The sequence below is a fragment of the Tardiphaga sp. OK246 genome (assembly GCF_900188215.1).
Taxonomy (GTDB): Bacteria; Pseudomonadota; Alphaproteobacteria; order Rhizobiales; family Xanthobacteraceae; genus Tardiphaga; species Tardiphaga robiniae.
In genome coordinates this window covers 1-115343 of sequence record NZ_FZOX01000006.1, presented here as the reverse complement: position 1 = coordinate 115343, position 115343 = coordinate 1, and the positions used below count along the sequence as shown (strand labels likewise).

The 115343-nt window shown below is 61.8% G+C and carries 89 protein-coding genes and 2 pseudogenes (1 of these 91 running past the window's edge); 42 read left to right on the top strand and 49 right to left on the bottom strand.

All coding sequences use genetic code 11. The features are described 5' to 3' along the window. Positions 1 to 189 carry the 5' end (the start) of a Ros/MucR family transcriptional regulator gene (locus CHC01_RS24590; RefSeq protein ID WP_089267012.1) on the bottom strand. 225 nt of this gene lie to the left of the window's left edge, so only the first 189 of its 414 coding nucleotides appear in the window; its start codon is at positions 187 to 189; its stop codon lies off the left edge, out of view. 163 nt (positions 190 to 352) lie between these two features. Further along, entirely contained in the window at positions 353 to 1216 is an 864-nt protein-coding gene (locus tag CHC01_RS24585; RefSeq protein ID WP_089267011.1) for a hypothetical protein, read from the bottom strand. 352 nt (positions 1217 to 1568) lie between these two features. On the opposite strand from CHC01_RS24585, the gene CHC01_RS24580 reads away from it, so the two are divergent. After that, the gene (locus CHC01_RS24580; protein WP_089267010.1) at positions 1569 to 3218 is read left to right on the top strand and encodes a glycosyltransferase family 39 protein; all 1650 of its coding nucleotides are present in this window, start codon (positions 1569 to 1571) and stop codon (positions 3216 to 3218) included. A 152-nt stretch (positions 3219 to 3370) separates the two neighbouring features. Here the strand turns inward: CHC01_RS24580 and CHC01_RS24575 are convergent, their stop codons facing one another. Then, on the bottom strand, positions 3371 to 4084 hold the full coding sequence (locus CHC01_RS24575; RefSeq protein ID WP_089267009.1) for a DNA helicase: 714 nt from the start codon (positions 4082 to 4084) through the stop codon (positions 3371 to 3373). 227 nt (positions 4085 to 4311) lie between these two features. Here CHC01_RS24575 and bla point away from each other — a divergent pair, with 227 nt between their 5' ends. After that, positions 4312 to 5181, top strand: a complete 870-nt coding sequence (gene bla / locus CHC01_RS24570) for a class A beta-lactamase (protein ID WP_089267008.1) — start codon at positions 4312 to 4314, stop codon at positions 5179 to 5181. On the opposite strand, the gene CHC01_RS24565 is transcribed toward bla, so the two are convergent. Beyond that, positions 5141 to 6097 (bottom strand): DMT family transporter, encoded by a 957-nt coding sequence (locus tag CHC01_RS24565; protein ID WP_089267007.1) that lies wholly within the window; start codon positions 6095 to 6097, stop codon positions 5141 to 5143. The genes bla and CHC01_RS24565 overlap by 41 nt on opposite strands. Before the next feature lie 109 nt (positions 6098 to 6206). Here CHC01_RS24565 and pdxR point away from each other — a divergent pair, with 109 nt between their 5' ends. Continuing rightward, on the top strand, positions 6207 to 7703 hold the full coding sequence (pdxR, locus tag CHC01_RS24560) for a MocR-like pyridoxine biosynthesis transcription factor PdxR (protein WP_089267006.1): 1497 nt from the start codon (positions 6207 to 6209) through the stop codon (positions 7701 to 7703). Between the two features lie 7 nt (positions 7704 to 7710). On the opposite strand, the gene CHC01_RS24555 is transcribed toward pdxR, so the two are convergent. Together CHC01_RS24555 and CHC01_RS24550 are read right to left on the bottom strand one after the other, a co-directional pair. Further along, complete coding sequence (locus tag CHC01_RS24555; protein WP_244558508.1) at positions 7711 to 8085, bottom strand: nuclear transport factor 2 family protein; 375 nt, start codon at positions 8083 to 8085, stop codon at positions 7711 to 7713. 36 nt (positions 8086 to 8121) lie between these two features. After that, entirely contained in the window at positions 8122 to 8838 is a 717-nt protein-coding gene (locus CHC01_RS24550; RefSeq protein WP_089267005.1) for a DJ-1/PfpI family protein, read from the bottom strand. Positions 8839 to 8899: 61 nt separating this feature from the next. Between CHC01_RS24550 and CHC01_RS24545 the strand changes: the two genes are divergently transcribed. Further along, positions 8900 to 9904 carry a GlxA family transcriptional regulator gene (locus CHC01_RS24545; protein WP_089267291.1) on the top strand — a complete coding sequence of 335 codons (1005 nt, stop codon included), beginning with the start codon at positions 8900 to 8902 and terminating at the stop codon, positions 9902 to 9904. A 139-nt stretch (positions 9905 to 10043) separates the two neighbouring features. Continuing rightward, complete coding sequence (locus tag CHC01_RS24540; RefSeq protein ID WP_089267004.1) at positions 10044 to 10823, top strand: class II aldolase/adducin family protein; 780 nt, start codon at positions 10044 to 10046, stop codon at positions 10821 to 10823. 216 nt (positions 10824 to 11039) lie between these two features. Here the strand turns inward: CHC01_RS24540 and CHC01_RS24535 are convergent, their stop codons facing one another. From CHC01_RS24535 to CHC01_RS24520, 4 genes are all read right to left on the bottom strand, one after another. Further along, positions 11040 to 11255, bottom strand: coding sequence for a hypothetical protein (locus CHC01_RS24535; protein WP_068734286.1), 216 nt, complete (start codon positions 11253 to 11255; stop codon positions 11040 to 11042). 208 nt (positions 11256 to 11463) lie between these two features. Next, positions 11464 to 12867 (bottom strand): M20/M25/M40 family metallo-hydrolase, encoded by a 1404-nt coding sequence (locus CHC01_RS24530; RefSeq protein ID WP_089267003.1) that lies wholly within the window; start codon positions 12865 to 12867, stop codon positions 11464 to 11466. Between the two features lie 12 nt (positions 12868 to 12879). Then, entirely contained in the window at positions 12880 to 14172 is a 1293-nt protein-coding gene (locus CHC01_RS24525; RefSeq protein ID WP_089267290.1) for a glycosyltransferase family 87 protein, read from the bottom strand. Between the two features lie 140 nt (positions 14173 to 14312). Continuing rightward, positions 14313 to 15938: a helicase HerA-like domain-containing protein gene (locus CHC01_RS24520; protein WP_089267002.1), complete on the bottom strand. Its 1626-nt coding sequence runs from the start codon at positions 15936 to 15938 to the stop codon at positions 14313 to 14315. Between the two features lie 368 nt (positions 15939 to 16306). Between CHC01_RS24520 and CHC01_RS24515 the strand changes: the two genes are divergently transcribed. The 12 genes from CHC01_RS24515 (at position 16307) to meaB (ending at position 26187) form a co-directional block, all read left to right on the top strand. Further along, positions 16307 to 16672 (top strand): hypothetical protein, encoded by a 366-nt coding sequence (locus tag CHC01_RS24515; protein ID WP_068734292.1) that lies wholly within the window; start codon positions 16307 to 16309, stop codon positions 16670 to 16672. Positions 16673 to 16746: 74 nt separating this feature from the next. After that, positions 16747 to 17154 (top strand): DUF4332 domain-containing protein, encoded by a 408-nt coding sequence (locus CHC01_RS24510; RefSeq protein ID WP_089267001.1) that lies wholly within the window; start codon positions 16747 to 16749, stop codon positions 17152 to 17154. Between the two features lie 187 nt (positions 17155 to 17341). Beyond that, the gene (folP, locus tag CHC01_RS24505; RefSeq protein WP_089267000.1) at positions 17342 to 18187 is read left to right on the top strand and encodes a dihydropteroate synthase; all 846 of its coding nucleotides are present in this window, start codon (positions 17342 to 17344) and stop codon (positions 18185 to 18187) included. Further along, positions 18184 to 18549, top strand: a complete 366-nt coding sequence (gene folB / locus CHC01_RS24500) for a dihydroneopterin aldolase (RefSeq protein ID WP_089266999.1) — start codon at positions 18184 to 18186, stop codon at positions 18547 to 18549. The genes folP and folB overlap by 4 nt, the downstream gene beginning before the upstream one ends. A gap of 3 nt (positions 18550 to 18552) precedes the next feature. Continuing rightward, complete coding sequence (folK, locus tag CHC01_RS24495) at positions 18553 to 19044, top strand: 2-amino-4-hydroxy-6-hydroxymethyldihydropteridine diphosphokinase (RefSeq protein ID WP_089266998.1); 492 nt, start codon at positions 18553 to 18555, stop codon at positions 19042 to 19044. 260 nt (positions 19045 to 19304) lie between these two features. Continuing rightward, on the top strand, positions 19305 to 21176 hold the full coding sequence (locus CHC01_RS24490; RefSeq protein ID WP_089266997.1) for a methylmalonyl-CoA mutase subunit beta: 1872 nt from the start codon (positions 19305 to 19307) through the stop codon (positions 21174 to 21176). Positions 21177 to 21187: 11 nt separating this feature from the next. Further along, a complete protein-coding gene (locus CHC01_RS24485) occupies positions 21188 to 21655 on the top strand; it encodes a GFA family protein (protein WP_089266996.1) in 468 nt (155 codons plus the stop codon). A 29-nt stretch (positions 21656 to 21684) separates the two neighbouring features. Further along, positions 21685 to 21858, top strand: coding sequence for a hypothetical protein (locus tag CHC01_RS32735; protein ID WP_170849709.1), 174 nt, complete (start codon positions 21685 to 21687; stop codon positions 21856 to 21858). Then, on the top strand, positions 21855 to 24008 hold the full coding sequence (scpA, locus tag CHC01_RS24480) for a methylmalonyl-CoA mutase (protein WP_089266995.1): 2154 nt from the start codon (positions 21855 to 21857) through the stop codon (positions 24006 to 24008). The genes CHC01_RS32735 and scpA overlap by 4 nt, the downstream gene beginning before the upstream one ends. A gap of 39 nt (positions 24009 to 24047) precedes the next feature. Continuing rightward, on the top strand, positions 24048 to 24404 hold the full coding sequence (locus tag CHC01_RS24475) for a HepT-like ribonuclease domain-containing protein (protein ID WP_158596821.1): 357 nt from the start codon (positions 24048 to 24050) through the stop codon (positions 24402 to 24404). Next, positions 24401 to 25207 (top strand): DUF3298 and DUF4163 domain-containing protein, encoded by an 807-nt coding sequence (locus CHC01_RS24470; RefSeq protein WP_089267289.1) that lies wholly within the window; start codon positions 24401 to 24403, stop codon positions 25205 to 25207. The genes CHC01_RS24475 and CHC01_RS24470 overlap by 4 nt, the downstream gene beginning before the upstream one ends. Beyond that, positions 25204 to 26187: a methylmalonyl Co-A mutase-associated GTPase MeaB gene (gene meaB / locus CHC01_RS24465; RefSeq protein ID WP_089266993.1), complete on the top strand. Its 984-nt coding sequence runs from the start codon at positions 25204 to 25206 to the stop codon at positions 26185 to 26187. The genes CHC01_RS24470 and meaB overlap by 4 nt, the downstream gene beginning before the upstream one ends. A 51-nt stretch (positions 26188 to 26238) precedes the next feature. Here the strand turns inward: meaB and CHC01_RS24460 are convergent, their stop codons facing one another. After that, positions 26239 to 26676 (bottom strand): hypothetical protein, encoded by a 438-nt coding sequence (locus CHC01_RS24460; RefSeq protein ID WP_089266992.1) that lies wholly within the window; start codon positions 26674 to 26676, stop codon positions 26239 to 26241. Between the two features lie 150 nt (positions 26677 to 26826). On the opposite strand from CHC01_RS24460, the gene CHC01_RS24455 reads away from it, so the two are divergent. From CHC01_RS24455 to CHC01_RS24440, 4 genes are all read left to right on the top strand, one after another. Next, positions 26827 to 27516, top strand: coding sequence for a pyroglutamyl-peptidase I (locus tag CHC01_RS24455; protein ID WP_089266991.1), 690 nt, complete (start codon positions 26827 to 26829; stop codon positions 27514 to 27516). 118 nt (positions 27517 to 27634) lie between these two features. After that, positions 27635 to 28888: a multidrug effflux MFS transporter gene (locus tag CHC01_RS24450; protein ID WP_244558507.1), complete on the top strand. Its 1254-nt coding sequence runs from the start codon at positions 27635 to 27637 to the stop codon at positions 28886 to 28888. A 112-nt stretch (positions 28889 to 29000) separates the two neighbouring features. Next, the gene (locus CHC01_RS24445; RefSeq protein ID WP_089267288.1) at positions 29001 to 29258 is read left to right on the top strand and encodes a hypothetical protein; all 258 of its coding nucleotides are present in this window, start codon (positions 29001 to 29003) and stop codon (positions 29256 to 29258) included. Between the two features lie 1181 nt (positions 29259 to 30439). After that, positions 30440 to 31810 (top strand): TIGR03808 family TAT-translocated repetitive protein, encoded by a 1371-nt coding sequence (locus CHC01_RS24440; protein WP_089266989.1) that lies wholly within the window; start codon positions 30440 to 30442, stop codon positions 31808 to 31810. Here CHC01_RS24440 and CHC01_RS24435 read toward each other — a convergent pair. From CHC01_RS24435 to CHC01_RS24420, 4 genes are all read right to left on the bottom strand, one after another. Next, complete coding sequence (locus CHC01_RS24435; protein ID WP_089266988.1) at positions 31807 to 32322, bottom strand: TIGR03809 family protein; 516 nt, start codon at positions 32320 to 32322, stop codon at positions 31807 to 31809. The two genes, CHC01_RS24440 and CHC01_RS24435, sit on opposite strands and share 4 nt — an antisense overlap. A 407-nt stretch (positions 32323 to 32729) precedes the next feature. Next, positions 32730 to 34478 carry a S8 family serine peptidase gene (locus CHC01_RS24430; protein ID WP_244558506.1) on the bottom strand — a complete coding sequence of 583 codons (1749 nt, stop codon included), beginning with the start codon at positions 34476 to 34478 and terminating at the stop codon, positions 32730 to 32732. An 80-nt stretch (positions 34479 to 34558) separates the two neighbouring features. Next, on the bottom strand, positions 34559 to 35293 hold the full coding sequence (locus CHC01_RS24425; protein WP_089266986.1) for a hypothetical protein: 735 nt from the start codon (positions 35291 to 35293) through the stop codon (positions 34559 to 34561). Continuing rightward, positions 35290 to 35859: a sigma-70 family RNA polymerase sigma factor gene (locus tag CHC01_RS24420; RefSeq protein ID WP_089266985.1), complete on the bottom strand. Its 570-nt coding sequence runs from the start codon at positions 35857 to 35859 to the stop codon at positions 35290 to 35292. The genes CHC01_RS24425 and CHC01_RS24420 overlap by 4 nt, the downstream gene beginning before the upstream one ends. A gap of 552 nt (positions 35860 to 36411) precedes the next feature. Between CHC01_RS24420 and CHC01_RS24415 the strand changes: the two genes are divergently transcribed. From CHC01_RS24415 to CHC01_RS33525, 5 genes and pseudogenes are all read left to right on the top strand, one after another. After that, complete coding sequence (locus tag CHC01_RS24415) at positions 36412 to 37560, top strand: GGDEF domain-containing protein (RefSeq protein WP_089266984.1); 1149 nt, start codon at positions 36412 to 36414, stop codon at positions 37558 to 37560. A 69-nt stretch (positions 37561 to 37629) separates the two neighbouring features. Then, positions 37630 to 38742: a DUF2336 domain-containing protein gene (locus CHC01_RS24410; protein WP_089266983.1), complete on the top strand. Its 1113-nt coding sequence runs from the start codon at positions 37630 to 37632 to the stop codon at positions 38740 to 38742. Between the two features lie 190 nt (positions 38743 to 38932). Further along, a complete protein-coding gene (locus CHC01_RS24405) occupies positions 38933 to 39907 on the top strand; it encodes an NAD-dependent epimerase/dehydratase family protein (RefSeq protein WP_089266982.1) in 975 nt (324 codons plus the stop codon). Next, positions 39904 to 40110 (top strand): annotated as a pseudogene (locus CHC01_RS33530) (NAD(P)-binding protein); the annotation flags it as partial. The gene CHC01_RS24405 and the pseudogene CHC01_RS33530, both read left to right, overlap by 4 nt. Beyond that, positions 40046 to 40948 carry a flavin-binding monooxygenase-like family protein gene (locus CHC01_RS33525; protein ID WP_502695681.1) on the top strand — a complete coding sequence of 301 codons (903 nt, stop codon included), beginning with the start codon at positions 40046 to 40048 and terminating at the stop codon, positions 40946 to 40948. The pseudogene CHC01_RS33530 and the gene CHC01_RS33525, both read left to right, overlap by 65 nt. A gap of 39 nt (positions 40949 to 40987) precedes the next feature. Here CHC01_RS33525 and CHC01_RS24395 read toward each other — a convergent pair whose 3' ends face one another. Together CHC01_RS24395 and CHC01_RS24390 are read right to left on the bottom strand one after the other, a co-directional pair. Beyond that, positions 40988 to 41626 carry an NrsF family protein gene (locus CHC01_RS24395; protein WP_089266981.1) on the bottom strand — a complete coding sequence of 213 codons (639 nt, stop codon included), beginning with the start codon at positions 41624 to 41626 and terminating at the stop codon, positions 40988 to 40990. 2 nt (positions 41627 to 41628) lie between these two features. Beyond that, positions 41629 to 42174 (bottom strand): sigma-70 family RNA polymerase sigma factor, encoded by a 546-nt coding sequence (locus tag CHC01_RS24390; RefSeq protein WP_089266980.1) that lies wholly within the window; start codon positions 42172 to 42174, stop codon positions 41629 to 41631. A gap of 331 nt (positions 42175 to 42505) precedes the next feature. On the opposite strand from CHC01_RS24390, the gene CHC01_RS24385 reads away from it, so the two are divergent. Together CHC01_RS24385 and CHC01_RS24380 are read left to right on the top strand one after the other, a co-directional pair. Continuing rightward, positions 42506 to 43186 (top strand): hypothetical protein, encoded by a 681-nt coding sequence (locus CHC01_RS24385; RefSeq protein ID WP_089266979.1) that lies wholly within the window; start codon positions 42506 to 42508, stop codon positions 43184 to 43186. Positions 43187 to 43262: 76 nt separating this feature from the next. Continuing rightward, positions 43263 to 44042, top strand: a complete 780-nt coding sequence (locus tag CHC01_RS24380) for an enoyl-CoA hydratase (RefSeq protein WP_089266978.1) — start codon at positions 43263 to 43265, stop codon at positions 44040 to 44042. On the opposite strand, the gene CHC01_RS24375 is transcribed toward CHC01_RS24380, so the two are convergent. Further along, a complete protein-coding gene (locus CHC01_RS24375; RefSeq protein ID WP_089267287.1) occupies positions 44039 to 45889 on the bottom strand; it encodes an acetyl-CoA hydrolase/transferase C-terminal domain-containing protein in 1851 nt (616 codons plus the stop codon). The genes CHC01_RS24380 and CHC01_RS24375 overlap by 4 nt on opposite strands. Positions 45890 to 46219: 330 nt before the next feature. On the opposite strand from CHC01_RS24375, the gene CHC01_RS24370 reads away from it, so the two are divergent. Beyond that, a complete protein-coding gene (locus tag CHC01_RS24370) occupies positions 46220 to 47635 on the top strand; it encodes a TolC family outer membrane protein (RefSeq protein WP_089266977.1) in 1416 nt (471 codons plus the stop codon). A gap of 1 nt (position 47636) precedes the next feature. Here CHC01_RS24370 and CHC01_RS24365 read toward each other — a convergent pair whose 3' ends face one another. The 4 genes from CHC01_RS24365 to CHC01_RS24350 form a co-directional block, all read right to left on the bottom strand. Next, on the bottom strand, positions 47637 to 50201 hold the full coding sequence (locus CHC01_RS24365) for an HWE histidine kinase domain-containing protein (RefSeq protein WP_089266976.1): 2565 nt from the start codon (positions 50199 to 50201) through the stop codon (positions 47637 to 47639). 249 nt (positions 50202 to 50450) lie between these two features. Continuing rightward, positions 50451 to 53573: an efflux RND transporter permease subunit gene (locus CHC01_RS24360; protein WP_089266975.1), complete on the bottom strand. Its 3123-nt coding sequence runs from the start codon at positions 53571 to 53573 to the stop codon at positions 50451 to 50453. Positions 53574 to 53609: 36 nt separating this feature from the next. Next, positions 53610 to 54779: an efflux RND transporter periplasmic adaptor subunit gene (locus CHC01_RS24355; RefSeq protein WP_089266974.1), complete on the bottom strand. Its 1170-nt coding sequence runs from the start codon at positions 54777 to 54779 to the stop codon at positions 53610 to 53612. A 220-nt stretch (positions 54780 to 54999) separates the two neighbouring features. Beyond that, positions 55000 to 56397 carry a CoA transferase gene (locus CHC01_RS24350; RefSeq protein WP_089266973.1) on the bottom strand — a complete coding sequence of 466 codons (1398 nt, stop codon included), beginning with the start codon at positions 56395 to 56397 and terminating at the stop codon, positions 55000 to 55002. A gap of 98 nt (positions 56398 to 56495) precedes the next feature. Here CHC01_RS24350 and CHC01_RS24345 point away from each other — a divergent pair, with 98 nt between their 5' ends. Further along, positions 56496 to 56783 (top strand): hypothetical protein, encoded by a 288-nt coding sequence (locus tag CHC01_RS24345; protein WP_089266972.1) that lies wholly within the window; start codon positions 56496 to 56498, stop codon positions 56781 to 56783. A gap of 32 nt (positions 56784 to 56815) precedes the next feature. Here CHC01_RS24345 and CHC01_RS24340 read toward each other — a convergent pair whose 3' ends face one another. Genes CHC01_RS24340 through CHC01_RS24330 form a run of 3 tightly spaced genes read right to left on the bottom strand, consistent with a single transcriptional unit; the run spans position 56816 to position 62437 of the window. Further along, positions 56816 to 60169, bottom strand: a complete 3354-nt coding sequence (locus CHC01_RS24340) for an error-prone DNA polymerase (RefSeq protein WP_244558504.1) — start codon at positions 60167 to 60169, stop codon at positions 56816 to 56818. Continuing rightward, positions 60166 to 61752, bottom strand: a complete 1587-nt coding sequence (locus CHC01_RS24335; RefSeq protein ID WP_089266970.1) for a Y-family DNA polymerase — start codon at positions 61750 to 61752, stop codon at positions 60166 to 60168. The genes CHC01_RS24340 and CHC01_RS24335 overlap by 4 nt, the downstream gene beginning before the upstream one ends. Next, positions 61646 to 62437, bottom strand: coding sequence for an ImuA family protein (locus tag CHC01_RS24330; RefSeq protein ID WP_089266969.1), 792 nt, complete (start codon positions 62435 to 62437; stop codon positions 61646 to 61648). Before CHC01_RS24330 ends, CHC01_RS24335 begins: the two co-directional genes overlap by 107 nt. 162 nt (positions 62438 to 62599) lie before the next feature. Between CHC01_RS24330 and CHC01_RS24325 the strand changes: the two genes are divergently transcribed. Then, positions 62600 to 63841: a putative DNA modification/repair radical SAM protein gene (locus tag CHC01_RS24325; protein ID WP_089266968.1), complete on the top strand. Its 1242-nt coding sequence runs from the start codon at positions 62600 to 62602 to the stop codon at positions 63839 to 63841. Positions 63842 to 63862: 21 nt separating this feature from the next. Further along, positions 63863 to 65326 carry a UdgX family uracil-DNA binding protein gene (locus CHC01_RS24320; protein ID WP_089266967.1) on the top strand — a complete coding sequence of 488 codons (1464 nt, stop codon included), beginning with the start codon at positions 63863 to 63865 and terminating at the stop codon, positions 65324 to 65326. A gap of 3 nt (positions 65327 to 65329) precedes the next feature. Here the strand turns inward: CHC01_RS24320 and cnbZ are convergent, their stop codons facing one another. The 12 genes from cnbZ to CHC01_RS24260 form a co-directional block, all read right to left on the bottom strand. Then, entirely contained in the window at positions 65330 to 66073 is a 744-nt protein-coding gene (gene cnbZ / locus CHC01_RS24315; protein WP_089266966.1) for a 2-amino-5-chloromuconate deaminase CnbZ, read from the bottom strand. Positions 66074 to 66200: 127 nt separating this feature from the next. Next, a complete protein-coding gene (locus CHC01_RS24310; protein ID WP_089266965.1) occupies positions 66201 to 69290 on the bottom strand; it encodes a MexW/MexI family multidrug efflux RND transporter permease subunit in 3090 nt (1029 codons plus the stop codon). A 116-nt stretch (positions 69291 to 69406) separates the two neighbouring features. After that, positions 69407 to 70603, bottom strand: coding sequence for an efflux RND transporter periplasmic adaptor subunit (locus tag CHC01_RS24305; RefSeq protein ID WP_089266964.1), 1197 nt, complete (start codon positions 70601 to 70603; stop codon positions 69407 to 69409). A gap of 1 nt (position 70604) precedes the next feature. Beyond that, positions 70605 to 71312 (bottom strand): TetR/AcrR family transcriptional regulator, encoded by a 708-nt coding sequence (locus tag CHC01_RS24300; protein WP_089266963.1) that lies wholly within the window; start codon positions 71310 to 71312, stop codon positions 70605 to 70607. A gap of 662 nt (positions 71313 to 71974) precedes the next feature. Beyond that, positions 71975 to 72838 (bottom strand): sugar phosphate isomerase/epimerase family protein, encoded by an 864-nt coding sequence (locus CHC01_RS24295; protein WP_089266962.1) that lies wholly within the window; start codon positions 72836 to 72838, stop codon positions 71975 to 71977. A 1-nt stretch (position 72839) separates the two neighbouring features. Next, entirely contained in the window at positions 72840 to 74039 is a 1200-nt protein-coding gene (locus tag CHC01_RS24290) for a dihydrodipicolinate synthase family protein (protein ID WP_089266961.1), read from the bottom strand. Between the two features lie 8 nt (positions 74040 to 74047). Further along, positions 74048 to 75199 carry a Gfo/Idh/MocA family protein gene (locus tag CHC01_RS24285; RefSeq protein WP_089266960.1) on the bottom strand — a complete coding sequence of 384 codons (1152 nt, stop codon included), beginning with the start codon at positions 75197 to 75199 and terminating at the stop codon, positions 74048 to 74050. A gap of 2 nt (positions 75200 to 75201) precedes the next feature. Next, positions 75202 to 76614 carry an enolase-like domain-containing protein gene (locus CHC01_RS24280; protein WP_089267286.1) on the bottom strand — a complete coding sequence of 471 codons (1413 nt, stop codon included), beginning with the start codon at positions 76612 to 76614 and terminating at the stop codon, positions 75202 to 75204. Between the two features lie 11 nt (positions 76615 to 76625). After that, a complete protein-coding gene (locus tag CHC01_RS24275) occupies positions 76626 to 77477 on the bottom strand; it encodes an ABC transporter ATP-binding protein (protein WP_089266959.1) in 852 nt (283 codons plus the stop codon). Between the two features lie 50 nt (positions 77478 to 77527). Beyond that, the gene (locus CHC01_RS24270; RefSeq protein ID WP_089266958.1) at positions 77528 to 78520 is read right to left on the bottom strand and encodes an ABC transporter substrate-binding protein; all 993 of its coding nucleotides are present in this window, start codon (positions 78518 to 78520) and stop codon (positions 77528 to 77530) included. 72 nt (positions 78521 to 78592) lie between these two features. Then, the gene (locus CHC01_RS24265) at positions 78593 to 79324 is read right to left on the bottom strand and encodes an ABC transporter permease (protein ID WP_246297556.1); all 732 of its coding nucleotides are present in this window, start codon (positions 79322 to 79324) and stop codon (positions 78593 to 78595) included. A gap of 194 nt (positions 79325 to 79518) precedes the next feature. Then, entirely contained in the window at positions 79519 to 80178 is a 660-nt protein-coding gene (locus tag CHC01_RS24260; RefSeq protein ID WP_309949136.1) for a TetR/AcrR family transcriptional regulator, read from the bottom strand. A gap of 231 nt (positions 80179 to 80409) precedes the next feature. Between CHC01_RS24260 and CHC01_RS24255 the strand changes: the two genes are divergently transcribed. The 3 genes and pseudogenes from CHC01_RS24255 (at position 80410) to CHC01_RS24245 (ending at position 81730) form a co-directional block, all read left to right on the top strand. Further along, positions 80410 to 81171 (top strand): sulfite exporter TauE/SafE family protein, encoded by a 762-nt coding sequence (locus CHC01_RS24255; protein ID WP_089267285.1) that lies wholly within the window; start codon positions 80410 to 80412, stop codon positions 81169 to 81171. Between the two features lies 1 nt (position 81172). Continuing rightward, positions 81173 to 81384 (top strand): annotated as a pseudogene (locus CHC01_RS24250) (type II toxin-antitoxin system RelE/ParE family toxin). Between the two features lie 34 nt (positions 81385 to 81418). Next, the gene (locus CHC01_RS24245; RefSeq protein ID WP_089266955.1) at positions 81419 to 81730 is read left to right on the top strand and encodes a HigA family addiction module antitoxin; all 312 of its coding nucleotides are present in this window, start codon (positions 81419 to 81421) and stop codon (positions 81728 to 81730) included. Between the two features lie 6 nt (positions 81731 to 81736). On the opposite strand, the gene CHC01_RS24240 is transcribed toward CHC01_RS24245, so the two are convergent. Further along, positions 81737 to 82582: a VOC family protein gene (locus tag CHC01_RS24240; protein WP_089266954.1), complete on the bottom strand. Its 846-nt coding sequence runs from the start codon at positions 82580 to 82582 to the stop codon at positions 81737 to 81739. Positions 82583 to 82784: 202 nt separating this feature from the next. Between CHC01_RS24240 and CHC01_RS24235 the strand changes: the two genes are divergently transcribed. After that, a complete protein-coding gene (locus tag CHC01_RS24235; protein ID WP_089266953.1) occupies positions 82785 to 83678 on the top strand; it encodes a sugar kinase in 894 nt (297 codons plus the stop codon). A gap of 5 nt (positions 83679 to 83683) precedes the next feature. Then, positions 83684 to 84595 carry a ribokinase gene (locus CHC01_RS24230; RefSeq protein ID WP_089266952.1) on the top strand — a complete coding sequence of 304 codons (912 nt, stop codon included), beginning with the start codon at positions 83684 to 83686 and terminating at the stop codon, positions 84593 to 84595. Between the two features lie 2 nt (positions 84596 to 84597). On the opposite strand, the gene CHC01_RS24225 is transcribed toward CHC01_RS24230, so the two are convergent. Continuing rightward, positions 84598 to 86304: an IlvD/Edd family dehydratase gene (locus tag CHC01_RS24225; RefSeq protein WP_089266951.1), complete on the bottom strand. Its 1707-nt coding sequence runs from the start codon at positions 86302 to 86304 to the stop codon at positions 84598 to 84600. Positions 86305 to 86392: 88 nt separating this feature from the next. Next, positions 86393 to 87208: an NAD-dependent epimerase/dehydratase family protein gene (locus CHC01_RS24220; protein ID WP_089266950.1), complete on the bottom strand. Its 816-nt coding sequence runs from the start codon at positions 87206 to 87208 to the stop codon at positions 86393 to 86395. Between the two features lie 146 nt (positions 87209 to 87354). On the opposite strand from CHC01_RS24220, the gene CHC01_RS24215 reads away from it, so the two are divergent. Next, positions 87355 to 88314 carry an SMP-30/gluconolactonase/LRE family protein gene (locus tag CHC01_RS24215; protein ID WP_089266949.1) on the top strand — a complete coding sequence of 320 codons (960 nt, stop codon included), beginning with the start codon at positions 87355 to 87357 and terminating at the stop codon, positions 88312 to 88314. A 199-nt stretch (positions 88315 to 88513) separates the two neighbouring features. Here the strand turns inward: CHC01_RS24215 and CHC01_RS24210 are convergent, their stop codons facing one another. From CHC01_RS24210 to CHC01_RS24200, 3 genes are all read right to left on the bottom strand, one after another. Continuing rightward, positions 88514 to 89944, bottom strand: a complete 1431-nt coding sequence (locus CHC01_RS24210; RefSeq protein ID WP_068738114.1) for an aldehyde dehydrogenase family protein — start codon at positions 89942 to 89944, stop codon at positions 88514 to 88516. Positions 89945 to 90219: 275 nt separating this feature from the next. Continuing rightward, positions 90220 to 91194 (bottom strand): DMT family transporter, encoded by a 975-nt coding sequence (locus tag CHC01_RS24205; protein ID WP_089266948.1) that lies wholly within the window; start codon positions 91192 to 91194, stop codon positions 90220 to 90222. A 156-nt stretch (positions 91195 to 91350) separates the two neighbouring features. After that, positions 91351 to 92271, bottom strand: coding sequence for a c-type cytochrome (locus tag CHC01_RS24200; RefSeq protein ID WP_089267284.1), 921 nt, complete (start codon positions 92269 to 92271; stop codon positions 91351 to 91353). 164 nt (positions 92272 to 92435) lie between these two features. Between CHC01_RS24200 and CHC01_RS24195 the strand changes: the two genes are divergently transcribed. The 3 genes from CHC01_RS24195 (at position 92436) to CHC01_RS24185 (ending at position 93558) form a co-directional block, all read left to right on the top strand. Continuing rightward, on the top strand, positions 92436 to 92858 hold the full coding sequence (locus tag CHC01_RS24195) for a CHRD domain-containing protein (protein WP_089266947.1): 423 nt from the start codon (positions 92436 to 92438) through the stop codon (positions 92856 to 92858). Between the two features lie 144 nt (positions 92859 to 93002). Further along, the gene (locus CHC01_RS24190) at positions 93003 to 93218 is read left to right on the top strand and encodes a type II toxin-antitoxin system PrlF family antitoxin (protein WP_089266946.1); all 216 of its coding nucleotides are present in this window, start codon (positions 93003 to 93005) and stop codon (positions 93216 to 93218) included. Beyond that, positions 93205 to 93558: a type II toxin-antitoxin system PemK/MazF family toxin gene (locus tag CHC01_RS24185; protein WP_089266945.1), complete on the top strand. Its 354-nt coding sequence runs from the start codon at positions 93205 to 93207 to the stop codon at positions 93556 to 93558. The genes CHC01_RS24190 and CHC01_RS24185 overlap by 14 nt, the downstream gene beginning before the upstream one ends. An 8-nt stretch (positions 93559 to 93566) precedes the next feature. On the opposite strand, the gene CHC01_RS24180 is transcribed toward CHC01_RS24185, so the two are convergent. The 5 genes from CHC01_RS24180 to CHC01_RS24160 form a co-directional block, all read right to left on the bottom strand. Then, complete coding sequence (locus CHC01_RS24180; protein ID WP_089266944.1) at positions 93567 to 94013, bottom strand: c-type cytochrome; 447 nt, start codon at positions 94011 to 94013, stop codon at positions 93567 to 93569. A gap of 92 nt (positions 94014 to 94105) precedes the next feature. Next, on the bottom strand, positions 94106 to 96403 hold the full coding sequence (locus CHC01_RS24175; protein WP_089266943.1) for a xanthine dehydrogenase family protein molybdopterin-binding subunit: 2298 nt from the start codon (positions 96401 to 96403) through the stop codon (positions 94106 to 94108). 103 nt (positions 96404 to 96506) lie between these two features. Continuing rightward, a complete protein-coding gene (gene murJ, locus CHC01_RS24170) occupies positions 96507 to 98039 on the bottom strand; it encodes a murein biosynthesis integral membrane protein MurJ (RefSeq protein ID WP_089266942.1) in 1533 nt (510 codons plus the stop codon). 43 nt (positions 98040 to 98082) lie between these two features. Continuing rightward, positions 98083 to 99234 carry a DegT/DnrJ/EryC1/StrS family aminotransferase gene (locus CHC01_RS24165; protein ID WP_089266941.1) on the bottom strand — a complete coding sequence of 384 codons (1152 nt, stop codon included), beginning with the start codon at positions 99232 to 99234 and terminating at the stop codon, positions 98083 to 98085. 78 nt (positions 99235 to 99312) lie between these two features. Further along, the gene (locus tag CHC01_RS24160; protein ID WP_089266940.1) at positions 99313 to 100323 is read right to left on the bottom strand and encodes a Gfo/Idh/MocA family protein; all 1011 of its coding nucleotides are present in this window, start codon (positions 100321 to 100323) and stop codon (positions 99313 to 99315) included. A 273-nt stretch (positions 100324 to 100596) separates the two neighbouring features. On the opposite strand from CHC01_RS24160, the gene CHC01_RS24155 reads away from it, so the two are divergent. Beyond that, entirely contained in the window at positions 100597 to 101088 is a 492-nt protein-coding gene (locus CHC01_RS24155; RefSeq protein ID WP_089266939.1) for a hypothetical protein, read from the top strand. 104 nt (positions 101089 to 101192) lie between these two features. Here the strand turns inward: CHC01_RS24155 and CHC01_RS33350 are convergent, their stop codons facing one another. Further along, positions 101193 to 115283 (bottom strand): T1SS-143 repeat domain-containing protein, encoded by a 14091-nt coding sequence (locus tag CHC01_RS33350; protein ID WP_283805466.1) that lies wholly within the window; start codon positions 115281 to 115283, stop codon positions 101193 to 101195. Positions 115284 to 115343: the final 60 nt, after the last annotated feature.

The following is a 115343-nucleotide window of genomic DNA, read 5'->3' as shown; positions in this document are numbered from 1 at the left end:
GACGGACACCGCCGGTTTGGCCGGCTCCGCCGCGACCTCCGGCCGGCCGTTCGACACCCGCACCAGGGCGGCGTGAACCTGACCGATCAGCGCCGGCAATTCGGACGCCGGTGTTGGATTGTGACCGACATAGGCCGACACGATCGTCGCCGTGAGATCGATGAAGCTCTTGCCGGCGATGTCGTTCATGGTCCGTCGTCTTTCAAGGATTGGAGCCGCACTTTACTTGACAATCATGCGGGCATTACAGCCACAAGGGCAATAACAACGTATAGCGCGCCGGTTTCATTCTGCGTGCAAGATTAGTCGAGATCAGCTGAAAGTGACCGCCAACGGAAATGGCTGAGCGGCGTCAGCCCCTGTTGTCGAGATGCTCGCGCAACTCGTCGATCGAGGCGAAGCGCATCATGCCTTCGGGCATCTGCGCCTCGATGGAGCCGTCGGAATACAGCGAATAGGCCATGCCATCGACGACCCCCGATTTCAGCACGGTGACGTCCGGTGCTTGCGACGGCTCTTCAGTCGGCGTCGGCGGAACGTAGCGATCCGGGATCAGCGCGGCATCCGGCAGCTTGTCGCTTGGCGGCGACGAGGTACGGGCGGCACGGCGGATCGCGTCGGAGCGTGATCGATCCGGCTGCGGCCAGGCATCTTCGAAACTCTTCGGCTGCTCGGCGGGCGCCTCCGGCGTTGGCATGGCCGCCTCGAATGCGGCAGCTGCCTCGGCCCTCTCCCGCTCCCGGCGCGATGATTGGAACAGCAGATTGCGACGCTTCGGCTCCTCAGGCACCGGTGCCTCGGCGGCAGCGGACGCAAGCCGCTCACGGTCGCGCAGCACTTCGTCCTGCCACGGGGGAACACCTGGCTCCGGAACGGCAGGCCGCGCGGCCGGCTGGTCACGGCTGAACAGCGGGGCCGGCGCGGGCGCGTCATCCGCCTCCTCTGCGTCCTCCCCCGGAACCGGCGGCAGCTTCAGTTCCCGGCGCGGCAGCCGGGGCGACGGAACCGGTTCATCGATCTCGCCCTGTGGCCCAAACTTCTTCAGCTCGCCGACGGCGAGCGCCATGCTCACCATGATCAGGCCGGTGCAGGCGCCGACCGTTCCAGTCAGGATCAGGGTATTGCCGAAGCCGAATTCCTTGACCGGAATGCCGAAGCCGATCGCGGCAAGGCCCGCCAGAATGACCCCGATCCCGGCAATCAGCAGCAATTTCATAGTCTTCGAACTCCTCGACGGACCACTCGCGAGTCTCGTCATGGGTGCCACGATAGCGTCATATTGCGTGCACCGCCAAACGGCATTTTGCGTTCATCCCTTGTACATCGGCCTGGTGGTAAGTTTTGGGAGAGTTTTCTTCCACCGGAGACAACAGGTTTGGGACAGCCGACGCCGATCTATCCCTAAACGGTAAAGCTTTTACCTTGTCCTGTTTGTTGCAACGCATTAAGAAACTTCAGCCACAATTCTCAATTACTTCAAAAGAGAAGTGCGCTATATCGATGCCGGGGAAACGAGGCTCAAAGAGCGCTAAAGCCGAGCCATTGGGGACACCGGGTTATCCATCGCCATGTCATCGATTACGACTGCGGCCATCGACACGCCAGTAAGGCGCTCGGTGGAACGGACGTGTGACGACCTCGCCATCCTGGCGCTTGTCGTTGTCAGTATCGTCGCAAGCTTCACGTTCCGGGACTATGGTCTCGGATGGGACGACTATACCCACGCTGAATATGCAGATCTTCTATTGAAGATGTACGGGTCGGGCTTCACCGACACCGGCGCTTTGTCGTTTGCAAACCTCTACATGTATGGCGGCGGCTTCGATATGGCGGCCGCGCTGCTGCACAAGATCATCCCGCTGGAGCTGTTCGAGACGCGACGCCTGCTCGGCGCGATCGTCGGCGTCATCGGCCTCGGCGTCACCTGGCGCCTCGGCCGCCGTGTCGCCGGCCCCGTGGGCGGCCTCGCCACGCTGTTGCTGCTGGCGCTGTGCCCGACCTTCTACGGCCATATGTTCATGAACCCGAAGGATGCGCCTTTCGCTGTGGCGATGGTCATCCTGATGCTCGGGCTGGTGCGCCTTGCGCAGGAATATCCGAACCCGTCGCCGCGCACGGTCCTGATCCTCGGCCTCGGCGCCGGCTGCGCGATCGGCTGCCGCATTCTCGCCGGCCTCACGCTGATCTACGCAGTGATCGGTTTCATGCCTCTGTGGATCGAGGATGTCCGCACCAATGGCGTGCGCGAAAGCGTGCACCGCTTGCTGCATGTGCTCTACGTGCTGCTGCCGGGCCTCGCTTTCGGCTATCTGATCATGGGCCTGATCTGGCCGTGGTCGATTCTCGAGCCCGCCAATCCGCTGCGCGCACTGGGCTACTTCTCTCACTTCTTCGAGAAGCCGTGGAAGGAGATGTTCGACGGCGCGATGATCTCGGTGCCGGACATGCCATGGTCCTATCTGCCAACGCTGTTCGCGCTACAGCTTCCGGAAGTGCTGCTCAGCCTCACCTTCGGCGGCATCGCGCTGACCATCATGTCGCTGTCGCGCGACACCGTGCCGGCGCGTCGCAAGACCATCCTGTTGATGCTGACCTTTGCCGCCACATTGCCGCTGGTGATCGCCATGGTGAAGCGCCCGGCGCTGTATAACGGCATCCGGCATTTCATCTTCGTGCTCCCGCCGATGGCGGTGCTCGGCGGCGCGGCTTTCGCGGCGTTGATGGACTGGCTGCGCGTCAATCATCGCGGCGCGCAAGCGGCTGCCGTCGCCGTGTTCTCCTTCGGCCTGATGCTGCCGACGGCCGAGATGATCCGGCTGCATCCGTATCAGTACACCCACTTCAACTACATCGCCGGCACCGTTCGCCAGGCAGATGCGCTGTACATGCTGGACTATTGGGGCCTTGCGCTGAAGCAGGCCTCCGATGCCCTGCGCGAGCAGATCGTCGAGCGCCAGGAAAGCCCGCCGGTCGGCCGCAAGTGGAAGGTCGCCGTCTGCGGCCCGCAGCGTCCGGCACAGGTCGCGCTCGGTCCCGACTTCACCATCGGCTGGGACAGCCAGTCGGCCGACTTTGCGATGACGCTCGGCGAGTTCTACTGCAAGGGCCTCACCGCCCCCGTGATTGCCGAGATCAAGCGCGACGATGTCGTCTTCGCCAAAGTCTACGACATCCGCGGCAGCAGCATTTCGAGTCTGCTCGCGATCCCCGCGCCGTAAAATTCTGCGTTAGTACTAAGTTCCAAGTTTTCGTCATGCCCGGCCTTGTGCCGGGCATTCACGTCTTGGCGACCATGAAAGGCGTGGATGGCCGACAAGCCCGGCCATGACGACTCTTGTTGTTCATGGCCTGTGTCGGCCCGCGTCGTTGACTAACGCGCCGCCTGAAACCTGATGTCGCCGTTGTTCAGAAAACACGTCTTGCTGAACAGGCCGAGATCGACAGGATTCGGCAACCGGACGTCGTCCAGATCAGGACATGGCTTCACAGCCGGATCGTAGGACCGGTGGATCTGCGAGATGAAGACGAAGATCAGCCCGCGTTCCCTGGCGAATGACTGCAGCGCGCGCACTTGCACCATCAAGGCCGGGTTCTCGCGTTTCTGATCGAGCAGTTGCAGATAGTCGATCACCACAAGCGTGCCGCGCGGCGCGTCCGCCAGTTTCCGGGTGATGTAATCGGCGCTGATGTCGTCGGAATTGTCGAATGCGAACAGAGTATCGAAACGCCCCCGGTCCACGCCGATGGCACTGAAACGGTCCAGCACGTCCTTTTCAGCGTATTCCAGCGAGAAGAACACGCTGCGATGGCCGGATCGCATCGCCTCTACGGCGAGCTTCAGGCTCATCAGCGTCTTGCCATGGCCCGGGCGCGCGCCGACCAGCACGAGATCGCCAGGAGACAGTTGTTCGAACAGTTTCGCGGCAGGTGCCACCGAAGACATTCGGGCCACAAGCAGGCTCCAGGCAGCAAAGCCTTCTCGCACGGCGATCCGGTCGAGTGCCTCATGCAGCGGAATGTTATCGGCGCGGGAGAGAAGCCTGGCCTTGCGCTTCAATTGATAAACAGGCGCAGAAAGACGCATTGTGAGAACCTCCTGGTGCGAGCGTTGTCACAACCCCTCCTTATGCTTGATGCTCGAACAGTTGGTTCGGTGATCAGAGAGCCCGGTATGATCGATACTTTCCCGCTGGAGGGGGGAGGCGTGGGCCGCGCCAGAATCAGAGTGTAGCGCAATCCCCTTCCCCGCGAAATTGCCGATCCGCAATCGCCCGCCATCAATTCTCCCTCTTCGCCCGCGAATGACACGCCATGATGATCAATCGACGAACATTGCTGGCGGCTGCGCCAGCGCTCATGGCCTGGCCGGCCTTTGCCAAGGAAGCGGCAAAGGACGCACCGGCGGCGTTGCTAGCTTATGAACGCGACACCGGCGGGCGGATCGGCGTCTATGCCGAGAACCTGAAGACGGGCGCAAAGATCGCGTGGCGCGCCAATGAGCGCTTCGTGATGTGCAGCACGTTCAAGGCCTCGCTCGCCGCCTGCGTGCTCGCCCGCATCGACCGCGGCGAGGACAAGCCCGATCAGATGATTTCCTACGCCGCGGCGGACCTGCTCGACTACGCACCGGTCGCGCGCGACAATCTCGCCAAGGGCGCGCTGTCGGTGGCCGACATGTGCAAGGCCATCGTCGAACTCAGCGACAACACCTGCGCCAACATGCTGCTGGCGCGCGTCGGCGGTCCGGCCGCCCTCACCGCCTTCTGGACCAAGACCGGCGACAGCGTCTCGCGCCTCGATCACAACGAGCCGCTATTGAACCGTTCGCGTCCCGGCAATCCGCAGGACACGACCACGCCTACCGCGATGGCCGGCAACGTCAAACGCTTCGTCACCGGCAATGTGCTGACGGCCGCGTCGCGCGATCAGCTCACCGACTGGATGGTGAACTGCAAGACCGGCGACAAGCGCCTGCGCGCCGGGCTGCCGAAGTCATGGAAGATCGGCGACAAGACCGGCAATAACGGCAAGGACGCCGCCGGCGACATCGCCGTGACCTGGCCGAAGCCAGACCAGCCCGTCGTCATCGCCGCCTATACGCAGGGCGGCACGCCGACGGCTCCACAATTGGAGACGGTGTTCACGGCGATTGGCGAGATGGTCGGGCAGAGGCTGGGATAGGCTGCACGGCCATTGCAGCATCCGGCTTTGAACGCGACATCGTTCCGATGACAATCCCGCCAAGGATCATGGCCATCGCTGCGATCAGCGACAGCTCGATCGCCTCGCCGAGCACCAGCGCAGAAATCGCAACGCCCATCACCGGCGTCGCCAGCAGACCGAGGGACGTGATGGTCGCCGGCAGGCTGCGGTTGATGATCACCATCGCCCAATGCGCCAGCGCCGTGCCGAAGATCCCGCCGAACAGCAAAGCGCCGACGAGTTCGCGCGTCCAGGCGATAGCGGGGACGCCTTCGCGCATCAGCGCCAGTACTGTCAGCAGCACGCTCGCGAGCAGCGCCTGCCAGAACACGAGTTGAAACGGCTCGGAGATCCAGCGATGGCCGCGGACATAGACGATATTCGCTGCCCAGCACAAAGCCGCGAGCAACAGCAGCCCGCTGCCGATCAGCGCATTGCCGTTGCTCCAGTCGAATGCCGACGGGTTGAACATGACAGCGATGCCGGCAAGCCCCAGCACGATGCCCGCGAGACGTTCTCGCGGAACGGGTTCGCGCAGCAGCAGCCAAGCGGCCGGCGCGACCCAGAGCGGCGTGGTGTAGCCGAGCACGATGGAGCGCCCGACCGGCACGAATTGCAGGCCGAAGGCGACCAGCACCGAGAATAGGCCCATATGCAGCACCGCGACACTGACGATCACAGGCATGTCGCCGCGCCGCGGCACGATGAATTGCCGGCGCGCGAGTGTAATGGCTGCCAGAGCGAGCGTGGCAATCACGGCGCGAATCGCCACCGACCACAGCGGCGAAATGTGCTGCACCAGAAATTTCGTCAGCGTCCAGTTCAGCCCCCACATGGTCACGACGACGGCAAACAAAAGCAGCGCCGTGCGGCGCGACAGGGGATGTTCGGACATGGCTTCATCTCACGGCTTCGGTGCATGGCGCACTCGACAGACCGAGGACACTAGGTTTTACTGGCCCCAATCAAAGATCCATTCCACTAAAAATGACTGAGCCAGTTTGATGGGCGACATTCTCGCAGGGCTGATCGATATCGCGCGCGGATCCGCGAGCGGTGAAACGTTGACGCGGCAGCTCTACGATCAGCTTCGCGCGGCGATCCTGAGCGGCGCGCTGCCGCCGGGCCATCGCCTGCCGTCGAGCCGCGACTGCGCGCAGCAGCTCGGCCTCGCGCGCAACACCGTCTCCGTGGTCATCGATCAGCTGGCCATGGAAGGCTATCTCGATGTCGCGCAGGGACGACGCCCCATGGTCGCCGCCGCCGAGCGCAAGGCGTTGCTGACCGGGCGCAACATTGCCGGCAAGACGCCGAAGCCGCTCGGCCTGTCGCGCTGGGCCGAGCGCGTGCAGAAGTCGGATTGGCCGTTCATCAACAAAGGGCGGCCACTGCTGTTGGCCCCGGCGCTGGCAGATGCGCGGCTGTTTCCCCACGACATCTGGGCGCGCTGCCTGCGCCGCGCGGCGCGACGCGGATCGACCGGCGATCCCGCCATCAATCGCGCCTCGTTGCGCAACGCCCTGCTCCGCCATCTCATCGCCTATCGCGGCGTGCGGGCCGAAGCACGACAGATTATCCTGATGCCATCGGCGCAGTCTGCGCTTGAACTCATCGCGCGCGTGTTACTCGATGCCGGCGATCTCGCCTGGGTCGAAAGCCCCGGCTATGGCGGCGCATATGCGGCGCTCAATGCGGCCGGCGCGACCATGCGCGGCATTTCGCTGGATGGCAGCGGCCTCTCCATCAAAGGCCGGCGCGATCGCCCGCGGCTGATCTTCGTGACCCCGTCGCATCAGCATCCCACCGGACGGCTGATGCCTGTGAGCCGGCGGCAGCAATTACTTGCATTTGCCAATGACATCGGGGCTGCCATCGTCGAGGACGACTATGACAGCGAATTCCACTATGACGGCCGCCCCGTCGCCGCCCTGCAGGGCCTCGATGACAGCGGCCGCGTGTTCTATGTGGGCACGTTCTCGAAACCGATGTTCGCGGATGTGCGCAGCGGCTACGCCATCGTGCCGCCGGATCTTGCCGACCTGTTCGAAAAGGCGCAGCGCCACGGCAGCCATATCGTGCCGGCGCCGGTGCAGGATGCGCTGGCCGAATTCATCGACGACGGTCACTTCGCGGCGCATATCCGCAAGATGACGCGTGTCTATCGCAGCAGGCGCGATCACCTGCTGCAGGCACTGCAAGTTCATGCCGGCGATCACCTGACGATCGAACCGCCGGCCGGCGGCATGCAGTTGCTCGCCCATCTCGATCTCGATCGCGACGACCGCGCCATTTCGGCACGACTTGCCGAGCTCGGCGTGACCGGCCGCCCGCTATCGATGTATTTCACCGGACCTGTGGCCGGCCAGGGATTGTTCATGGGCTTTTCCGCCTGGAACGAACAGGAGATCGACAAGGCCGCCGCCATCGTCGGACAGGTGCTGCGCGCCACAGCTCCGCCACGCGGCCGCTCCGGCAAGGCACCGAAGCGGCCGAAGGGCTGACGCGTTCCTATGCAGCCGCGAGCTTCTTCTCGACGGCCAGCGCCGCCGGCAGCGGTCGCCACAGCACCGTCATTTCCTGTATGAGGCCGGCATCGTTCAGACGCCAGTAGTCGACGCCATCCAGCTGTTCTGTGCCAACGGTGATACCGAAGAAGGCGGACACGTGTTCCGGGCCCTGCAGCACTTCGTGGAAGTCGAAGCTGTCGACGACACCCAGCAGCGCCGTGACCACCGGCCGGATCGCTGCCTTGCCCGTGAACGGCTCGGCCGCGAGCGGTGTCTTCAGCACGATGTCGTCGGCCATATGCGAGAGCATGGCATCGAGGTCTTTGCGCTGCATCGCTTGGGTAAATGCATGGATGTGCGTGAGGTTCATGATCATGATCCTTTCGATCATATTAGAAGCAGCTTGCGCAACTCACTCCGCCGCTGTCGGCACGATGATGCCAAGCTTCGTCGCGATTCGTTGTGCGGTGGCCTCGCGTTGCGCGGTGATCTTCGCCACCGACTGACGGGTCTGCGCCAGCACCGTCGCCGGTGCGGTTTCGGGCGTGCCGCTGTTGAACGGCGGCTGTGGCGCATATTCCATGAACAGCTGAATTCCCTGCGCCACCTCGTCGCCGCGCAATTCCGCAGCCAGACGCAGCGCGCCATCGATGCCCGACGTCACGCCGGCGGCGAAGATCCAGTCGCCGTCGATCACCACGCGCTCGTTGACCGGCGTTGCGCCAAAATAGCGCAAGAGATGAAACGACGCCCAATGCGTGGTCGCGCGGCGGCCCATCAGCAATCCCGCAGCGCCGCAGATCAGCGCGCCGGTGCAGACCGAAAAGATTCGAGCATGTCCGGCCTGCTGACGGAGCCAATCGAGCACAACCGTATCGTCCATCAGCGCTTCCTGGCCGAAGCCGCCGGGCACATGCAGCACGTCGAGCTGGGGCGCGTCGCCAATGGCCGCATCCGGCGTAATACGGAGCCCCCTGTAGTCGCGCACGGGATCGGTGGTCTTGCCATAGATTCGATAGGTCGAATTCGGGATCCGCGACAGCACTTCGAACGGGCCGGTGAGATCGATCTGGTCAAGCCCCTCAAACAACAGCGAGCCGATCTGGAGATGTTGGTCTGGCGGGATCATGGAATGCTCCAAGCATTTGTGAATGGACAAGCCGAACCTAGCCCGGCACAGTCTGGCGAATATGCCAAAGACCCCTCGTTCTCCGCCAAACTCTGTTGCGACGGTTCCGCGCGTTATCGACGTGCTGGCGTTCCCGTCGGTGCAACTGCTCGACGTGTCCGGCCCGCTGCAGGTCTTCGCCACGGTCAATGAGATCATGCAACGCAAGGGACAACCTGCGCCCTATAGGCTGCGCGTGATCGCGCGCGGCGGCCATAGTGTGACCGCCTCTGCCGGACTTGGCCTCGCCGTGAGCGATCTGCCGCGCCAGGCCGAACCGATCGACACGCTGTTGATTGCCGGCGGTCCTGGCGTCCATGCCGCCGCTTCCGATCCCGCAATGGTCGCCTGGGTGCGCAAGCGCGCGGCCAAGGCGCGGCGCACCGCCTCGGTCTGCACCGGCGCCTTCCTGCTCGCCTCAACCGGCCTACTGGACGGCCGCCGTGCCGCGACCCACTGGTCCTGGTGTTCCGAATTGGCGCAGCGCTTCCCCGACGTGCATGTGGAGTCCGATCCGATCTTCGTGCGCGACGGCGCGTTCTGGACGTCAGCTGGCGTGACCGCTGGGATCGATCTCGCGCTGGCGCTGGTGGAGGAAGACCTCGGACGCAGCGTCGCACTGACGGTGGCGCGTCATCTCGTGGTGTTTCTCAAGCGCCCCGGCGGCCAGTCGCAATTCAGCGCGGCATTGTCGCTGCAGACCGCGGACGACAAATTCGGCGCGCTGCATGAGTGGATCGGCAAGCATCTCGCCGACGACATTTCGCTACCCATGCTGGCAGAACAGGCCGGCATGAGCGAGCGCAGCTTCAGCCGGCACTATGCGGACGCCACCGGCATCACGCCCGCCCGCGCCGTCGAGCAGTTGCGCGTCGAAGCTGCGCGGCGGCTGCTCTCGGAAACGAAGCTGCCGGTGAAACGCATTTCGCAACGCTGCGGCTTCGGTTCCGAAGAAACCATGCGACGCAGCTTCCTGCGATTGCTTTCTGCCACGCCGCAGGACTATCGCGCGCGTTTCAGTTCCTGAATGTCGCGATCGGGCCTTCTGCCACCCTGGTAAGCATGTCTGCCGCGCAAACCGTCTGGCTTGCTGCCGCAACAGGGCGGGATTAGGCTGGCATCAGCCAAACGCCAAAACACTGCCAGTCAATCCGGGAGCACTCACCATGTCACCAGCCGAAGCCCGCCTCAAGGAAGTGCCGTCGCATATGAGCGAGGGTGAATGGGCCCAGCGCGTTAATCTCGCCGCTGCCTATCGCCTCGTTGCGCTCTACGGCTGGGACGATCTCATCGACACCCACATCTCCGCCCGCGTGCCCGGCCCCGACCATCACTTCCTGATCAATCCCTATGGCCTGATCTTCGAAGAGATCACGGCATCGTCGCTGGTCAAGGTCGATCTCGACGGCAACCAGCTCTCCGAAAGCGAATACAGCATCAACCCGGCCGGCTTCACCATCCATTCGGCGATCCATGAAGTCCGCGAAGACGCCGGCTGCGTGATGCATCTGCACACGCCGGACGGCACCGCCGTGGCCTCCTGCATGGAAGGCCTGCAGCCGCTGAACCAGACCGCCCAGCTCGTGATTCCGGAACTCGCCTATCACGACTATGAAGGCGTCGCACTCGATCACGACGAGCGCCCGCGCCTGCAGAAGGATCTTGGCACCAAGAACGCCATGCTGCTGCGCAATCACGGCACGCTGACCGTCGGCCGCTCGGTCGCCTCGGCATTCGAGCGCATGTATTACCTGGAACGTGCCTGCACCATGCAGGTCCGCACCCGGATGCTCGGCCCGACCGCCTATCCGGTCGACCAGATCGTCATCGACAAGAACGCCGCGCTGGTGGGCAACCCCGACAAGGCCGAATTGCGCTCCACCAAGCTGGTCTGGCCGCCGATGCTGCGCAAGCTCGACCGCCGCGATCCGTCTTACAAGACCTGAGATTTGGTGCTATAGAGAGGTCATAGACCTCTACACAGTGATTCAAAACGCCGTCCAATTCCGGACGGCGTTTTTTCTTTGTTTTGGTTTTCTCGTCATTCCGGGGCGCTCGCACTTGCGAGCGAACCCGGAATCCCGACCTGTTCATCACCGCGAGATTCCGGGCTCAGCCCCATCGCCTTCGGCGTTGGTTCTGCCCCGGAATGACGGGATTAATCACGGCCGCATGAACGCAAAATCCGTGTCGGGATCGCAATTATCGGCAACGAAATGCAGCTCCGACTGCACGTCAGTCGCGCTCCTGGTTTCGAGATATTTCGAGACCACGAGATTCACCAGGGAGCGACAGACGCTGTCCTGATCGACCCCGGCGGCTTGTGCTGCCGCCATCGCAGCAGAGAAATGAGTATTGGCGATTTCGGATGCAGACACGGCGTTCTCTCCCTTTTGTCTTTCGATCAGGAAAGCCTGACGCAAGCCTTGATGTGGGTCAAAGCGCAGCCATACTCGTCATTCCGGGGCGGAACGGGCGCCGAAGGCGACAGGACCGAACCCGGAATCCCGCAGTGATGAACACGTCGAGATTCCGGGTTCGCGATCGCCAAGTGGCGCTCGCGCCCCGGAATGACGAATGTGGAGCTTACTTCTTCACATCCGCCAGCGCCGCAATGATCCGCGCCCACGACCGGATGCCCTTGTGGAAGCTCTTGAGGTCGTACTTCTCGTTCGGCGAATGGATATTGTCGTCATCGAGGCCGAAGCCGATCAGGAGCGAGTCCAGACCGAGCGTGCGCTTGAAATCCGCGACGATGGGAATCGACGCACCTGAGCCGATCAGCAGCGCCTGCTTGCCCCATTCGTCGGTCAGCGCATCGCGCGCAGCGGCGAGCGGCTTCATGTTCCAGTCGAGCGCGATGGCCGGCGCATTGGAATGATCGAGAAACTCCGCCGTGCAATCGCCGGGCAATTGCGACGTGACGAAAGCACGGAACGCATCGCGGATCTTGCCGGGGTCCTGGCCCTCGACGATGCGGAACGAAACCTTGGCGGAGGCATGCGAGGCGATCACCGTCTTGGAGCCCTCGCCCGTATAACCGCCGACGATGCCGTTGATGTCACATGTGGGGCGCGACGTGATCTGTTCGATCAGTTCGCGGCCTGTCTCGCCTGCCGGAATGGAGAGACCGATCGGCTTGAGGAAGCTCTCCGCGGTGAGACCGAGGCCCTTCCACTGCGCCAGAATATCGGCAGGCAAATCCTTCACGCCATCATAGAAGCCGGGAATGGTGATGCGGCCATTGTCGTCATGCAGCTTGCCGAGAATATTGGTCAGCACGCGGATCGGATTGCGCGCACCGCCGCCATAGATCCCGGAATGCAGATCGCGGTTGGCCGCGGTGATCTTCACCTCTTCATAGACGAGCCCGCGCAGCGACGTGGTGATCGCCGGGGTCGACGGGTCCCACATGCCGGTGTCGCAGACCACCGCGAAATCGGCGGCGAGATCCTTCTTGTTGGCTTCGAGGAACGGCACGAAATTCTTTGAGCCGACCTCCTCCTCGCCTTCGATGCAGATGGTGAGATCGATGGGCAGCGAGCCCGTGACATTCACCCAGGCCCGGCAGGCTTCCACGAAGGTCGAGAGCTGGCCCTTGTCGTCCTGCGCACCGCGCGCAACGATGATGTCGCGGCCATCGGCATGTTTGGTGACGACCGGCTCAAACGGCGGACGATGCCATAGGTTCAGCGGATCGACCGGCTGAACGTCGTAATGACCATAGAACAGAACATGCGGCCGCTTGCCGGTGTTGCCCTTGGCGGTGGCGACGATAGCGGGATGGCCCGCCGTCGGCCGTACCTCGGCGTTGAAGCCCAGGCCCTCGATCTCGCCGGCCAGATGCTTTGCCGCCGCCTTGCAGTCCTCGGCGTAAGCCGGATCGGCGGAAATCGACTGGATCCGCAACAGCGCGAACAACCGCTCCAGGGCCTTGTCGAAATCGGCATCGACGCGATCGAGAACGGATGCAAGCTGCGTATTGGACATGAGCGAATTTCCTTAAGCGTGGTGGTCCGGAATTTCGGTGGAATCTAGCAGCACCGGCGGGTGGTGCATATGCCAGATCAAGCCTCCTGCCAGCAGCGCGGTCGCCAGCAGATTATTGCCCCAGGCCTGCAGCATGGCCGGGAATACCGGGATCGACAGCGCCATCAGCACGCCGACGACGCCGAGCAGCCACCATGTCCCGGTTCGCACATTCGGGCGGGGATCATCGGCGGCGCGATGCATCAGCACCGTGAGCGGCAGGAATAGCCACATGAAGTAATATTGCCGCGCCAGCGGCGATGCCACCGTCATCAGGCAGAACAGCACGCCGAGTTCTTCGGCACGTGAGCGCGGCGTGAGTTTCGATCGCGGCAGCAACGACCAGATGAAGCCGAGGCCGATCAGACCTGACACCGCGAGCACGATCAGGTTCGCGGTTTTGTAGCTGACATCGATCACGTTCATCGTGGCCGATCCACGCTTGCGATCATCCTGGAAATAATCGATCGGCCGCACCAGACGATGCGTCATCGCGATGATCGACTGATTGACCCAGGACCAGTTCTGTTCGTCGCGCTGGCCGAACCCCTTCTCGGAGCTGGAGCCGACCATTTCGGTGTACCAGGTCTTCACCTCGGCCGCATTGCGCTCGAAGCCGCGAAACGGCGCCGGCACGACATAGAGCAACAGCAGCGTGCAGATGATCATGCTGGCCGAGGCCGCCCAGTGCCGCCGCCAGATCAGATAGGGTAGCACCGCCACCGGAAACACCTTGATGGCCGTCGCCAGCGCGAACATGCTGCCGCCGAGCCACGGCCGATCCTTCTGCATCCACCAGAAGCCGAGCAGCATCATCGCCAGCAGCACGAGATTGGGCTGGCCGAGATCGTACATGTCGAACACGAAGGTGATGGTCGCAAAGCCCGGCAGCGCCGCAAGCCAGGCTGCCGGAATCTTCTTCGAGCCGGTCATGGCATTGGACAGCTGGCTGGTGATCGCCCAAGCCGCCGAATTCAAGATCGAGAGCAAGAGATAAAGCGGGATCTTGCCGAACCAGCTCGGCAGCGCCAGCAAAACCGCGGACAGCGGCGGATAGATGAAGTCCAGCGCACCATTGGTCTTGGCCTCATAGAGCGGCGCACCATGCAGCACCTGCCGCCCGGCCCAGAACCACAGCGCGTAGTCCTTGGTCTTGCCGTTGCCAAAGATTTCCGGAACGAGCACATCCGCCGTCAGCAGGACGCAGGTGATCAGGAACAGCACGTCCAGCGGCTGCCGCAAGGACGGCCACCGCAAAACCGGCATTTCGCCGTCACTTTTCGTCACTTCGCAGTCCCGCTTAAAAGACCCGCCGGCACGGCGCGGTTCAGACCGCGGTGGGTAGCAGATGGCGCCGGGACCTGCAAAGCCGCGGGCGGGTGCATAATGGACAGTCTGGACGGTCCTTACCGCTTCAAAATCCCGCCCAGCGTCCCGCGTACGATCTCGCGGCCGATCGAACTGCCCAGCGAGCCGCCCACCTGCTTGCCGATATTGGCGACGATGCCGCCGACGACCTTGTTGGTCACGCTGCGGGTGACGCTGCGCGCAATCACCTGGCCGGTGGAGAGCCTGTTGCGGCCGGTATTGGTGCCGAAGATGGTGCCGACGATCGCACCGAGCTGGCCCAAAAATCCACCACCGCCGCCACCGCCCGCCGCGTCGCCAGCCTCGGCCGGCGTCGCCGCCGTCCCGGCGATGCGCTTCTGCAGCGTCTCGTAGGCGGATTCGGAATCGATCGCGGTGTCGTATTTGCCCTTCACCGGGCTCGCCGCGAGGATCGCCTTGCGCTCCTCAGGCGTGATCGGCCCGATACGTGCGGTCGGCGGACGCACCATGATGCGTTCGACCATCGCAGGCGTGCCGTTGCCTTCGAGGAACGAGACCAGTGCCTCGCCCTTGCCGAGTTCGGTGATGACCGTGGCCGTGTCGAGTTTCGGATTGGCACGGAAGGTCTGTGCTGCCGCCTGCACCGCCTTCTGATCCCGCGGGGTGAAAGCGCGCAGAGCGTGCTGAACGCGGTTGCCGAGCTGGGCGAGTACGCGATCAGGCACATCGATCGGGTTCTGGGTGACGAAATAGACGCCGACGCCCTTGGAGCGGATCAGGCGCACGACCTGTTCGATCTTGTCGAGCAGCGCCTTCGGCGCATCGTTGAACAAGAGATGCGCTTCGTCGAAGAAGAACACCAGTTTGGGCTTCGGCAGATCGCCGACTTCGGGCAATTCCTCGAACAATTCCGAGAGCAGCCACAGCAGGAAGGTTGCGTAAAGCCGCGGGCTCGACATCAGCTTGTCGGCGACGAGGATATTGACCATGCCACGGCCGTCGCGGTCGGTCTTGAGAAAATCTTTCAGCTCCAGCGCCGGCTCGCCGAAGAATTTATCGGCGCCCTGGTTCTCCAGCACGAGCAATTGGCGCTGGATGGTGCCGATCGTCGCCTTGGTGACGTTTCCGAAGCTCAAGGCTGACTTGCGGACATCGGCGAGTGGATCGACCTCGTCCTTCTTGGCGGTCATCGGCACGATGGCATCGAGCAGCGCGCGCAGATCCTTCATGTCGAGCAGCGTCAGACCGTTCTCGTCGGCGACGCGGAAGGCGACGTTGAGCACGCCTTCCTGCACATCGTTGAGATCGAGCAGCCGCGCCAGCAATAGTGGCCCCATCTCCGAGATGGTCGCGCGCACCGGATGGCCCTGCTCGCCGAACACGTCCCAGAACACGGTCGAGAACTGATCGGGCTGGAACGTCAGCGCCATCTCCTTGGCGCGCTGCAAAATAAAGTCCTTGCCCTCGCCGACTTCGGCTATCCCCGAGAGGTCGCCCTTGATGTCCGCAGCGAAGACCGGCACACCGGCACGTGCAAAGCCCTCCGCCATCACCTGCAGCGATACGGTTTTACCTGTTCCCGTCGCGCCCGTGACGAGACCGTGGCGATTGCCGAGGGCCAGCGTCAGCCATGCCGGTTGGTCGCCCTTGCCGATGAAGATCTTGCCGTCGGTATCGCCTGACTTCAGTTCGGTGGTCGCCATCGGATCGCCTCTGTCGCGCGCATCAAGAAAAAGATTTCAAAAAAATTTGCGGCTCACCATGATCTTACCGCATCTTGGCGAGCGATTGAAACGCAAAGCGTTCCCGCCACACCTGAAACCCGTCCGTCGTTCCCACGGACGAAACACAAGCCGTATCTTTTTGCTCTTTCCAAAGTACGGCGCTGTCGCATCTGCGAACAATTGACCAAAATTTCACGTTTGCTCTTGCATTGGTGCAACACTCGATACGCGATCACACTGAATCGCACGTCGGGCGAGTTGGCGCGCTTGTAATTCGAATCACAGCGGCTCAAGATCACTTTTCAACATAAGGGCATCGGCACTCAACCGATGTGAGGCGGGGCATCATGGACGAATTAATCAAAGCGCTGACCGCAAAGGTCGGCATCGACGAAGCTGTGGCTGAAAAGGCTGTCGGCATTATCTTGGGGTTCCTGCGCAAGGAAGCACCGGCCGCGCCGGTCAATGCGCTCATCGAAAAAATTCCGGGTGCGGATGCAGCCATCGCATCGTCAGAGGGCGGTGGTGGATTGAGCAGCCTGATGGGCGGCGGCATCATGGCCCTGGGCAGCAAGCTGATGGGTCTCGGCCTCGGCATGGGCGAGATCCAGAGCGTCGCGCGCGAACTGTTCAAGTTCGGCCGCGAGAAGATCGGCGCGGATGCCATGGACGAGATCGTTGCCGGCACACCTGGCCTGAGCCAGTTCTCCTGACCGTCTGTTACGTCAGCAGCCGCGCGTAAGCGTCCAGCATCTTCATACGTCCGATCTTCATACGTCTGAGTACCATGACATATCCCATCTCCAAGATTGACGGTTTGACGGCCTTCGCCGCGACCAAACTGAAAAAGGCAGGCATCCGCACCATGGAAGGGCTGCTGGACGCCGCTCACTCCGCGAAGTGCCGCAAGGAACTCGCTGCCAAGACCGGGTTCAGCGAACAGCAACTGCTCGAATGGGCGAACCTCGCCGACTACCTGCGCATCCCCGGCATGGGCAAGGCCAAGGCCGAACTGCTCCGCGCCTCCGGCGTCAACACGGTACGCGAATTGACCCACCGCAACCCGTCCCGCCTGGCTCAGGCGATGCGCGAGGCCAACGACAAGCGCAAGCTGGTGCGGGTGATGCCCTCCGAGAAGTCGGTCGGCGACCTGATCGAAAAGGCCCGCCAGCTGCCGCTGAAGATTTCGTATTGAGCCTCTCGTCATTCCGGGGCACGCGCAGCGCTAGCGGAGCGTGAACCCGGAATCCCGAGATGGCTGAAACGCCGGATCGCTTCACGCTGCAAGATTCCGGGTTCGCCTGCGGCTCACGCCGCATGCGCCCCGGAATGACGTTTTGATCCATCTTGACTCCCTCCCCCCGACCGCGCAAAGCGACCTCATGATCGCGCGTCCGACAACGTCTGCTCCGACGGTCCACCCGGTGCTGGCCGCGCTGCTGGCATCGCCGGTGCCTGCCGTGATGGGTATCCTGAACGTCACCCCGGATTCCTTCTCCGATGGCGGCCAGTTCGATGCCCCCGAGCGTGCGCTGGCGCAGGCCAGGCGAATGATCGCCGAGGGCGCGGGGATCATCGACATCGGCGCCGAGTCCACGCGCCCCTATGGGTCCCGGCCTGTCACCGCCGATGAAGAATGGGCGCGGCTCGTGCCGGTGCTGGCCGACGTGGTCGCGCTCGGCACGCCGGTGTCGATCGACAGCATGAAGGCGTCCGTCGTCGCGAAAGCGCTCGCCGCCGGCGTCGCCATCGCCAATGACATCTGGGGACTGCAGCGCGATCCCGACATGGCGCGCGTCATCGCCGAGCACAGCGCGCCTGTGGTCGTCATGCATAACCGCGACGAGGTCGATGGCAGCATCGATATCGTCGCCGACATGAAAAGCTTCTTCGCGCGCTCGCTGGAGATCGCCGCCAGGGCCGGCATCCCTGCGGGCCACATCGTACTCGACCCCGGCATCGGCTTCGGCAAGACGCCTGAGCAGAGCATGATTGCGCTGGCGCGGTTCGACGCGCTGACCAGCTTCGGCCTGCCGGTGCTGATCGCCGCCTCGCGCAAGAAATTCATATCGACCGTCGTACCGTCGGAGCCGCAGCAGCGCATCGGCGGATCCCTCGCCGCGCATCTGCTGGCGGTGCGGCACGGCGCCAAAATCGTCCGCGCCCATGACGTCGCGGAAACCGTTCAGGCCCTGCGCGTCACCGCAGCCATCGAGGACTTAAGATGACCGACATGATCTTCATCAAGGGCGTATCCGTGCATGCCCATCACGGCGTGCTCGACTACGAAGGCGTCGTCGGGCAGCGCTTCGTCATCGATCTCGAACTCGATGCCGATATCGACCTTGCCTCGCGCACCGACCGCCTTGCCGATACCGTGTCCTATGCCAATGTCGTCGCCACCGCGATCGCCGCTTTCAAGGACACCAATTACAAGCTGCTGGAACGCGCTGCCGGTGCGGTGGCCGATGCGGTGCTCGCGGATTTTCCGCGCATCAGCTCGGTCAAGGTCACCGTGCACAAGCCGCACGCGCCGATCGCCGCGATCTTCGACGATGTCGGCGTGGTGCTGCGCAGATCGCGGGCGTAACCGATGGCCAGCGTCCTCATCGCGCTCGGCGGCAATGTCGGCGATGTCCGCATGACCTTCCGCAAGGCGATCGGCAATATCTGCGGCATGACGCAGGCCGCGTTGATCGAACGCTCGGCAGACTACAGCACGCCGCCAGTCGGCGATGTGCCGCAGGACCACTTCGTCAATGCGGCAATCGAGATCGAGACCGAACTCGATCCGCACGCGCTGTTGTTCACGCTGCACAGGATCGAACACAAGTTCGGCCGCAACCGCGTTGCCGAGGGGCACTGGGGTCCGCGGCCGCTCGATCTCGACATGATCGCCTATGACGACGTGGTCATCGCCAAGCCGGAACTGCACCTGCCCCACCCGCGCGCCACCACCCGCGCCTTCGTTCTGGTGCCGCTAGCCGAGATCGCCCCGGAGCGGGTGATCGCGGGCAAGACCGTTGCCGAGCATCTGAAGGCGCTCTCAACCGCCGGCATCGAGAAGCTGCCCGACCTCGATTGAGCGCCAACACGCCGGAACTATCCTCACAAGATCACTCGCAGATCCCACGGCGCGACCAGCTCGGACCAGATTGGTTTAGCTCTGTGCCCCGCCCCTCACCCGTCGTCGCTGCGCGACGCCACCCTCTCCCCGCATTGCGGGGAGAGGGAAGAAAGCGCCAATTCCGCGCATCCCCATGCTCGAACAGCCATTGGCAACCCCTTCTCGGCATGGCATTTTCCGGCTCAACCACGAAGCAATACCGGGAGTGAAGTTCCTCAATGTCGACTGCGACTGACGACCTGCGGCTGGCCGCCGATTTTGCGCCTGCGAGTTACGATGACTGGCGCAAGCTCGTCGATGGCGTGCTGAAAGGCGCGCCGTTCGAGAAGCTGATCAGCAAGACCTATGACGGCGTCAAGATCCAGCCGATCTATCCGCGCGCCCAGGATGCGGCGCCGATTGCCAGCCGGCCGGCCGCGGCGCCATGGCAGATCATGCAGCGGATCGACCACCCGGATGCCGGCAAGTCGAACAAGCAGGCGCTGCACGATCTCGAAAACGGCGCCACTGGTCTCACGCTGGTGTTCGAAGGTGCCAATGGCGCGCGGGGGTTCGGCCTCGTCGCCTCGCCCGACACCATCGAGACGCTGTTCGACGGCATCTATCTCGACGCCGGCATCGGCATCGAACTCCATGCCGGCCCGCAGTCGCGCATGGCCGTGACGCATCTCGCCGATTACATCAAGACGAAGGGCATCGATCCCGCCACATGCGATATCCGCTTTGGCCTCGATCCCATCGGCGCCACCGCCGTATGGGGCACCAGCGCCTATAACTGGTGGGAGATGGCGCCCGCCGTCACCGACACCATCAAGAAGCTCGCCGCACAAGGCTTCAAGGGCCCGTTCGCCGTTGCCGACGGCCGCATCATTCACGATGCCGGCGGCTCCGAAGTGCAGGAACTGTCCTACGTCCTCGCGGTGATGGTGTCCTATCTGCGCGCGATGGAAGACCATAACATTCCGCTCGAGACGGCCCGCGGCATGGTCTATGCGCGTCTCGCGGCTGATGCCGATCAGTTTCTCACCATGGCGAAATTCCGCGCGCTGCGCCTCTTGTGGGCGCGCATCGAGGAAAGCTGCGGCCTCGTGCCGAAGCCGCTGTTCATCGCTGCCGACACCGCATGGCGCATGCTTACGCAGCGCGATCCCTATGTGAACATGCTGCGCGCCACCATGGCGACATTCGCTGCGGGCCTCGGCGGTGCCAACTCCATCTGCGTGCTGCCGCATACGCTGGCGCTCGGCCTGCCCGATGGCTTTGCGCGCCGCGCTGCGCGCAACACCCAACTGGTGCTGCTGGAAGAGTCCAATCTCGCCAAGGTCACCGATCCCGCCGCCGGTGCCGGCGGCATCGAGGCGCTCACGCGCGAACTGTGCGACGCCGCATGGGCGCAGTTCCAGGACATCGAAAAAGCTGGCGGCGCCTTCCCGGCGCTTGGCAACAATGTGATCCAGCCGAAGGTCGCCGCGACCCGTGCCGCGCGTCAGGCCAGCGTCGCCAAGCGCCGCGAAGTGCTCACCGGCGCCAGCGAATTCCCGAACCTGCATGAGGCCCGCGCCAGTGTGCTGAAGGTCAAGCCGATCCCCGGCAAGCCCTATGGCAAGGACAAGATCAAGTTCAACCCGCTGGAACCGATCCGGCTGGCCTCGCCCTTCGAGGCGCTGCGCGACAAGTCGGATCACCTGCTGGCGCGCAAGGGTGCCCGTCCGAAAGTGTTTCTGGCCAATCTCGGCACGCCGGCCGATTTCACGGCCCGCGCGACCTTCGCCAAGAGCTTTTTCGAGACCGGCGGCATCGAAGCCCTCGACAGCGACGGTTTCTCCGATCCAGCCGTACTCGCCAAGGCCTGGAAGGCCTCCGGTGCCGCGCTGGTATGTATCTGCTCGTCCGACAAGCTCTATGCCGGCCAGGCCGCGCCCGCAGCAAAAGCGCTTCAGGCCGCCGGCGCGAAGCATATCTATCTGGCAGGCCGCCCCGGCGACCTCGAGGCGCCCTTGCGCGACGCAGGCGTTAGGGATTTTATCATTGCCGGCGGCGATGCGCTGGCGATGCTGGTGCAGGCCCATGATCTACTAAATTCGGCCTGATGGAGTAAGCCATGACGGCAACGGCGAGCAAACCCGCGCTGACCGGCGGCTGCCAATGCGGCGCGATCCGCTTTGCGCTGTCGGCTGCGCCGACCCGGGTCAGCATCTGCCATTGCCGCATGTGCCAGAAGGCCACCGGCGCGCCATTCGCCTCGCTCGCCGATATCCCGAACGAGAACTTTGCGTGGACCCGCGGCAAGCCGGCGGCGTTCAAGTCATCGTCGATTGCGGAGCGCGACTTCTGCGCCAAATGCGGCACGCCGCTGAGCTATCGCGCGATCGGCGGCCCCAAGATCGAGATCATGACCGGCGCCTTCGACCGCCCGGACCGCGTGGTGCCGACGCTGCAATTCGGCACGGAGTCACGCCTGGGCTGGGTCGGCAACGTGTCGAACCTGCCGAGCAAGACGACGATGCAGAATTTCGGACCGGAGAAATGCGCGGAAGTGTTCAGCTATCAGCATCCGGATCATGATTGAGATAGCGTGTTTCAACAAGGATCGCGCGCATGGGCAGTTTGCTATTCGACTTGCTGATGTGGCCGATCGCCAAGGTGCTTGAAAAAGTGTTTGACGTGGTACTCTGGCGGAAAACTGAAACGCCCCCGTCAGACGACCCGACCTACAAGAAGAACGTTCAGAGACTCATCGAACGCAATCGAGAATTCGAGAAACGACCATGACCAAGATTCCTGACTTCACCAACATCGCTTTCTCGCCCATCGCCGCCGGTGCGCCATCGCAGGGCGAGCCGTGGCTGACGCCCGAAGGCATCCTGGTGAAACCCGGTTATGGCGAATCCGACGTCGCCGGCATCGACTTCCTCGACACCTATCCGGGCATCGCGCCGTTCCTGCGCGGGCCCTACCCGACCATGTATGTCAACCAGCCCTGGACGATCCGGCAATATGCCGGATTTTCCACCGCGGAGGATTCCAACGCCTTCTATCGGCGCAATCTCGCAGCCGGCCAGAAGGGCCTCTCGGTCGCCTTCGATCTCGCCACCCATCGCGGCTATGACTCGGATCATCCGCGCGTGTCGGGCGACGTCGGCATGGCCGGCGTGGCGATCGACTCGATCTACGACATGCGCACGCTGTTCGCCGGTATTCCGCTCGATCAGATGAGCGTGTCGATGACCATGAACGGCGCGGTGCTGCCGATCCTCGCGCTCTATGTCGCTGCCGCCGAGGAACAGGGCGTGCCGCCGGAGAAGCTCACCGGCACGATTCAGAATGACATTCTGAAAGAGTTCATGGTGCGCAACACCTATATCTATCCGCCGACACCCTCGATGCGGATCATCTCCGACATCTTCGCCTACACCTCGCAGAAGATGCCCAAGTACAATTCGATTTCGATCTCCGGCTATCACATGCAGGAAGCCGGTGCGACGCAGGATCTCGAACTGGCTTACACGCTCGCCGACGGCGTCGAATATCTGCGCGCCGGTTTGGCCGCGGGCATCGATGTCGACCGCTTCGCGCCGCGGCTGTCGTTCTTCTGGGCGATCGGCATGAACTTCTTCATGGAAGTCGCCAAGATGCGCGCTGCGCGGCTGCTCTGGGCCAAGCTGCTGACGCAGTTCAACCCGAAGGATCCGAAGTCGCTGTCGCTGCGCACCCATTGCCAGACCTCGGGCTGGTCGCTGACCGCGCAGGACGTCTACAACAACGTGATGCGCACCACCATCGAGGCGATGGCGGCGACGCAGGGCCACACGCAGTCACTGCACACCAATGCGCTCGACGAAGCGCTGGCGCTGCCCACCGACTTCTCGGCGCGCATTGCCCGCAACACGCAGCTGTTCCTGCAGCAGGAAACCGGCACCAACCGCATCATCGATCCATGGGGCGGCTCCTATTACGTCGAGCGCCTGACACATGATCTCGCCACCAAGGCCTGGGCGCATATCCGGGAAGTGGAAGAGCTCGGCGGCATGGCCAAGGCCATCGAGGCCGGCGTGCCCAAGCTGCGCATCGAGGAAGCCTCGGCGAAGACCCAGGCACGCATCGATGCCGGCCGTCAGGCGGTGATCGGCGTCAACAAGTACAAGCCGGAAAATGAAGAAGCGCTCGACGTGCTCAAGGTGGAAAATTCCACCGTGCGCCGGCTGCAGATCGACAAATTGAAGAGGCTTCGTGGCGAGCGCAGCCAGGCCGACGTCGACGCCGCGCTGGCGGCGCTGACGCGCAGCGCCAAGGACGGCAACGGCAACCTGCTGGCGCTGGCGATCGATGCCGCGCGGGCCAAGGCCACCGTCGGCGAAATTTCCGATGCGATGGAGAAAGTATTCGGCCGCCACCGCGCCGAGATCAAGTCCATCACCGGTGTCTACAAGCGCGAGGCGTCCACCATGAACGACAAGGTCCAGAAGGTTCAGGCGCTGATCGACGCTTTCGAGGACGCCGAGGGTCGCCGCCCGCGTATTCTCGTCGCCAAGATCGGCCAGGACGGCCACGACCGCGGCCAGAAGGTGATCGCGTCGGCCTTTGCCGATGTCGGCTTCGACGTCGATATCGGACCGCTATTCGCCACCGCCGATGAAGCCGCGCGGCAGGCCGTCGAAAACGACGTGCACATCCTCGGCCTATCGTCGCTGGCCGCAGCCCATCTGACCGCGGTGCCCGAACTCAAGGCCGCGCTCAAGAAGCAGGGCCGCGAGGACATCATGATCATCATCGGCGGCGTCGTCCCCCCGCAGGATTACGACGAACTCTACAAGGCCGGCGCCGAGGCGATCTTCCCGCCGGGCACGGTGATCTCGGAGGCGGCCGAAGAGCTGATCCACAAGCTCAATGCGCGGCTGGGACACAGCGAGGCGGCGGAGTAATCAAGACCACAATCAACCGGGTGCCTGATGAGCTGGTCCATGGAAACTGGCACAATTCCGCCACCGTCCGTTGCAGAGCGTTTCTCGCATATCTACGAGAAAATTGCGCTGGTCAAAGAAGCTATCGCTGGTCGCACGTCGGCAGACCTCGCCAAGGACATGAGGACTTGCGTGGCCATGGAGCGATTTTTCGAGATTATCGGAATTGCTTCGGATCACATCCCGAATGAGATAAAGAAGCGCGAAGCTGAAGTAGACTGGACAGCGGTTGCCGAGATGAGTGATCGTCTCGGCAACGTCGCAATCAGAGTTGAGCCAGACACTCTTCTACATTGGGCTCACGATTTGATGCCTCCTCTCGAACGGTGCGCCGCGCGGCTCAGGTCTCCAGAATGAAACTTGCTTATATCCGTAATACTTCTCGTCTCGCAGGCTTGGCCTGTGCCTTCCTAATCACTTCCATAGCGATCTCCCTCGCCGCCGAGCCGACACCCGACATCCAGCTCAAGGGCAAATACACCGAGGTCGCCGTCTTCTTTGATGCCGCGATCAAGTCCGATGCGCCGCTGCTGAAATATCTCACATCCGCCAGCAATGGCTGGGCTGCGAAGACGCTCAAGGAGCTGGCCGAGCAGCGCAAGGAGATGAACGATCTCCCTGCCGACATCCGCAACCGGCCATGGGAATCGGAGCGTAGCTATACGCAGAGTTCACTCGTCTCCGGCCGCTATGCCAGCATCATCCGCGCGGACTACAACTACACCGGCGGCGCGCATCCCAATCGTGCCAACGACACGCTGCTGTGGGACAGGCAGGCCGGCAAGATGATCAGCGTCCGCCCTTTTTTCACCGAGCTCGCCGATAGCGGGCCGGCGATGACGGCGATCCGCGATGCAGTCGTCGCCGATCTCAAAGTCGAGAAGAAAAAACGCGACAACGACAATCCCGACATGAGCCTCGTCGATGCGCTGGAGCCAAAGCTGCTCAAGATCGGACCGGTATCGCTGGCGCCGTCGACATCGGCCGGCAAGAGCTCCGGCCTCAGCTTCCATTACGGCCCCTATGCGGTCGGCTCCTATGCCGAAGGCGATTACGACGCCTTCGTGCCGTGGGAGAAACTCAAGCCCTATCTGTCCGCCGAGGGCAGCGCGATCTTCGCCGGCGAGCGGCCGAAGGACGACGACAAGGGGCCGCAGTGACCAAAGCCCCCATCGACATCGACGCGCTCGCCAAAGACCTCCGCGCCGGCAGCCGCGCCGCGCTGGCGCGGGCGATCACGCTGGTGGAAAGCCGCCGCGCCGATCATCAGGCCGCCGCGCGCGAACTCGTGCAGGCACTGCTGCCCGCCACAGGCAAAGCGTTTCGCGTTGGGATCACCGGCTCGCCCGGCGTCGGCAAGTCGACCACCATCGATGTGCTCGGCATGTATCTGATCGAGCGCGGCCACAAGGTCGCGGTGCTGGCCGTCGATCCCTCCTCGGCGCGCACCGGCGGCTCGATCCTCGGCGACAAGACGCGGATGAACGATCTGTCTGCCCATCCTAACGCCTTCATTCGTCCCTCGCCGTCCTCCGGCACGCTCGGCGGCGTCGCAGCGAAAACGCGCGAGGCGATGTTACTTTGTGAGGCGGCAGGTTTCGACGTGGTGCTGGTGGAGACCGTCGGCATCGGCCAGTCGGAAACCGCGGTCTGCGACATGACCGATTTCTTTCTTGCGCTGATGTTGCCCGGCGGCGGCGACGAGTTGCAGGGCATCAAGAAAGGCCTGATCGAACTCGCCGACATGATCGCCATCAACAAGGCTGACGGCGACAACCTCAAACGCGCCAATATCACCGCTGGGGATTATCGCGGCGCGCTGCATATCCTGGCGCCGCGCTCGGAGCACTGGCATCCGCCAGTCGTGACCTATTCGGCGCTGACCAAGACGGGTATCGCCGAACTCTGGGACAAGGTCATCGCGCATCGCACCGCCATGAATACCTCCGGCGATTTCGCCGCCCGCCGCCGCGAGCAGCAGGTGAAGTGGATGTGGACCATGCTGGAGGATCGGTTGAAGGCACGGCTGCGCAGCGATCCCGGCATTCGCAGCAAGGTCAAACAGGTCGAACGCGACGTCGCCGACGGCACGATGACGCCTGCCGTCGCGGCGGAGCAGATAGTGGAGTTGCTGAAGTAAGAGTCGATTTATGCTGGCACTACACCCCGCTCTGCGCAGGATTCATTCTTGCTAACGTGGCAGCAGAACGAAACCCTCATCGCGCGGATCAGGTCCGGAGTTGCAAGGTACGAATGTCGCTGGCTGCGAGGTATCAATCCAATGCATGCACTGCTTTCTGAAGTCGGCTAGCACGCTGACCGGCTGGCCCCTTTTGATCGTATTGGTTTCGAGCGATGAGACGCGCGCATCGAGCGTTTTCTCTTCAACGAGCCGTAGCCGCTTCTCCACCTCTGCCAACCGCGACTCCGCAGCATTTGCTCGCCCTTCAAGGGCTTTAATCGCAGCGATCATGCACTTGGTTCGTTCTTCGAATTCTCCTTTGCACTCACCTACAGACTTGGTCCAATCGATACTCGCTTGACTGAACGCAGCTGAGTTCGAAAACAAAAGGACGGCAAAAAGGCCGAAAATCAACCTGGACATAAAATCCCCCAAAAAAACAATCAATGGTAGAAATCCTCTGCAGCTCTCACTTTCAGGTCAAGGGCATAATCGTTCATTGCTTCGTGAGCGGTATATCCGTGCCGCTGCAACCGCATTCGCACGCTTCCGAACGAAGAGGAGAGAACAAGGTCATGTGGGTAGAGGCATGAATCGATGAGCAGCGCCCCGCGCATCCTTATCACCGGCTTCGGCCCCTTCCCCGGCGCGCCGGTGAACCCGACGCAGGCGCTGGTGCGAAAACTCGCAACGCTGCGCCGTCCCGCTTTCGCCGACGCCATCCGCATCGCGCATATTTTCGACGTCACCTACGCCACCGTCGACCGCGAATTGCCCGAGCTGATCGCGCGCCATCGCCCGGATGCGCTGCTGATGTTCGGCCTCGCCGCGCGCACGCCCTATATCCGGATCGAGACGCGCGCACGCAACGCGGTGTCGATGCTGTGGCCGGATGCCGGCCACACGACGGTACGCCGCGCCAGCATCGTACCTGGCGCCGGCGCGCAGATGTTCGGCCCGCACACGGCGCGTCTGTTCCGGGCCGCCCTCGCTGGCGGCGCCGACGTGCGCCCCTCACGCGATGCCGGCCGCTATCTCTGCAATTACCTGTCCTGGCGCGGCATCGAGGCGACGCGCGCGCACAGCGGCCCTCGCCTCGCCGCCTTCGTCCATGTGCCGCTGCTGGCGCAAGACACGGCCTCGCGTCGCATGACTTCCGACGAGCTCACCGATACCGGTGAAGCTATCCTGCTGGAGATGATCCGCCTGACCCGGGTCAAGCTGTGTGATCCGGCCCGGAATTCCGGGGTTGGGACCGTCGAAACGACACTCCCGGCTATTTTCTGAACACTAATTCATAAATTGGAGAAATTCCGCCGGTTTCCGCGACGCAGCCATGCCGAAAGTCAACTTGTGCATCGCAGCATGAAGACCCTAATGGCGAGAAGCTCTCAAGGACAGTTTTGTGACCGACATCAACGCCGACGCGCCTCTGGCGGTGTCATCGACCCATAGCCCAATGAAATTTGGCGAATTCGTCGTCGTGATCGCTTCGATCATGGCGCTGAATCCGCTTGCCATGGACATCATGCTGCCGGCGCTGCCGCATATCGGTGCGGCCTTCAACGTCCCTGATGCCAACCACCTTCAGACCGTCCTCTCGGTCTTCCTGCTCGGCTTCGGCGTGGCCCAATTCGCCATCGGCCCGCTGTCGGATCGCTACGGCCGGCGCCCCATCCTGCTTGGTGGAATGGCCGTCTATTGCGGTGCGAGCGTGCTCGCGCTGTTCGCACCGTCGTTCGAAGTCCTGCTGCTCGCCCGCCTGCTGCAGGGCGTCGGCACCGCGGCGACGCGCGTGATCGCGGTGTCGATCGTCCGGGACTGCTATGCCGGCCGCCGCATGGCCAGCGTCATGTCACTGGCCATCATGGTTTTCATTTCCGTGCCGGTCATCGCCCCGTCTTTCGGCCAGGCCCTGATGGTTCTCACGGAATGGCGCGGCATCTTTGTCGTGCTGATGCTATACGGTCTGCTGACGCTGGCCTGGAGTGCCTGGCGAATGCCGGAGACGCTGCCGGTCGCCAAACGCCGCTCGCTCGCCATTCGTGATGTGCTCTATGCCTATCGGCAAACCGTCAGCCATCGGCAGACGCTCGGTTACGGCCTCGCTGCCGGCATCCTGCAGGGCGCACTGTTCGCTTTCGTGTTTACGTCGCAGCAGGTGTTCACCGAGATTTTCCATCTCGGGCCATATTTCCCGCTTGCCTTTGCTTCCATCGCTTTCGGCGTCGCTGCGGCCAGCTTCTTCAACTCGCGCGTCGTCCATCGCCTTGGCATGCGCGCACTCTCCCACGGCGCCCTGCTCGGTTTCGTCACTGCTGGCGCGGCGATGTTATTGGCCGTGGCGATGGGCTTCATGCCGCTATGGTTGTTCATCGCGCTGTCGATGCTGATGATGTTTGCCTTCGGCCTGATGTTCTCGAATTTCACCGCGCTGGCGATGGAGCCGCAGGGCCACATCGCCGGCACGGCCTCCTCGCTCTACGGGACGCTGACCACGCTGCTGGGTATCGCCATCGGCACGGTTATCGGCCAGCACTATGACGGCACTCTGCTGCCGTTCGCGACCGGCCTTTTTCTTTGCACCCTCACTGCATTCGCGGTGATCCTCGTGGTGGAAAAGGGCCGCCTGTTCAAGTCTCACAAGATGGTGAGCTGAACCCTCTCGCGACGCAGCCGAATGGCCGTCGCGCAATTTTGAAATGTCTGGGAATACGTCGGGCGAACCCGGCGCCGCCATGAACGTTATCAATTTTTACCGGAGCAATCCGATGCCCTATGCACTGTTCTGTGACGACGCGAAACTGAGTAAAGCCTATCCGACCGAAGCCGACGTGTGGAAACTTGCCGCCGAGAGCGGCCTTGTCACCGATGTCGAAGCCAAGAATTCGAAGCCGACACCGCGCCGCGTGCTCGACAACGACTACGAGATCCGTCCCTGCCAGGCGGAGCCCGGCGAATGCCCGGAAAAGAACGAACGCGACGCCCAGGCCGAGAAGGATTTCCAGCTCGCGCTGACGGGACGATAGCGCGCGGGGCCCTCGGGCGCCCCAGCGAAGCGACGTTCGACATTAAGCGCCTGCGCGCTCCGCCGTTGGCATTCTCCCCACCACACGTCGTCATTCCGGGGCGCGCGTCGCCGGCGAAGCCGGCAGAGCGAGAACCCGGAATCTCGAAGTGTTGCTGAACAGGTCGGGATTCCCCGCCACTCCAATTGGAGTGGCTGAGGTTCGCCTGCGCGAAGGCGCGCAGCCGCCCCGGAATGACAGCTTGGGGCGATACGACGCGGGAACATTTTTTCCTATTCTCTCTTGACAATATCCCTGTAAGGTTTATATTCCCTTCCGTCCTGCCCCACTGAGAGGGGCGATCGCGATCGTCACGTTCGCGGGGTGGGATGCGGTGGACGCCGGAGATGCGGCGTCACGCGGTTCATGGGGAACGTCTGTCTTCGGGCAGGACGGATCTGCGCCAGCACTGCCACTGGCAAGGACACGGCCGACCTTGGGATGGACAGACCCTGGACAGTGTGACGGACGACCAAATCGAAACGCGTTCGGCCAAGTGCTTTGCGGCTACCCTGTCCCTCCGCCCTGGGACATTAATTTTGGTGATGGGACCGTTCGCCATGGCAGATGTGCAAGCAACCGAAAAAACACCGCATGCGGAACGTCGGGCACTTGCTCGGCGCCTCCGAAAGTCCTGATGCACTCTCAATTGCGGAAGACCGCATTCGCATCAGGCCCACGGGTGCAACGGGCACCTGGCGTTCCGCACGCCCTCTCACAAGGGGGCGGGAATGCAAGGGACGACGGCGCCCCCGCGCCGCAAACAATGGGGGTGATGACGCATGTCTGATGGGCAGTGGCTGTTTGACAGTTGAATCTGCGATGGAGGCGCCGCACCCACAGGTGTCATCCCCGGGCTTGACCCGGGGATCCAGCTTGGCCCGCACACTGTCGCACAAGACAAGGTGGATGGCCGGGTCAAGCCCGGCCATGACGTGGGGAGAAGTCTGGGATTATTGCGAAGCTCGCTTCGCGCCATCCGGCCATGACGACCGGGAGTGATGCACCCGCTCTTACCGTTCCATATGTCAGAGCATCATTAACCCTACCCTGCACATTCATCGCGGCCACTCTCGCCTGGCAACGTCACACGCATCATCTTGCGTTACGTCATCAGCGGACATCCACCGGGATCTTGAACCATGGACCTGCATCGCCGCCATCTGCTGACTGCGTCCGGCGCGGGTCTCGCCGCCGGCGCATTCGCCGCATCGAGTGACGCGGCACGCGCCGCCACGCTCACCTCGACGCTCGGACGCGACGCCACGCAATATGGTGTGCGTGCCAATAGCCAGGACGACCAGACCCGCGCATTGCAACGCGCCATCGACGAGGCGGCACGCGCGCAGGCACCGCTCGCATTGCCGCCCGGCAACTATCGCACCGGCATGCTCAGGCTCGCGCGCGGCTCGCAGATCATCGGTGTGCGCGGCGCAACGACCCTCACCTTCAGCGGCGGCGCGTCACTGCTGTCAGGAGAAGGCGCGGACTATGTCAGCCTCAGCGGCCTCACGCTGGACGGCAACTTCGCCAAACTGCCGCCGCGGCGCGGGCTGCTGCACATGGTGCAGGCGCGCGAACTCCGCATCGGCGATTGCACCGTCACCAATAGCGGCGGCGCCGGCATCTGGCTGGACAACGCGGCGGGCGCGATCACCGGCAATACACTCAGCAACATCGCCACCACGGCGATCGTCTCGTTCGATGCGCAGGGCTTGATCGTCGCGCAAAACATCATTTCCGGCACCGGCAGCAACGGCATCGAGATCCTGCGCACCGCCATCGGCGATGACGGCACGCAAGTGATCGACAATCGCATCGAGGACATCAAGGCCGGCCCCGGCGGCTCCGGTCAGTATGGCAACGCCATCAACGCCTATCGCGCCGGCAATGTCATCGTCTCCGGCAATCGCATCCGCAATTGCGATTACTCGGCGGTGCGCGGCAACTCCGCATCGAACATCCACATCACCGGCAACAGCGTGTCGAGCGTGCGCGAAGTCGCGCTCTATTCGGAATTCGCCTTCGAGGCCGCGGTGATCGCCAACAACACCGTCGATGGTGCGGCGCTCGGTGTCTCGGTCTGCAATTTCAACGAGGGCGGCCGTATCGCCGTCGTACAAGGCAACATCATCCGCAACCTGCTCCCGAAGCGGCCGATCGGTACGGCGCCCGACGACGATGCCGGCATCGGCATCTATATCGAGGCGGACGCCAGCGTCAGCGGCAATGTCGTCGAGAACGCGCCGTCCTTTGGCATGATCGCGGGCTGGGGCAAGTATCTGCGCGATGTCGCCATCACCGGCAACGTCGTGCGCAACAGCTTTATCGGCATTGGTGTATCGGTCGCACCGGGCGCCGGCACCGCGCTTGTCAGCAACAACATGATTTCAGGCGCGCCGCGCGGCGCTGTCGTCGGCCTCGATCATGCAAAGCCGGTGACCCCTGACCTCACCGCCGATGGCGCACAGCGCTATCAGCAGGTTGCGCTGTCCGGGAACACGGTGCGCTAAAGCGCTGTCCGCAGCATCGGATAGCGCGCGCTCATCACCAGAGGATCAAGCGCCTTCTGCCAATCCAGATCTGCCGGCGTCACCGCCGCTTGGCGTGGCGGAGCCTGCCGCAACAAGGTTTCGATCGGGATCAGGACGGGCGAAGCCGCTTCAGCCACCGGCTCGATGTCGGGCTGCAAGGGCGCAACCGCTGCAATGGCAGGAGCCGCGACGGCAGCAGGCCGTGGTGGTTCAGGGGCGCGCGGCGCCCGGTAGATCACCCCTTCCGAAGACAGCACGCGCCTCACGGCGGCGGTCTCGCCCTCGACCATCAGCCGCCAGCGTTCAACCGCTTCCTTGGCTTCCTGAATGTTGTCGAGAAACTCGGCTTCACTGTGAAAACGGCGCCACCGCCCGCTCTCGAACAGTTCTGTCAGGTAATCCAGCCGGCTCTCGGCAAGAGCGCACCAGCGCTGGGCCAGTGGCCGACCGATGCCGGCATGCGGGTAAGGAAAATTCAGGTGAGATGACATGGAAATGTCCGCAAGAGAAAAAACGGACGCAAAGCAACAAACGAATCACTCACCAATACTTGGAGAGTTTCTGTGGAAAAGTTTTCGGGGTCCAGCGCAATGTGGTCAAACTTGGACAATTGCGTTGGAAACACGTGAGAAAGCCCCGTCAAACTTGAGGTATTGCAGTCAAGCCTTGCTTGAGCCTTGCTCGATGCCGGGCCATGCACCGGCAATCTATGACCTGAAGGTTAAAATTTTTGGTTAACAAAAACGAAAGACCCGTCCGGGGGGACAACCGGACGGGTCAAGCTATACCGGCGCGAATGTTTGGGCGCATGCGCCGGATATGGCCTCGTTGGGGAGGGAATGCCGCTCCCACATCCATATGTCCGGCAGACCCGGCCAAACGTTCAACGATCAGGAGATTATTTTTGGACGTCTGACGCCATCGACGGCGACGATGCCTCGACCGCACGCGTCGTCGGCGCCGGCGCGGTGACGACAACAGGCGTGACAGGCGCAGGCGCTGTCGCCACGGGTTGCTGAGCGCCCTGCACTGCCGATACCGCACTATAGGCATCCGCCGCGCCGGCACCGAACAGGTCGTCACGGCCGGGCGCACCAAGATCACGCGCGGTTGTCATCAGGATGCTGCGGATTTCGTTCGGCCGCAGTTGCGGATTGCGCTCGATCATCAATGCGGCGAGCCCGCTGATATAGGCGGCCGAGAACGAGGTGCCGGACGTCATCTGATATTTGTTGTCCGGCGCGGGCAGGAAAATATCGACGCCCGGTGCAGCCACGGCGATATGGCTGCCACGGTTCGACGCAGTGAACAGCCTGTCATAGGCATCTGTGGCACTGACTGCGATAACGCTGGGGCTTGCGGCGGGATAAAGCGGCGGCGATTTCGGGCCGGCATTGCCTGATGCCGCGACCATCACGATGCCCTTGCTGGCTGACGCCGCAATACCGCGCTCGATCAGTGGATCCTGCGGGCCGGCAAAGCTCATATTGATGACCTGGGCGCCATTCATGGCCGCGTGGTTGATACCCTTGAGGATCACGAAAGACGAACTCTCGGCACCGCCCTGCGACACACCAAAAGCGCGAATGGCCAAGATGCGCGCGCGCGGCGCGCTGCCCATCAGCCGCGCATGCGATACGATCGCGCCCGCAATGCCAGTCCCGTGCACATGCGCACTTTCCTTACTGCCAAGCGCATCGAACGAACCCACGATGGCATCAGCGAGTTCGGGATGCGCGACGTCGATGCCGGAGTCGATCACAGCAACTGTGACATTGGCACCGGCGGACAGCTTGTGCGCCTCGGGCAGACGAAGCTTCGCCAGCGCATATTGCGCAGGATCGCCCTCGCCCAGTGCCGGCGTTGTCACCTGGTCCTGCAGCACATAGCGGAAATTGGGTTGCACAGCGCGCACGTCAGCCTCGGCGCGCATCTGGGACTCGACAGTTTCGACCGAACGATTGTCGGTGATCCGGAACAGGTTGATCGTCGCGCCGATCAGCGGAAAATCCTGCGACGACAGACGCTCCAGGCGCAGACGGCGCGCCAGCGCATCTGTCTGGTCGGGCGTCAGCGCGCTGTCGAGTTCGGCGACGATCTGCCGTGGGACATAACGCGTGTTCAAAGCCGTCTGTGGGCCATTGCTGCGCGGTCCACCACCGGCATTCTGGCTGCGCGGCGTCGGGCCGCCGCCCAGATCTGCAACGAATGGCTTCTCGTTGCACTCGCCGGATGCCGCGCGATTGGCATAGGCGCAGCTCGGATAGGTGTTGGGCGAATAACGCACATAGGGAATGGTTGGCAGCACGCCCACGATCTTCGGCGGCGGTGTACGCCCTGGCCGCGAGGATATGGGCGGTGTCCGGCTGGCTGTCGTCCCGATCGCCGCACCGCGCGGACCGACGCTGGTGATACCGACGCGACCAGCAATGGGTCCACGGCTCGCGATATTCGGGCCACGACCGGCGATGCGGCCCGCGCCGGCAGCGATGTTCGGATTGATGCGCGGCGTTGTGCTGGGAGCGATCGTGGGAATGCGCGATCCGATATTGAGGCTCGGCGAGCGCATCATGCTCTGCGCGCCAGCGACCGAAAGGCTGAACGGCCATGCGACGGCGAGCGAAAGCACAGCGGCCGTGCATTTCATTATCGGTCCGGAGGCACCACGATCATGTCTCATGGAACAGGCCTCGCACGCACAATGCGGATCGGATCAACCGACGGCGCCTATTGCGCCTGAACCGCCATGCTGACGATCTTCTCGTTCTCCAACCGGCGGATCAGCCCAGCGATCTGGTCCTTGGTCATCACCCGATTGCCGAACTGCAGCCGGAACAGCCCGTCCTTGCCGCTATCGACAATCGTACCCTGATAGCCGTCGAGCAGCGCTGTGATGTCAGACACCCGCGCAGTCGGCGCAAAACGGACGAACAGGCGCGTCGGAGCTTCTACCGAGGCCGGTGCCGGCGCGAGCGACCGGGTGACAGTGGTCGGTGCACTTGCTGGCGAGGGTGCGGCTTCATAGGACGCGGTCTGGAATGAGTGTGTATCGCGCTGCATCAGCACGGTGCCGATGACACCTGCCTGCAGCATGATCGCAAGCGCGCCAACAGCGGCCGAAGCCGCCAGCGTCCGCGGCGAAAGCGATGCGAAAAATCCGGAAATCCGCGCCGACAGACCGACCGATGTCGATCCGCTGCGCACCGGCTCGGCGTCAATCGCAGCAAACAGCTTCTGCATCGCCCGTGAGGACGGCGCACCGAGGCTCTCATTGAGGCCAATAGTCTCCGCATATTCTTCCTGGATCACGGCATATTGCTTCGCCAGTTCCGGATCCTTGGCCAGTGCATCATCGACGCGGCGCGCATCACGCGCGTTGAGCGTGCCCGCGGCGTGCCAAGGCAGCAATGCCTCGATCTCGCCTGGCTCCTGGGTCGGCACTTTGTTGCTCATCGCCATCATGGCCAGCCTCGTTCAATGCCGGCTGCCTTGAGCAGATCGGCTAATTTCTTGCGCGCATAAAACAGGCGCGTCTTGACGGTGTTCTCGGGAATTCCGACGATCTCGGCCACCTCTTCCACGGACTTCTCGTGGTAGTAGACGAGATCGACGATTTCCCGATGCTCGGGCGAAAGGGATGTCAGGCACTTCCGCAACGCGTCACTGGTATCCTTTTTTTGAACCGACACTTCGGGATTATCGGACGTATCCTCGATCGCGTTGGCCGTCTCGTCGTCCAGTTCGGCGTCCTTGCGCTTGCGCAGCGCGGACAGCGCCTTGAACCTCGTAATCGCCAGGAGCCAGGTCGAGACCGCGGAACGACCTTCGAATTTGCCTGCCTGCCGCCACACATCCAGGAACACTTCGCTGATAAGATCCTCAGCAATCTGTTCGTTCCGCACCAGCCGAAGGCCGAAGCGAAACACCCGGACGTGGTGCCTGCCATAAAGCACCTGCATGGCAAGACGGTCGCCTTGCGCAATCCGGGCGATCAGAATCTCATCCGATGCCGCCTGTGTTGCACTCACTGCCCGTCTCGCAAGGTTGGTCTGAATGAGGATGTAAGAGGTTCGATTGACAAGATAAAATCTTCTCGAATGGGCAGGAATATACCGGTCGCGGCTGCTTTTAACCGCGCCGAACGGGCTTTTACCGCCCTTTTCTTGGGCGGAACGGGTAACAGGTAGCATAATGCTGGGGCATTTCCGACCCGAACGCCAGCGATTCACACGGCAACCTTACCAAGTCGTGGCTTCCGGAACAGCCTTGAGACGGAGGAACCTGCATTTTGCAGCCATATCCCGAAACCCTCGTCAATGAATACCGTAACTTGCCCTGGCGGCTTGTCCGCCACATCAAGTGAACTCGCCCGGGCCCGTCATCGGCCCGGGCATTTTTACTTAAACAACAAAGCTATTCTTGAAACCTTCTGGCAGTCCCGCTGCACGCGATCTGTCGACAGATGTCGCCGAGAGCAGCTAATGAGTAGCCGGCTACCAGATTTGACTCACGGCAATAGATACCAAACCTAAAGGCTTTGAGCACTAGAGTTCCATCAGCAAAACCCATCGATGGGCTCAATGACCGCAGCCGCTTCATCAGTCTTGAATCCAGTCAACGGCGACTTCGAAGCCGTCGATGGAGAGTTGCGGTCTGATATGCTGGCACGTCGCCTGAAGCGGCGGCGCCAAATGCTCGCATTGGCGGCTGCCAGTCATGCCGTCAACGTCGTGCTGCTTTTCGTCTTCCTTGCAGCAGGCACTATCGATGGCACGATCGTCGCGGCCTATGCCGGCTGCGCTTTTACCTCTGTCCTGATCTTCCTCGCGATCTCCGAGAGCGGCCTGACGGATGACTGGCGCGATCACTTCTTCGCAGCGCCCTACACGGCTGTCACTTACGCACTTCTGCTCGCCTTCGTTTACACAGCGCCCAATGTCGCCGTCGTGTTTCTCTGCGCATTGTTTCTTGTGGCCAATGTCATCGCCTTGCGTACCTCGCCACGTGAAGGTGTCGGCGCCTGGACCGTCATGACCGGCGGCCTCGCGCTGCTGTATTTCTTCGTCGATCTGCCCTTGACGCTCCCCTCCAGCAACTCGATCGAACGCTTCGGCACCTTGCTGACATTCTCGATGACCATCGCCCGCAGTATGTTCATTGGCATTTTCTCCAGCTCGCTACGCGACGCACTGTTTCGGCGCCGCGTTGAACTCGAGGCCGCCTACAAGCGCATCGAAGAGCTCGCAGAACTCGATGAACTGACGGGATCGTTCAATCGCCGCTGCATCATGCGGCTGCTTGACGATGAAATCATCCGCGCACAGCGCAGCAACACACCCTGCACCGCCGCGCTGATCGATCTCGACTGGTTCAAGCGGATTAACGACAATTTCGGACACCCAACCGGCGACGAAGTGCTGCGGACCTTCGCCATCACCATTTTCGCCAATATCCGCAGCATCGACAAATTCGGCCGCTATGGCGGCGAGGAATTCCTGCTGGTGCTGCCGGACACGCCGCATGACAAGGCCGTGCAAATGCTCGACCGTTTGCGGGGGATTGTCGAAGCCCTGGATTGGAGCGCATTTTCCGACGGCTTGACCGTGACGATTTCGGGCGGCGTTGCGACATTGGGTCCGAACGACACGCCAGACACCTTACTCGCACGCGCCGACAGCGCACTCTACGCCGCCAAGGAGCGCGGACGGAATCGAATTGCAAGCGCCTGAACGAATTTCACGAACCCTGGCCGCACCATATTAGCGGCAGGACACGATTAGAATTACGGGATTTGATTTATGTCTTCGAAGTCACCGTTATCGGCAAATTTACTCGACGAACTTGACGCCGCACTGGCCCACGGAACGGTCGCACGGCGCGTGGAAACGCTGCGCCGTGTCACGGATCTGTTCGTCAACAATGCCGTGGACTACTCCGACGCGCAGATCGCAGTGTTCGACGACATTTTCGATTGCCTGCTGACGCATATGGAAGCGTCCGCAAGGGCCCTTCTGGCCGAGCGATTGGCACCCGTCTCTGTCGCACCGCCCCGGGTCGTCCGGACTCTCGCATTCGATGATTTGATCGAGGTCGCCGCCCCCGTGCTCTCTCAATCGGAGCAGCTCGACGACCATGCCCTGATCGAGAATGCACGCACCAAAAGCCAGGACCATCTGCTCGCGATTTCGACGCGCAGGGTCCTGAGCGGCGCCCTGACGGATGTTCTTGTCGAACGCGGCAACGAAGCCGTCGTCACCAGCACCGTCAACAACCGCGGCGCCGAGATTTCAGAACGCGGTTACAATACCCTGCTCTCCCGTGCCGAGGGCAACGATACGATTGCGACATGTGTTGGCCTGCGTCCCTCCATTCCGCGCCACCACTATCTGAAGCTCGTCGCCAAGGCGTCGGCCTCGGTCCGGGCGAAGCTGGAAGCTGTCCACGTCCACCACACCGCCGACATATCTCTGGTGGTTCAGCAGGTCGCCCGGCGGGCTCGCTCCGCACCAGGCAGCATCAGTCAGCAGACCGTCATCGCCCATGGTCTCGTGCGCTCCCTGTTTGAAGACGGTCGGCTGGATGAAAACGAAGTGGCGAAATTCGCCGAAGCCGGCAAGTTCGACGAGGCTAACGCCGCACTCGCGTGCCTGGCCAACGTGCCAATCTCCGTCGCGGAAACCATGATGGTCGAATCCCGCAGCGAGGGCATTTTCATTCTGTGCAAGGTCGCGAATTTTTCATGGAAGACCGTCAAGACCATCATCAACATGCGCGAGCAACTCGCTGGAACGCAAATGTCTGACAGCGCGACCGATCGCGAGACCTATGAACGTCTGCGCATCTCCGCGGCACAACAGGTCCTACGCTTCCACCGTATGCAGCAGGCGACGTCCGACCTACCTGCCGCCTGACGTTTGTCAGTCGACATGTTTCCACGCGAATGGCCGCAGTCTGGCCATTGAGACCGAGCGCCGCAACGCCAATTGCGCTGAGCAGCCATTCCGTCAGCAGGCATCGACTTGCCGGTGAAGGCGCTGATAGTGATGCCTCGATCACGGCGAATAACGCCGGAACGGGTTGGCATCAAGCAGGGCGGGATTCATGCGCGTCTTGATTACAGGCGCCGGTGGCTTCATCGGCAGAACACTCACTTCTGCGCTGCTTCAAGCAGGCGCGCTCACCAATACTGCAGGCACAAGCGAAACAATCGAGGAGCTCCTCCTTCTCGACACACATCTGCCGCCAGCATCCGACCGACGTGTGAGGCACTTGCAAGCCGACATCGACGCACCCGATACGCTGAAGAAAATCGCTGCATGGAAACCTCATAGCGTGTTTCATCTCGCCGCTGTGCTGACCAGCGCCGCAGAACAGGACCCGGCGCGCGCGCTGGCGGTGAATGTTTCGGCGCTGGCGGAATTGATCGACGCGATCGCCGCGAAGGATGCTCCGCCCCGCCTGATCTTTCCAAGTTCGATCGCGGTCTTCGGCGGCCTATTGCCTGATCATGTCGATGACGATCATTTGCAACGTCCACAAACCTCCTATGGCACGCACAAGGCCATCGCCGAATTGATGCTGGCGGACGCCACGCGTCACGGAATGGTCGATGCACGCGCCCTGCGCCTGCCAATCGTATTGGTGCACCCCGGCCCGCCAACACAGTCGGTATCCGACCGGATCGCGGGCATCGTTCGCGATGGCGTCGCCGGAAAGCCGTCGATTTGCCCATTGCGCGCGGACACCAAAGTGCCGATCGTTTCGGTGGAGACCGTTGCGCAGAATTTGATCACGCTTCACAATGCCGATCCAGCCAAGATGCGCGGCAAACGCGCGCTCAATCAGCCTGCTTTGACGATCAGTATGGACGACATCATTGAATCGATTGCACGTGTCACCAACACCACGCCGAACGTGACCTATGCCCTCGATCTCGATCTCAAGAAGATCGTCGATAGCTGGCCGAAAGGTTTCATCTCCACCCGCGCGCCATCCCTCGGCGTCGTCGCTGACAAGAGTTTCGAGGACATCGTGAGCCAGTATCGCCAGCGTCTTGCCGAAAAATCTGCTGCATGACCGAACCTGCAGTCGACATCTGCATCATTGGCGCCGGCTCATCCGGCATTGCCGTCGCCAAGGCCTTGCACGACAAGGGGCTCAGTTTCGACATCTACGAGAAGGGCTCAAATATTGGCGGGATGTGGCGCTACGGCAATGACAATGGCCTGTCTTGCGCCTATCGCAGCCTGCACATCGACACCAGCCGCAACAATCTCGGCTATTTCGATTTTCCGATTCCAGCCGACAAGCCCGACTTCCTGTCTCACCAGCAATTCGGCCGTCGATATCGCCGTCGATCTCTGCAAACGTGCCAGCAGCGTCGTGCTGTCCACGCGAACCGGCGCCTATATCATGCCGAAATACATGATGGGCATCCCGATCGATCGCTGGTCGGCCTTCTTCGCGCGCAAACTGAAATTCCCGACACTGCTGACGCGCATGATCATGGCACGGCTGATCTATCTCGCCGTCGGCGATCAGACCCGCTTCGGCGTGCCAAAGCCGAAACATCCCATGTGGCGCGAACATGCGACGTTGAGCCAGGAGTTGCTGCCTTACATCGGCCATGGCTGGATCAGCATCAAGCCGAACGTCACCTCGCTGGAGGGGGACGCCATCGCCTTCGCCGATGGCACGCTGGAGAGCTTCGACGCAGTGATCTACGCGACCGGTTACAAGAGCAGCTTCCCGTTCCTCGCGCCCGAGATCTTCTCGGTGCCGGAAGACGGTGGCATGGTTGATCTCTATCGGCGCATCACGCCGCCAAACCGACCAGGCCTGTTCTTTGCCGGATTAGTGCAGCCCATCGGACCGACCATTCCGCTGGTCGAAATCCAGGCCCGGTGGATCGCAGCCGTGCTGACAGGCAAAGTTGCCCTGCCCAGCCCTGGCGACATGGCGCTGGAGGTCCGCGACTTCCACCAGAGGAAGATCAGCACCTGGCTCAATTCAGCGCGCTACACGCTGGAAGTCGATTTCAAGGATTATGCGCGCGATCTGAACGGCGACATCGCGAAGGCGGCGAGCGGACGACCGGCGGCCATGGCATCGGCCTGACCGGATTCATTTTCGCGGAACACGTGGCTCACGCGCAGCTCAATAGCGCAGTACTTTCGAACCGATGGCTGCACCCAGCGCCGCCACGACGAGGGCTGCGAGCGTATACCAAGTCGCGACAAACAGCGGCGAGTCATCCGCGCAATGCGCGGCATAAAACGTCGCCCCTAGCCCGGCTGACATCAATCCCGCGAGCGCACCGGCAATGGCGGGGCGTGACGGCGCACCGTGGCGCAGCGCGATCATCGCGCCGCCGAGAATCGGCAGCGACAGCAACGTGATCGCCGCCGAACACAGCGACGAGTTTCTGCCGATAATGCGCGCCATCATTGGCGCGCGTTGCGGCATCGTCATTTCGACGATCAATGCGATGATGAGAATGAACGGCGACAACAGCAGCAGCCAGATCCAGCGCCCCAACGACGCCTCGGGCCGGGACAGATGGACACTGATCACAATGGCTGGAATGGCGAGCGCCAAGGTCACCAGAAACTTCGTATCGAAGAACGGATTGCGCATCGCCGACATGAAGTCCGGGCGAATGCCAAGCGTCACCAGCAACATCGCCGCCACCACCGGCAGCGTGACCAACAAGGCCATCGCGAGCTGCGTGCTCACGGGACGCGGCCTCTGATCATTGTCGGCGGCGAGCGTTTGAATCAGGCGATCGGTATCCATGGTCAATCCTTTCGCAGCTTGGCTGCGAGGCTCGCGAGCCCACGATGCAACGCCACGCGCACGGCGCCTTCGGTCATCGACAATTTCGACGCCGTGGTCTTGATGGATGCGCTTTCCACCGCGATCGATCGCAACACGTCGCGCTGCCGCGGCGGAAGATCGGCGAGATGATTGGATATCTCGACGGTGGGCAATGTTTCGGCGGGCGCTTCGCTCGGAATCGTCTCGGCAAAATCGTCGATGTTGACGAAGATCCGACGCCCGCGCCGGCGCAGCGCATCGATCAATTTGTTGCGAGCGATCGCAAACAGCCACGGCGCGAATGGCGCGTTCGCGTCCCAGGTCTGCCGCTTCAAATGCACCGCCAGCAAAATGTCCTGCACAATATCCTCGGCCTGATCGGGCGGCTGGCCAGCCCGTGACAGGCCCTGCCGCGCTCCGGCACGCAGCACGGGCGTAACCGACTTCAGCAGGCGATGATAAGCAACGCTATCCCCTGCATTGGCCGACCGCATCAGATCGGTCCATTCGTCGTCACGTCCGCGCACGCGCGCTCCTAAAGCCAATTCGGCGGATAGTTCAATTTGTTACGTCAGCCGAGAGAAAAATCACGGAACCGTGAAGCCCCCACCTGCGCCCCAACCCCGAACCGAAGATTTCAAAGACATCCGGCTCATAACATCGAACCGTCAGAGTGACATCCGTCGCCTTGATTTCAAAGGCAGATTTTTGCCGACATCTGTGGAGACGATGGCTGCGGCGGTGTTCATGCCCCGTTTTTGCCGGACTCGTCCGAAGATTCCCTTTTTTTGCCCCGGTGTGAACACCTGCGCAGTTTCCCTTGCGGCCATTGGGGGCCGGTATTTTGGGGAGATTTCCATGAACATCAGAGCCAGCGGGCGTGCGGCATTGGTCATCGCAGCCGGATTGTGGATCTGCACATCGGCACCGCTTTACGCGACCGAAAACGACGCCCCGGCATCCGAGCCGGCCGCAGCGGTCGGTAGCGCCGCAGACACATCCGCCGAACCGGCGAAGGCCACCAAGCACCGCAGTGCCAGGAAGAGCGAAACGAAATCGCGCAAGTCCGACCGACAGGCAACCAAGGCGTCGAAAAAGCCCGCTGAGGAGGACGCCGCCAAGACGGAAGACGCGAAACCGGGAAGCAGCGATACTGCCATCCCGTCATTGGTCGCCAATGCCAATGCGCAATGGCCCTCTGAGACCGCAGCAACCAACACCTACAACATGTCATCGCAAGCCGGCGGCGCGCTCGGCCAAATCGGCGGCCAGCAGGAACAGCCCGCAACGACGTCGCCGGATTCCGGCGCCAGCAACGCGCAGCTCGTTGCCGCTGACCAGCTCAACGACCTCGATCGTGCCATCAGCAACGACAAGCCGCCGCTGACGCTCGCAAAGGCCACCATCGATACGCCGGCACCGGAAGTCGCCACCGAGAGCAGCACGACCTGGGACAAGACCTCCCTTGTTGGTAAGATCTTCATCGCATTTGGTGGTTTGCTGACCATGGCCTCCGCGGCCCGTATGTTTATGGCTTGAACCCCTTTCCCTGAGCGGGCAAATTGCGCGGGGCCGCCGATCCTGGCGGCTTCGGCAAAAATCCGCGGGATGGAACATGAGCAGCTACGAACACCTCATCGTTGAGCGCAAAGGCGCGGTCGGCATCATCACGCTGAATCGCCCGAAGATGCTCAATGCACTTTCTTTCGGTGTGTTCGGCGAAATCAAGATCGCCATCGATGAGCTGGAAGCCGACACCGCCGTGGGCTGCATCATCGTGACCGGCAGCGAGAAAGCATTTGCCGCCGGGGCAGATATCAAGGAGATGCAGCCAAAGAGCTTCATCGACATGTTCTCCAGCGACTTCACCGCGATCGGCGGCGACCGTGTCGCCACCTGTACCAAACCGACCATTGCTGCAGTCAGCGGCTACGCGCTCGGTGGCGGCTGCGAACTCGCCATGATGTGCGACATCATGATCGCCGCAGACACCGCGAAGTTCGGCCAGCCGGAAATCACTCTTGGCACCATTCCCGGCATCGGTGGCACCCAACGCCTCACCCGCGCCATCGGCAAATCAAAGGCGATGGACCTCTGCCTGACGGGCCGCATGATGGATGCGGCGGAAGCCGAGCGCTCTGGCCTCGTCAGCCGCATTGTCCCAGCCGACAAGCTGATGGAAGAAGCCATCGCTATGGCGGAAAAGATCGCCGCCATGTCGCGCCCGGTGGCAACGATGGCAAAGAACGCCGTCAATCGCGCCTTCGAGACGCCGCTCACCGAAGGCCTCAAGGTTGAACGCGATCTGTTTCACGCGACATTCGCGCTGGAAGACCGTTCAGAAGGCATGGCCGCCTTCATCGAGAAGCGGAAGCCGGTCAACAAGAATCGCTAGGCTGAGCCGCTGCGCGCGAGCGCGGCGGACACCAGCACACGATAGGCGAGTTCGGCCAATGTGGCCGGACGATCGAGCCCGAGCCGCGCCAGCGCCGCTTCATCTGACGCACTCGGTGCGCGTGTTATGCCCTGCCAGAATAGGCCTGCGAGCTGTTGCGGCGACACCGATGCTGCGCTCAGGACCTGCAGCGCAGCGATCAGGCGCTCCTCCACGTCAGTGAAATCGCTGCCAAATGGGAACATGGGCAGAAGACCGGCGTCCCGCGCCGGCTTGAGAGCAGCGGAGATTCGCTCGGGCACGTTGTCGCGATACCCGGCGGGAATGCCATAGCTCCTGGGAAGCTTTCCAGCATCCTTGGCCTGCTTCATCAGCTCCGACTGAAAGCGCGAGTCGGACACCTGAAGCATGGCCGCGATCACGTCGGCGTCCGATTTCCCGCGCAGATCGGCGACACCATACTCCGTCACGATGATATCGCGCAGGTGTCGCGGGATCGTGGTATGACCGTAGCTCCAGCGAATATTGGAGGCTGGCTTCTTGCCGGCACGCGTCGCTTCGAGAGTCAGGATCGAGCGTGCACCCTCCAGAGCAAAAGCCTGTGAGACGAAATTATACTGCCCGCCGACCCCGCTCACGACCTGGCCGTTCTCGAGACCGTCGGAGATCGCAGCGCCCATCAGCGTCGCCATCATCGTGTTGTTGACGAAGCGCGCATCGACGCGCGCACGGCGTTTGGCATCTTCGTCACCGTAGAGTTCGTTGGTGAATGACACCGGCATCATCTGGATTTTCGCCAGACGCTCCGGCGTCATGTCGCGCAGCGCCTGATAGAATGCCTTCGGCCCAAGAAAGAACGCGCCATGCACGATGGTGTCATCCACCTCGCGCTTGAGAATGCCCGCATCAATCAAACCGAGAAATGCTTCGAACAGCATTTCACTGACGCCGTAGAGGCCGCGTTCGAACGTCGCGACTTCTTTCGGAGGCGCGTCGGGGGCAAGACGCTGCATCAGATTGCGAAACGCCGCATTGTCGCGGTGGCGAACGATCAGGCCCTGCGCCAGCGCATCGCCCACTTGCCCAATGCCGATCTGCAGCGTGCCGCCGTCGCGCACCAGGCCGGCAGCGTGCAATCCGATCGCGTATTTGGTGTCGTTGACCGGTTCGGACGGGGGCGCAAACAGCGGAAATTCAGTCTCCGGGCTTTCGAGCACCGCGTGAAACTCATCGCCGGTGAGATCACCCTGCCCCGGCATGAAGGGCAATTCCGAATTGACCTGACCGATTAGCCTGAACGAGACGCGACCTTCATTGCGCGCCCGCATCAGATCAAGCGTGGTGTCCGTATTGCAGCTCAGACTGTAGCGCGCGGCGCCATCGACCACACGCTTCGACACCAATTGCGTGATGACGTTAAGCCCGCGCGTCAGAAGATAGGACGACGCATGGGTGTAGTTCGCCGAAATATAGTGCTGCTGCGCGTCGGCAACCCGCAGCCATTTTCCCGCAAGGAAGAAGAATTCGTTGACCTGAATGTTTGGCGGCAGCTCACCTTTATGCAGCGCGTTTGCATAAGCGAGATCGGGATAGCCCCCGAACAGCCGTTCGATCACCGGATTGATGAAGCGCTTCTCCAGCTCGCTGGATGGTCTCGGCTTCTCCAGTGTCAGGGCAGAGAAGAACGTCAGTCTGACATTGCGATCGGCCAGCGCGCGCTGATAGAGCGCATTGATAATATGGTTGGCCTTGCCAAGCCCGAGCGGCAGCCCGACCACGAGCGTCGTCCCAACGTCGCGAATGATGTCTTCGGCGATGGCGTCGGGATCAGTGAAGATCTTGGGCATAAGCATTCCGGATGGGCAGGATCGGCAGCTCCTCAGCGCAATCGCGCAGCAAAGCCGGACAGAGTTACCACTGCGTGCGGTTATTCAGAAATGTGCCCGACATGCAACACACGCGGCCATGTGAAGCGGGTTTATTCGTCGCATTCACGGAGCGCCCCATCCTCCCTAGAGTCCTGATCAATCAAGCAAATCGGGGCAGCCAAATGCCCTGTGGGGAAAGCGCAAAAGCCCGGAGGTTCTTCGCCGGATGGTTTGCCTGCAAAGGCAACGCCCTCTAAACATACCTAGACGTCAGCGGGGGCGGACGTCCGAAGATTGCTTTGGGATAATATGGTTCGTCACGGCATATTTGGCCTCGCCGCAAGGCGCGCGCTTCGGACAGGCATGGCCCTGAGCCTGATTGGCTATGGCATTTTTGCTGCCGTCGATGCCCGTGCCGAAACGGTGTCGGAAGCCCTTGCCAAAGCCTATCAGTCCAATCCGCAGCTGAACGGCGAACGGGCCCGCCAGCGTGCCACCGATGAGAACGTTCCGCAGGCGATGGCCGGCTACCGGCCCCAGGTGGCAGCCACACTGAGCTATGGCCTTCAGGCCGTGCGCAACCTGCTCGTAGACAACACCATCCAGGGCGCAACGCTGAAGCCATGGACCATCGGCGTCACGGTCACCCAGACGCTTTATAACGGAAACAAGACAGCCAACAGTGTCCGCGTCGCGGAATTGCAGGTCCAGTCCGGCCGGGAAGCGCTGCGCAATGTCGGCCAGGGCGTGCTGCTCGATGCTGTCGTTGCCTATACCAATGTTCTCGCCAACCAATCGCTGGTCGAAGCCCAGCGCACCAACGTCACCTCCCTACGCGAAACCCTCGGCATCGCCCAGAAGCGGCTCAACGCCGGGGACGTCACGCCCACCGACACGTCACAGGCCGAAGCGCGACTGGCGCGTGGCCAGGCCGATCTCAACGCCGCCGAGGTCAATCTCGCCATCAGCCAGGCGACTTATACGCAGGTGATTGGTGCTGCACCCTCGCGGCTCAGTCCGGCGGAACCGATGGATCGGCTGCTGCCGCGCAACCGCGACGATGCCGTCAATCAGGCTTTCAAGGCGCACCCCGCCGTGCTGGCAGCCGGCTACGATGTCGACGTGGCGACCACGACCATCAAAGTGGCCGAGAGCAGCCTGTTGCCTACTCTGACGCTACAAGGCAGCGCCAGCAAATCCAGCCAGTCGGATCCGACGCTTGGCACTTTTGGCACCGACCAGGCTTCGATCGTCGGCCAATTGACTGCGCCGATCTATGACGGCGGCCTCGGTGCTGCGCAGACGCGCCAGGCCAAGGAACTGTCGTCGGTCAGCCGCCTGGTGCTCGAACAGGTCCGCAATCAGGCCCGCACCGCAGTCGTCGGTGCATGGGTGTCAAATGAAGGCGCGAAGACGGCGGTGAGTGCCGCTGAAGCCGAAGTACGCGCCGCTGGCGTTGCACTGCAGGGCGTACAGCGCGAGGCCCAAGGCGGTCAGCGCACCACTGTCGACGTCCTGAACTCACAGCAGGATCTCGTACAGGCAAAGGCACGCCTGATTGGCGCGCAACGTGACCGGGTCATCGCATCCTATTCGCTGCTCAGCGCAATTGGCAGGCTGGATGTGAAGACGCTTGGGCTGAACACGCCAGACTATCTACCAGAAGTTCATTACCATCAGGTGCGCGATGCCTGGCACGGGCTGCGCACGCCCTCGGGGCAATAGACTATCCGGCCGAACTCTTCTTCACCATCGCCGTGGTCATCGCAGCGACCAGCGATGCGAGGTCGTAGGGCTTGCGTACGATCGGCACTTCATCCATCGACGCCGGGATCAGGCTGGTTTCGCCATAGCCTGTGGCGAAGACGAAGGGGATGCCCCGCTCGCGCAATGCCTGGGCTACCGGCACCGAACTGCCATTGCCGAGATTGACGTCGAGGATGGCCACATCAGGCCTCATGATCGCCAGCGCGATCAATGCCTCCTTGACCGAAGATGCTGTCTCGACCGATGCCGCGCCCTCGTGGGTCAGCATGGTCTCGACGTCCATGGCAATCAGAAGCTGGTCCTCGACCATCAACACCTTCAAGCCGCGCATCGACACCATCGGCCTGTCATCCTCGCGTCGGGCGCGCACGTTGCGCGCCGCCGCCGGCGCGGGCCAGACAACGAAGCGCGCCGGGATGAGCAACCGCACGCGCGCGCCCGCCGGCTCATAATCGACATCACTTTCACCCCCGAGATCATAGGGAATGCTGCGACTGATCAGCATCGATCCAAAGCCCGGCCGCAATGGCGGTGTGACAAGGGGGCCATCGCGCTCAAGCCAGTAGATTTCGCAATCGCCGATATCGGTGCGTTTCCACTCGAGCGACAAGCGCCCCGTGCTTACGGAAAGCGCACCATATTTGGCGGCATTGGTGGCCAGTTCGTGCAGCACCAATGCGAGTACCGAATAGGCCCGAGCGTCGAGCGAAACATCGGGCCCAGTCACATCGATCGCTTTCACCGACTCGCGATACGGCGAAAATTCCGCATCGAGCAATCCCTCTAACGCACCGCCACCGGCGCCGCGGATGACCTGATCATGCGCAAGCGACAAGGCCTGAATACGTCCCTTCAGGGAGGCGACATAATCCTCGATGCTGCGGCCATCCTCGACCGGGTGGGAGACCAGCGATTTGATCAGTGCCAGGATATTCTTGACGCGATGATTGAGCTCTTCATTCAACATTTTCTGGCGCAGGTCAGCCTTGTGCCGCTCATCCGCCAGTAATTCGTTGTGGCGAAGCACCACTTCCACCAAAGCCGAGCGCACGGCTTCGGCGGTGTCGCGCTCGTTGTGCAGCCATGGCTGCGACTGGCGTTGCACGATCTCCTTCCAGATCGCGAAGCTCTTGCGTGGCGTCAGCCGATCGCCCAACGGGCCAATTTCGTATGTCTTGTTGGGATCGCCTGCCCAATTCAGGGTTTGCGTCACTTCGCTGCGAAAGAACAGAAGATAGTCGCGCGGCAGTTGCGACAAGGGCACGGCCAGCACGCCGGAAACAGCAAGGGCATAGTCTTCAGCCGCCGGCAATCGATCTGACAATGCGCTCGTCGCCCACACCCTGCCCTCGGCGACCGAATTGATGAAGCCCATCAGCGCCGGCACTGCCGCAGCCGGCGGCGCGCTGCCATAAGACGTCCAGGTCTTGTTGAGGTATAGGCCAATACCGTCACACGGCATCAGCACGCTAAAATCGCGAATGCTTTCCTTGAGCAGGTCTTCGACATCGCTGTGATGCGAAACATTGTGCAACAGCTGGTCGAGATAGCGCCGCGCGCTTTCGCTAGCAGCCAGTTTGCGCTTTTGAAGAAGCCCGGCCAGTTGCATGGAAAAGAACTCGCCAAACATCTCTGCAGCAACGCGTTTCTCCATGGAAAGCGCGCGCGGTGCATAATGATGGCAGGCGATCAACCCCCACAGCACGCCGTCGTGGATAATGGAAATCGACATCGACGCACCGACACCCATATTGCGCAGATACTCGCAGTGGATAGGCGAAACGCTGCGCAGATGTGCAAAGGACAGGTCGAGCGGTTCACCGGATGTGTCGAACTCCGGCTCGATGGCCACGCGCTCACCGCTTGCATCCGAGACGATACGCACCGTGTTCTGGACGTAAAGCACCCTCGCCTGCTGCGGGATGTCGCCGGCCGGGAAGTGCTGCCCCAGAAAGCTCTCGAGATCGCCGCGGCGCGCCTCGCTGATCACCCGGCCGGAACCATCATGAGCGAATTGATAGACCATCACCCGGTCGTAGCCGAGTCCGCCACGCAGCAGCCGCGCCGCATTGTCAAACAGCACGTCGAGATCGTTGCATTGACCGATGCGGCCGATCAGCAAGCGCGACAACTCCAGAGGCGGTGTCGCCTCGCTGGCGTCCACAGGCTCGAATTCGATGATGTTGACGCCCTTGTGCCGATGCACAGCGACGTTGAACGCGGTCTGCGAATGCGCGACCTTGAAATCAATCAGCAGTCCCGGGCGCTGCTGGTTGCCCCATTTGGCGATGGCATTGCGAATGTCGTGCGCTGGCCCCTCGCCGATCAGATCGTCCAGCCTGCGGCCATTTATGTCGCTTGATCCCACGCCCAGCATCGCACCCGCATTGACCGAATGGCGCCGGACCATCCCGACGGATCCGTCGCAGGCGAGCAGACAGCCATAGGGCTGGATGCTGCCGGGAATGTGGATCGGCTCGCGATCGCAATTGGTCAGGTCGACAGGGGCGGTCTTGATGAGCATCAAAGGGTCTCTGAAAAGATACGGCGCTCGAAACGACGGCCACCAGCATGGCACGGCTGCATGTTTTGAAAAAGATCAGCAAATACAGCGTTCAAGAGCACCAACCGCAACGCGCACGGGCGGAATAGCCCGGTGGGGAACCGGTCAACGGGCAAGCGCCGGTTTCGATCCATTTCGCGGCCGGTTTTTTAGGTATGCGCGATTGGGCTGCCTCAGGGACAGCCCGAGCCGCTCCCGTCGCAAGCTGGTTTAACGCGCCCGGCTTGAGAAGAACGAGATCAGCACCGGCAGGGTGATCAGGATCACCAGCGGCGCCAGCATCATGCCAGTGACGACGACAACCGCGAGCGGCTTCTGGACCTGAGACCCGATTCCCTCCGACAGCGCCGCCGGCAGCAGGCCGACGCCCGCAACGATGCAGGTCATGAGCACCGGCCGCAGTTGCAACTCGCCGGTCCGGATCACAGCCTTGATGCGTTCATAGCCCTCGTCGATCAGCTGATTGTATTGTGACAGGATCAGGATGCCGTCCATGACAGCAATGCCGAACAGCGCGATGAAGCCGATCGCCGCCGATACGCTGAACGGAATACCCGTGATCAGTAGACCGAGCACGCCGCCAAAGATCGCCATCGGGATCACACTCATGGCCAGCAGTGTGTCGGCCATCGAGCCAAAGTTGAACCAGAGCAGCACGCCGATCAGAGCGAGGCTGATCGGCACCACGATGGAAAGCCGTGCGATAGCGTCCTGAAGATTGCCGAACTCGCCGACCCATTCGGTCCGCGAGCCCGGCGGCAGCTGAACGAGCGCGGCGACCTTGTCCTGCGCTTCCTGAATGGCGCTGCCGAGATCGCGTTCGCGTACCGAGAACTTGATCGGCAAATAGCGCTCCTGGTTCTCGCGATAGATATAGGCTGCACCCGAGACGAGATTGATCGATGCCACTTCACTTAGCGGGATCTGCGCGATCGTGCCGTTCGGACCGGGTGCGCCGATGCGCAAATTCTGGATCGCCTCAGCGCTACGGCGATATTCCGGCGCTAACCGCACCATGATCGGGAAATGCCGATCGCTGCCGGGCTCATAGAGATCGCCCGCGGAGTCGCCGCCGATCGCGACCTTGATCGTGGCGTTGATATCGCCGGGCGACAATCCGTAGCGCGCAGCCTTGGCGCGGTCGACGTCGATCTGGATGGTTGGCTGCCCCAGCGATGTGAACACGGCGAGATCCGTCACGCCCTGCACCGTCGACAGTACGGCCTTGATCTCGTTAGCGGTCTTGGTGAGTGCATCCAGATCGTTGCCGTAGAGCTTGATCGAGTTCTCGCCCTTCACGCCAGAGACGGCTTCAGAGACGTTGTCCTGCAGATATTGCGAGAAGTTGAACTCGACGCCGGGAAATTTCGTCTGCAGTTCCTTGAGCAGGCGCGCCGTCAGCGCATCCTTGTCCTGCGGCGCCGGCCATTCGGAGGCAGGCTTCAGCGGGGCGAAGAATTCCGCGTTGAACAAGCCAGCCGCGTCGGTGCCGTCATCGGGACGGCCGTGCTGCGAGACGACGGATTCCACTTCGGGCTGCTGGCGGATCAGCCTGCGCATCTCGTTGACGTAAGTGTTGCCTTCCTGCAGCGAGATCGTCGGCGGCAGCGTGGCGCGGATCCAGAGATTGCCCTCTTCCAGCTTCGGCAGAAATTCCAGGCCGAGGAAACGCGCCATGAAGAAAGTCACCACGACGAGACCGATCGCAATGCCCAGTACGATCTTTCGGCTGGCGACCGCCCAGTGCAGCACCGGCATGTAGAGGCGATGTAGCTGGCGCATGATCCAAGTTTCGGTCTCCTGGACATGCGCCGGCAGAATGATCGCGCTCAGCGCAGGCGTGACGGTGAATGTCGCGATCAGGCCACCGGCCAGCGCGTAAGCATAGGTCCGCGCCATCGGCCCAAAGATATTGCCTTCAACACCGGACAGCGTGAACAGCGGCAGGAACGCGGCGATGATGATAGCGGCGGCAAAGAAGATCGAGCGCGACACGTCAGCGGATGCGCTGAGGATGCCATGCTTCTTCATGCCCATGATGGTCTCGGGCGAGATGTGGCTGCGCTCCGCTTCGGAAAGCTCTGTGGTCTGGGTCAGCCGTCTGAAGATGGCCTCTACCATGATGACCGTACCATCGACGATCAGGCCGAAATCGATGGCGCCCACCGATAGCAGGTTGGCGGATTCACCGCGCAGCACCAGAATGATGACAGCGAAAAACAAGGCGAATGGAATAGTGGCGCCGACGATCAACGCGCTACGCAGGTTGCCGAGGAACATCCACTGCAGCAGCACGATCAGCAGGATGCCGACGACCATGTTGTGCAGCACCGTATGCGTGGTGGTATCGATCAGGTCCTTGCGGTCATAGATGCGTTCGATCCGCACGCCGGGCGGCAAGATGCCTCCGCGATTGATCTGCTGCACCAGCTGTTCGACACGCGCGATGGTCGGCGAACTCTTCTCGCCGCGGCGCATCAGCACGATGCCCTGGACGATATCGTCCTCCTGATTGAGACCGGCAATGCCGAGGCGCGGCTTCTCGCCGACCGACACCGTAGCGACGTCCTTGACCAGAACCGGATTGCCGTTGGTCTGGGAGATCATCGTATTGGAAAGGTCGTCGATCGAGCGAATGAGGCCGACGCCGCGCACCACGGCCGATTGCGCGCCGATATTCACAGTGTTGCCGCCGACATTGATATTGGCGTTGCCGACGGCGGTCAGCAGTTGCGGCAGCGTCAAGCCATAGGCAACGAGCTTGCTGAAATCGACCTGGATCTCATAGGTTTTGGTCTTGCCACCCCAACCAATGACGTCGATGACCCCTGGTACCGCACGGAAGCGGCGCTGCATGATCCAATCTTGCAGGGTCTTGAGATCGAGTACGCTGTAGTTCGGCGGTCCCACCAGACGGTAACGGAAGATTTCCCCTACCGCAGAGATCGGCGAGATCGTCGGCTGCGCATTGCCCGGCAAAGTCCCAAGTTGCGATAGCCGGTTCAGCACCTGCTGCAATGCTTCGTCATAGGTATAGTCGAACGAAAACTGCAGTTTGACGTCCGAGAGGCCGTAGAGCGAGATGGTGCGGATCGTTTTGAGGTTCTTGATGCCCGCGACCTGCGCTTCGATCGGAATCGTGATGTAGCGTTCGATTTCCTCGGCAGAGAGACCGTTGCTCTGGGTCACAATATCGACCATCGGCGGGGTCGGATCGGGATAGGCCTCGATATTTAGCTGATTGAAAGCAAACAGGCCGCCGATGAAAACGACGGCGAACATCGCCACCATCAGGAAGCGACGGTCGACGGCCAGAGCAACAAGACGATCCATCCAGATCGGACCTTTCAGAAAAGCCGAAGCTGGGGGTTAGCTGGCGGAGGCCGCGCGATCGATAAACAGGCTGCCTTTGGTGACGATGCGTTCACCGGCTTTCAGGTTGCCATGGACCTCGACGAGATTGCCATTGGTCATACCGGTCTTGATCGTGCGCAGCTCGATGGTCTTGTCGTCATGCGCGACCCAGACGCGGACCTGATCGCCTTCATAGATCAGCGCCGTTTTCGGCACACCGATCGTCGGCTGGTCGCCAGGCGCGTAGATCGTCACGGTGGTGAACATTTCGGGCTTCAGCAGACCGTTGCTGTTGTCCAGCGTGGCGCGAACCAAGAGACGGCGCGTTGCGGGATCGAGCGCAGTCGCGACATAGCTGATGCGGCCAGTGAGCACGCGGCCCGGCAGCGCGAGCGCGGTGAAGCTCATTTCCTGACCGATCTGCACGGCAGCAGCTTCGGTCTCGCGCACGAAGGCCGTGAGCCACACCGATGAGAGATCGCCGATCACGAAGACCGGGTCGGCAGCGCCGGCACTGATGTACTGGCCGGGGCCGATCTTGCGCTGAACCACCGTGCCTGCAAGCGGCGCGTAGATCGTCGTTTCCGGATTGATACGGCCCTTCTCCTGAAACGCCGTAATGGCGTCTTCCGAGAGGCCAAGAATACGCAGGCGATTGCGTGCGGCTTCGAGTGCCGTGTCGGCGGTGCGCAGATCGTTCTGTGCTTGCAGCAGCGTGGCCTGGCTCTGCTGATAGTCTTTCAGCGGCACAGCCTTGCCTTCGAACAGGTCGCGGGCACGCTTGTCCTGGATCTGTGCGAGGTCGACTTGCGACTTCGCCTTGTTGAGAGCCGTGGTCGCGGCAACGAAATCATTCTGCGCACCGACAGTGTCGGCCGCTTCGATCACAAAGAGCGGCTGGCCCTTTTCGACGTGGTCGCCTGGCTTGGCGAGCAGCTTGGTGACGCGGCCGGCATAGGGTGAGAAGATCGGGGTCGAGCGGTCCTCATCGACGGCAATCTTGCCCTCGGTGACGTGTTCGGCGCGGAAGGCACGCACGGTGACCGGCTCGATGGTCAGACTGGCCCATTCCGATGGGGAGGTCGTGTAGCGCTGCGGATTCTTCCGCGACTGGCTCGAAACGTCGGAATGCCCCTTCGACGGGGTGGACAGCCGCACGTAGCCGATGCCTGCGGCGACCAGCATGGCAGCAATGCAACCGCCCGCGATCAGGCGTTTTCCGCTAAACAGCTGAGATCGTTGATCTAAATTCGTCACTGTCCAGTCCTTGGTAGGAAACGCACTTATTCCGCGGCGATTTGTCCCATTCACGCGCTAATAGTGCGCATCTGGGCGTTCAGACAATCTAAAAACGCGTGTGCACTTACGAATCTTCGTTAAAATTTTGAAATCCTGCAAATGGGTTTCAATTGCCGGACGGCCATACCGCCGGATGGCTGCCGAGGGGCATGGCTGGACGCACCCACGATGCCGGGGTTCGCGATAACACGGCTGCATGACGGACCGCCGACAACTGGCCAAATCCGGACGGCATATCCTCAGTAAAGGCTTTGACCATCTCTCCCTTCAAGTCTTCGACCGCGAGACCATCCGCGATCCTTCCCATATCCCACAGCCATTGACCGGTGCGGGCAAGAGAGACCTGCACGTGCCAGCTACCGCCTTCGCGCGCCTGACGTGCACGGGCGATCATGGCGCCGAACGCCATTAAGTAGCCTGTGGCGTGATCCAGCATCTGGGCCGGCAATTCCTTCGGCCCATCGACGCCCGCCGCCTGCCCTTCGGCATGGTTGAAGCCGGTCGCGCATTGCACGAGGGAGTCGAAGCCGCGGCGCCCGGCCCACGGCCCGGAACGGCCATAGGCGGAGAGCGAGACATAGACGATACCGGGACAGACACGGGCCGCCTCCTCCGGCGAGAAGCCGAGCGCCGCGAGCGATTGCGGGCGGTAGCCCTGCGAGAAGATATCCGCCTGCGCGAGCAATCCTCGCAAGGTGTCGCGCCCCTGCCCACTCTGGAGATCCACGAAGCTCGAGAGCTTGCCGCGGCCGGTATCGATGGTGAGCCACGGGATCGCCGGCAGATCGGGGCTGGAGACCAGCATCACATCCGCGCCATGGGCCGCAAGCGTGCGACCTGCGACGGGACCGGCGATGACGCGTGAGAGATCGAGTACGCGCAGACCGGCAAGCGGCCGGGCGCCGATCGGCCACAGCTTCGGTTCGGCGTCACCAATCCGGGTGATCTCGACGAGCGGCAGTTCAGCAACGGCTTTTGCCTGCGGCAACCCCATCCATTCGTCATGGGAGCGCATCAGCGCCACGACACCGCCGGCTGCATAGGCCGCAGTCTCGAAGGCTTCGCCGTTCCAGTGCATCAAAGCCGCCTGCACCGCCTCACGCGTCGGCGTGCATGACAGCACCTGGCAGACAGCGTCGCGATGATGCGGAAAATTGGTATGCAGCCGCACGAATTTGCCGTCACCGGTCTTGTAGACACCGGCGATCGCATCCCAGGCGGGCGGCGGCGGATTACCGTCGCAGCGCAGATAGCGCTCGCTGCGGCATTCGACGATGGCGTGGCGCATGTCGACAGAGACGGCCTGCGTCTGTCCGCTGCGTAGCCGCCAGATCTCGGCAGCCGCCATTCCGGCCGCAGCGATGCTGACCTGGGCGGCTGCACCGACATGGAATGACGACGGCAATTGCGGCTCATTGCCGGTCAGCGCGACACGCTGGAGCGCCGCAATATCACCGCCAGCCTGCCTCCAGAGGTCGCCGAGCAGTTCACGAATGCCGTACATCAACGTCCTCCCCCTTTCCCACGCCACCGATTCAGCTCACGCTTCCAAGTGACCACATCCGTCATCGCATCATCTTGTACAAGCATGGAGGAGAGAGCATGGCCACCATCGATCCATTGACAGCCGGCGCCGTGGTGCTGGCCACGGCTGCCACCGACGCGGTCTATGTGATGTTCACCTCTGCGGTGGTGGCCCGTCGGCGCATCCCTGCGGCCACCTGGAGCAGCGTTTGGTATGTACTCTCGTCCTATGCCGTCATCAGCTATACCGAAAACTGGATGTATGTGGGTTTCGCCGCCGTCGGTTCATGGATCGGCGCCTATGCCACTATTACTTTCCTGCACCGGCCGCCCGGCGGACCGCCAGTCGGTGCATCACCTGAATAGGTAAGAACGGCTGAATGGTTTCTGAACGGCGCTTAATGGAAATCCCGCGAGCGCGGCAGGATTCGGACATTGCGCGGATGGCGAATGCGTTGTGCGGGATTGTCGGGATGCTCGCGGCGATCATCATCGATCGGTTCGGGGCCTGACAGCATTTGTCGGGACGGCCCGAGCGCATCGTTGCCAAGATACTTCAGATCGTCCGAGCGATCGATCAACCGTTCGGCAACCAGATGGACGACCTTGTCCGGGCTGCTCTGGATGCGCCCCTCGACCAGGATCAGCCTGGAACCCATGACTTCCCTGCGAAACTGCTCCATCACCTTCGGCCAGACCACGATATTGGCGATACCGGTTTCGTCCTCCAGCGTCATGAAGACCACGCCATTGGCACTACCCGGCCGCTGCCGCACCAGCACGACGCCGGCACAACGCACGCGCCGTCTGTCATTGGCATCCACAATGCTCGCGCAGGTCACCACTTTTTCCCGCGTGAAATTCGCGCGCAAGAACTCCATCGGATGTCCCTTCAGTGACAGCCGGATAGTCTGATAATCGGCGACCACCTGTTCGGGCAAAGGCATCTCAGGCAGAGGCTTCGCATTCTCGTCCGGCTGCTCGCGTGCGGTCGCAACTTCGAACAACGGCAACGGCACATCATCGGGCAGTCGCCTTACCGCCCATAGTGCGGCACGGCGATCGAGCCCGATCGAGCGAAATGCATCGGCATCGGCGAGCATGATCAGCGCGCGTTTTGGCAAAGCGGTATCGCGGGCGAAATCTTCCAGCGAGGTGAAAGGCTGTAGCTCTCGCGCGGCAACGATGCGCTTGCCCCAATCTTCTTCCGGCGGCTTGCCAGCTTTTTCACGTTCGCGCTTCTCATCCGGATCCGCCCATTTGAATCCATCGATCTGGCGAAAGCCGAGGCGAACGGCGCAATAGTCTCCGCTTGGTTCTTCTAGCGTATTCTGCGAATGACTGAAGGACACATCGATCTCCCGCACATCGACGCCGTTGTCGCGCGCATCGCGCACGATCTGCGACGGCGCATAAAACCCCATCGGCTGTGAGTTCAACAGCCCGCAGCAGAATGCATCCGGATGATAATGTTTCAGCCATGACGAGACATAGACCAATTGCGCAAAACTCGCCGCATGGCTCTCGGGAAAACCGTAGCTGCCAAAGCCCTTGATCTGATCGAAGCAACTGGTGGCGAAAGCCTTGTCGTAACCACGGTCGATCATCTTGCCGACCATCTTCTCCTCGAACGTATGCATGGTGCCGACATTGCGAAACGTCGCCATGGCGCGGCGCAGACCGTTAGCCTCCTCCGGAGTGAAATGCGCCGCTTCAATCGCGATGCGCATGGCTTGTTCCTGGAACAACGGCACGCCGAGGGTTTTGTGCAGAACCTTGCGCAACTCATTTTCATCCCCCCCTTTGGGGTGTGGATATTCGATATCTTCCGGCTTCATCGCCCGTCGTTTTAGATAGGGATGCACCATGTTTCCCTGGATCGGCCCCGGACGAACGATCGCCACCTCGATGACAAGGTCGTAGAATGTCTTCGGCTTCAGCCGCGGCAGCATATTCATCTGCGCGCGGCTTTCGACCTGGAACACGCCCAGAGATTCACCGCGTTGGAGCATCGCGAAAACCGGTGGGGCATCCTTGGCCTCCGCTTTGATGTCCTTGAGTTCGTAGCGCCTCTCCTTGTGACGAAAGATCAGATCAAAACATTTGCGGATGCAGGTCAGCATGCCTAACGCCAGCACATCCACCTTCATCATCTTCATGGTGTCGACGTCGTCCTTGTCCCATTCGATGAAGGTACGATCATCCATTGCCGCATTGCCGATCGGCACATAGGTGTCGAGCCGGTCCTGCGTCAGCACATAGCCACCGACATGCTGCGACAGATGGCGCGGGAACTCGATCAGCTCGGTGGCAAGTTCGACGGCCCGCACGATCATCGGATTGGACGGATCAAGCCCCGCCTGCTTGACCTGCATCTCGTTGAGGCCTTTGCCCCAACTGCCCCAGACAGTATCGGCCAGCGCCGAGGTGACGTCTTCGGTCAGTCCCAGCGCCTTGCCGACATCGCGGATCGCCGAGCGCGGGCGGTAATGAATAACGGTGGCGATGATCGCCGCGCGATGACGTCCGTATCTTTTGTAGACATACTGCATCACCTCCTCGCGCCGGACGTGTTCGAAATCGACGTCGATATCCGGAGGCTCCAGACGTTCCTTGGAGATGAAGCGCTCGAACAGGAGATCGACCTCGGCAGGATTCACCGAGGTGATGTCGAGCATATAGCAAACCGCTGAGTTTGCCGCCGATCCCCGCCCCTGACACAGGATATTCTGGCTGCGCGCATAGCGGACGATATCGTGGACAGTCAGAAAATAATGCGCATAGCCGAGCTCCTTAATGAGCGCGAGTTCCTTTTCCAAGGTGGCAACAAGCTTCGGATCTTCTGTCTTAGGAAAATGCCGTTTCATTCCTTCCCAGGTCAGATCTTCAAGATGCTGCTGCGCGGTCTTTCCCGGCGGCACCGGTTCGTCGGGATATTGGTATTGGAGTTGGTTCAATGAAAACGTGATGCGATCGGCAAAACGGATGGTTTCACAGATCGCATCGGGATAATCGCGAAACAATCTGACCATCTCGGCCGCTGGCTTGAGATGCCGCTCGGCATTCATTTCCAGCACGCGGCCGGCCTGCTCGATAGTGGTCTTCTCGCGAATACAACTGACCACGTCCTGCAGTATGCGGCGATTTGGCGTGTGATAGAGCACGTCATTGGTGGCGATCAGAGGCACGCGCGCGGTGGATGCGATGCGCTGCAGCTTCGCCAAACGACGCCTGTCATCCCCGCGATGAAACGGACTGGCGCCAAGCCAGATGCCTTCCGCCGGCAGGCCCGATAGTGCATCGAGCGTGCGCAGGACAAGATCACTGTCGATCCGATAGGCTGGCATTAGAACAAGCAACACCCCTTCGCTAAACTCCGCGAGATCGCCGAGCTGCAGCAGGCATTCACCCTTGTTGCCGCGCAACTTGCCCATGCTGAGCAACCGGCACAGTCGGCCATAGGCAGCGCGGTCGCACGGATAGGCAAGGATGTCAGGCGTGCCGTCATTGAAGACCAGCCGTGTGCCGATCAGAAGCTTCGGTTTGTAGACAAGATCCTTGTGGTCCAGCTCGGCAAAGGCACGCACCACACCGGCCATGGTGTTGTGATCGGCAATGCCGATGGCATAAAGCCGCTCGATACTGGCCTGATGCACATAGTTCTGCGGATGCGACGCACCGCGCAGGAACGAGAAATTGCTGGTGACGCCAATCTCGGCATAATCAGGCGCGCCGGCGCCGCCCGTGCTCATGCGAACAGCCCATGCACGAACCATTGCGGCGAAACGACTTGATTGTCCGCATCCCTGATCTCGCCATACAGCCCGTCGCGGAAGAGCCAGAAGCGTTGACCTGCCTCATCCTCGACACGAAAGTAATCGCGCGTCGGCTTCGCCTCCTGCGAACGCCACCACTCCATCGACACACGCTCCGGACCTTCCACATGAACGACGTTGTGAGAGACGCGTCGCCAGGTGAATTTCTTAGGCGGCTTGTCTGGAAACTCCGCAAGCGGGACGTCGATCACCTCAGGCTGCTCGAACAACCGTAACGGCCGCAAAGGCGGTTCGTCTTCACGCGGCGGCCATGCTGCCTGCATGGCGGCAGCCAGATGATGCTGTGCCGGCACCCCCAGCATCGCGCGTTCGGGAATGTGGCTCTCGACGGGCAGATAAACCAGCACACGCCGCGACCCGATCCGCGCAGCAATACGGTCGATCAGGTCGGCCAGTTCGTCATTGGCGTGAACATTGGCATCGAGGTCGCGCTGCTGCTGCACGACAATCTCGGTGCGGCTGGCTGACAGGCGGATCATATCGAAACCGAAGCCGGGATCGAGTGGATCTGCAATCGCGTCCAGTCGCTCGCGAAACAACCGGTCGATCACCTCGCCCTTGGTCACCGGCAGGCCGGTTTCCGCGGTGATCACCCGCACCGCGCCGTCGGTGCGAAAGAACGCCGCTTCCAGCCGCCGCGCGCCCTTGCCCTGCCTGTCCATCGCATCGATCAGCGTGCGTGCCAGCTTGGCCAGTGTCAGCGTAATCACGCCATCGGTGGCAATCGGTTCGGCGAAACGTTGCTCGACGATATAATCCGGCAGCGGCTTGCGCGGCGAGATCGGCGCATCGCTGTGCCCCAGCACCTGTTCCAGCAGCGTCGTGAATTCCGCGCCGAAACGTGCGGTGATTTCGGGGCGCGAGCGCGAGGCGACATCGCCGATGGTCTTCAAGCCGGCGCGGCGCAATCCACGGATGATCGCCTCATCGGCGCCGAGCGTGAACAGCGGTAGCGGCGTCACTGCCTTGGCCTCCTCGCCCGCGGCGATGATCCGGCCATGTGCATATCGACTGAGCGTGCGCGCGCATGTCGATGTCCCCGCAATCGCTGCACTGACAATAAAACCCTGCCGCGACAGCGCCGCGCAGAGCTGCTCCATCAGTGCGGCCTCGCCACCGAACAGATGGGCACAGCCGGTGATGTCGAGAAACAGGCTATGCGGCAGATCCAGCGCCACCAGTGGCGTGAAGCGGTCGCACCAATCGGCGATGTCGGTCAGTACCTGCGTATCGGCGACAGGATCAGCATCGAACACCTGAATGTCCGGACAGACCGCACGGGCATTGGCGAGCGGCAGACCTGGTTCAAGGCCGAGCTTCGCCGCGGCATCGTCCAGCGCGGAAATCTGCAGCGCATTGCTTTGCTTGGCGACGACGATACTTGCTTGCAGATTAGCTGGCACGCCGTTGCGCGCGAGCTGACGTTTGATGCGGTCGGTTGGCAGGCGCGGCAGCCACAGGCTGAGGATGCGCCGATGTGTCACGGAAAACGCACTCATCACACTTCCATTCCATGATCCATTGCCCGTTCGGGCCGTGACGATTTCGAACCAGTTGCACATCGAGCATGGGCGCGCCCCATGATTGCCAGGTCTTGAATGGCGGCGAATGCGCGGAGCGGATGATCCAGCGAGTTTCCGCCGTACTCGAGGCCGGAACGCCTGCAGTCCGCAGCAACAGGCACGTGACGCCCGAGCCGCGCGCCGCCAGCGTGAGCTTGCGGCTGGCGACGAGGTCGAACTGCTTGCTGTCGCCCCAGGTTTCCAGCACGACGCTGCCCAGCACGTCGCAGGCCAGCGCATCAGCCGTGGTCCGCAATGCCGTCTCGACATCGGGCGCGCGCACGGTGACCAGCAGGCGCGGATCGAGACCGAGTTCGCGCCAGCCGCTCATGGCCAGCGCGCCGCATTCGCGTTCGGAGAAATCCTGCCGGATCCACAGCAGCGGCCGCTTTGCCGAGACACGATGCGCGAGGCCGGCGACAAAGCCCGTGGCCGCCGCGCTGTGCCGGCCTTCGGCGAACACCTCATGCATGGTGCCACGCGTGAGGCCGCCTTGCAGTGCCGCGTCCGCCTCGGCATGACCGAGCGACACGCGATCCGGCGCATAGGTATCGCTGTGGGTCTCGATGCGTTCGATGCTGCCGCGCAATTGCGCGAGCGTGGTCATGCGTGCGCCGGTCATGCGCCGCTCCTCGAAATTGTTTTGCCATCACGGGTTTTTAGTGAACCCATTGCCGGCCCATTTGTTCACGATATGTTCTAATATAAAGCTAAGATGGCAAGCCGAGTCAATCGGGATCATCAGCCACTTTTTTAGCATTTGAAATCAAAGGGATTTTTGAACATGGACGTGAAGCGCAAGCTGGAGATCCTGGCGGATGCCGCGAAATACGACGCGTCCTGTGCGTCCAGCGGTACCGAGAAACGGGACTCCCGCGACGGCAAAGGCATCGGCTCGACCGATGCAGGCATGGGGATCTGTCATTCCTATGCGCCGGACGGCCGCTGCATCTCGCTGCTGAAGATCCTGCTCACCAATGCCTGCAATTACGATTGCCTTTATTGCGTCAACCGGGCCTCCAGCAACGTGACGCGCGCCCGCTTCACCGTCGACGAAGTGGTGCAACTGACGCTGGATTTCTACCGGCGCAATTACATCGAGGGACTGTTTCTTTCCTCGGGCATCATCCGCAGCGCCGATTACACGATGGAACAGGTTGTCGCCGTCGCGCGGAAACTGCGCGAGGAGCATCATTTCCGCGGCTATATCCATCTCAAGACCATTCCGGAAGCCGACGACGCGCTGATCACCGAGGCCGGAAAATATGCCGACCGGCTCTCGATCAATATCGAGGTGCCCGAGGAAGACAGCCTGGCCAAGCTGGCGCCGGAGAAAGACGTCCGCGCCATTCGTCGCACCATGGGTCGATTGCGGTTGAAGCTCGATGAAGCCCGCGAGGGACGCAAGCCGACGCCGCGCGGCAAAGTCGGGCCGCGTTTTGCGCCGGCCGGCCAGAGCACGCAGATGATCGTCGGCGCCGACAACGCCAATGATTCAACCATTATCCGGACCTCGGCCAATCTGTACGGGTCCTACAATCTGAAGCGCGTCTATTACTCCGCCTTCAGCCCGATCCCCGATGCAAGCCGTTCGCTGCCGCTGCGCGCGCCGCCGCTGATCCGCGAGCATCGGCTGTATCAGGCCGACTGGCTGATGCGCTTCTATGGCTTCGAGGCCGACGAGATCGTTGATGACAATGACGGCATGCTGTCGCTGGAGATGGATCCGAAGCTCGCCTGGGCGCTGCGACACCGCGAGCGCTTCCCGCTCGACGTCAACCGCGCCAGCCGCGAAGACCTTTTGCGCGTGCCCGGCTTTGGAGCCAAGGCCGTGCAGCGGATCATCGAAACGCGCCGCATCTCGTCGATCCGCGTTGGCGATCTCGCCCGGCTGCATATCCCGCGGAACAAGGCACTGCCTTTCATCGTTCTTCCGGATCATCGCCCGGCCGTTAATTTGCTGGACGGCGCGAGGCTGGCGGAGCGCTTCAAGCCGAAGGCGACGCAATTGGGATTTGGGTTTTAGACTTTCATTTCAGGAGACCTGATGCACAGTATCGTGCTGGACAGCGACACCGATTTCGAAGGCTGGCGCAAGGCGGCACGCAAACTGGCGATCAACGACATTGCTCCCACTGACGTGACATGGACGGTTGCAGGCGCCGAGCCTGAATTGTTCTCCGCCTCGCCGGCAACGTCGCTATCCGACGCTGCAAAAGGCACGTTCAACGTTCCGGCCAAATTCGTCGAACTCGCCGAAACTGCGATCCTGCATCGCGATCCCGAACGCTTCGCCCTGCTCTATCGCCTCCTGTGGCGGCTGCGCGACAATCCCGATCTGATCCACGTCGCGATCGATTCCGACATCGCTAAATTGCAGGCGATGGCCAAGGCTGTCCGGCGCGACGAACACAAGATGCATGCTTTCGTGCGGTTTCGCGAAATCGGCCGCGAGCCGAAGTCGCATTTCGTCGCCTGGTTCGAGCCCGAACATCACATCGTCGAACTCGCCGCGCCGTTCTTCGCGCGGCGCTTCGCCGACATGGCGTGGTCGATCCTGACGCCGGATCTCTGCGCGCATTGGGACGGCCACGCGATTTCCATCACGCCCGGCGTCAGCAAAGCCGATGCGCCGACCAAGGATCGGCTCGAAGAGGTATGGCTGACCTATTACGCCAACATCTTCAACCCGGCGCGGTTGAAGACCAAGGCGATGCAGAACGAGATGCCGAAGAAATACTGGCGCAACCTGCCCGAAGCCGCGCTGATCAAACCGCTGATCGCGGAAGCTGAACGCATCACAGGTGACATGATCGCGGCAGAAGCCAGCGCGCCCAAGAAACCGCAACGTCGGGAGGAGACGATGGTCAAGTCGCATACGACCAAAACGGCCGAACATAGCGGGAAGGAAAGTCTTGCCGCATTGCGCGACGAAGCCGCCGATTGCCGTGCCTGCCATTTGTGGAAAGATGCGACGCAAACCGTGTTCGGCGAAGGCCCGCAGCATGCTTCTGTGATGATGGTTGGCGAACAGCCCGGCGACAAGGAAGATCTCGCCGGCAAGCCGTTCGTCGGACCGGCCGGACAGATGCTCGACAAGGCGCTGAAGGAAGCCGGCATTGTCAGGGACAAGGTTTATGTCACCAATGCCGTAAAGCATTTCAAATTCGTGCCGCGCGGAAAATTCCGTCTGCACCAGAAACCGGCGACGCCGGAAATCAAGGCATGCCGTCCCTGGTATGAGCGCGAAAAAGCCTCCGTGAAACCCGAGCTCGTCGTCGCGATGGGCGCGACAGCCGCGCAAAGCGTGCTCGGCAAGATCACGCCGATCGGCAAGACTCGTGGCCGTATTATCGAGGCTGACGACGGCACACAGGTTCTCGTGACCGTGCATCCATCCTATCTGCTACGATTGCCCGACGAGGATGCCAAGGCGCGTGAGTATGCGCATTTCGTCGATGACCTGCGCATCGTCGCCAAGCATCTGAGCGCGTCAGCGCACGCAGCCTGACGGTCAAATCACAAATTCACGCATTACACGCCGCGTATCCATCTCGAATTCGAGATCGACCACCGGCGGCCGCGCAAAATGCCAGGTCATGCCCTGCCGCGACGCTCCGCGCTTGACCAGTTCATCGGCCACCACGGGATGGAAATCCTGTACCGTGTAGATCTGCGTCGCGGTGGTGTCCTGCCACGAGAAGCCGAAGGCGCCAAGACGTTCTTCCATATTACTCATGGTCATCCGCGTTTTCTCCCGGAATGCGTCCGGCGAGGTCTCGCGATAGCGCGTGATGCGCTCGGGATATGTTCCAGGACCGCCGCGCGCTTCAGCACCACCCGCAATCACGAAAGTCGGCTTGGCACCGAACGACGGCCGCGTGAACGAGAACGCGTAAAACGACGGTTCACTCGGCGGATCGATCTCGAGGCACACATTGCTGCGCGCGACGGGATTATTCGTGCCGTCGAAGATGCCCCATTCAGCAAGCGTCTTGACATAGTGCTCGTTGAACTTCCGGAAGCCAGCTTCGTCCACCACTGCAGGCGAGCGCAACTCGCAGGCGCAGAACGATGTCAGCGGGCGATCCGCCGCGAGAATGTAATCGGCAATACGCGCAAACCCATCGGCCAATGGCAGCCACGTGTCGAAACGAACGCGCTCGATCTCGAAATCCGCATTGGCGGCAACGCCGCTGGAATACTGAAAAACCGCGGGAAGATAGCGATAATTGCCGGCCGGAAAATCGCGCGTCATGGGATGGGTCCTGTGGAGGCCATGCGGGCCGCCAAAAGATAATGGCGGATCGCATGAAGCGATCCGCCATCCAACCTCAAACCATGTGTCCCCGCAAGCTCAGCTTCGCAAGGCCGCGCCCGTGCGATCAGGCCGTCCGCGTATGCTCCAGATCGAATTCCTCGATCTGCTTGGCGCGCTCCGTCTCTTTGCCGGCGCGGTGATCGGTGGCGATGGCCACGTAAACCGCGGGCAGCACGAACAACGTGAACAGCGTGCCGATCATCATGCCGGAGACGACCACGAGGCCGATCGAGAAGCGGCTCGCTGCACCAGCACCCGCCGCGGTGAGCAACGGCAACAGGCCGGTGACCATCGCGGCCGTGGTCATCAGGATCGGACGCAGACGCACGCGGGCAGCCATCTCGATGGCCGAACGACGATCGAGACCTTCCTTGAGCTGCAGTTCGTTGGCGAACTCCACCATCAGGATGCCGTGCTTCGAGATCAGACCGACCAGCGTCAGCAAGCCAACCTGGGTGTAGATGTTGATCGTCGCCATGCCGAAGAACAGCGGGATCAACGCGCCCAGGATCGCCATCGGCACCGTAATCATGATCACGAGCGGATCGCGCAGACTTTCGAACTGCGCTGCCAGCACCAGGAAGATGATGATCAGCGCGAAGCCGAACGCCACTGCCAGCTGATTGCCCTCCTGCACATATTGCCGGGAATCCGCGAGATAATCGTGGTTGAAACCCGACGGCAGTTGCTTGGCGGCGCCCTCAAGGAAGTCGACCGCCTGCCCCACTGTCACGCCGGGCATCGGCACCGCCTGGAAGGTCGCCGAATTCAGCTGGTTGTAGTGCGACAGTGCGTTCGGGTTGGTGCCCGTTTCGACCTTTACCAGCGTCGATAACGGCACCTGCTGACCCGTGATCGTCGGCACATAGTAGTTCGCCAACGAATCCTGCGAGAGCCGCATGCCGCGCGGCACCTGCGGGATCACCTGATAGGAGCGCCCCTCGAGGTTGAAGCGGTTGGTGTAGTTGCCGCCAAGCAGCGTCGCCAGCGTATTGCCGATGCTCGACATCGTAATGCCGAGGTCGTTGGCCTTGGAGCGATCGATGGAGACGCGCACCACCGGCTGATTGAAATCGAGATCGCTGTCGCTGACGATGAACAGGCCGCTCTTGCGCGCGGTGTCCTTCAACTTGACCATCTCCTCGTAGACCGACTGGAAGCCGTTGGTCGAGCTGATTACCATCTGGATCGGCAGACCGCCGGGCCCGCCCGGCAGCGCCGGAAGGTTGAATGCGAAGGCGTTGACACCCTCGATCTTGCTGAGTTCGGCCTGCACCAGCGGCTTCAGCTGCGTGGACGAACGCTTGCGCTCGTCCCACGGCTTCAGCAGCATGCCGGCGATACCGTTGCTCGGACCGTTGGTGCCGTTGATGATGAAGCGCAGATCGGTTTCCGGGAACTTCTTGAACGCCTCGTCCATGCGATCACCGTAGAAATCCGCATAGTCGATATTGGCGTATTTCGGTGCCTTGGTCACCGCAAACAGAATGCCCTGATCTTCCTCGGGCGCCAGCTCTTTCGATGTGTTCATGTACATGAAGCCGACGAGACCGAGGATCACAACGGCGAACATGGCCGTGATGGGGCGATAGTCCAGCGAGCGATCGAGCTGCCGCCCATACCAGCGCGTGGTGGCGCCGAACACCTTGTCCACCTTCTTGGCGAACCAGCCCGGCTCTTCCTGCTTCAACAGCACCGAGCACATCATCGGTGACAGCGTCAGCGCGATAACGCCGGATACGATCACCGAGCCCGCCAGGGTGAAGGCGAATTCGCGGAACAGCGCACCGGTCAAACCGCCGATGAAGCCGATCGGCGCATACACCGCCGCCAGCGTGATGGTCATGGAGATGACCGGACCAACGATCTCGCGCGCGCCTTCGAGCGACGCCTGCACCGGCGATTTGCCCTCCTCCAGATGGCGGTGGATGTTCTCCACCACCACGATGGCGTCGTCGACCACGAGGCCGATGGCGAGCACCATCGCCAGCAGGGTCAGCAGATTGATGCTGAAGCCCATGACGAGCATGAGGCTGCAGACGCCGACCAGCGACAGCGGAATCGTCACCACCGGAATGATGACCGAGCGGAACGAAGCCAGGAACAGGAAGATCACCACGATCACGATGCCGACGGCTTCGATCAGCGTGTTCTGAACTTCCTCGATCGACGACGTGATGAACTTGGTGGAGTCGTAGGCTACCTTCATCTTCAGCGATGGCGGCAGGTTACGCTCGAGTTCGGGGAACAGCGCGCGCACGCCCTTGACGATGTTGAGCGGATTGCCGAGCGGTGTCGCCTGCACGCCGATAAAGATCGCGCGCTCGCCACTAAACGCCACGCTCGCGTCCGTACTCTGCGCGGCAAGCTCGATGGTGGCGATATCCTCCATACGAACAAAGCCACCGTCCTTGGCTTTCACCGTCATGCGCTTGAATTGCTCGACGTTCTGCAGGTCGGTATTCGCCGTCACGTTGGAGACGATGTAATAGCCCTTGGTCTGACCCGCTGCCGCCTGGAAGTTGTTGGCGCGGATCGCCGCAGCGACATCGTCCGGAGATACACCGCGGCCCTGCATGCGCAGCGGATCGAGCCACAGGCGCATGGCGAAGGTCTGACCGCCGAGGATTTCGGCCGACGCCACGCCGTCCACCGTCGACAGGATCGGCTGCACCGCGCGCGTCAGGTAGTCGGAGATCGCCGAGCCGGACAGTTCCTCACTGGAGAAGCCGAGATACATCACCGCCGTCGTCGACCCCGTGGACTTCAGAATGACGGGGTCATTCGCTTCGCGCGGGATCAGATATTTGACCGAATTGACCTTCGACAGCACTTCGGTGAGCGCGGCATTGGGATCGACGTTGAGCTTGATATAGACCGAGATCAGGCTCTGGCCCTGCGTCGATGCCGACGTCATGTAGTCGATGCCTTCAGCAGCCGCGACGGCCTGCTCGATCGGCGTGGTGATAAAGCCCTGCATCAGGTCCGGCGACGCGCCGGGATATACCGTGGTGACGGTGATCACGGTATTCGACAGTTTCGGATACTGACGGATCGGCAGGCTGGTTGCAGCCTTGAAACCGATCAGCAGGATCAGCAGGCTGACGACCAGCGCCAGCACCGGGCGCTTGATGAAGATATCCGTGAAGACCATTGCGGTCGCTCCGTCATCGGCACCGTCTGCCGGCCATCACAGGCCGCGCGACGATGCGAGAAAATTCATTCAGATGAACCGGGACGGACCGCATGTCGCGGCCCGTCCATCGGGTTTCAGTTCAGCGGCGGCTTCGCCGGAATCTGCGGTAATGGATCGGTCGAGATCGACACCAGCGCGCCGGACTGCAACTTGAGCTGTCCGACCGCCACGACGCGGTCACCGGCTTTCAGGCCTTGCGTGATCACCGCACGGCCATCGATGCGGTCGCCAGTACGCACGAAGGTGCGCACCGCCGAGAGCTCGGTCTTGCCATCGTCGGTCTTCTTCTCGGTGATCAGGTAAACCGAGTCACCATAAAGCGTGTAGTCGACTGCGGTTTCCGGCACGGTGATCACAGCCGGTTTGTCCGGCAGCACGACGGTCGTGGTCGCGAACATGCCTGGCTTCAGGATGCCTTCCGGATTCTGCAGCGTCGCCTGAACACGAATGTTGCGCGTATCCGCGCTGATCTGCGGCTCGATCGTGGTGATCTTGCCCTCGAACTTGCGGCCCGGATAAGCGTCCACCGAAATGCGCACAGCCTGACCGACCTGCAGCTTGCCGGAGTCTTTTTCCGTGACCGTGAAGTTGTTGTAGACGGCGGACAGATCGGTGAGCGACACGATCTGCGTGCCGGCCGTCAGGTACTGGCCGACTTCGACCCGACGCGTGCCGAGCACGCCGTCGAACGGCGCGCGCACCTGCTTCTGCGAAATCACCGCTTCGGTCTTGGCGATATTGGCCTGCGCCTGATCATACGCCGCCTGCGTGGTGTCGACGGTGGCCTGCGGACCAACCTGACGCTCGGCGAGCTGTTTGGCGCGGTCGAGATTGATGCGCGCAACAGTGGCAGCCGCCTTGAAGTTGGCGAGGTCGCCCTGGTCCGGTCCGTCGAACAGTTGCACCAGCGGCTGGCCGGCCTTGACGGTTGCGCCCGCGGTGAACTGGATGTCGGTAATGCGGCCGTTGACGTCGGAGGTGACGTTGACCTGATGCACAGCGGCGAGATCGCCGACGGCGCTGATCAGGTTGGGCACCACTTCGGACTTGGCATCCGCAACACTCACCACAGTCGGCGGCGGCTTCATGGTGGCGAAGAACTGCTTGATCATGTGGGCACGGAACGCGTTGAAGCCCACCAGGCCGCCCACCAGGATCGCCAGCAGGATGCCGACGATGATGAACCAACGCACCATCCGCGGACGCGGACGGGGCTTCTCGACAGTCGCACGCGGCGCCGTAGTGCTGTTGGGTTCGGTCGTGAGTGTCATGTCATGCGCTTTCTGTCGTAGTCGCTGGCATCAGGTACGCCGGAAGCTCGCGATCGATATACGTCGCGATCGCCGTGTCTTTCAGTCCGATACCGCGGAGAATAAACTCACAAAGTTGCCGCTCGTTGTCGGCGGTGCTGGCATAAGGCAAACAGGGAACCGAGGGAAGGCGCGATAATGCCGCCATCATCGCGGTGTTGTGCGCAAACCAGAAAAGCCCCATCGGCTCTTTTCCGATCCGAACCGCGTCGTTTGTCCGGACAGCGTGTTCAAGTGACGCTGTAAAGGTCGGGCCAATCAGTTCGCCGATCTTGTCAAACAGCAGCCGGGCGAATTCGCCGTCCTGCAACTGGCTGATGACCATTAGCCGCAGGCGCTGCGCCTCTTCATGATCGGGATCGGGATCGCGCGGAATGTCGAGGAAGTGCCCGACCATGCCGCGAATCAGAATCACCAGCGTCTCGGTCGACGGCGGCAGACCGAGAAGCTTGTTAAGTCCGGGGTCGGCTTCGCATTCCTCCGCCAGGATCTCGGCATAGAGCGCAGACTTGGTCGGGAAGTGCTTGAACAGCAAGCCTTCCGAAATTGACGCCGCAGCCGCCACGCTCTTGGTCGTGGTGCCGGCAAATCCATTGCGCGCAAAGCATCGCTTCGCCGCGCTGAGGATCAGCTCGCGCCTGAGGTCATGGGTCATTCGAAGTGTGCTCATAGCGTCGTGAGTAAGCACTCACCCAGGTTTCTGTCAACAAAATGGTGCGCCGCGTCAGGAGAATGACTGCAGGTGGTATCGGCCCGCCACAGTGTTGCATTCTCGCGACGCCAATGCGCCCGAGCTATGCGGTTCCCTCAAGGTGAGGGGTGGCAGTGCGCCGTGAGACGCAAAGGGTGGTTTTTATCGCGATCCGCTCCACCGGAACGCCGGTAAGCTGCAACCGCGCAACGCCTCACGGCGCACCACACCGCAGACAAGTTTACGCAGTCTGCGACTGCTAGGGGCGATTTCTGTCCCCGGGGCAGTGCTTCCTGGGACGCGGCGCCGGCAGGTTTCCCCGCTTTTGCCTGTCCCAGTCCAGCCGTTTCCGGCAGAGCCTCGTAGTGGGCCCGGACGGCTACCCAGGGCCTCCCGAGTGCGCGAGGGAACGTCTCCCTCATGTGCCCGCAGGCGCCGCAATCCCAGCTGCACCTCAAGACGCCTCTAGAAGCGCCCTCGCGAACTGGATGAGCGGAGGACAATCCTTCTAGGTATATTGTCAAGATATATGGGAAAAATGTTTAAGCTCTACCCTCTCAATTGTCATTCCGGGCTCGCGCAAGAGCGCGCCCCGGGAATGACAATTGAGAGGGTCGTGCGTTTCGGCACTACACCGTGCTTTACACCACCGTCTTATGCCGCTCGATACAGGTCTTCAGCACCTCGTCCATCGACTTGCTCCACCAGTTCTCCGAGAAGATCTCGATCTCGGAGTAACCGGCGAAGCCCTGCGCCTCGACAGCCGCGCGGGCGGATTTGATATCGATGACGCCGTCGCCCATCATGCCGCGGTCGTTGAGGATGTCCTTGGTCGGGACCAGCCAGTCACAGACGTGAAATGCGAGCAGACGATCCTGTCCTGCCCGCGCGATCTGCGCATGCAGCTCCGGGTCCCACCAGATGTGATAGACGTCGAGGGCGACGCCGAGCATGCCAGTGCGGTTGGGATCGAGCCGGTCGCAGATGTCGAGCGCCTGTTCGGTAGTGTTCACGCAGGCGCGATCGGCGGCGTAAGCCGGATGCAGCGGCTCGATGGCCAGCGGCATCTTCGCCTGCCGGGCATATTCCATCATCTCGGCGATGCCATCATCGACCTGCGCGCGCGCATTGATGATGTTCTTCGAGGGCGCAGAGCCCGGCCGCGAATATTGCGGCAGGCCGCCGACCACCAGCACGATGCACGGTGAGCCCAATGCCACCGCTTCGTCGACGCAGCGCTTGTTGTCGTCGCGCTGCTGCTGGCGATGGGCTTCGTCCGAGACGAACATGCCGCCGCGGCAATAGCCGGACAGTTCGAGGTCGTGATCCCGCACCGCCTTCACGGCCTTGTCCAGACCGACGGTGGCCACCTGATCGCGCCACGGCGAGACGCCGCGGACCTTGTGGCGGGCACAGGCTTCTGCGATGGCGACAAAGTCACCCTGCTTGCGGACCGTCGCCGTGTTCAGCGACAGCCAGCGATGGTCGTTGGAAAAGTCACGCATCTCAGGCTTCGATCCCACGGGTGGCCATGATCGCCTTCATGCGCTGCGTCGCCAGTTCGGGATTGGCGAGGAGACCAGCCTTGTCGGCGAGACGGAACAGTTCGGCGAGATGCTGCGTCGAGCGCGTGCTCTCCTGCCCGCCGATCATGGTGAAGTGATCCTGATGGCCGTTGAGATAGGCCATGAACACGATGCCCGTCTTGTAGAACCGCGTCGGCGCCTTGAAGATGTGACGCGACAGCGGCACGGTGGGGCCGAGCACGTCGTGGAAGCCGGCCTCGTCACCGGCCGCGAGACGCGACAGCGCATAGGACGCCGCCGGCGCGATGGCGTCGAAGATGCCGAGCAGCGCATGGGAGAAGCCTTTGTCGTCGCCGGCGATCAGTTCGGCATAGTTGAAGTCGTCGCCGGTATACATCTTGACCTTGGGATCAAGGCGGCGGCGCATGTCGATCTCACGCTGTGCATCGAGCAGCGAGACCTTGACGCCGTCGACCTTGGCGGCGTTACGGTTGATGACATCGACCGCAATGTCCATGGCGGTGTCGAGGCTCGGCGTGCCCCAGTAATTCGCCAGCGCCGGATCGAACATGTCGCCGAGCCAGTGGATGATCACCGGCTGCGCCGACTGCGACAGGATGCGGTCATAGACGCGGCCGTAATTCTCGGCGCTCTTGCCGAGCTTGGCCAGCGCACGCGACGCCATCAGGATGATGCGGCCCCCGACCTTCTCGATCGCTTCGAACTGCTGTTCATAGGCCTTGATCACGTCGTCGATCGACTTGGCATCTTCCACCGCGAGGTGATCGGTGCCGGCGCCGGAGAACACAAGCGCGCCGCGCGGCTTGGCCGCCGCGACGGAGCGCGTGACGAGTTCGAGCGAGGTCGGCCAGTCCATGCCCATGCCGCGCTGAGCGGTGTCCATCGCTTCTGCGACGCCGAGACCGAGGTCCCAGACATGCTCACGAAATGCGATGGTGCGGTCCCAATCGATGGTCTGATTGAGCCACGGATCGCATTCGGCCAGCGGGTCGGCGACGATATGCGCCGCCGAGAAGGCGATGCGATTCAGCGTGCCTTCCAGCTTGGCCGGAAACGTGCGCGATGCCGCGAGACGATAGATCTCGATCGAGCGATCGGCCTTGGGCAGCTTCAGCGACAGCGTTGAGCCCGTGGACGTGGGCATGACTGGCTTGTTCATGACGAACCTCAGACCTTGAGCGTGGGAACGTCGATCCAGCGACGCTCCTTCCAGCTTTCCAGCGCGCATTCGACGAGCTGCACGCCCTTGGCGCCTTCGAGCAGCGTGTACTTGTAGGGCGCATCCTCGCAGACGTGACGGATGAACATTTCCCACTGTTCCTTGAAGCCGTTGTCGTAGACGGCATTGTCCGGAACCTTCTGCCAGTCGGCATAGAAATCGTGGGTGCGTTTCTCGTCGGGATTCCAGATCGGGCGCGGCGTCGCCTGACGGGCCTGGATCATGCACTCGGTGAGACCGGCCACGGCCGAACCGTGGGTGCCGTCGACCTGGAATGTCACGAGATCATCGCGATAGACGCGCGTGGCCCAGGACATGTTCATATGGGCGATGACGCCGCCCTTCAACTTGAAGGTCGCATAGGCCGAGTCGTCGGCAGTGGCCGTGTACTTCTTGCCCTGCTCGTCCCAGCGCGCCGGGATGTCAGTGGTGCCGAGGCAAGTGAGGCTCTCGACTTCGCCGAACAGGTTGTCGAGCACGTAACGCCAATGGCAGACCATATCGAGGATCATGCCGCCGCCGTCTTCAGCGCGGTAGTTCCACGACGGGCGCTGGGCTTCTTGCCAATCGCCTTCGAACACCCAGTAGCCGAACTCGCCGCGTACCGAGAGCATCTTGCCGAAGAAGCCAGAGTCACGGAGCATCGCAAGCTTCTTCAGACCGGGCAGGAACAGCTTGTCCTGCACGGTGCCGTGCTTGAGACCCTTTGCGTTGGCCTTCTTGATGACGTCGAGCGCGGCTTCGAGATTGGTCGCGATCGGCTTCTCGCAATAGATGTGCTTGCCGGCCTCGATGGCGCGGTTGAGCAGACCCGGGCGTGCCTGCGTGGTCGCCGCATCGAAGAAGATGCTGTCGTTCTTGTCGGCGAAAGCCTTGTCGAGATCGGTGGTCCAGCGCTCGATGCCATACTTCTTGGCGAGGCCTTCAATCTTCTCGGCATTGCGGCCGACCAGGATCGGATCCGGCATCATGCGGTCGCCGTTCTTCAGGGTCACGCCGCCCTGCGCACGGATCGCGACGATGGAGCGCACAAGATGCTGGTTGAGACCCATACGGCCGGTGATGCCGTTCATGATGATGCCGAGGCGGTGGACAGCCATAGTCAGGACTCCTGGAGAACTTTAGTTTGAGAATGATCGGATGAAGCGAGCTGGAGCGGCGACAGCACCGACCAGTCCGGATGTGCGCCGGATGCAAATCCGGCAGAGGTCAGCGATCCCGTGAGGAGATCGCCGTCGTGAATCGACAGACGGACGATATCGCCATCGCGGCGGTAGAGATCGGGATGCGCCGTCAGGAAGGCCTCGGCCTCCTCCGATGGTGCAGTGCCGAAACCATCGACGTAGTGATGGCCGTTGCGTTCGGCATGGGTGACGCCGATCAGCGCGCCAAGCGCCAGATCCTGCTGCACGCCAAGGCCGGCCTGGCAGGTGAGATCCTCGCCGGTGATAAAATGATCGACGCCCTGCGCGCTCCACGCCGCAGCGCGAGTCGCATTCGCGATCGACTTGTAGAAGCCCTTGCAGGATTTCGAGGAAATGCCGCGATAGCCCAGCGCCTTGGCGGCCGGGAATGCGTCCCAACTATCGTCAGCTTCGTCGATGATGAAGTTGCGTGACGAGAGCTTGCCGAGCGGCGACTGACGCGTAATGTCGCGCGGCATCGGCTGTTCGACATAGAGCAGTTTTGACGCGATCGGCGATAGCGCAGCGTCGTTATCGAGGCGATCGACCAGCGCGCCGAGCGCGTTGAGATCGGCATACTGCTCATTGGCGTCGAGCGTGACCTGATAATCGTAAGGCAGCGTCGTCAACGCGTTGCCGATCCGGGTCAAACGTGCGGCGTCTGCCGCGGGATCGCCGTTCATCTTGAGCTTGAAGTATCGTGCGCCGCTATGCTCTCTGGGGTCGGCGACACCGCCCTCCCCTTCGATCACATCATCGAGGCCGACGGTGTGGCGCAGCGCGACGCGCTCAAGCCGATGACGGTTGGCCAGGAACGTAGCGATATCTTCAGCGCCGAGATCGGGCGCAAGACGCGCGGTAAGACCGGCGACGTTGGCCTTCATGCCCGTGAAGAAATCCGTGCCCAAGCCACGCAGCAGTGCGTCGAGCACAGCCTTGTCGATTTCCGCCGGACCGAAGCTTGCAGCCAGCGGTGGAATGTCCAGTTCGGCGCAGGCCGTCATCTGGTCGCCGATGCAGGCCGCATGCAGACCGAAGGCCGAAATGAAACCCGACTGCGCGCGATAGAGCTCTTTCGCGATGACCAGCGACTGCCGCAGTTCGTTCACGGTGTCGTCGATGGCCAGGTGCGGTCGCTTGTCGAACCACTTCGGCACCATCAGCTCGGCTGAGGCGCCGACGAACACGCCCTTGCCTTCGACCTCCAGCTCGACCCGAACGAACGCCTGCGGCGCGGCATTGACCGTCACGGCGCCAAAGCGAAACGGTCGCACGAACGCCACGTGGCGCTCGAACAGCGTAATGTCTCGCAAGGCGATCCGTGCCGACATGGACATGGGCGCTAGTCCAGCGTGCTGTTGGTCATGAAGTGCTTGCGGATGCGCGCGACCAGATCGGTGAAGATCGGGTTCGACATCGCATCGAGCGTGCGCTCGCGGCCGAGCGGCACGTCATAGATTGCGGCGATACCGCCGGGGCGCTCGGTCATGACCAGCACCTTGTCGGCAAGGAACACCGCTTCCGGAATCGAATGCGTAATCAGCAGAATCGTCTTGCCGGTGGTGCGCTGGATGCGCGACAGCTCGACATTCATCTTCTCGCGCGTCATGGCGTCGAGCGCGCCGAACGGCTCGTCCATCATCATGATCTTGGGATCGTGCACCAGCGCACGGCAGATCGAGGCGCGTTGCTGCATGCCGCCGGAGAGCTGCCACGGCAGCTTCTTCTCAAAGCCCTCGAGGCCGACCATTTTCAGCAACTGCTTGGCGCGGTCCATATACTGCGCGCGCGGCAGGTTCTTCATGTCGATGGGCATCAACACGTTGTTGATGATGTTCCGCCACGGCAGCAGCAGCGCATTCTGGAACACGATACCGACATCGCCATGAGGCTCGGTGACTTTCTTGCCGTCGACGTGGATTTCGCCTGATGTCGGCGCAAGAAGGCCCGAGATCAGTTTGAGCAGTGTGGACTTGCCGCAGCCGGATGGGCCGACCACGACAAAGAACTCACCGTCATTGATATGGAAGTCCAGGGGACGCAGCGACTGCACCTGGCCGTCGCCGGTCCCGTAGGTTTTGGAGACGCCGGAGAGATTGATCCCCGACGCCTTCGATGGTGCGGACTGCTCGGATACGACGCGAAGATGCGCACTCGGTTGATCGACGCTCATGGTCCTCATCGCTGCAGTCATTACGGCTAGTCCTGTTGGTTTCGTCAGTTCGGTCGAGATAACCGGTCCGGTTACTTCGGCAGATATTCGTTGGTATAGAAGGCCTTCGGATTTTCCTTGGCCTTGGCTTCCAGACCGCCGTATTCGACCATAAGCTCTACCGATTCCTTCATGTTCTGATCGGTGACCTGGAACGGGCGCTTACCCTTGGTTTCCGGCGTGGTGTAGAGCGGGATGGTGAGTTCGAAGCCCTGGGTCAGGGTCTCGATCTTGCCGCCCTTCGGGTTGGCATCGAGGATCGACTGCGCGGCAGCCTTCGGCTCCTTCGACGCAGCTTCGACCGCCTTGGTGGTGGCCGACATGAAGCGTTTCACGAGATCCGGATTGGCCTTGGCATAGTCGGTATTGGTGATAATGCCCGACGACACGAGATGAATGCCGTAATCGGCAAACTTGATCGGATACACATCCTTGCCGGTGGCATCCTTGATCTTCATGGACTGGTCCATGACGTAGCCGAGCAACAGGTCAGCCTGGCCGTTGATGACGGCGTTGAGCTTGGTCTGTCCGTCGCCGGCGACGGTCTTGAAATCGGATTCCTTGAGGCCCGCCTTCTTGAGGAACAGCGGCCAGATCTGGGTCATGGAATCCGCCGGCGTGATCGCCACGGTCTTGCCCTTGATGTCGTCCGGCTTCCTGATGTTCTTGTCGACGAAGCCCATCACCGACATGGCCGAGGTCTGCAGCAGCACGCCGGTGGCGATCACCGGGGCGCCCTTCACGGCTGCGCGCATCATGGTGGGAACGTCGACATAGCCGAAGTTCACGCTCTTCGCGGCGACGGCCTGCACGGTGGCAGCCGAACCGCGGCCTTCCTGAATGTCGAGATCGATGCCTTCGGCTTCATAGATGCCCTTGGCCTTGCCGTAATAAAACGGCGAATGCTCACCATAGACATACCAGTTGAGCATCAGCGTCACCTTGTCGGCGGCAGCCGCCGGCGTGGCGAGTGCAAGCGTGACGGTGATCGCGGCAGTCGAAACAGCAGTAACCCATTTCAGCATTTTAGCCTCCCATTGAAGCAGGTGATCGCGGCCCGTTTCGCCGGACCGCTTGTTTGGAATTGCAGGTCCCGATCAGGACCCGATGAAGACATCCGCGCGCTGGCTGACGTGCCAGGGAATCGCAAAGCGTTCGATACGATCGACCAGCCAGAACAGAATGACGCCGAGCAGCGCGAGGATGACGAGAGCCGCAAACATCGTCGGCAGATCGAACGTGCCGATCGAGCGCTGCAGCACATAACCGATACCGGAATTGGAGCCGACGAACTCACCGACCACCGCGCCGACGACGGCGAGCGTGACGGACACCTTGAGGCCGGAGAAGATCGCCGGCAGCGCGTGTGGCAGGTTCACGGCGCAGAACACGCGCAAGCGGCTGCCCTTCATGGCGCGGGCGAGATCGACCATGTCGGGATCAACCGACTTGAAGCCCTGCACCGCCGACACGACGACGGGAAAGAAACCGAGCAGAAATGCCGCGATGATCTTCGGCACGATGCCGAAGCCGAACCACACCACGAACAAGGGCGCGATGGCGACTTTGGGAATCGACTGCGAGAACACCAGCAGCGGATAGACATAGCTTTCGACGGTCCGCGAACCGGCGATCAGCATGGCAATCGGGATGCCGAACACGGCGGATGCAAGGAAGCCGAGCAGTGTCGCGTAAGTCGTCGGCCCTGACTGCGCGAGCAGCTCGGGCCAATCGGTGTAGAGCACCTTCACGACGTCGCCGGGCGCAGGGATCTGATAGGCGGGAATGTTGAAGATGCGGATCGCGAGATCCCAGCCGACCACGATCATCACCAGCAACAGGAACGGGCGCAGCCATGAGGCGTTCAGCAGCTTCGATACACTGCCGGGTGCTTTCTTCTCACTCACGCGTCTCGTCTCCCAGATGCCGGCTTCGCGGTCGCATTTAACTCGTTGGATAAATACAGCGCATGGCTTCGCCGTTGTCAATTGGCCGCTTAACTAGCGAAAATTAAACAATGATTTCAGGCGCTTTGGCGGGCCGAGGTGTGGACAACCGTCGCCGGCGGGAGCTGAAATTCGGCCACGGATCGGCCGGTGAGCGCCGCCAGGACGAGTGCCACCATATGCGCCAGCCGCTCGTCCCTCGCCTCCTTCGCCAGCAGATCCCTGCCGAAAATCACGCTGAGCGTGGCGTTGTTGCCGATATAGAAAAAGCTCAGCGCGGCGATGGAAATGTAGAGCTGCACCGGATCCATCGCGACCTTGAAATCGCCTGACGCGACGCCGCGCAAAACCACCGTGCGGATCATCTCCACGAAGGGCGAATGCATCGACTTCACCTTCGTGGAGCGCTTGATGTGCTTCGCGCGCTCCAGATTCTCGGTGTTGAGCAGCGCGAGGAATTCCGGGTTGCGGATAAAATAGTTCCAGGTGAAGGCGATCAGGCTCTCGATGGCCTCGGGCGGATCGAGATGTTCGAGATCGAGCGTGCGTTCTTCGGCGCGGATCTGCTCATAGGCACCTTCGAGTACCGCAAGATAGAGCGCATCCTTGTTGCCGACGTGATAGTAGAGCATGCGTTTGTTGGCGCCGGCCTGCGCAGCGATGCGATCGACGCGCGCACCGGCGAGGCCCTTGCTCGCGAATTCCTTCTTGGCAGCCTCGAGAATGCGCAGACGCATCCCTTCCGGGTCACGCTGCCACTTCAATGCTTTCTTCGGCGCTTTTTTAGTTGTTTTTGCCAAACCCGGATCCCGTCGCTCAGCGGAATGACCCAACAGCCCCACGTCTATCGCGTGTAGCATGCGTTTGCCCGCTTGAGAACAAAGCATGTTCCGGGCCATATGCGCAAATGGGCATCGCCTTTTGCAGGTGCCGTCGCTATCACTGCCCTGCCCCAACCGGACCTGCTTGTGCCTGCCATCATCACAGACCCGTTCTTCTATGCCGTCGCCATTCCGGCGGTGATTTTCCTTGGCCTCTCCAAAGGCGGCTTCTCGGGCGTCGGCATTGCCGCCACGCCGCTGCTGGCGCTGTATCTGCCGCCGCTCGAGGCGGCCGCATTGCTGCTGCCGGTGCTGATCACGCAGGACCTGATCTCGATCTATGTCTATCGCCGCGAATGGGACGCCTCGAATCTGAAGATCATGTTGCCGGGCGCCGTCGCCGGCATGACGCTGGCGTGGCTGCTCGCCTCTTATATTTCCGACAATGCCGTGCGCATCACCGTCGGTCTGATCGGCCTCATCTTCGTGATCGACGTCTGGCGCAAGCGCGCCAGGATCGAACCGACCCGCATGGGCCCGGCCGGTGGCGTATTCTGGGGCGCGGTATCGGGTTTCACATCCTTCATGACCCAGGCGGGCGGCCCACCATTCCAGGTCTATGTGCTGCCGCAGCGGCTACCGAAGCTGGTGCTGGTCGGGACCACGACGATCTTCTTCGCCGTGGTCAATGCGCTGAAGATCGTGCCCTATTTCGCGCTCGGCCAATTCCACGCCGGCAATTTCGCGACATCGCTGGCGCTGCTGCCGATGGCCATCATCGCGAACTTCATGGGCATCTGGCTGGTGAAACACACGCCCACCAATCTGTTCTACAACATCGCCTATGCCCTGCTGCTGGTGATCTCGCTGGTGCTGCTGTGGCAGGGCTGTTCAGTGTTGTGGCGGTAAGATCGACAAGAAAATGCATGGCCGCATTCTCCGCCGTGTTGACATGCTGGACGTCGCAACCTTGCCGGCCGAGATGGCCTGCCCGGCTTCAACTTCCATCCACTGCGCGGCAAACCACAGCGTTATTCCGTTCACGTCAACGGACCATGGTGCATCACATTCGAATTCGAGGCCGGCGATGCGCTTCGTGTCGACTTCGAGCAGTATCACTAAGGGCGCTTCGCGCCGGGGATCAAGGAGAGCCACGATGGTTGAGCAAAATGCCAAGCGCAGCGCGTCCCGCTGCCCAACCCATCCAGGCGCCGTGCTGCGCGAAGACGTGATCCCCGCCGTCAAGCGATCCAAGACCGAGATCGCCCGCCTGCTCGGCATTTCCCGCCAGCATCTGCACGACATCCTCGAAGAGAAGAAGCCGATCTCGCCCGAGGTCGCGGTCCGGATCGGCAAATTGTTTGGCAACGGTGCCGGCATCTGGGTGCGGATGCAGGCAGCCTATGACACATGGCACGCCGAACAGACTGTCGACGTCAGCGGGATCGAGACGCTGAAGGTCGCTTGACGGCGCTCACACATCCTTCCCCGTCCGCTCGATCAGCAGCGTCGGAATTCCGCAGGTGCCATCGCGGAGGCTGACAACACGGGTGCCCGGCTTGCGGCCACTACGCACCTCCGACACGTTGACATGCGCGGCGAGCAAGCGCTCGCGGACGGCATCCGCGTCAGCGACGCGCCAGGTCATGCCCCAGAGCTTGTCGCGATTCTTGTCGGCCTTGTCGTCGGGGCGATGCACGACCTCGACGATCAGATCGCCGCAGCGGAAGAACATCAGATGGCCCCACTCCGGATTGGAGCGATCCAGTGCCATGTCGAGGCCCAGTCGCGCGCCATAGAGCGCAGCGGCGCGCTCCGGATCCTGCGTGGCGACAACGATATGGTCGAGGCCAAGGAACGGCGCATCGCCCACCGCGGGCGACACCGGACGCTCGTCGGACAGTTCGAGAAAGAATTGCCGGACACCGCGTGTCGCGTCGGTGGCCGCACGGGTACGCTTCCAGGAGAGTGTGGCGCCGGTCTCGGTATCCCTGCTCTCGACCTCGGCGATGGGATCAGGCTTCAGCGCCAGGCGATCGAGCCGGCGATGCATCCCAGCGATATCGCCAGTCCGGAAACAGATGCTGGCCAGCGTCGCACCCTGCTCCGGCAGCACGGCCCTGATGCGATCGGCGGCCGGGCCGTGACCGACAGGCGCCATCAGCTCGACCGACATGTTGGCCACCGTGAAGATCGCCATGGCCGCACCGTCGCTGGTGCTGCGCCAGGCGGGCGCGCGGGCGAACAGGGTCTGATAGGTGGCGATCCCCACCTCCAGGTCCTCCAGCAAAATGACGACGTGATCCAGCCCGGCGATCATCGCATCCTCCCGTCTTCGTGGCGTTGTTGTGATCGAACTATGCCAGTTTTCGAGCCGCAATGCTGAAAACCGACTCCACCCGGCTGCGGCATCCTGCGGCATCGCACAATTTCGGTGGTGACCTCGTCGCAACCGCTGTTAAGCTGACTGATGCGCCGTCTCCGGACGGTGCAGCCATCCCTCAGGCGAGACGGACGGATTCATGAAGGCACTCTTTATCGGACAGACCTATATCGACGTCACGTTCATCACCGACCATATGCCGACCGGCGACGAGAAACACGTCGCCTCCGACTATGCCGTGTCATTCGGCGGCAATGCGGTGACGGCGGCCTTCTGCTGCGCCAAGCTGGGCATTGTGCCCGATCTCATCGCCACCGTCGCCAATGACTGGCTCGGCCGCATGTTCATGGACATGTCGGCGAAATACGCCATCGAGGTCCATCCGCGCAAAGTGGCGAGTTCGTCGCTGTCCTTCATCATGCCGAAAGACGGCAAGCGTGCCATCGTCCGCTGCCGTGACGACGAACACATCCATCCGTTCCCCCTGCTCAATCTCGGTGCCTGCCGTGCACTGCATATCGACGGCCATCAGCCCGATGCCGCGATCCACTACGCGAAGCTCTGCCGCGAGGCCGGCATCCTCACCTCACTCGACGGCGGCGGCTTGCGCACCAATACCCATGAGCTGCTTGAGTTCATCGACGTCGCCATCGTCGCCGAACGTCTCTGCGAGCAGATGGACCTGACGCCGGAGAAGATGCTCGATTATCTCAAGAGCCGCGGCTGCCGCGTCGGCGGCGTCACGCTCGGCGAGAAGGGCCTGCTCTGGTATGACGAAGCCGGCACAGTGCACACGCTGCCCGCGCTGCCGATCCCGCGCGAGAAGGTGATCGATACCAATGGCGCCGGCGATGTCTTCCACGGCGCTTACGTCTATTCGTATCTGGCCAATCCCGGCCATAGCTGGGCCGAACATTTCAAATTCGCGCGGGCCGCATCGACCTTCAAGATCCAGCGGCTTGGCAATGAAGCGGGACTGCCGACATTGTCGGATATCGCGGCGGTGCGCGAGGAATATCGGGCGCAGGTGTGACAACCATGGGCCAGGTTGTCGTCGCCGGCAGCATCAATATGGACGTGGTCGCGACAGCCGACCGTCATCCGGCAATCGGTGAGACTGTAGCAGGCCGCGAAGTGTTGTATTTTCCCGGTGGCAAGGGCGCCAATCAGGCCGTGGCTGCGGCGAAACTTGGTGCAGCGACCATGCTGATCGGCTGTACCGGCGCGGATGCCTTTGGCCGCGACACCAGGGCATTTCTGGCCATGCAGGGCGTCGATCTCGCTCACGTGCGTGAGGTCGCTGGCGCCGGCACGGGAACGGCGATCATCACCGTTGCGAAAGCTGAGAACACCATCGTTGTCATTCCCGGCGCCAATGCGTTGGTCAATGCGGCCGATGTCGCTGCGTCCGCATTCCGAAAAGGCGATATCGCCGTCAGCCAATTCGAGATTCCGCTGCCGGCCATCACGGCTTTCTTCACGCGAGCGCGCGCATCCGGTGCAACGACGATACTCAATCCGGCACCGGCGATGCCGATTGACCGTGAGCTGATGGCTCTGGTGGATATTCTGATCCTCAATGAAAGCGAACTCGGCCTGCTTGCAAGTCTCGAACTGCACGACACCGATCCCGATGCGCGCTTCATCGCCGCCGCATCGACATTGCAAACCGATCATCGGCCGAACATCTGCATCACGCTGGGCAAGCGCGGCGCGATCGCGCTGATCGATGGCCGGGTCCACCTCGAAGCCGCCCGCATCGTGAAGGCCATTGACACTATCGGTGCCGGCGACTGTTTCGTGGGGGCTGTTGCCGCAAAGCTTGCGGATGGACATTCACTGCAGAGCGCCATTGGCTATGCTAATGTCGCCGCCTCGCTTTGCGTACAGCGGATGGGCGCCGGGCCGTCGATGCCGACAGCGAAAGAGGTGTCGGCGGCTGCCGGCTAGCGTCAACCCTTCCCCTTCGCCGTCATGAAGTCGAAATCGCAGCCGTCATCGGCCTGCAGGATCGTGGTGTGAAACAGATGCGCATAGCCGCGCTTCGCCCAGTCCGGCGTCTTCGCTGGCGGGAGCGCAGCCTGGCGCTTCGCAAGCTCGGCATCGTCGACCAACAGATCGATCGACCGTTTCGCCACATCCAGACGGATCATGTCGCCGTTCTTCACAAGCGCCAGCGGGCCACCCACGGCGCTCTCCGGCGTGATGTGCAGCACAATGGTGCCGAAGGCTGTACCGCTCATGCGCGCGTCTGAAATACGCACCATGTCCTTCACGCCGGCACGCGCCAGCTTCATGGGGATTGGCAGATAGCCGGCCTCCGGCATGCCCGGTGCGCCCTTGGGACCGGCATTGCGCAGCACCAGCACGTCATCGGCATTGACGTCGAGATCGGGATCGTCGACGCGGTTCGTCATGTCCTCGACGGATTCGAACACCACGGCACGGCCGGTGTGCTGCATCAGCTTGGGCGACGCGGCGGAATGCTTGATGACGGCGCTGCGCGGCGCCAGATTACCGTGCAGGATTGCCAGTCCGCCTTCCCGCTTGATCGGGTTGTCCTTCGAGCGGATCACGTCTTGGCCCGGCACCTCTTCGGCATTCGCCACGATCTCGCGCAATGTCTCGCCGGTGACGGATTTCGCGTCGAGATCGATGAGATCGCCGAGCTGCGCCATCAGCTTGGGCACGCCGCCCGCGTGATGGAAGTGCTCCATATAGTGATCGCCTGACGGCTTCAGATCGACCAGCACCGGCACGTCGCGGCCAAGCTCGTCGAAAGCAGCGAGATCGATCCGGTTCGGCGTGCGGTTGGCCATCGCGGTGAGATGAATGAGGCCGTTGGTCGAGCCGCCGATCGCCTGCAGCACCACCTGGGCATTGCGGAACGAACCCGGCGTCAGAAATTCACTCGGCTTCGGCCCCTTGTTCTTGGCGAGCGTCGCGGCAACCTTGCCGCTGGCTTCGGCGGACCGGAAGCGCTCGGCATGGGGCGCCGGGATTGTCGCGCTCATCGGCAACGACAGGCCCATGGCTTCGGTGATGCAGGCCATGGTCGAGGCCGTGCCCATCACCATGCAGGTGCCGACCGACGGCGCGAGGCGCGCATTCACGTCGTCGATTTCCTGCTGGTCGATCTCGCCGGCGCGGAACTTGCCCCACATACGTCGGCAGTCGGTGCAGGCGCCGAGCACCTCGCCCTTGTGGTGGCCGACCACCATGGGGCCAACCGGGATCACCACCGTCGGCAGATCCACGGACAGCGCCGCCATGATCTGCGCGGGCAATGTCTTGTCGCAACCACCGATCACCACCACCGCATCCATCGGCTGCGCCTTGATCATCTCCTCGGTATCCATCGCCATCAGATTGCGCAGATACATCGAGGTCGGATGGGCGAAGCTTTCGCCGATCGAGATGGTCGGAAACACCATCGGCAGCGCGCCAGCCAGCATCACGCCGCGCTTCACCGCCTCGATGATCTGGGGCGAATTGCCGTGGCAGGGATTGTAATCGCTATGGGTGTTGGTGATACCGACGATGGGCCGGTCCAGCGCATCGTCGGAATAACCCATGGCCTTGATGAAGGCCTTGCGCAGGAACAACGAGAACCCGGCATCGCCGTAACTGGTCAGCCCCTTGCGCAATCCGTCGGCCATGTCGCGTTCCCATTCCAAGCTTGTTTTGAATGCTTCTTATGAAGCCGCCAAAATTCTTGTCAATGCGCGGGACGGACTGGCTGGGCCCCTATTTCGGCTCCCACACCTTACTGAAATCGCCGGCGAATTCGGCGCTGCAAAATGCCCCGCCCTGATAGAAATCACCGACCGGATCGGGTTTCATCTTCGCCTGTTCCGCCATTGCGTGTTCGCGATGATCCTCGGCTTTGCCGACCGGGCGATAGCCGAGTTCATAGGCGCGGGAGTTATCCCACCAGGCACGCTCGTTATAGGAGGCGCCATACAGCACCTCGAAATGGATGGCGGGATGTTCGAGCCCGATCTGGCAGAGCTGCACCAGATCCTCGGGCTTGAGCCAAATCGACAGCCGACGTTGATCCAGCGGACGGTCACCGAAATTGCCGATCCGCAGGCATGTCACCGACAGCCCGTATTTGTCGGCATAGAGCGAGCCCACCACCTCGCCGAACACCTTGCTGACGCCGTAGCGGCTGTCCGGTCGCGCCGTGACATCCGGCGGGATTTTGCTGTGGCGTGGATAGAAGCCGACCGCGTGATTGGACGACGCGAAGATGATGCGCTTGACGCCCTTCTTGCGCGCTGCCTCGAACAAATTGTAACCGCCGATGATATTGGCCCGCAGGATGGTGTCCCACGGACCCTCCACCGAGAAGCCGCCGAAATGCAGGATGCCGTCCACGCCCTCGCAGATCGCCTCCACCGCGGCGAGATCGGCCAGATCGGCCTGCTTGAAATTTTCGTTTGGCTTGAGATTTGGCGGCGTTGTGAGATCGCTCAGCACGAGGTCCGGATAGATCAGCGGGAGCAATTCCCGCAAGCGCGTGCCGATTCCGCCAGATGCGCCCGTCATCAAGATCTTCATTCCGTCCCTCGTAATGTTGTCAGTTGTCAGACAAGTATGGCGCGGCGCGGGCGCGACGGCAAGGCAGTGGAACCGGCATTGCTTGCCGCCTACCCTCGCCAATGTTAGCAAACGCATCCGAGGAAACGACAGAGAACGAGACGCCAATGTCCGACACATCATCGCGCGGCTGGCAGCCGGCGACCTATTATCCCGACCCCGCCATTCACGCCCTCGATCCCCGCTTCGAAAAATACTGGATCAAGCTCGGCGCCATTGAACGCATCGCCACCGGCATGCGCTGGGCCGAAGGGCCGGTCTATTTCGGTGACGGCCGCTATCTGTTGTGTTCGGACATTCCCAACAACCGCATTATCAAATGGGAAGAGGAAACCGGCGCGATCAGCGATTTCCGCAAGCCATCGAATTACGGCAATGGCAACACGCGGGATCGCCAGGGACGCCTGATCACCTGCGAACATGGGCGCCGGATCACACGCACCGAGTATGACGGCACCATCACGGTGCTGATGGATAATTTCGAAGGCAAGAAGCTGAACTCGCCGAATGACGTCGTGGTGAAGTCCGACGGCTCGATCTGGTTCACCGATCCGCCATTCGGCCTGATGAGCGACTATGAGGGCAACAAAGCGCCATCCGAGATCGGACAGAATATCTATCGCATCGATGGCGATACGTTGACGTCCACCATTGTCGCCGACGATGTGCTCGGCCCCAACGGGCTATGCTTTTCACCGGACGAGAAGCTGCTCTATGTCGTGGAATCCCGCGGTGTGCCGAACCGCAAGATTCTCGCTTACGACGTTGCTGCCGACGGCAAGACACTCAAGAACAAGCGCGTGCTGATCGATGCTGGTCCGGGCACGCCCGACGGCATGCGTTGCGATATCGACGGCAATCTGTGGTGCGGCTGGGGTATGGGCAAGCCGGAGCTCGACGGCGTCTTCATCTTCGCGCCCGATGGCGAACAGATCGGCCGCATCGCGCTGCCCGAGCGCTGCGCCAATGTCTGTTTCGGCGGCGTGAAACGCAACCGGCTGTTCATGGCATCGAGCCAGTCGATCTATGCGGTGTATGTAAACACGCAGGGGGCGTTGGGGGGCTGACGGGTACACCGCCCTCTCAACGTCATTGCGAGCGTAGCGAAGCAATCCAGTCTTTCCACGCTTGTGGCCTTCTGGATTGCCGCGTCGCTTCGCTCCTCGCAATGACGGCGGAGAGACCATCGTAGAAACAAAAACGCCGGCATGGATGGCTCCATGCCGGCGTTTTCAGTCACGAAGCTTGCGCTTCAACGACGCGGTCTTACGCCGCGGTGTAGCCGGCGATTGCCTTGACCTCGAGGAAGTCCTCAAGACCGTGCTTACCCCATTCGCGGCCGTTGCCCGACTGCTTGTAGCCGCCGAACGGCGCGGTGCGGTCGTTCGGAGCACCCTGCAGGTTGACGTTGCCGGCGCGGATGCGGCGGCCGAACTTGCGGGCGTTCTCGACCGTGTCAGCCGAGACGTAGCCAGCGAGGCCGTACGGGGTGTCATTTGCGATGCGGAGCGCATCGGCTTCGTCCTTGGACCCCATGATCACAAGCACCGGCCCGAAGATTTCCTCGCGCGCGATGGTCATGTTCTCGGTGACGTCGGCGAAGATCGTCGGACGCACATAGAAGCCCTTGTTGACGCCTTCCGGCAGGCCGGGGCCACCGGCGACCAGCGTGGCGCCTTCCTCGATGCCCTTCTGGATCAGGCCCTGGATCTTGTCCCACTGGCCGCGATTGACCACCGGACCGATCACGGTGCCATCAGCGCGCGGATCGCCGGCCTTGGTCTTGTCGGCCTGCGCCTTCGCGATGGCAGCGATTTCTTTCATCTTCGCCTGCGGCACGATCATGCGGCTCGGCGCGTTGCACGACTGTCCGGAGTTGTTGAACATGTGCGCGACGCCGCCGGTGACGGCCTTCACGAAGTCGGCGCCATCGAGGATCACGTTCGGCGACTTGCCACCGAGCTCTTGGCTGACGCGCTTCACGGTGTTCGCGGCGCGCTTGGCAACGTCGATGCCGGCGCGGGTCGAACCGGTAAAGGAGATCATGTCGATGTCGGGATGTTCGCTCATGGCGACGCCGACGTCGGGGCCCAAGCCATTCACGAGGTTGAACACGCCCTTCGGCACGCCGGCTTCATGGAGGATTTCCGCGAAGATCAGCGCTGAGGTCGGGGTGTATTCCGACGGCTTCAAGAGCATGGTGCAGCCAGCGGCGAGCGCAGGCGCGACCTTGCAGGCGATCTGGTTCAGCGGCCAATTCCACGGGGTGATCATGCCAACGACGCCAATCGGCTCCTTCGTGATCATGGCGGCGTTGTGCGCCTCGTCGAACTTGTAGGTCTTCAGCACGTCGAGCGTGGCGACGAGGTGACCGAGGCCAGCACCGGCCTGCAGCTTCTCGGCCATCGGCAGCGGAGCGCCCATTTCGTCGGAGACCGACGCACCGATATCCGACATGCGGGTCTTGTAGACCGCGATGATCTTTTCGAGCAGCGCGATGCGCTCTTCACGGGTGGTCTGGGAGAACGTCTCGAAAGCGCGCTTGGCAGCGGCGACAGCCTTGTCGACGTCGGCCTTGGAGCCCAGCGCAATGTCGTACATCGCATCTTCAGTCGCCGGATTGACGACAGGGGTGGTCTTTTTGACGACGGGATCGACCCAGGCGCCATCGATGTAGAATTGCAGGCGGTTGACCATTGGTAACCTCTTTGATTGCGGGAACGTCTGTCGTCAGAAAATTCTGTGCAGCCGGGTCTATCTGGGAAGGAACGACACGTCCGGCAAGCACCCTTGCGCGGTCATTTCGCCTCATGAGCCCGTCATGCACGGGGTGCCGCGTGAAAGCAGCAAATGCATATAAATCCAGCCGCGTGGCAGGAGCAAGGCCCCGTGTTTTGCGCGCGTTCTAAAATCGAAATGGCACAGCTTGCCAGCAAAGCGCAGTGTGCATTGCAACAAAATTGAACGAAAAATCAGCGCGACTTTGCGCGGACGGCGATGGGCGCGTCCGGATCGGCTTCGTCATCGGCCATGGTAGAAATCGGCGACATCGGTGTGTCACGCAGCCGCTTCAGGCCAAGATGGCGTTCGCGCAGGATGACGAAGATGCCTGCGCCCGCGACGATTACCGCACCGCCGACCACGTAAGGCGTCGGCACCTCGCCGAACATCCAGAAGCCGAGCAAGAAGGCCCACAGCATCGCCGTGTAGTCGAACGGCGCCAGGAAGGACGCCGGCGCATAGCGATAGCTCTCAGTGAACAGCATCTGCCCGAGCCCACCGGAAATGCCGATGCCGATCAGCAGCGCCAATTCGAAACTCGTCGGCCAGCGCCAGCCGAATGGCGCCGTGAGCAGCGACGCCGCCATCACGATCAGCGTCATGAAGATGACAATCGCGGATGAGGACTCCGTTGCGGTCAGCCGGCGGATCTGGATGGTCGCACCGCCCGACGAGAAGGCATTGAGCAGCGCCAGCGACAGACCGATGATCATCGACGTGGTCAGCGCTGCGTGATCGTGGAAATACGGCGACAGCATCAGGATCACGCCGGAAAATCCGATCGCTACCGCCGACCAGCGATAGGCATGGACCTGCTCTTTCAGGAAGATCGCAGCGAATACCACGGTGATCAGCGGCGCGATGAAGGCAATGGCGGTGACATCCGCGATCGGCAGCCGCGCCAGAGCGCCGAAGGTGCAGAACGTCCCGATCACGCTGAACGAACCGCGCACCAGATGCGCGGAGACGCGGTTGGTGCGCAGCGCGCCGCGCAATTGACCGCGCCAGCCGAAAAAGAGCACGATCGGGATCAGCGCAAACAACCCGCGGGCAAACACGATCTCGCCGAGCGGCACGTCGCTGCCGAGATAGCGCCCCTGCGCGCCCATGATGGCAAACGCCATGGTGCTGGCAATCTTCAGCGACACGGCTTTGAAGATGTTCATGAGTTCGGGGAAATGGAGATCAGAGGAATCGTGGGGTCTTCATGTTGCAGCACACAATCACGTGAGCCTCCTCACGAAAACCGCCGATGCGACATGGCTTGGCGGGTTTCCATGCAAGGCTGCACCTCGCCACAACCCAACCTTGCGCGGGCGGTTTTAGCCCTTTTTGGCGGGCCTGATGGGCCCCTCCGCCGCAGGGAGCGACTTCAGATAGAGCGCCATCGCCGAGCGGTCGTCTGCGCTCAACTGGGAGGTATTGCGGATCACGCGGGCCATGGAGCCACCGGCGGTGTCGCCGTCCGGCGTCTGCCCGGTTTCGAGAAAATACGCGATGTCCTTTTCGCTCCAGTCACCGAGACGCTTTTGGGTGATGTTAGGTACCCAACCCTCTCCGTCAGGATTCGGACCTCCGGCAAAGCGCTGTGCCGTCACGATGTCGCCCAGCGCGTTGCGCGGGCTGTGGCACTCGGCACAGTGGCCCAGCGCATTCACCAGATAGCTGCCGCGATTCCACTGCGGCGACTTCGATGCATCCGCCTCGAAGGGTTTGCCATCGAGGAACAGCAGCTTCCAGACGCCGAGATTGCGGCGGATGTTGAACGGGAATGGCACCGCATGATCCGGCGCCTTGCTGGCGACCTGTGGCAGCGTCTTTAGATAGCCGAACAGATCGCGCACGTCCTCCATCTTCATCTGCTGATAGGACGTGTAGGGAAAGGCCGGAAAGTAATGCGAACCGTTCGGCGACGTCCCCTTCAACAGCGCCGTGACGAAATCAGCCTCGCTCCAGCGGCCTATCCCGGCGACCGGATCCGGTGAGATGTTTGGCACATAGAACGTACCGAACGGCGATGTGAGCGGCAGCCCGCCGCCAAGCTTGAGCCGATCCTGCTGCGCCGGCGTCGCATGGCATGACGAGCAGCCACCGGCATTGAAGACCACTGCGCCATTGCCGGGATTGGGCGTGTGCGGCGGGAGCGTGCTCGCAGCCACTGTTACGGGAATCGTCAGCCACCAGAACACGCCGATGCCGATGACAGCCGCGACAAATGCGAGAATGAAAAGCCGTTTCAGCACGTGCATGTCCAATTGGTATCCGGGTCAAACTTCAGCACATAAAGCGCGTCGAACAGCCGCTGCCGGAACGAAACCGTGATCCATCCCTTAGGCTCCCGGGGGAATGAATTGGCGTCTCGGATGTTTCCAGCCATGACGACCTCACCATCATCAGGGAGAAAACCATGTCACCTCGTTCGATCATGCTCGCGTCCCTCGCACTCGGCGCCAGTATCGCCCTCGCCGGCCCCGCTTCCGCCGACAAGATGAAGGCGACCCTCGACAGCGCCTCCGAAGTGCCCGCCAATACCAGCGCCGGCAAGGGCACCGCCGATATCGACTTCGATCCCGCCACCAAGAAGCTGACCTGGAAGCTGACCTATTCCGGCCTCACGGGTCCTGCGACCATGGCGCATTTCCACGGCCCCGCCGAAGCCGGCAAGAATGCCGGAGTGGCCGTACCGATCACACCAGCCACATCCGGCTCCGAAGGCAGCGCCACGCTGACCGACGCACAGGCCGCCGACCTGTTGGCCGGCAAGTACTATGTCAACATCCACACTGAGGCTAACAAAGGCGGCGAGATCCGCGGACAGGTGACGAAGTAACATTCGTGCCGAACATGGCTTGGACACGAGGGCGAGTGCTACAGCACTCGCCCTCGTGCTGTCGGGAAACATCTCATTTCCGGAGCAAGACATCCACTTGAACAATGTAAGGACTTTCCTTACATTGTAATCTGAGGATGCTCGATGATCACCAGCAAGATGACCAGCAAGGCTCAGACGACGATCCCCCAACCCGTGCGCGCGGCGCTTGGGCTGAAGGAAGGCGACGAGATCGCCTATGCCATCGAAGAAGGCCGCGTCGTCCTTACGCGTGCCGAGCAGAGCAAACCCGAAGACCCCTTCGCCACATTCGACGAATGGGATAGCGCCGCTGACCGGAAGGCCTATGGCCGACTTTGAGCAAGGCGATATCATCCGCGTCCCATTTCCTTATACAGATAAGGACACGAGGCAACGTCGCCCCGCTTTGGTCGTGTCTTCCGGCCCGATAGGAGAAGCCAGCGCGTTGCTCTGGGTCGTCATGATTACATCCGCAGAGAACAGGCCATGGCTCGGCGATGTACCCATCCCGAGCCACGAGCGTAGCGGCCTCCCCGTCGCATCAGTCGTTCGCCCGTTCAAGATCGCGACCATTGAAGTTCGGCACGCTGACCGCATCGGCAAGATCGCCAAGCCTGCGCTTCGAAATGTCATGCACCAACTTCAGACAATCTTGTCCGTAAATAGCTCTGCCGACTGAGGTCTGACTCAGATCTTGAGCCTGAACGTCTCGTGACAGCCACCGCATGCCTTGCCGATGCCGCCGACATTCGCCTTGAGGCTGTCGAGATCCTTGATCTTGGCCTTGGCGTCGGTGACGGCCTTGGTGAAGGTGACGATGTGGGCATCGAAACCGGCCTTGTCTTCCCAGACCTTCGGCGACGTCGAATAGTCACCCTCGACCTTCAGACCCTTGGTGCTGTCCGGAAACAGTGTCGGCAGCTTCTTGGCGGTTTCGTCCAGCACGGTCAGCGCGGCCTCGACCGCGGCCTGATCATAGGGCTTGTCGCCCTTGGCCATCGCGCTGAGCGTGCCGCCAAGAGCGCGACCATTGGACTTCATCAGCGTCTGGCGTTCCTTGACGATCTCTTGCTGGGCCGAGACCGCCCCCACACCCAACAGCAAAGCTCCGACAACGAGAAGCGCACGTTTCATCAACCAATACCCCTGTTTGGAATTCGATTAGGACTAGTTCGCAACATGTAGATGAACCCCGCCGCCATCCGGCTATTCCCGGCGGCGGCGCTTTACAGCGTATGGAGCCGTTCGTGCTCGCGGATCGCCATCCACACCCGCTCAGGAGTTGCGGGCATGTCGATGTGCTCGATTTTGTATTCGCGATAGAGACCATCGATGATGGCGTTCATCACGGCCGGACAGGAGCCGATAGCGCCAGCCTCGCCAGCCCCCTTCACCCCCAGCGGATTGGTCACGCAGGGGATGTTGTGGGTCTCGAACGAGATCGGCGCGCCGTCGGCCGCGCGCGGCAGCGCATAGTCCATGAAAGTGCCGGTGACGAGCTGGCCGTCCTCGGGATCATAGATCGCCTGCTCCATGAGCGCCTGGCCGATGCCCTGCATGGTGCCGCCATGAACCTGGCCGGCCAGCAGCAACGGATTCAGCGTGACGCCGAAATCGTCGACGATGACGTAATTGACAATGGCGATCTTGCCGGTCGCAGGATCGATCTCGACTTCGACCAGATGGGTGCCGTTGGGGAAGGTGCCGTCGGCGCTGCTGAAGGTTTCAGACGCATTGAGCTTCGACGGATTGGCCTTCTTTGCGAGATCGGCGAATGACACCGAGCGATCAGTGCCGGCGATCTTCACCACGCCGCCATCGATCTCGAGGTCGGCGGCGCTGGTTTCCAGCACATCCGCCGCCAGCTCCTTGAGGTTGATACCGAGCTGCCTGGTGGCGCGCTGCACGCTGACGCCACCGGTCGGGATCGATGCGGAGCCGCCGGTACCGAGACCGGTCGCCACCTTCGCCGTGTCGCCCTGGACGATGTGGACGCGGTCCGGTGTCACACCGAACTGTTCGGCGACGATCTGGGCATAGGCGGTGTGGTGACCCTGCCCGGTCGATTGCGTGCCGATCAAAATGGTGATGTCGCCATCGGCGCCAACAGCAACATTGGCGGTCTCGTCGCCCATAGTGCCGCAGACTTCCACATAGGTGGCCATGCCGATACCGCGAACCAGGCCCTCCTTCTTCGCGGCCTTGGCCCGCTTTGGAAATTCCTTCCAGCCCGCGACATCCATCGCGCGTTTCATATGCGCGGTGAAATCGCCGGAGTCGTACACCTTGCCGGTCGCGGTCCTGTACGGCATCGCCTTCGGCGGGATGAAGTTCTTGCGGCGGATCGCATCCGGCGACATGCCGAGCTTGCGCGCGCATTGATCGACGAGACGTTCGACGACGTAAGCCGCCTCCGGACGGCCGGCGCCGCGATAGGCGTCCACCGGCACGGAGTTGGTGAACACCGTGCGCACGCGGCAATGGAATGTCTGGATGTCGTAGAGACCCGGCAACATGCCGGCGCCGCCATGCGGGATGTAAGGTCCAAAGGTCGACAGATACGCGCCCATGTCGGCCATCAGGTCGACATCCATGGCGAGAAACTTGCCATCCTCGCTCAGCGCCATGCGTGCATGGGTAACGTTGTCACGGCCCTGCGCGTCGCCGAGGAAGTGATCGGTACGGTCCGCCGCCCACTTCACATTCTTGCCGAGCTTCTTGGCGGCAAAGGCCACCAGCGCATATTCGCGATAGGGAAACAGCCGCGTGCCGAAACCACCGCCGACATCGGGACAGATCACGCGCATCTTGTCCTTGGGCATCTTCAGCACGTTATCGCAGAGGATGTCGCGCAGACGATGGCTGCCCTGGCTGCCGATGGTCAGCGTCATGTAATCGCGCTTGGCGTCGTATTCACAGATCGCCGCGCGGGTCTCCATATAGTTGATGATGACGCGCGGATTGACGATCTTCACCTCGGCGACAACTGGCGCCTTGGCGAACACCGCATCGACCGCCTTCTTGTCGCCGATCGGCACATCGAACAGGACGTTGCCGGGATGCTTGGCCCACACCTGCGGCGCGCCCTTGCCGACGGCATTGACCAGACCGTTCACGGACGGCAGCGGCTTCCAGTCGACCTCGATCGCCTCAATCGCATCACGCGCCTGCGCTACAGTCTCCGCAACGACGAAGGCCACGGCGTCGCCGACATGGCGGACTTCCCCGGCGGCGAGGATCGGATAATCCGGCCCGGTGAAAGGATGATCTTCGAGATTGAACAGGCAGGGCAGACCGCCGAGGTCCTTGGTGTCTTCCGCCGTCAGAATCGCAGCGACACCCGGAAGTGTGTGCGCGTTGCTGACATCGATGGTGAAATTGGCATGGGCATGCGGCGAGCGCAGCACGAGGGCATGCAGCGTGGCGGGCGCGTGATCGTCGGTATAGCGGCCATGGCCACGAATGAGGGCGTCGTCTTCCTTACGCAGGACACTCTGTCCGACGCCGAATTTGATGGGGGCCATCGTTCCTCCGCATGCAGTTTAGACTCAATCTACACTGCGGGAGAACGGCGGCAAGTGGTACGGGGGCGTCGCCCTGCCCGACTTTGGGACACGATGAAGCGAGCTATCTGGCGCGGACCAGGCTGCCCAGCCAGCTTTTGCCGAAAAGCATTAGGACCAATGCCGAATAGACCAGGACGATCACGATGATGAGAATTCCCAGCGTCGCTTCGTCGCGGAGGCTGGTGAGGCCCGCAAACTGCTCCGCTGCAAGACGCGCAGTCCCCCACAGGACCGCGGCCAGGACCACGCCGGTCAGCGCGAATTTGCCCAGCGCCAGCAGGAACGCGCGGTCGAATTCGAGATAACCGGCCCGCATCGCGAAGAAGATGACCAGCAACAGATTGATCCAGGCGCCCGCCGCGGTGCCAAGTGCGAGGCCGATCTGCGCCAGAGGTCCCATCAGCAGAATCTTCAGCGCGACGTTGACCGCGATGCCGGTGAGCGCGGCAATCATCGGCGTCGTGGTGTCCTTGCGGGCGTTGAAGGTTGCGACGGCGCTGCGGATCATCACGAAGGGGATGAGTGCGATGGCATAGGCAGCCAGCGTCGCCGCAGCGACGGCGGCATCGGCCTTGGTGAAAGCCCCGCGGGCAAACATCGCCCGCATGATGACATCGGGCACCACCAAAAATGCGGCGACGAAGGGCAGCGAGAACAACAGCGTGAACAGGAAGGCGCGGCGCTGCGCGCCCATGGCGCCAACGTGATCGTCTGCCGCCATCCGCCGCGACATTTCCGGCAACAGTACCGTGCCGATGGCGATACCGATCACCCCGATCGGCAACTGGTTGAGACGGTCGGCATAATACAGCGCCGACAGCGCGCCTACCGGCAAGAAGGTCGCGATGATGGTATCGGCAAATAATGCGACTTGCGTGCCCATTGAGCCGAGCGTCGCGGGGCCGAGCGCGCGGAAGAATCCGCGCACATCCTCGTCGAGGCGCAGCGGCGCAAAACGAGGAAGTCCGCCATGGCGCTGCAAGTCGCCGGCGAGCAGGAAATATTGCAGAAAGCCCGAAATCAACACACCCCAAGCCGCCGCGTGACCTGCACTCGGAAAGAACGCAGCCAGAGCCAGTGTCGCCATCATTGAGATATTGAGGAAGATCGAGGCCGCCGCGGCACTGGCAAAGCGCTGCATGACGTTCAGCATGCCGCCATAGAGCGTCACCAGCGTGATCAGCAGCAGATAGGGAAAGGTGATGCGTGTCAGCTCGATGGCGAGATGACGCTGCGCGGGATCATCGGTGAAGCCCGGCGCGAGGATGCTCATGGCCTGCGGCATGAACAGAATGGCCAGGATGAGCAGCACGACCTGTGATGCAAACAGCAGCGTGAAAATGCGGTCGGCAAACAGATGCGCCGATGCCGGGCCGCCCTTACCGGTCACATGGGCATAGGCCGGGACGAAAGCGGCATTGAACGCGCCCTCGGCGAAAATGGCGCGGAAGTGATTGGGCAGCCGCAGCGCCACGAAGAAGGCGTCAGCCACCGGCCCGGCGCCAAGGATCGCCGCGAGCATGATGTCGCGCGCGAAACCGGTGATCCGCGAGAGGAGCGTATATCCGCCGACGGTGAAAATGCGTCCCAGCATCAGCCGCTTCTACAGCATGAAGCGGCGGTGCAAAATGCTCAACTTAGGTCGCCAGCGCGTCGCGCACAGCCTGGATGACACGATCCTGGGTAGCCTCGTCGAGATAGGCATGCACTGGCAAGCTGATGACATCTGCCGACAGCGCCTCACAGACCGGCAAACCGCCATCGACGACCGGATAGTCCTTATAGGCCGTCTGCATATGCATCGACTTCGCGTAATAGATCGCTGATGGCACGCCCTGCGCCTTCAGCGCATTGGCAAAGGCGTCGCGGTCGGCGCCCTTGGGCAGACGGATCACGTAGCAGGCCCAGATCGACGTATTGCCCTCGGCGACCCGCGGCACGGTGACGAGATTGCCGAGGCTGCGGGCGTAGCGGTCGGCTACTTTGTTGCGGGCGGCGATTTCGTCGTCGAAGATCTTCAGCTTTTCCAGCAGCACCGCGGCCTGGATGGTGTCGAGGCGGCCGGTGATGCCCAGGCGGACATTGTCGTATTTGTCGGAGCCCTGGCCGTGGATGCGGATGCTGCGCAGGTCCTCGGCGAGCTGGTCATCATCGGTGAAAATCGCGCCGCCGTCGCCGAAGCAGCCGAGCGGCTTGGCCGGGAAGAAGCTGGTGGTGGTGGCCAGCGCCGAGGTGCCGACGCGCTTGCCTTTATAGGTCGCGCCGAAGGCCTGCGCGGCGTCTTCCAGCACAAACAGGCCCTCGGCCTCGGCGATGGCGTTGATCGCATCGAGATCCGCGGGCTGGCCGAACAGATCGACCGGGATGATCGCCCGAGGCTTGAGGCCGGCCTTTTTGGCGGTGGCAATGCCACGCTTCACGGACTCAGGGCTGATGTTGAAAGTGACTTCGTCGACTTCGACAAACACGGGCGACGCGCCGACCAGCGCCACGGCCTCGCCGGTGGCGCAGAAGGTGAAGGACGGGCACAGCACGGCATCGCCCGGGCCGACCTTTTTGGCCATCAGCACCATCATCAGCGCATCGGTGCCGCTGGCGCAGCTGATCACATGCTTGGCCCCGCAATATTTGGCGAGCTCGGCCTCCAACTTGGCGACTTCCGGGCCGTTGATAAACTGACAGTGATTGAGCACACGGGTGACCGCCTCGTCGATCGATGTGCCGAGCCGCTGACGCTGCGCATTGAGATCGATGAAGGGAACGGGGTCGATACGGGTGTGCTGGTTCATGATGCCTGGCCTGCAGAATGTCGTCTTGAAGTCTGAATACTGGAAACCGGCGTATGCATGCGCCGGGCCGCGCTTGCGTCAGCCAACCACCTTGCGGGGCGCCGGACGTGATGCTGTGGCCGCGCGCTTCTTCGGCGCTTCAAGGCACTGGATCGCGATTTCGAGGGAAGCAACGCCCTCCTCGCCGGTCACCGCCGGCACGCCGCCGGTCCGCACCGCATCGAGAAACGCCATCAATTCGGCGCGCAGCGGCTCGTCCTGCCCGACCGGCAGATGGCGCATCGAATAACTGCCATCGGTCTTGAAGCCGAAACATTCGGTGACCTGCCGGGTCAGCAGATCGCCCATCACATATTTGCCGCGCGTCGCGACCGTGACGGTGCGCGCCTTGAACGGCGTCAGCCAGTTGGTGTTGATATGAGCGAGCACGCCGGATGCCGTGCGGAACTGCAGCAGCGCGATGTCTTCGCGCTCGGCGACGGCGGAGGCGAGCTGCGGCTGCACCTCGACGATGTCGCTCTCGGTGAACCAGCGGATCAGGTCGATGTCATGCACGGCCAGATCGATGACAACGCCGACATTGGACATGCGCGGCGGGAACGGGCCGACGCGCGTGATGCCGATCGACAGAATGTCCTCGCCCTCGATCGCCTTCTTGATGGTGGCGACGGCGGGGTTGAAACGCTCGACATGGCCGATCATCAGAGTCACGCCAGCCTTTTGCGCGGCATCGACGATCTCGCGTCCCTCTTCCACGGTGGACGCAATCGGCTTCTCGACGAGCACGTGAATGCCCTTGGCGATGCAGGCGAGCGCGACTTCGTGATGCAAGTGAGTGGGCGCTGCGATGGTCACGGCATCGACGCCAGCAGCCAGCAGCGCGTCCAAATCGGCAAAGGTCTTGCAGCCGATCAGTTTCTCGGCGCGGGTGCGGTGTTCGAGCATGGGATCGACGATGCCGACCATTTCGATGCCCGGCAGCCCGGCCAGCACGCGGCCATGATTGGTGCCCATGACACCTGCGCCCACGACGCCGACCCGCAGCGTGCGCACCGCATCCTTCGCTGCGGAAGTTTCTTTCGACACCATTCAACAAACCTCAGAATTCTTAAGGGCGCGCACGCAGCGATTCACCATACCGGCGCCGTGAGTTCTCCTAGCATGCCCGCCACAGATGTGGCGATTGCCCTGCGAAGCTACCCAAACACGTTTTGATTCAAAGAATTACACCATGCGGCCGGTTCGGACCGAATCGATCCATGGGCTCTGGATCAACTGTGATCGATTGATATTGCAGCGCTTTTACGGCATCCTCAATGCGGGCGGATCGTCCCGATCGCGCGCCGACATCAGAGTGATTCCATGTTTCGCCGACATGCCATCGCGACCGGTCTCGCCGCGTCGTTAGCGATCGCCAGTTCCAGCCATGCAACTTCCGCGTTTGCGCAAACACCGCCTCCCGCGCCCGATACCCCGAAGGTCGTCGAACGCAATGTACGCGGACCATCGGCGCGCAACTTCCAGGTCGGCGTCTATCTGAATGTACAGCCCGACTGCACGTCGGGCACCCTGCCCGCCCTGCGCATGGTCACGCCGCCAATCAACGGCACCGTCAGCATCAAGCGCGGCAAGGTCAGTGCCACCAACTACAAGCAGTGCCTCGCGCTCGAAGTGCCAGGGTTCATCGCCTTCTACCAGTCGAAAGCGGATTTCGTCGGCAGCGACGAAGTCACGATCGAAGTGAAATATCCGGCGGGACGTACGGAAGTGCAGCGGATCAGGATCGATGTGGGCGGGAGTGGCGGAGGTGTGGTGCCGGCATTGCCGAAGGCGCCGCAGGGACAGAAGATTTAGCGCCCAATGCGACACATACGGCACGTCAGCAACATCAACTGATTGGCACCTAGTTAAGAGAGAGAAGAGAGCGCATCGCGCCTCTTCTCTCTCTTATATCACGATCAGGCCGTCGCGGTGATCTGACTACTATTCAGCATCATCTTGATCACGTCATTGCCAGCAGTGAGATTGGCGCCAGTGTCATGGATGACGGCAATATCGGTCCAGGTCGATCCGGAGAGATTAACTTGGATTGTCAGATCACCATTAGCCAGTGCAGAATTGCCACCCGCCGATGCAAGCCGCGTCAGGCCGTTAACATCCTCGAAACGAACATGATCGGCCCGTCCCGTACTGCTCAGACCGGACAGCAATCCTGAGAGATCGATCACGTCGGCAGAAGCACCATTTCCCGATACAAAGTCTGCGATCACGTCGAGACTTCCATCCGCATCACCGGACAACCATCGGAACGTATCGCTATCACTGCCACCGACCAAGAGATCGCGACCGGTGCCGCCGATTAAAACGTCGGAATTGCCGCTTCCAAACAGCAAATCGTTGCCGGCACCACCAGTGAGAGTCTCACTCGAACTTGTTCCAGCAATGATGTCGTTCCCCGTTCCGCCGGTAAGGCCGGTGCTGATATTGTAAGTTCCGTTACCAAGATCATAACCGTCATAGGTCGCGCCACCATCGAAGTTGAGATATTCGACCGGTCTATTGTTGAAATGATTCGCGACGTTGAAAGTCGAGCTGCTGTTGTTCGCATCATCGAATGTAATTGTAAGATTATTGCCGCTATGAACGAAATTCAGATCGGTCAAATCTGTCTTAAAGGTCTCGAGCACGATGCGATCATTTCCGTTGGCATCATTGATACTGCTATTGTCACCCCAACCGTGGCTGTAGGTATCATTGTTGTCTGATAGTGTGTTTGAGACGTTAATCGTGAAGGCGTTAGCCTGCACCGCACCATGGTTATCGGTGGCAGTTACCACGATGGTATGGCTCGTAGCATATTCATAATCGAGCGCGCTCGCCACCGTTACAACACCCGTCGTAGCATTGATCGCGAAGCGCCCTCCCGCACTGTCCGCCAAACCATACACAATCGTATCCCCAGAATCCGGGTCGATCGAAGCGGCCGTCAGGCCAACGACAGTGCCCACCGCAGCTGTTTCAGAGACCGAATTCTGCGCAGCGTTAGAGTCAGTAATCGTCCCTGGAACGTCGTTCACCGGCGCGAGGGTAAAGGAAACATGGGCAGTAGCGGAGCCGCCATGACCGTCACTGATCGTGTAGTCGAAGCCGGCCTCGCCACTGTAATTTGCGGTCGGTATGAACGAGATCGTGTGATCGGCGTTAAGCACCACGGTGCCGTGGCTCGCATTCGATACCGCTGTCACCGTCAGCGTATCGCCATCCGTATCTGTGTCGTTGGCGAGAAGCTGAGCTGTCGAGATAACGACTTTGCCGTCTTCGTAGAAACCGCTCCACTCCTCGACATAGCCAACATAGTCGGCCTCTTGTCCCGCCGGCGCGGCGGCACCGCTACCGTCATTCCAGCCGCCACCAAAGACGGCGAGCAGGCTGGCATAGTCTTCATCGCCGCCGTAATTATTCGGCTCGCCCACGCCAAAGTTTGCGTAGCCAACAGCATTTCCGGTGACGTAATCACCACCGAAGAAGACCGTGCCAGCTTCGGGTCCGGATACCCATTTCCAGACCCCCTCCACGGAAGTATCCGATGCGCCCAGCCAGACCGACTGGATAAAAGCGCCAGAGGCGAGGTTCTGGATGAACGCCTGCTCACCGGCCGAGGTGATGGTCGCAAGATAACCACCATCGGCGGCCGCTGCAGTATTAGCTGCAGCCCAGGAGTAATTGCCCTCCACAACCCTGTAGTAGTGTCCGTTAGCCGCGTTCAACGTCCAGCCTTCGCCAGACGGCGGTATACCTCCACCCAAAGTGTCATTCACAGCCACCGGCGCGTGATTTGCGCTGGCCACCGTGACGCTGACCGTATCGGGGGCCGCGGAGTAATGCGTCGTGCCGCCATTGCTCGTGGTGTCGACCTTCCCGCCCTCGCCGGCGAGGGCGTCCCATCCACGGAAGGTCAGTTCGTCGGCAGTGCCCGTGTAGCCTGCAGCCGGCTTGAAGTAGACGCGCGCCGTGGATGTTAGCAGCAGCGACTGAGTGTCCGATACTGTGCCGACTGCAACCCAGCTGCTGCCTCCATTGAGCGAATAGTACCAGGAGCCATGGGTATTGCTCACACCGGTGACGGCAATGCCGCTACCCGTGCCGTCAACGTCGCTGTAGTTGCCGATCCCGATCAGAGCGGACACGAGGGTGCCGACGGCGCCCGACGGCACTCCTGATCCCTCGCCGACGCTCACGGAAGGCGTCTTGCTCGCATCCAGCACCGGTGCGTCATTGACGCCGGTCACCGTCACATCGAGCGACTGATAGGCCAGGTCGGTCGGCTGATCGCCGTGCAGCGTGTAGCCGACACTGACCAAGAGCTGCGCGGCCGTCGGCAGCTTGTTCCAGTCGTCGCCAATCAGCTTGACCTGAATGCCACCCGTGGTCCAGGTGACTTCAACGTCGCTGGCATCGATCTGATATCCGCTGCCGCCATAAACGGTGACCGTGCCGAGCGTCACGGTGTTCGGGGCGCCGCTGTCAGGATCCAGCGTGGCGTTACCATTGCCGAGAACATCGAACACCTTCGAACCCGCATCTTCCGTCATGGAGCCGGCAACGTAGTTGAGCTGCGGAACGTCGTTCACGCCGGTGATGTTCATCGTCAACGTGCTGGTCGTGCTGGCGCCGTACGAATCGACCACCGTATAGGTGAAGACATCCGTGGCATGCGCGCCCGCAGTCAGCGACTGCGCAGCACTGTTGTTGGGCGAATACTGGAACGTACCGTCGGCCTTGATCGTGAGACTGCCGTAGGTTCCGGCAATCACGGTCGGGTTGGACAAATCACTGCTGACCGCGACTGCGGTGCCCGAAGTGCCTGTCAGGATAGCCGATACCTTGAGGGTATCACCGCTATCGACATCGCTGTCGTTGCCGAGAACGCCGGTCGCATAGGTCGTTGCCGATACGGTGGCATCCTCATTCACGGCAACGCTATTGGCGACAGCGACGGGTGTATGGTTACCGCTGATCACCGCTGCAGTCTTGGCGCTTGTCACGCTTTCGCTGAAGGTCTGACCATCGGTGTAGGTCACATTGACCGAAATCTGATGACCGACATCGCCGGCAGCCAGCGTGTAGGTGGAGTTCATCGCACCCGTGATGTTCACGCCATCACTCCGCCAGTGATAGACGATGTTGCTCTGTGCTCCATCCGGGTCGGTGCCCAGATTGGCTTGCAGGACATCGCCGACCTTCGGCGCCGTCCCGGTTTGGGTGGTATCGGTTACGGAAATCGTCGCCGCACCGTCATTCACCGGTGTGACGGTGAATGAGAAAGGCTGACTGACCGGCGTCGAGCCGTCCTGGTTGCCGTCCTCGACCTTGACGCTGAAGCTAGCCGTTGTGCCTTGCGAACCGTCGTGCAGGAAGGTGATCTTGCCGGCGGCCAGTTCCGCCGCAGTAAAGGACGTCGCCGCCACGCCGTTGTTCAAGATCTGGCCGTGTTGCAGGTCCGAGATCTGGAAGACGACCTGCGTTGGGCCGTTATCCGGATCGGTGTAGCCAAGCTCGCCCGAGGTCAGGACAACGGACGCCCCTTCCACAACCGTTGCAGACAGCGTACCGCCGAGCACCGGCGGGTCGTTCACGGGAACCATGTGAATGGTGCCGGTATGGGTAATGCTGTTGTCCTGCCCGTCATTGGCGACCACCGTAACGGTGCGGTCGTCCGAGTTCGGATTATCGCCGGCATACTGATAGACGATGCCGCGCAGGATTGTCTGATAAGTGTCCGTCGACGCATCGCCTGTGATCGTGAGAACACCGGTCGCGGCGTTGTAGACCACAGTGAGACCAGTGGCAGCATTCGTCGCCGACGTATTGAGCGACAGAAGTTCCACACCCAACCCACCTGCGGCGCTGAGGGTGACCGTCATCGAATGCATGGTCGAGGAGTCGACGTCGGTCAGGTTTGCGCTATCGAAGATCCAATAAGGCCATCCTTCGACTGCCGTCGTGGTCACGTCACTGTCCGCCGTGGTGCCGCCGTTGAGGTCGACCACCGGCGCGTCGTTCACCGGATTTACGGTGATTGCGATCGTCGTTTCTGCCTGCTTTGCAACCAAGCCCAGATCGCCATTGTCGCTGAAGGTCAGTTTCAGCGCGTCAGTGCCGTTGTAATCCGCATCCGGCGTGTAGGTTACGCCATTCGCAGCAACCAGCAGGCTGTTCAGCGTGGCCATCATGCCGGTCAGCGTGTAGGTCTCGGTGCTGGCGTCGTAGGTCGCGGTTACGCCCGCCATCGCTGCGATCGTCAGCGTACCGTGATCGACATGCAGGTTCAATTTGGCATCGCCATCGGCGTCGCGGTCGCTGACCTTGAGCGTGCTGGAAGTGAAATACTGGTTCAAAGAGAAGGAGTGATCTTCATCGACCGACGCGGTCAGTGAAGTGCTGGCCCAGGTCGGGGTGTCGTTGGTGCCCTGCACATCCAGCATCACGGTTGCAACGTTACTTGCCGCGCCGTGATCGTCGTACACTGTGATGTTGACAATCCGATCCGGCGATTCGCTTGGCACATTGTCGCCCGTGTGGAACCTGACCAGCGTCTCGATCGCTTCATTGATCTCGGCGCCGGTGAGGGTGCCGCCCGTCAGCGCATTGGTGAAGGTCATGACGACCTGACCGTTGGCGCTCACCGTGCTGTAGTTGATATGCGTCCCATCCGACAGCACGCGCTGGCCAGCAGTGGTGGGCATATTCAGATCGTCGCCGGCCTGAGCGTCGGTAATGGTGATCGTCGCCTTGGTGAAAGTGCTGCCATCGACATCGGATACGGTGGTCGTCACGCCGGAGAATACGTGGGTGCCGTATGCGTCCGCGCCATCCACCTCAAGATAGGCCGTAGAGCTGCCTATTGCGGTCACGACAGGCGCATCATTTGTGCCCGTGATGCTGACGTTGAGCTGGATGGTGTCGGTAGCACCGTGCTCATCGGTCACGGTCGCGGTGAAGGTCTGCACGACGATCTGGCCTTCGGCCAGCGCATGCACGGCCAGATTGTCGGCCTGGACGAAGTGCCACGCGCCGGTCTGGTCGATCGACATCGTGCCATAGGTCGAGGGTCCGCTGATCGACCAAGCCAAGTGCGCACCGTGGTCGACGTCGGTCGCGGTGAGCTGGCCGGCTGCCAGCGGCGGCAGGCCATGCGCCAGATCCCAGGCACGAGATGCGGAGGCATCCTCGTTCTCGTAGCCGCCGTAATACGGACGGCCGGTCAGGCCGGCATCGGCGATTTGCTGGACGAGCGAGTCGTGCAGTTCGGTCGAGGCGTGGCCCGGCGAGAATCTGTCGTCGATCGTCGGGATGTCAAGCGACCCGAGCAGGTTGTCATGCAGCGATTGCGCACGATCGGCGGTGCCATCTGCCAAGCCGCCGTTGACGTAGGACAGGCTGCCATCCGCTCCGTACTTCGCGACTGTATCGAGCAGCGGTGTGCCACCGTGCTGCACGTAATCCGCATAGACAAGGCCGAGCAAGACCGCCGCCTTGTTCACCGGGGTGTTGTAGTAATTGTTATAATTGTCGTCGAGGTAATCCCAGACGGTCGCGATGGCGTCCGCGAAGGTTGCGCCTCCGCCGAGCGCCGCTTGTACCGCCGAGACCACGGCCTTCATATCGGCTGCCGTGTTGACGTTCGCATCGGTCGCGTGCGCAGCGGTCGTGTCCCCGGCCGTGGTGGTCGGTTCGAAGGTGTGCGTCGCATCTGCCTGCTGGATGTTGTGGAGCTGCGAGCTGGCCGCCGCCGCCGGCACCGACGAGATGATGACCGGGGCATCGTTGGTGCCCCTGACGGTGATCGCGATTGTTCCGGCCCCGGACAGGCCGGCAACATCCTTCACCGTGTAGGAAAAGTTCTCCGTCACCTGCTCGCCTTGCGCCAGCGCATTGGTGTCAGGATCGACGTCGTTCAGCGTATAGACGTAGCTGCCATCTTCCTTGATTAACAGCGAGCCATAGGTCCCGGTCACGGTCACGCCATTGGCTGTCACCGATGTCGAGACACTGCCGACCTGCACATCGCTGACATGCAGATGATCCAGCGAGTTCGCGTCGCTGTCGTTGGTCAGCACGCTGCCCATAGCCGTCGACGGGGCGCTCGGAGCGTCCTCGACAACCGTGCCAGTATCGCCAACGGCGACCGGTGCGACGTTGACGAGCTCGCTGGCCGAAATCGTTGCGCCGTTGCTGCCCTCACCCTGGAAGAAGACCTTCTCCACATTGGTGAAATGCGCGATCACGACGTGATCACTGTTGCGCGTGGCCGTATAGGCGCCGTTCGCAAACGTGAAGGTGTAGTCGCTCCACTTGCCAGCCAGCTTCACCGTATCGGTATCGCCGCTATCGACAGAATCCGAGTCCACGATATCGACGACCGTGCCCGCCAGGTTGCGCAGATCGAACGTGTTGTCGCCGCTGCCGCTGTTAATCACGACGGTCGATGGTGCGATGCCCGTACCGGTCAAATCGCCGACCGCCACCGTGTCGTTGCCTGAGCCAAGATTGAAGTTGACATTCTCGATCTCGTCGGCGCGCACCGAGCCCGCGACATTGCCGTGACCGTCGTCGTAGGAGACGAGGATGTCAGTCTTGTCTACTCCCGTGGTGGGGACGATATTCGTACCCGTCGCCACCAGGCTGAGCGTGAAGTTGCGCGCCGTCGCATCGCCGTTGACGACCAGGATGTCATAGTTCGGGTCGGTCGTGCCGGTCTCGCTGCCGCCATCGACGGAGTCGTTACCGTCGCCGACAGCGTAGATGATTGTGTCGTCACCCGCGCCGCCGCCGATCTTGTCATTGCCAAGACCCCCGATAATGGTGTCGTTGCCATCTTGCCCATAGAGGCTGTCGTTGCCCTCACCGCCGTAGATGATATCCTTGCCATCGCCACCATACACGGTGTCGTTGCCTGCATCGCCATAGATGGTGTCGTCGCCCCCCTCGCCGTGCAGCTCGTCATTGTCGCCCCCGCCATGAATCTCGTCGGCGCCGTCACTGCCGTAGATTAGATCCTTGCCGGCATCGCCGAACAGCTTGTCATTGCCACCGCCGCCACGGATGACATCATCGCCATCGCCACCATAGATGGTATCGGCACCATTGCCGCCGCTCAGCTTATCGTTGCCGCCGAGGCCGGAGATGACATCGTTGCCATCGCCACCCTCGATGGTGTCGTCCCCGGCGCCGCCGCCGAGATAATCGTTGCCCTTGCCGCCATCGATCTTGATGCCGCCATTCGCCGCGTCGCTGCGGTAGGATGGCGAAACCATGATGACGTCGTCGCCGTCGGTGCCGACGATTTCCTCCACGCCGCTGATGTAAGACGGTGCCCGATAGCCGTCGTAGACATAGCCCGCCGCCGAGCCGCGGTTCAGGACGATCTTGTCGTATCCGGAACCGCCTTCCACCGGATCCTGGGTGCCGGCAAGCCCATCGATGTTCACCTCGACAGTGGTCCCATCACCAAGCTGGAACGTACGCGTGCCGCTGCCAGTAACATCCTTGCCGAGCAGGAACGTATCATCGCCCGCACCGCCATAGAGATGATCGGCGCCGAGGCCGCCCGTGACCGTATCGTTACCCTCATTGCCGTAGAGCGTATTTTCCTCATCGCCGCCGACAAGAACGTCGTTTGCCTTCGAGCCATGTGCCTCGGTGATCGCCCCCATGGCGTCGTTGCCGACCACATGGCCGCCGCCGCTGGTCAGATCCGTCGCTGTGTTGGCCGCAACGGTTTGGTCGTTCAAGGCGGTCGCCGTATCTGCGAGATTCACAAACACGCCAGTCGTCAGGTCGTCGTAGTGAATCGAGCCGACAGTACCGGCCGCATCCACCGTAACCGAGAAAAAGCCTGGGGTGCTGTCACCGTCCGTATCCGTTGCAGTCGTCGAGAAAGTCAGATTGAGCGTCTGCTCGCCTTGATCATTCGGCGATGTGTGGTCGACCGGCTGCAAAAGCGTGAAGCTGTAGTTGCCCGTTGCCGCATCGACGGAGACCGTAAAGACTTGGTTTTCGGCATGCGTCGCATCGGTGCCATGCAGATAACCGACCAAGACCGCACCAACCTGAACGACGTCCACAGCAATGCCGTAGGACTTGAGTGCAACCGTACTGCCCGCCTGGTCTGTAACAGTCAGACCGGTGTTGACAACCAAAGTCCTCGTCGAACCGTCATCGGCGCCCCAATTGAGGCCGATGCTGTTGGTCGTAGTTTTCGTTCCGTCTTCGTAGACGACAGAAGTCGCCGTATTGGTAAAGCTCGGGGCGGAATCGTTGACCGTGATCTTCAACTGGTCGGAAAGAGCCAATGTGTCGCCGTCACCATCGGCCACTGTGATGGCCGAGGAAAGATCGAGCGTGACGGAGGTTCCGTTGCCTCCACCCGTAACTTCGATAATGCCGTGGCCATTGTTGACGGTAGTCTGGCCGGAGGGCGAATTCGTCCCATCCAGATCGAAATGCGTTTGGTTCGGGACGTTACCAACGTTGATATAAACCGTCGTGTGCGCCGGGATTGCAAGATTGTAGTCGGTGCCACCGCCGTTATCGTCGAGCGTCCAGGAAACACTCGAATTGCTGTCATTGGTCACGCGAATGATGGCATCGCCATCAGACGTGTGACCGACGAATGCAAGATTGGTTCCATTCACTTCACCGACCTGAACGGACTGACCTGCATGATCCAGTGTTGAGGCCAAGATCGAATTGCCGTCGATGTTGTAAGACGCCGCCTGCACGTGATCGATCCCACCGAGTTGGGTGAAGATGTAGATCCCCGTGGTCGAGTTGACCGCAAAGGTAAAGATCGTCGCGCCGGTGACACTATCCTTCGCATAGAGCGAATTGGTTGCTGTATCGATGCTATAGATCAGGGTGTGACCGTTGGAGGTCAGTGAAGTTAACGACGGGGACAGATTCGTCATTTCCACCGTATATTTCCCAACGCCGTCGGCACCGAAGGATACGAGTGTGGAGAGGCCGCCATTTGCGGTGGGGAACGTCGATATGTCGCCGTCGCTGAGGAGAGCTTCATTGACAGCCTGATCGATCGTCGTGCTGGTCGCCACCGGCACATCGTCGCCGACCGTCACCGTAAACGTGTTGCTCGCGGTATCGCCGTCGCCGTCGGTCACGACATAGCCGAACTTCAGTGCCACACCATCGGTGCCCGGAGCTGGATGATCGATCTGATGCGTCAGCACGAAGTTGTAGCCGCCCGTCACCGGATCCAGCGTGACCGTAAAGATCACCTGACCGCCCGCTGTGACGCCTTCCAGCGTGTGACTGTCCACCACGTGATAGCGCACAGCCTGGTGACCGGAGGTGACAGCCTGATTGCTGCTGTCGGTAACGGCGCTGCCGTCGACGATGCCGCCGAAGGTCAGCGAAGCCAGTCCATCTGCGCCGGCATCGACATGCAGTGAGCCCGAGACCGAGGTCGCCGAGGTGCTGTCGTTGTGCTGTGTCAGCGTGACATTGTCGATCGCAATGCCATTGGCAACATCGACATTGGTGAACCAGCCATAGCGATGCCCGCCCGCATCGGAGATCAGGTCACCCGACACAATTGTCTGGGAGAACACCACTGCGCCCGACGCATCGCGCACGATCATGTCGACCGCAAGATGGCCGGTACCGTCGTCGTGGAACATCTGTGTGAAGGTGTACCAGCCGGCAGCTGTGACGTCGCCATGCAGACCGCTGCCCAGGTTCAGCTGCGGGTCGAAGCCGGTGTTGTTGCTCGCGCCGATGAAGATGTGTCCCGACGGGTCCTTGGTGACGTGGAAGATGAAGTCGCGCAGGAACGAACCATCCGCCTTGTTCACCGCAACCGAGTAGTCGAAGCCTTCGTTCGTACCGATCTTGCTCGGATCCAGATAGATATCGACCGATGCCTTGAAGCCCCCGTCGAACGTGGAATCGTAGCCACCAAAGCGCGTGAACGGTGCCGACTCGTCGGCCGTCTGCGTCACCAGCGCATAATTGCCGCTATGCGTCTTAGTCACGATGCCGTCGGTCCCCGACGCCTTGATGACCAGATGGCCGTAGTCGCCGCCATCGACAAACCCGGCCGACGTACTGTCCGTCGCATTCTCGAAGCCTTGGCCGAACCCGGTCTGCGTCGTCAGGTCATGCTCGCTCACCGACCCGGCATCGCCAGGACCAACCGTCGGCACATCATCGACGATGCGAACCGAGACCGGCACATTCAGCGAGTCGCCGTCGGCGTCCGTGGCGACCACGGTGAAGCCGAGCGTCAGCGGATCGCTTCCAGGCGCATGATCGAGCGGACCGAACAGAGCGACGGTGTAATACGGGTTGCCCGGCTCATAGAGCGTGATGCTGAACACGGCCGACTTCGAGGGATCATCAACCCGATAGGCGACGAGCCGCTCGTTATCGCTTCCTGGCGATTCCGGCTCGACCCGATAGGCCAGCAGAACGCCGTCCGAATGCAACACCGGTCCAATGACAGCGCCGTTGCCGTCCTTGGCGAAATTCAGATGCTTGGCCGCACCCTTGTCTGCTCCCCAGCTGACATTGAGGAAGCCCGTATGTGCATCGACCAGCGGCAAGCCCACCTCACTGACCGTCACCGCATCCGCGGGGGCCGTCGCAACCGGTACATCATCGATAATGCGGACCGTAATCGGCACGCTCAGCTCGTCACCATCGGCATCCGTCGCGACGACGGTGAAACCAAGCGTCAGCGGATCGCTTCCCGGTGCGTGATCGAGCGGCCCGAACAGCGCGACAGTGTAATACGGGTTGCCGGGTTCATAGAGCGTGATGCTGAACACGGCTGATTGGATCGGGTCACCAACCCGATAGGCAATCAGGCGCTCATTGTCGCTGCCAGCCGATTCCGGCTCGACGCGATAGGCCAGCAGGACATTATTGGAGTGAAGCACAGGTCCGACGACGTTGCCGTTGCTGTCCTTCGCGAAATTCAGATGCTTAGCATCACCCTTGTCTGCGCCCCAGTTGACATTGAGAAAGCCGGTATGCGCATCGACCTGGGGCAACCCAACTTCGCTGACCGTGACCGTCTCGGCGGGCGCAGTGGCCACCGGCGTATCATCGATAATGCGGACCATGATCGGCACGTTCAGGGAGTCACCGTCGGCATCGGTCGCGGTAACTGTAAAACCAAGCGTCAGCGGATCGGTTCCAGGCGCGTGATCGAGCGGGCCGAATAGAGCGACCGTGTAGTACGGGTTGCCCGGTTCGTAGAGCGTGATGCTGAACACCGCCGACTTCGAGGGATCATTGATCCGGTAGGCGATTAGCCGCTCATTGTCGCTGCCGGCCGATTCCGGCTCGACGCGATAGGCCAGCAGGACACCATTGGAGTGAAGTACGGGTCCGACGACGTTGCCGTTGCCGTCCTTGGCGAAATTCAGATGCTTGGCATCACCCTTGTCTGCGCCCCAGCTGACATTGAGGAAGCCAGTATGTGCATCGACCTGAGGCAAACCAATTTCGCTAACTGTGACCGTCTCGGCAGGAGCAGTGGCCACCGGCGTATCATCATCCACTGTGACGCTGAATGTACCCGCCACCGTATCGCCGTCGAAATCGCGCGCCGTGTAACCGAAACTCAGGCTGATATCATCCTCGCTGCCGCCAACCGGATGATCGATCGGCTTCAAGAGAGTGAACTTGTAGCTGCCATTGGCGTCGTCGGAGAGCGAGGCCTTGAAGACCCAATTCGACGTGTTGCCGGCAACGAACATGCCGGTATAGCCGACCACCGTCGTGCCGTTCTCAAGCACCTGATAGTGCACCGCCTGGCCTTGTGACGTTAGTGCAACGACCGTCGCGCCCGCGGTCGCGATCACAGCAGGCTGAAGTCCGCTGGTGGCGGAATCCGAGTCTGTAAAGTAAATGGCGCGCCCCGTCAGGGCCGCGACATTGCCGGAAACGTTGTTCGCAGCGCCGGCGCCGTCCTGCACGCCGCTCGCGTCAGACGTATCGCTGGCGTCGGCACCCCAATGAATGCCGAGGGAACCCGTGGCAATCGCAGTGCCAGGCGCATCGCCCTGCCCGCCCGTGTTGCCGCCGCTCAGCGCGTCCTCATCGACGATCGACGCCGTCGTGTGCAGTTGGACATTCGCGAGGAATGTGCCGCCGTTGTCGGCAACACCAACTTCGCGGAATTCGAGCGTGTTTGTTCCGGAAACCGCCGTGAAGGTGAAACTGAACTGCTGGAAGCCGGTGGCGCTTGGGTTGACGGTGCCGACCAGCTCGCCATTCCACCACACCTGCGCCGTAGCGTCGAAGCCAAGCGGCTTGGCGGCGTCGAAGCTCAGCGTATAGCTTTCACCCGCCGTCAGGTTGGTCAGTGTCTGCGCAATCGTGACGTCGCCGGGAGATGCGTCGAGATCGACGACACGGCCGCCGTTCACCGGATCGGCCACGTACCAGCCCGACGGATTGCGTTCGAGGCCGACGCCGCTGATGGTCCAGCCGACGATCGAGCCAGTCGCGGTCTGGCCACCCCAACCCGGCTGCGGCGGACCAAAACCGGTATTATCGAGGAACTGACCATTCGTGATCAGATTCGCGCCCAACGTGGAACTCGCGATCGTCGGTGCGTCGTCGCGGATGTCGATCTGCAAGATGCCTTGATTGAAGGCATCCGTCTTGTCACCGTCACCGTCGGTGACCTGGAAATCGAACACCATGGTCAGAGCATCGTCTGCCCCGCGCTGGTCGATATCCGGATGATCGATCGGACCACTCAGCGTGTAGGTATAGGCACCGGTAGTCTGGTTCACCACCAAGGTGAATACCGTCTGGCCACCTGCAGTACCGGTCAGTGTGATCGCCCCCTGGCCGCCGAACGCTGTTCCGTCCGTCACCGTACCAATCACCACGGCAACGCCGTGTGAGGTCAGAGCCGGGAAGCTCTCCGGATCTCCGGCACCTTCGGCCTGCTCCATGATCGCGGAGCCGAAACGATAGACGACGCTGGTGATCTGGCCGCCATCCGCGCCCGCGCTGAATGCCAGTATGCCGGTGCTGACGGACGGGATGAAGGCGCCTGCTGCATCGGTGCTCTCGGTGACGGGCTGGGCCCCCAACCATGACGCCGTTGGCGTATCGTCGTTGACCTTGACCGTCAGCGATCCGGTTGCCGTGTCGTTGTCGCCATCGGTCACGGTGTAGTTGAAGGTCAGCGACAGATTCTCTTCCGTTGTCGATGAAGGCTGCATTGATGTCGGATGCACCAGTGGTGCATGGGTCGAGAAGGAATACGAACCGTCAGCGTTGATTGTCAGGGTCGCGACAGGATGCAATGCGTCGAAATGAGCACTGGTCGCGGTCCAGGTGGTGACTCCTCCGGCCACGGTTGGCGAGCCCCACGTGACGGACTCCTGGTGTGCAACGCCATTGGCATCGATGTAGATGGCCTTGAATGCCGTTGTCGTCCCGAGCATTACGCTCTTGAAGCCGTCGGCACCGGGCGAGAACAACGCCCCCGCTACACCCGTCACCGAGGTCACGTTGGCAACGTCGTCTGCCCCACCGGCATTGCCGCCGCTGAACGCATCATCGTCCAGCACCGACGACGCGGTCACGGCGCCCGTGGTCACCGGGGTATCGTCATTGATGGTGACGGAGAAGGTCGCGGAAGCCGGATCGCCATCGGAGTCACGGGCGGTGAAGCCGAAGTTGATGCTGATGTTGTTCTCGTTGCCGCCGGCCGGGTGGTCCAGGCTGTCCAGCAGCGTGAAGGTGTAGGAACCGGCGCCGGTGTCCGACAACGACACGGTGAACACATGGTTCAAAGCCGGGTTGCTGCCGGTATAGGCCGTCAGCGTGGTGCCGTCCGCACTGAGGCTGTAGTTCAGCTCTGCTCCGTTGGAGTGCAGATGCTGCGATGTCAGCGTGGCCATGATGCCGGTGGTGAACACCACCGAACGATCGCCATTGGCCTGCGTGCTGCTGAAGCCGCCATTGACGACGCTGTTGGCGGAGTCCGCCCCCCAGGAGATGCCGAGCGTGTTGGTGCTGACGGCCGTGATGAACGGAAGATCGCCGATCCCACCTGGATT

Excerpts from the sequence above, each read along its gene's own strand:
- CHC01_RS24330 (WP_089266969.1), bottom strand. The coding sequence starts at position 62,437 with ATGACCGGCGCACGCATGACCACGCTCGCGCAATTGCGCGGCAGCATC.
- CHC01_RS24550 (WP_089267005.1), bottom strand. The coding sequence starts at position 8,838 with ATGATCCCGCCAGACCAACATCTCCAGATCGGCTCGCTGTTGTTTGAG.
- CHC01_RS24490 (WP_089266997.1), top strand. The coding sequence starts at position 19,305 with ATGTCGACTGCGACTGACGACCTGCGGCTGGCCGCCGATTTTGCGCCT.
- CHC01_RS24350 (WP_089266973.1), bottom strand. The coding sequence starts at position 56,397 with ATGTACGGCATTCGTGAACTGCTCGGCGACCTCTGGAGGCAGGCTGGC.
- CHC01_RS24235 (WP_089266953.1), top strand. The coding sequence starts at position 82,785 with ATGAAGGCACTCTTTATCGGACAGACCTATATCGACGTCACGTTCATC.
- scpA (WP_089266995.1), top strand. The coding sequence starts at position 21,855 with ATGACCAAGATTCCTGACTTCACCAACATCGCTTTCTCGCCCATCGCC.
- CHC01_RS24575 (WP_089267009.1), bottom strand. The coding sequence starts at position 4,084 with ATGCGTCTTTCTGCGCCTGTTTATCAATTGAAGCGCAAGGCCAGGCTT.
- CHC01_RS24520 (WP_089267002.1), bottom strand. The coding sequence starts at position 15,938 with ATGGCGACCACCGAACTGAAGTCAGGCGATACCGACGGCAAGATCTTC.
- CHC01_RS24180 (WP_089266944.1), bottom strand. The coding sequence starts at position 94,013 with ATGAAACGTGCGCTTCTCGTTGTCGGAGCTTTGCTGTTGGGTGTGGGG.
- CHC01_RS24260 (WP_309949136.1), bottom strand. The coding sequence starts at position 80,178 with ATGCGTCTGCGCATTCTCGAGGCTGCCAAGAAGGAATTCGCGAGCAAG.
- CHC01_RS32735 (WP_170849709.1), top strand. The coding sequence starts at position 21,685 with ATGGGCAGTTTGCTATTCGACTTGCTGATGTGGCCGATCGCCAAGGTG.
- CHC01_RS24185 (WP_089266945.1), top strand. The coding sequence starts at position 93,205 with ATGGCCGACTTTGAGCAAGGCGATATCATCCGCGTCCCATTTCCTTAT.
- CHC01_RS24155 (WP_089266939.1), top strand. The coding sequence starts at position 100,597 with ATGTTTCGCCGACATGCCATCGCGACCGGTCTCGCCGCGTCGTTAGCG.
- CHC01_RS24305 (WP_089266964.1), bottom strand. The coding sequence starts at position 70,603 with ATGACACTCACGACCGAACCCAACAGCACTACGGCGCCGCGTGCGACT.
- murJ (WP_089266942.1), bottom strand. The coding sequence starts at position 98,039 with ATGCTGGGACGCATTTTCACCGTCGGCGGATATACGCTCCTCTCGCGG.
- CHC01_RS24515 (WP_068734292.1), top strand. The coding sequence starts at position 16,307 with ATGGACGAATTAATCAAAGCGCTGACCGCAAAGGTCGGCATCGACGAA.
- CHC01_RS24555 (WP_244558508.1), bottom strand. The coding sequence starts at position 8,085 with ATGATCATGAACCTCACGCACATCCATGCATTTACCCAAGCGATGCAG.
- CHC01_RS24510 (WP_089267001.1), top strand. The coding sequence starts at position 16,747 with ATGACATATCCCATCTCCAAGATTGACGGTTTGACGGCCTTCGCCGCG.
- folP (WP_089267000.1), top strand. The coding sequence starts at position 17,342 with ATGATCGCGCGTCCGACAACGTCTGCTCCGACGGTCCACCCGGTGCTG.
- CHC01_RS24470 (WP_089267289.1), top strand. The coding sequence starts at position 24,401 with ATGAAACTTGCTTATATCCGTAATACTTCTCGTCTCGCAGGCTTGGCC.
- CHC01_RS24160 (WP_089266940.1), bottom strand. The coding sequence starts at position 100,323 with ATGGTGTCGAAAGAAACTTCCGCAGCGAAGGATGCGGTGCGCACGCTG.
- CHC01_RS24290 (WP_089266961.1), bottom strand. The coding sequence starts at position 74,039 with ATGAACAAGCCAGTCATGCCCACGTCCACGGGCTCAACGCTGTCGCTG.
- CHC01_RS24445 (WP_089267288.1), top strand. The coding sequence starts at position 29,001 with ATGCCCTATGCACTGTTCTGTGACGACGCGAAACTGAGTAAAGCCTAT.
- CHC01_RS24440 (WP_089266989.1), top strand. The coding sequence starts at position 30,440 with ATGGACCTGCATCGCCGCCATCTGCTGACTGCGTCCGGCGCGGGTCTC.
- CHC01_RS24240 (WP_089266954.1), bottom strand. The coding sequence starts at position 82,582 with ATGATCGCCGGGCTGGATCACGTCGTCATTTTGCTGGAGGACCTGGAG.
- CHC01_RS24265 (WP_246297556.1), bottom strand. The coding sequence starts at position 79,324 with ATGATCGTGGTCGGCTGGGATCTCGCGATCCGCATCTTCAACATTCCC.
- CHC01_RS24210 (WP_068738114.1), bottom strand. The coding sequence starts at position 89,944 with ATGGTCAACCGCCTGCAATTCTACATCGATGGCGCCTGGGTCGATCCC.
- CHC01_RS24335 (WP_089266970.1), bottom strand. The coding sequence starts at position 61,752 with ATGAGTGCGTTTTCCGTGACACATCGGCGCATCCTCAGCCTGTGGCTG.
- CHC01_RS24380 (WP_089266978.1), top strand. The coding sequence starts at position 43,263 with ATGAGCAGCTACGAACACCTCATCGTTGAGCGCAAAGGCGCGGTCGGC.
- CHC01_RS33525 (WP_502695681.1), top strand. The coding sequence starts at position 40,046 with ATGACAATGGCCTGTCTTGCGCCTATCGCAGCCTGCACATCGACACCA.
- CHC01_RS24415 (WP_089266984.1), top strand. The coding sequence starts at position 36,412 with ATGACCGCAGCCGCTTCATCAGTCTTGAATCCAGTCAACGGCGACTTC.
- CHC01_RS24410 (WP_089266983.1), top strand. The coding sequence starts at position 37,630 with ATGTCTTCGAAGTCACCGTTATCGGCAAATTTACTCGACGAACTTGAC.
- CHC01_RS24425 (WP_089266986.1), bottom strand. The coding sequence starts at position 35,293 with ATGATGGCGATGAGCAACAAAGTGCCGACCCAGGAGCCAGGCGAGATC.
- bla (WP_089267008.1), top strand. The coding sequence starts at position 4,312 with ATGATGATCAATCGACGAACATTGCTGGCGGCTGCGCCAGCGCTCATG.
- CHC01_RS24565 (WP_089267007.1), bottom strand. The coding sequence starts at position 6,097 with ATGTCCGAACATCCCCTGTCGCGCCGCACGGCGCTGCTTTTGTTTGCC.
- pdxR (WP_089267006.1), top strand. The coding sequence starts at position 6,207 with ATGGGCGACATTCTCGCAGGGCTGATCGATATCGCGCGCGGATCCGCG.
- CHC01_RS24485 (WP_089266996.1), top strand. The coding sequence starts at position 21,188 with ATGACGGCAACGGCGAGCAAACCCGCGCTGACCGGCGGCTGCCAATGC.
- CHC01_RS24285 (WP_089266960.1), bottom strand. The coding sequence starts at position 75,199 with ATGGCTGTCCACCGCCTCGGCATCATCATGAACGGCATCACCGGCCGT.
- CHC01_RS24215 (WP_089266949.1), top strand. The coding sequence starts at position 87,355 with ATGTCCGACACATCATCGCGCGGCTGGCAGCCGGCGACCTATTATCCC.
- CHC01_RS24275 (WP_089266959.1), bottom strand. The coding sequence starts at position 77,477 with ATGACTGCAGCGATGAGGACCATGAGCGTCGATCAACCGAGTGCGCAT.
- CHC01_RS24540 (WP_089267004.1), top strand. The coding sequence starts at position 10,044 with ATGTCACCAGCCGAAGCCCGCCTCAAGGAAGTGCCGTCGCATATGAGC.
- CHC01_RS24395 (WP_089266981.1), bottom strand. The coding sequence starts at position 41,626 with ATGGATACCGATCGCCTGATTCAAACGCTCGCCGCCGACAATGATCAG.
- CHC01_RS24310 (WP_089266965.1), bottom strand. The coding sequence starts at position 69,290 with ATGGTCTTCACGGATATCTTCATCAAGCGCCCGGTGCTGGCGCTGGTC.
- CHC01_RS24530 (WP_089267003.1), bottom strand. The coding sequence starts at position 12,867 with ATGTCCAATACGCAGCTTGCATCCGTTCTCGATCGCGTCGATGCCGAT.
- CHC01_RS24375 (WP_089267287.1), bottom strand. The coding sequence starts at position 45,889 with ATGCCCAAGATCTTCACTGATCCCGACGCCATCGCCGAAGACATCATT.
- CHC01_RS24435 (WP_089266988.1), bottom strand. The coding sequence starts at position 32,322 with ATGTCATCTCACCTGAATTTTCCTTACCCGCATGCCGGCATCGGTCGG.
- CHC01_RS24225 (WP_089266951.1), bottom strand. The coding sequence starts at position 86,304 with ATGGCCGACGGATTGCGCAAGGGGCTGACCAGTTACGGCGATGCCGGG.
- cnbZ (WP_089266966.1), bottom strand. The coding sequence starts at position 66,073 with ATGACGCGCGATTTTCCGGCCGGCAATTATCGCTATCTTCCCGCGGTT.
- CHC01_RS24270 (WP_089266958.1), bottom strand. The coding sequence starts at position 78,520 with ATGCTGAAATGGGTTACTGCTGTTTCGACTGCCGCGATCACCGTCACG.
- CHC01_RS24360 (WP_089266975.1), bottom strand. The coding sequence starts at position 53,573 with ATGGATCGTCTTGTTGCTCTGGCCGTCGACCGTCGCTTCCTGATGGTG.
- CHC01_RS24455 (WP_089266991.1), top strand. The coding sequence starts at position 26,827 with ATGAGCAGCGCCCCGCGCATCCTTATCACCGGCTTCGGCCCCTTCCCC.
- CHC01_RS24195 (WP_089266947.1), top strand. The coding sequence starts at position 92,436 with ATGTCACCTCGTTCGATCATGCTCGCGTCCCTCGCACTCGGCGCCAGT.
- CHC01_RS24365 (WP_089266976.1), bottom strand. The coding sequence starts at position 50,201 with ATGCTCATCAAGACCGCCCCTGTCGACCTGACCAATTGCGATCGCGAG.
- CHC01_RS24385 (WP_089266979.1), top strand. The coding sequence starts at position 42,506 with ATGAACATCAGAGCCAGCGGGCGTGCGGCATTGGTCATCGCAGCCGGA.
- CHC01_RS24355 (WP_089266974.1), bottom strand. The coding sequence starts at position 54,779 with ATGCTGGTCGCCGCAGGCATCGGCTACGTGCGGCTGTCCACCCCGTCG.
- CHC01_RS24405 (WP_089266982.1), top strand. The coding sequence starts at position 38,933 with ATGCGCGTCTTGATTACAGGCGCCGGTGGCTTCATCGGCAGAACACTC.
- folK (WP_089266998.1), top strand. The coding sequence starts at position 18,553 with ATGGCCAGCGTCCTCATCGCGCTCGGCGGCAATGTCGGCGATGTCCGC.
- CHC01_RS24295 (WP_089266962.1), bottom strand. The coding sequence starts at position 72,838 with ATGCGTGACTTTTCCAACGACCATCGCTGGCTGTCGCTGAACACGGCG.
- CHC01_RS24245 (WP_089266955.1), top strand. The coding sequence starts at position 81,419 with ATGGTTGAGCAAAATGCCAAGCGCAGCGCGTCCCGCTGCCCAACCCAT.
- CHC01_RS24165 (WP_089266941.1), bottom strand. The coding sequence starts at position 99,234 with ATGAACCAGCACACCCGTATCGACCCCGTTCCCTTCATCGATCTCAAT.
- CHC01_RS24340 (WP_244558504.1), bottom strand. The coding sequence starts at position 60,169 with ATGAGCACGGGCGGCGCCGGCGCGCCTGATTATGCCGAGATTGGCGTC.
- CHC01_RS24345 (WP_089266972.1), top strand. The coding sequence starts at position 56,496 with ATGGCCACCATCGATCCATTGACAGCCGGCGCCGTGGTGCTGGCCACG.
- CHC01_RS24205 (WP_089266948.1), bottom strand. The coding sequence starts at position 91,194 with ATGAACATCTTCAAAGCCGTGTCGCTGAAGATTGCCAGCACCATGGCG.
- CHC01_RS24475 (WP_158596821.1), top strand. The coding sequence starts at position 24,048 with ATGGAAACTGGCACAATTCCGCCACCGTCCGTTGCAGAGCGTTTCTCG.
- CHC01_RS24370 (WP_089266977.1), top strand. The coding sequence starts at position 46,220 with ATGGTTCGTCACGGCATATTTGGCCTCGCCGCAAGGCGCGCGCTTCGG.
- CHC01_RS24175 (WP_089266943.1), bottom strand. The coding sequence starts at position 96,403 with ATGGCCCCCATCAAATTCGGCGTCGGACAGAGTGTCCTGCGTAAGGAA.
- CHC01_RS24325 (WP_089266968.1), top strand. The coding sequence starts at position 62,600 with ATGGACGTGAAGCGCAAGCTGGAGATCCTGGCGGATGCCGCGAAATAC.
- CHC01_RS24230 (WP_089266952.1), top strand. The coding sequence starts at position 83,684 with ATGGGCCAGGTTGTCGTCGCCGGCAGCATCAATATGGACGTGGTCGCG.
- CHC01_RS24220 (WP_089266950.1), bottom strand. The coding sequence starts at position 87,208 with ATGAAGATCTTGATGACGGGCGCATCTGGCGGAATCGGCACGCGCTTG.
- CHC01_RS24525 (WP_089267290.1), bottom strand. The coding sequence starts at position 14,172 with ATGCCGGTTTTGCGGTGGCCGTCCTTGCGGCAGCCGCTGGACGTGCTG.
- CHC01_RS24585 (WP_089267011.1), bottom strand. The coding sequence starts at position 1,216 with ATGAAATTGCTGCTGATTGCCGGGATCGGGGTCATTCTGGCGGGCCTT.
- CHC01_RS24280 (WP_089267286.1), bottom strand. The coding sequence starts at position 76,614 with ATGTCGGCACGGATCGCCTTGCGAGACATTACGCTGTTCGAGCGCCAC.
- CHC01_RS24430 (WP_244558506.1), bottom strand. The coding sequence starts at position 34,478 with ATGAAATGCACGGCCGCTGTGCTTTCGCTCGCCGTCGCATGGCCGTTC.
- folB (WP_089266999.1), top strand. The coding sequence starts at position 18,184 with ATGACCGACATGATCTTCATCAAGGGCGTATCCGTGCATGCCCATCAC.
- CHC01_RS24545 (WP_089267291.1), top strand. The coding sequence starts at position 8,900 with ATGCCAAAGACCCCTCGTTCTCCGCCAAACTCTGTTGCGACGGTTCCG.
- CHC01_RS24300 (WP_089266963.1), bottom strand. The coding sequence starts at position 71,312 with ATGAGCACACTTCGAATGACCCATGACCTCAGGCGCGAGCTGATCCTC.
- CHC01_RS24320 (WP_089266967.1), top strand. The coding sequence starts at position 63,863 with ATGCACAGTATCGTGCTGGACAGCGACACCGATTTCGAAGGCTGGCGC.
- CHC01_RS24580 (WP_089267010.1), top strand. The coding sequence starts at position 1,569 with ATGTCATCGATTACGACTGCGGCCATCGACACGCCAGTAAGGCGCTCG.
- CHC01_RS24190 (WP_089266946.1), top strand. The coding sequence starts at position 93,003 with ATGATCACCAGCAAGATGACCAGCAAGGCTCAGACGACGATCCCCCAA.